This is a genomic window from Mesorhizobium sp. M1252 (genome assembly GCF_040318265.1).
GTDB lineage: Bacteria > Pseudomonadota > Alphaproteobacteria > Rhizobiales > Rhizobiaceae > Mesorhizobium.
In genome coordinates, this window is the sequence record NZ_JAMYLX010000008.1 from 1 (window position 1) to 115,343 (window position 115,343).

The 115,343-nt window shown below is 63.2% G+C and carries 98 protein-coding genes, 1 tRNA gene and 2 pseudogenes (1 of these 101 running past the window's edge); 49 read left to right on the forward strand and 52 right to left on the reverse strand.

The genetic code is table 11. From position 1 onward, the window contains the following. The first annotated feature begins 162 nt into the window (after positions 1–162). A tRNA-Met gene (locus NKH22_RS17265) sits at positions 163–239 on the forward strand. 322 nt (positions 240–561) lie between these two features. On the opposite strand, the gene NKH22_RS17270 is transcribed toward NKH22_RS17265, so the two are convergent. Next, a complete protein-coding gene (locus NKH22_RS17270) occupies positions 562–1,356 on the reverse strand; it encodes a SapC family protein (RefSeq protein WP_023685704.1) in 795 nt (264 codons plus the stop codon). A 238-nt stretch (positions 1,357–1,594) separates the two neighbouring features. On the opposite strand from NKH22_RS17270, the gene NKH22_RS17275 reads away from it, so the two are divergent. Both NKH22_RS17275 and NKH22_RS17280 read left to right on the forward strand, forming a co-directional pair. Next, positions 1,595–1,864 (forward strand): DUF6916 family protein, encoded by a 270-nt coding sequence (locus NKH22_RS17275; RefSeq protein WP_023672960.1) that lies wholly within the window; start codon positions 1,595–1,597, stop codon positions 1,862–1,864. Between the two features lie 36 nt (positions 1,865–1,900). Next, positions 1,901–2,182 (forward strand): annotated as a pseudogene (locus tag NKH22_RS17280) (2OG-Fe(II) oxygenase); the annotation flags it as partial. A 15-nt stretch (positions 2,183–2,197) separates the two neighbouring features. Here NKH22_RS17280 and NKH22_RS17285 read toward each other — a convergent pair. The 5 genes from NKH22_RS17285 to NKH22_RS17305 form a co-directional block, all read right to left on the reverse strand. After that, positions 2,198–2,725 carry a GNAT family N-acetyltransferase gene (locus NKH22_RS17285; RefSeq protein WP_352910236.1) on the reverse strand — a complete coding sequence of 176 codons (528 nt, stop codon included), beginning with the start codon at positions 2,723–2,725 and terminating at the stop codon, positions 2,198–2,200. A gap of 10 nt (positions 2,726–2,735) precedes the next feature. Beyond that, entirely contained in the window at positions 2,736–3,263 is a 528-nt protein-coding gene (locus NKH22_RS17290; RefSeq protein ID WP_023686661.1) for a phage tail protein, read from the reverse strand. A gap of 9 nt (positions 3,264–3,272) precedes the next feature. After that, positions 3,273–3,794 carry a phage tail protein gene (locus NKH22_RS17295; RefSeq protein ID WP_023672956.1) on the reverse strand — a complete coding sequence of 174 codons (522 nt, stop codon included), beginning with the start codon at positions 3,792–3,794 and terminating at the stop codon, positions 3,273–3,275. 12 nt (positions 3,795–3,806) lie between these two features. Continuing rightward, positions 3,807–4,313 (reverse strand): phage tail protein, encoded by a 507-nt coding sequence (locus NKH22_RS17300; RefSeq protein ID WP_023672955.1) that lies wholly within the window; start codon positions 4,311–4,313, stop codon positions 3,807–3,809. Between the two features lie 117 nt (positions 4,314–4,430). Beyond that, positions 4,431–16,685 carry an inverse autotransporter beta domain-containing protein gene (locus tag NKH22_RS17305; protein WP_352910239.1) on the reverse strand — a complete coding sequence of 4,085 codons (12,255 nt, stop codon included), beginning with the start codon at positions 16,683–16,685 and terminating at the stop codon, positions 4,431–4,433. A gap of 345 nt (positions 16,686–17,030) precedes the next feature. Here NKH22_RS17305 and NKH22_RS17310 point away from each other — a divergent pair, with 345 nt between their 5' ends. Continuing rightward, on the forward strand, positions 17,031–17,579 hold the full coding sequence (locus NKH22_RS17310; RefSeq protein WP_031196023.1) for an invasion associated locus B family protein: 549 nt from the start codon (positions 17,031–17,033) through the stop codon (positions 17,577–17,579). Between the two features lie 55 nt (positions 17,580–17,634). On the opposite strand, the gene NKH22_RS17315 is transcribed toward NKH22_RS17310, so the two are convergent. From NKH22_RS17315 to NKH22_RS17355, 9 genes are all read right to left on the reverse strand, one after another. Next, positions 17,635–19,143: an aldehyde dehydrogenase family protein gene (locus NKH22_RS17315; protein ID WP_023712263.1), complete on the reverse strand. Its 1,509-nt coding sequence runs from the start codon at positions 19,141–19,143 to the stop codon at positions 17,635–17,637. Between the two features lie 20 nt (positions 19,144–19,163). Next, positions 19,164–19,508 (reverse strand): cupin domain-containing protein, encoded by a 345-nt coding sequence (locus NKH22_RS17320; RefSeq protein WP_023712264.1) that lies wholly within the window; start codon positions 19,506–19,508, stop codon positions 19,164–19,166. A 23-nt stretch (positions 19,509–19,531) separates the two neighbouring features. Then, complete coding sequence (locus tag NKH22_RS17325; RefSeq protein ID WP_023672950.1) at positions 19,532–19,873, reverse strand: cupin domain-containing protein; 342 nt, start codon at positions 19,871–19,873, stop codon at positions 19,532–19,534. A 21-nt stretch (positions 19,874–19,894) separates the two neighbouring features. Then, positions 19,895–20,245 (reverse strand): cupin domain-containing protein, encoded by a 351-nt coding sequence (locus NKH22_RS17330; protein WP_023672949.1) that lies wholly within the window; start codon positions 20,243–20,245, stop codon positions 19,895–19,897. Continuing rightward, positions 20,242–21,516: a glycosyltransferase gene (locus NKH22_RS17335; RefSeq protein WP_023712265.1), complete on the reverse strand. Its 1,275-nt coding sequence runs from the start codon at positions 21,514–21,516 to the stop codon at positions 20,242–20,244. The genes NKH22_RS17330 and NKH22_RS17335 overlap by 4 nt, the downstream gene beginning before the upstream one ends. A 9-nt stretch (positions 21,517–21,525) precedes the next feature. Next, a complete protein-coding gene (locus tag NKH22_RS17340; RefSeq protein WP_023712266.1) occupies positions 21,526–22,599 on the reverse strand; it encodes an ABC transporter ATP-binding protein in 1,074 nt (357 codons plus the stop codon). Next, positions 22,596–23,387 carry an ABC transporter permease gene (locus NKH22_RS17345; protein ID WP_023672946.1) on the reverse strand — a complete coding sequence of 264 codons (792 nt, stop codon included), beginning with the start codon at positions 23,385–23,387 and terminating at the stop codon, positions 22,596–22,598. Before NKH22_RS17345 ends, NKH22_RS17340 begins: the two co-directional genes overlap by 4 nt. Positions 23,388–23,573: 186 nt before the next feature. Beyond that, positions 23,574–24,416: an ABC transporter permease gene (locus tag NKH22_RS17350; RefSeq protein ID WP_352910448.1), complete on the reverse strand. Its 843-nt coding sequence runs from the start codon at positions 24,414–24,416 to the stop codon at positions 23,574–23,576. A gap of 94 nt (positions 24,417–24,510) precedes the next feature. After that, positions 24,511–25,575 (reverse strand): polyamine ABC transporter substrate-binding protein, encoded by a 1,065-nt coding sequence (locus tag NKH22_RS17355; protein ID WP_023685711.1) that lies wholly within the window; start codon positions 25,573–25,575, stop codon positions 24,511–24,513. A 234-nt stretch (positions 25,576–25,809) separates the two neighbouring features. On the opposite strand from NKH22_RS17355, the gene NKH22_RS17360 reads away from it, so the two are divergent. Genes NKH22_RS17360 through ggt form a run of 5 tightly spaced genes read left to right on the forward strand, consistent with a single transcriptional unit; the run spans position 25,810 to position 32,363 of the window. Then, positions 25,810–26,748: a GntR family transcriptional regulator gene (locus tag NKH22_RS17360; protein ID WP_023698838.1), complete on the forward strand. Its 939-nt coding sequence runs from the start codon at positions 25,810–25,812 to the stop codon at positions 26,746–26,748. A gap of 10 nt (positions 26,749–26,758) precedes the next feature. Beyond that, positions 26,759–28,042, forward strand: coding sequence for a glycosyltransferase (locus tag NKH22_RS17365; RefSeq protein WP_023685713.1), 1,284 nt, complete (start codon positions 26,759–26,761; stop codon positions 28,040–28,042). 6 nt (positions 28,043–28,048) lie between these two features. Continuing rightward, complete coding sequence (locus tag NKH22_RS17370; protein ID WP_023686654.1) at positions 28,049–29,431, forward strand: glutamine synthetase family protein; 1,383 nt, start codon at positions 28,049–28,051, stop codon at positions 29,429–29,431. Positions 29,432–29,433: 2 nt separating this feature from the next. Then, positions 29,434–30,735, forward strand: coding sequence for an NAD(P)/FAD-dependent oxidoreductase (locus NKH22_RS17375; protein ID WP_031201307.1), 1,302 nt, complete (start codon positions 29,434–29,436; stop codon positions 30,733–30,735). 41 nt (positions 30,736–30,776) lie between these two features. Then, positions 30,777–32,363: a gamma-glutamyltransferase gene (gene ggt / locus NKH22_RS17380; protein ID WP_352543180.1), complete on the forward strand. Its 1,587-nt coding sequence runs from the start codon at positions 30,777–30,779 to the stop codon at positions 32,361–32,363. Positions 32,364–32,385: 22 nt separating this feature from the next. Here ggt and NKH22_RS17385 read toward each other — a convergent pair whose 3' ends face one another. From NKH22_RS17385 to NKH22_RS17405, 5 genes are all read right to left on the reverse strand, one after another. Continuing rightward, positions 32,386–32,550, reverse strand: a complete 165-nt coding sequence (locus NKH22_RS17385) for a hypothetical protein (protein ID WP_023698833.1) — start codon at positions 32,548–32,550, stop codon at positions 32,386–32,388. Further along, the gene (locus NKH22_RS17390) at positions 32,547–33,602 is read right to left on the reverse strand and encodes an ABC transporter ATP-binding protein (protein ID WP_023707568.1); all 1,056 of its coding nucleotides are present in this window, start codon (positions 33,600–33,602) and stop codon (positions 32,547–32,549) included. Before NKH22_RS17390 ends, NKH22_RS17385 begins: the two co-directional genes overlap by 4 nt. An 11-nt stretch (positions 33,603–33,613) precedes the next feature. Next, complete coding sequence (locus tag NKH22_RS17395) at positions 33,614–34,447, reverse strand: carbohydrate ABC transporter permease (protein WP_352910247.1); 834 nt, start codon at positions 34,445–34,447, stop codon at positions 33,614–33,616. A gap of 10 nt (positions 34,448–34,457) precedes the next feature. After that, positions 34,458–35,387: a carbohydrate ABC transporter permease gene (locus NKH22_RS17400; RefSeq protein ID WP_155927090.1), complete on the reverse strand. Its 930-nt coding sequence runs from the start codon at positions 35,385–35,387 to the stop codon at positions 34,458–34,460. Between the two features lie 67 nt (positions 35,388–35,454). Further along, on the reverse strand, positions 35,455–36,768 hold the full coding sequence (locus tag NKH22_RS17405) for an ABC transporter substrate-binding protein (RefSeq protein WP_023692040.1): 1,314 nt from the start codon (positions 36,766–36,768) through the stop codon (positions 35,455–35,457). A gap of 237 nt (positions 36,769–37,005) precedes the next feature. On the opposite strand from NKH22_RS17405, the gene NKH22_RS17410 reads away from it, so the two are divergent. From NKH22_RS17410 to NKH22_RS17430, 5 genes are read left to right on the forward strand one after another with little or no spacing between them, the layout of a single operon-like run. After that, on the forward strand, positions 37,006–37,683 hold the full coding sequence (locus NKH22_RS17410) for a beta/alpha barrel domain-containing protein (protein WP_023692039.1): 678 nt from the start codon (positions 37,006–37,008) through the stop codon (positions 37,681–37,683). Continuing rightward, entirely contained in the window at positions 37,683–39,140 is a 1,458-nt protein-coding gene (locus NKH22_RS17415) for a xylulokinase (protein ID WP_023692038.1), read from the forward strand. Before NKH22_RS17410 ends, NKH22_RS17415 begins: the two co-directional genes overlap by 1 nt. A 14-nt stretch (positions 39,141–39,154) precedes the next feature. Continuing rightward, positions 39,155–40,447 (forward strand): iron-containing alcohol dehydrogenase, encoded by a 1,293-nt coding sequence (locus NKH22_RS17420; protein ID WP_081725345.1) that lies wholly within the window; start codon positions 39,155–39,157, stop codon positions 40,445–40,447. A gap of 7 nt (positions 40,448–40,454) precedes the next feature. Continuing rightward, positions 40,455–41,258 (forward strand): HAD-IIB family hydrolase, encoded by an 804-nt coding sequence (locus tag NKH22_RS17425; protein ID WP_352910450.1) that lies wholly within the window; start codon positions 40,455–40,457, stop codon positions 41,256–41,258. 2 nt (positions 41,259–41,260) lie between these two features. Then, complete coding sequence (locus NKH22_RS17430; protein ID WP_023686645.1) at positions 41,261–42,043, forward strand: DeoR/GlpR family DNA-binding transcription regulator; 783 nt, start codon at positions 41,261–41,263, stop codon at positions 42,041–42,043. A gap of 10 nt (positions 42,044–42,053) precedes the next feature. Here NKH22_RS17430 and NKH22_RS17435 read toward each other — a convergent pair whose 3' ends face one another. The 6 genes from NKH22_RS17435 to NKH22_RS17460 form a co-directional block, all read right to left on the reverse strand. Then, a complete protein-coding gene (locus NKH22_RS17435) occupies positions 42,054–42,563 on the reverse strand; it encodes an L-2-amino-thiazoline-4-carboxylic acid hydrolase (protein ID WP_023686644.1) in 510 nt (169 codons plus the stop codon). Beyond that, positions 42,560–43,345 carry an ATP-binding cassette domain-containing protein gene (locus NKH22_RS17440; RefSeq protein WP_023832985.1) on the reverse strand — a complete coding sequence of 262 codons (786 nt, stop codon included), beginning with the start codon at positions 43,343–43,345 and terminating at the stop codon, positions 42,560–42,562. The genes NKH22_RS17435 and NKH22_RS17440 overlap by 4 nt, the downstream gene beginning before the upstream one ends. Then, positions 43,342–44,337, reverse strand: a complete 996-nt coding sequence (locus NKH22_RS17445; protein WP_352711769.1) for an ABC transporter ATP-binding protein — start codon at positions 44,335–44,337, stop codon at positions 43,342–43,344. Before NKH22_RS17445 ends, NKH22_RS17440 begins: the two co-directional genes overlap by 4 nt. Then, the gene (locus NKH22_RS17450) at positions 44,334–45,164 is read right to left on the reverse strand and encodes an ABC transporter permease (RefSeq protein ID WP_023735154.1); all 831 of its coding nucleotides are present in this window, start codon (positions 45,162–45,164) and stop codon (positions 44,334–44,336) included. The genes NKH22_RS17445 and NKH22_RS17450 overlap by 4 nt, the downstream gene beginning before the upstream one ends. Then, on the reverse strand, positions 45,161–46,147 hold the full coding sequence (locus NKH22_RS17455; protein ID WP_352711820.1) for an ABC transporter permease: 987 nt from the start codon (positions 46,145–46,147) through the stop codon (positions 45,161–45,163). The genes NKH22_RS17450 and NKH22_RS17455 overlap by 4 nt, the downstream gene beginning before the upstream one ends. Before the next feature lie 109 nt (positions 46,148–46,256). Next, positions 46,257–47,861, reverse strand: a complete 1,605-nt coding sequence (locus NKH22_RS17460; RefSeq protein ID WP_488494718.1) for an ABC transporter substrate-binding protein — start codon at positions 47,859–47,861, stop codon at positions 46,257–46,259. A 363-nt stretch (positions 47,862–48,224) separates the two neighbouring features. On the opposite strand from NKH22_RS17460, the gene NKH22_RS17465 reads away from it, so the two are divergent. Next, complete coding sequence (locus NKH22_RS17465) at positions 48,225–49,415, forward strand: M24 family metallopeptidase (RefSeq protein WP_352597411.1); 1,191 nt, start codon at positions 48,225–48,227, stop codon at positions 49,413–49,415. 171 nt (positions 49,416–49,586) lie between these two features. Here the strand turns inward: NKH22_RS17465 and NKH22_RS17470 are convergent, their stop codons facing one another. The 3 genes from NKH22_RS17470 to NKH22_RS17480 are packed head-to-tail and all read right to left on the reverse strand — an operon-like array spanning position 49,587 to position 52,069. Next, on the reverse strand, positions 49,587–50,003 hold the full coding sequence (locus NKH22_RS17470) for a cupin domain-containing protein (RefSeq protein ID WP_023698983.1): 417 nt from the start codon (positions 50,001–50,003) through the stop codon (positions 49,587–49,589). 4 nt (positions 50,004–50,007) lie between these two features. After that, a complete protein-coding gene (locus NKH22_RS17475; protein WP_352910253.1) occupies positions 50,008–50,862 on the reverse strand; it encodes a phosphoenolpyruvate hydrolase family protein in 855 nt (284 codons plus the stop codon). A 13-nt stretch (positions 50,863–50,875) separates the two neighbouring features. Continuing rightward, positions 50,876–52,069 carry a Tm-1-like ATP-binding domain-containing protein gene (locus tag NKH22_RS17480; RefSeq protein ID WP_352910255.1) on the reverse strand — a complete coding sequence of 398 codons (1,194 nt, stop codon included), beginning with the start codon at positions 52,067–52,069 and terminating at the stop codon, positions 50,876–50,878. Positions 52,070–52,180: 111 nt separating this feature from the next. Here NKH22_RS17480 and NKH22_RS17485 point away from each other — a divergent pair, with 111 nt between their 5' ends. The 8 genes from NKH22_RS17485 (at position 52,181) to NKH22_RS17520 (ending at position 60,242) form a co-directional block, all read left to right on the forward strand. Further along, on the forward strand, positions 52,181–52,864 hold the full coding sequence (locus NKH22_RS17485; protein ID WP_352910258.1) for a TetR/AcrR family transcriptional regulator: 684 nt from the start codon (positions 52,181–52,183) through the stop codon (positions 52,862–52,864). Between the two features lie 302 nt (positions 52,865–53,166). Next, entirely contained in the window at positions 53,167–54,279 is a 1,113-nt protein-coding gene (locus NKH22_RS17490) for an ABC transporter ATP-binding protein (RefSeq protein WP_031205525.1), read from the forward strand. A gap of 46 nt (positions 54,280–54,325) precedes the next feature. After that, on the forward strand, positions 54,326–55,759 hold the full coding sequence (locus NKH22_RS17495) for an ABC transporter substrate-binding protein (RefSeq protein WP_023728574.1): 1,434 nt from the start codon (positions 54,326–54,328) through the stop codon (positions 55,757–55,759). Between the two features lie 80 nt (positions 55,760–55,839). Further along, positions 55,840–56,901: a carbohydrate ABC transporter permease gene (locus tag NKH22_RS17500; RefSeq protein WP_023835039.1), complete on the forward strand. Its 1,062-nt coding sequence runs from the start codon at positions 55,840–55,842 to the stop codon at positions 56,899–56,901. 3 nt (positions 56,902–56,904) lie between these two features. Continuing rightward, entirely contained in the window at positions 56,905–57,843 is a 939-nt protein-coding gene (locus NKH22_RS17505; RefSeq protein WP_023728572.1) for a carbohydrate ABC transporter permease, read from the forward strand. Between the two features lies 1 nt (position 57,844). Continuing rightward, positions 57,845–58,933: an ABC transporter ATP-binding protein gene (locus NKH22_RS17510; protein ID WP_352910261.1), complete on the forward strand. Its 1,089-nt coding sequence runs from the start codon at positions 57,845–57,847 to the stop codon at positions 58,931–58,933. Then, positions 58,930–59,370: a hypothetical protein gene (locus NKH22_RS17515; protein ID WP_023728570.1), complete on the forward strand. Its 441-nt coding sequence runs from the start codon at positions 58,930–58,932 to the stop codon at positions 59,368–59,370. Before NKH22_RS17510 ends, NKH22_RS17515 begins: the two co-directional genes overlap by 4 nt. 53 nt (positions 59,371–59,423) lie before the next feature. Continuing rightward, positions 59,424–60,242, forward strand: a complete 819-nt coding sequence (locus NKH22_RS17520; RefSeq protein WP_084023725.1) for an ABC transporter ATP-binding protein — start codon at positions 59,424–59,426, stop codon at positions 60,240–60,242. A 27-nt stretch (positions 60,243–60,269) separates the two neighbouring features. On the opposite strand, the gene NKH22_RS17525 is transcribed toward NKH22_RS17520, so the two are convergent. After that, on the reverse strand, positions 60,270–60,713 hold the full coding sequence (locus tag NKH22_RS17525; protein ID WP_352910264.1) for a DUF4437 domain-containing protein: 444 nt from the start codon (positions 60,711–60,713) through the stop codon (positions 60,270–60,272). A gap of 182 nt (positions 60,714–60,895) precedes the next feature. After that, on the reverse strand, positions 60,896–61,243 hold the full coding sequence (locus NKH22_RS17530) for a GFA family protein (protein WP_352910267.1): 348 nt from the start codon (positions 61,241–61,243) through the stop codon (positions 60,896–60,898). Between the two features lie 116 nt (positions 61,244–61,359). Here NKH22_RS17530 and NKH22_RS17535 point away from each other — a divergent pair, with 116 nt between their 5' ends. Continuing rightward, on the forward strand, positions 61,360–62,655 hold the full coding sequence (locus NKH22_RS17535) for an amidase (RefSeq protein ID WP_352806774.1): 1,296 nt from the start codon (positions 61,360–61,362) through the stop codon (positions 62,653–62,655). A gap of 22 nt (positions 62,656–62,677) precedes the next feature. Here the strand turns inward: NKH22_RS17535 and NKH22_RS17540 are convergent, their stop codons facing one another. From NKH22_RS17540 to NKH22_RS17560, 5 genes are all read right to left on the reverse strand, one after another. After that, positions 62,678–63,055, reverse strand: a complete 378-nt coding sequence (locus NKH22_RS17540) for a hypothetical protein (protein WP_023692018.1) — start codon at positions 63,053–63,055, stop codon at positions 62,678–62,680. 3 nt (positions 63,056–63,058) lie between these two features. Continuing rightward, a complete protein-coding gene (locus NKH22_RS17545) occupies positions 63,059–64,039 on the reverse strand; it encodes an NAD(P)-dependent oxidoreductase (RefSeq protein WP_023686626.1) in 981 nt (326 codons plus the stop codon). Between the two features lie 85 nt (positions 64,040–64,124). Next, positions 64,125–64,841 carry a FadR/GntR family transcriptional regulator gene (locus NKH22_RS17550; RefSeq protein WP_023686625.1) on the reverse strand — a complete coding sequence of 239 codons (717 nt, stop codon included), beginning with the start codon at positions 64,839–64,841 and terminating at the stop codon, positions 64,125–64,127. Positions 64,842–64,843: 2 nt separating this feature from the next. Then, positions 64,844–66,013 (reverse strand): mandelate racemase/muconate lactonizing enzyme family protein, encoded by a 1,170-nt coding sequence (locus tag NKH22_RS17555; RefSeq protein WP_023683009.1) that lies wholly within the window; start codon positions 66,011–66,013, stop codon positions 64,844–64,846. 9 nt (positions 66,014–66,022) lie between these two features. Then, positions 66,023–66,910, reverse strand: coding sequence for a sugar phosphate isomerase/epimerase family protein (locus NKH22_RS17560; RefSeq protein WP_352910271.1), 888 nt, complete (start codon positions 66,908–66,910; stop codon positions 66,023–66,025). A gap of 399 nt (positions 66,911–67,309) precedes the next feature. On the opposite strand from NKH22_RS17560, the gene NKH22_RS17565 reads away from it, so the two are divergent. The 3 genes from NKH22_RS17565 (at position 67,310) to NKH22_RS17575 (ending at position 70,548) form a co-directional block, all read left to right on the forward strand. Beyond that, the gene (locus NKH22_RS17565; RefSeq protein ID WP_352910274.1) at positions 67,310–68,365 is read left to right on the forward strand and encodes a sugar phosphate isomerase/epimerase family protein; all 1,056 of its coding nucleotides are present in this window, start codon (positions 67,310–67,312) and stop codon (positions 68,363–68,365) included. Positions 68,366–68,383: 18 nt separating this feature from the next. Continuing rightward, positions 68,384–69,571, forward strand: coding sequence for a Gfo/Idh/MocA family protein (locus NKH22_RS17570; RefSeq protein ID WP_352910277.1), 1,188 nt, complete (start codon positions 68,384–68,386; stop codon positions 69,569–69,571). A 125-nt stretch (positions 69,572–69,696) separates the two neighbouring features. Next, positions 69,697–70,548 carry a sugar phosphate isomerase/epimerase family protein gene (locus NKH22_RS17575; RefSeq protein WP_023686621.1) on the forward strand — a complete coding sequence of 284 codons (852 nt, stop codon included), beginning with the start codon at positions 69,697–69,699 and terminating at the stop codon, positions 70,546–70,548. Positions 70,549–70,847: 299 nt separating this feature from the next. Here NKH22_RS17575 and NKH22_RS17580 read toward each other — a convergent pair whose 3' ends face one another. The 7 genes from NKH22_RS17580 to NKH22_RS17610 all read right to left on the reverse strand — a co-directional run bounded on the left by NKH22_RS17580 (position 70,848) and on the right by NKH22_RS17610 (position 78,445). After that, positions 70,848–71,864 (reverse strand): zinc-binding alcohol dehydrogenase family protein, encoded by a 1,017-nt coding sequence (locus tag NKH22_RS17580; RefSeq protein ID WP_023686620.1) that lies wholly within the window; start codon positions 71,862–71,864, stop codon positions 70,848–70,850. Positions 71,865–71,934: 70 nt separating this feature from the next. After that, positions 71,935–72,900, reverse strand: a complete 966-nt coding sequence (locus NKH22_RS17585; RefSeq protein ID WP_023683015.1) for an ABC transporter permease — start codon at positions 72,898–72,900, stop codon at positions 71,935–71,937. Between the two features lie 23 nt (positions 72,901–72,923). After that, on the reverse strand, positions 72,924–74,447 hold the full coding sequence (locus NKH22_RS17590) for a sugar ABC transporter ATP-binding protein (RefSeq protein ID WP_031196018.1): 1,524 nt from the start codon (positions 74,445–74,447) through the stop codon (positions 72,924–72,926). Positions 74,448–74,594: 147 nt separating this feature from the next. Further along, complete coding sequence (locus NKH22_RS17595; protein WP_023669816.1) at positions 74,595–75,587, reverse strand: ABC transporter substrate-binding protein; 993 nt, start codon at positions 75,585–75,587, stop codon at positions 74,595–74,597. 12 nt (positions 75,588–75,599) lie between these two features. After that, positions 75,600–75,815, reverse strand: coding sequence for a hypothetical protein (locus NKH22_RS17600; RefSeq protein WP_023669815.1), 216 nt, complete (start codon positions 75,813–75,815; stop codon positions 75,600–75,602). Positions 75,816–75,888: 73 nt separating this feature from the next. Next, positions 75,889–76,887, reverse strand: a complete 999-nt coding sequence (locus NKH22_RS17605) for an aldo/keto reductase (protein ID WP_352806760.1) — start codon at positions 76,885–76,887, stop codon at positions 75,889–75,891. A 52-nt stretch (positions 76,888–76,939) separates the two neighbouring features. Next, positions 76,940–78,445: a UxaA family hydrolase gene (locus NKH22_RS17610; protein WP_023820503.1), complete on the reverse strand. Its 1,506-nt coding sequence runs from the start codon at positions 78,443–78,445 to the stop codon at positions 76,940–76,942. Between the two features lie 257 nt (positions 78,446–78,702). Here NKH22_RS17610 and NKH22_RS17615 point away from each other — a divergent pair, with 257 nt between their 5' ends. The 5 genes from NKH22_RS17615 (at position 78,703) to NKH22_RS17635 (ending at position 83,053) form a co-directional block, all read left to right on the forward strand. Further along, positions 78,703–79,605: a GntR family transcriptional regulator gene (locus NKH22_RS17615; protein WP_023700141.1), complete on the forward strand. Its 903-nt coding sequence runs from the start codon at positions 78,703–78,705 to the stop codon at positions 79,603–79,605. A gap of 210 nt (positions 79,606–79,815) precedes the next feature. After that, entirely contained in the window at positions 79,816–80,172 is a 357-nt protein-coding gene (locus NKH22_RS17620; RefSeq protein WP_023820504.1) for a DUF2946 family protein, read from the forward strand. A gap of 104 nt (positions 80,173–80,276) precedes the next feature. Next, complete coding sequence (locus NKH22_RS17625) at positions 80,277–80,816, forward strand: copper chaperone PCu(A)C (protein ID WP_023704234.1); 540 nt, start codon at positions 80,277–80,279, stop codon at positions 80,814–80,816. 39 nt (positions 80,817–80,855) lie between these two features. Beyond that, a complete protein-coding gene (locus NKH22_RS17630; protein WP_023700138.1) occupies positions 80,856–81,374 on the forward strand; it encodes a YcnI family copper-binding membrane protein in 519 nt (172 codons plus the stop codon). A 53-nt stretch (positions 81,375–81,427) separates the two neighbouring features. Then, on the forward strand, positions 81,428–83,053 hold the full coding sequence (locus NKH22_RS17635) for a copper resistance CopC/CopD family protein (RefSeq protein WP_023820505.1): 1,626 nt from the start codon (positions 81,428–81,430) through the stop codon (positions 83,051–83,053). 25 nt (positions 83,054–83,078) lie between these two features. Here NKH22_RS17635 and NKH22_RS17640 read toward each other — a convergent pair whose 3' ends face one another. After that, positions 83,079–83,516, reverse strand: a complete 438-nt coding sequence (locus NKH22_RS17640) for a VOC family protein (RefSeq protein ID WP_023820506.1) — start codon at positions 83,514–83,516, stop codon at positions 83,079–83,081. 206 nt (positions 83,517–83,722) lie between these two features. On the opposite strand from NKH22_RS17640, the gene gnd reads away from it, so the two are divergent. Beyond that, positions 83,723–85,150 (forward strand): NADP-dependent phosphogluconate dehydrogenase, encoded by a 1,428-nt coding sequence (gene gnd, locus NKH22_RS17645; RefSeq protein WP_023714135.1) that lies wholly within the window; start codon positions 83,723–83,725, stop codon positions 85,148–85,150. 34 nt (positions 85,151–85,184) lie between these two features. Here the strand turns inward: gnd and NKH22_RS17650 are convergent, their stop codons facing one another. Next, positions 85,185–86,228 (reverse strand): LacI family transcriptional regulator, encoded by a 1,044-nt coding sequence (locus tag NKH22_RS17650; RefSeq protein WP_023700133.1) that lies wholly within the window; start codon positions 86,226–86,228, stop codon positions 85,185–85,187. 392 nt (positions 86,229–86,620) lie between these two features. Between NKH22_RS17650 and NKH22_RS17655 the strand changes: the two genes are divergently transcribed. The 7 genes from NKH22_RS17655 (at position 86,621) to mgrA (ending at position 93,991) form a co-directional block, all read left to right on the forward strand. Further along, complete coding sequence (locus NKH22_RS17655) at positions 86,621–87,859, forward strand: ABC transporter substrate-binding protein (protein WP_023683028.1); 1,239 nt, start codon at positions 86,621–86,623, stop codon at positions 87,857–87,859. A gap of 81 nt (positions 87,860–87,940) precedes the next feature. Continuing rightward, positions 87,941–88,834, forward strand: a complete 894-nt coding sequence (locus NKH22_RS17660; RefSeq protein WP_023704232.1) for a carbohydrate ABC transporter permease — start codon at positions 87,941–87,943, stop codon at positions 88,832–88,834. After that, positions 88,827–89,762, forward strand: coding sequence for a carbohydrate ABC transporter permease (locus tag NKH22_RS17665; RefSeq protein WP_023820507.1), 936 nt, complete (start codon positions 88,827–88,829; stop codon positions 89,760–89,762). The genes NKH22_RS17660 and NKH22_RS17665 overlap by 8 nt, the downstream gene beginning before the upstream one ends. A gap of 5 nt (positions 89,763–89,767) precedes the next feature. Next, positions 89,768–90,868 carry an ABC transporter ATP-binding protein gene (locus NKH22_RS17670; protein ID WP_023704231.1) on the forward strand — a complete coding sequence of 367 codons (1,101 nt, stop codon included), beginning with the start codon at positions 89,768–89,770 and terminating at the stop codon, positions 90,866–90,868. A gap of 118 nt (positions 90,869–90,986) precedes the next feature. Then, complete coding sequence (locus NKH22_RS17675) at positions 90,987–91,733, forward strand: sugar phosphate isomerase/epimerase family protein (protein WP_023820508.1); 747 nt, start codon at positions 90,987–90,989, stop codon at positions 91,731–91,733. An 11-nt stretch (positions 91,734–91,744) separates the two neighbouring features. Then, positions 91,745–92,887 (forward strand): Gfo/Idh/MocA family protein, encoded by a 1,143-nt coding sequence (locus NKH22_RS17680; protein ID WP_023669799.1) that lies wholly within the window; start codon positions 91,745–91,747, stop codon positions 92,885–92,887. A 57-nt stretch (positions 92,888–92,944) separates the two neighbouring features. Then, positions 92,945–93,991, forward strand: coding sequence for an L-glyceraldehyde 3-phosphate reductase (gene mgrA, locus NKH22_RS17685; RefSeq protein WP_023669798.1), 1,047 nt, complete (start codon positions 92,945–92,947; stop codon positions 93,989–93,991). An 80-nt stretch (positions 93,992–94,071) separates the two neighbouring features. Here the strand turns inward: mgrA and NKH22_RS17690 are convergent, their stop codons facing one another. After that, positions 94,072–95,163: a S1 family serine peptidase gene (locus NKH22_RS17690; protein WP_023713445.1), complete on the reverse strand. Its 1,092-nt coding sequence runs from the start codon at positions 95,161–95,163 to the stop codon at positions 94,072–94,074. A 402-nt stretch (positions 95,164–95,565) separates the two neighbouring features. Here NKH22_RS17690 and NKH22_RS17695 point away from each other — a divergent pair, with 402 nt between their 5' ends. Further along, the gene (locus NKH22_RS17695) at positions 95,566–96,645 is read left to right on the forward strand and encodes a trypsin-like serine peptidase (RefSeq protein ID WP_023691993.1); all 1,080 of its coding nucleotides are present in this window, start codon (positions 95,566–95,568) and stop codon (positions 96,643–96,645) included. Between the two features lie 188 nt (positions 96,646–96,833). Beyond that, positions 96,834–98,636, forward strand: a complete 1,803-nt coding sequence (locus NKH22_RS17700; protein WP_245260505.1) for an MORN repeat-containing protein — start codon at positions 96,834–96,836, stop codon at positions 98,634–98,636. Between the two features lie 29 nt (positions 98,637–98,665). Here NKH22_RS17700 and amrB read toward each other — a convergent pair whose 3' ends face one another. From amrB to NKH22_RS17725, 5 genes are all read right to left on the reverse strand, one after another. Beyond that, on the reverse strand, positions 98,666–100,384 hold the full coding sequence (gene amrB / locus NKH22_RS17705; RefSeq protein ID WP_023747029.1) for an AmmeMemoRadiSam system protein B: 1,719 nt from the start codon (positions 100,382–100,384) through the stop codon (positions 98,666–98,668). A 149-nt stretch (positions 100,385–100,533) separates the two neighbouring features. Beyond that, on the reverse strand, positions 100,534–103,512 hold the full coding sequence (locus NKH22_RS17710) for a hypothetical protein (protein WP_352910287.1): 2,979 nt from the start codon (positions 103,510–103,512) through the stop codon (positions 100,534–100,536). A gap of 57 nt (positions 103,513–103,569) precedes the next feature. After that, entirely contained in the window at positions 103,570–104,283 is a 714-nt protein-coding gene (locus NKH22_RS17715; protein ID WP_352910290.1) for a DUF4760 domain-containing protein, read from the reverse strand. Further along, positions 104,280–104,672, reverse strand: a complete 393-nt coding sequence (locus NKH22_RS17720) for a hypothetical protein (protein WP_027049727.1) — start codon at positions 104,670–104,672, stop codon at positions 104,280–104,282. Before NKH22_RS17720 ends, NKH22_RS17715 begins: the two co-directional genes overlap by 4 nt. An 89-nt stretch (positions 104,673–104,761) precedes the next feature. Then, entirely contained in the window at positions 104,762–106,981 is a 2,220-nt protein-coding gene (locus tag NKH22_RS17725) for a caspase family protein (RefSeq protein ID WP_352910293.1), read from the reverse strand. Between the two features lie 287 nt (positions 106,982–107,268). Between NKH22_RS17725 and NKH22_RS17730 the strand changes: the two genes are divergently transcribed. Next, positions 107,269–107,673, forward strand: coding sequence for a Fur family transcriptional regulator (locus tag NKH22_RS17730; protein ID WP_023669789.1), 405 nt, complete (start codon positions 107,269–107,271; stop codon positions 107,671–107,673). A gap of 123 nt (positions 107,674–107,796) precedes the next feature. Here NKH22_RS17730 and polA read toward each other — a convergent pair whose 3' ends face one another. Then, positions 107,797–110,724 carry a DNA polymerase I gene (gene polA / locus NKH22_RS17735; protein ID WP_352910453.1) on the reverse strand — a complete coding sequence of 976 codons (2,928 nt, stop codon included), beginning with the start codon at positions 110,722–110,724 and terminating at the stop codon, positions 107,797–107,799. A 443-nt stretch (positions 110,725–111,167) separates the two neighbouring features. Here polA and NKH22_RS17740 point away from each other — a divergent pair, with 443 nt between their 5' ends. The 6 genes and pseudogenes from NKH22_RS17740 to NKH22_RS17765 form a co-directional block, all read left to right on the forward strand. After that, on the forward strand, positions 111,168–112,553 hold the full coding sequence (locus NKH22_RS17740) for a M20/M25/M40 family metallo-hydrolase (protein ID WP_352910296.1): 1,386 nt from the start codon (positions 111,168–111,170) through the stop codon (positions 112,551–112,553). A 77-nt stretch (positions 112,554–112,630) separates the two neighbouring features. Continuing rightward, positions 112,631–113,251, forward strand: coding sequence for a ribonuclease D (locus tag NKH22_RS17745; protein WP_023669784.1), 621 nt, complete (start codon positions 112,631–112,633; stop codon positions 113,249–113,251). A gap of 80 nt (positions 113,252–113,331) precedes the next feature. Then, the gene (locus NKH22_RS17750; RefSeq protein WP_023683046.1) at positions 113,332–113,538 is read left to right on the forward strand and encodes a hypothetical protein; all 207 of its coding nucleotides are present in this window, start codon (positions 113,332–113,334) and stop codon (positions 113,536–113,538) included. Between the two features lie 104 nt (positions 113,539–113,642). Next, positions 113,643–113,890 (forward strand): annotated as a pseudogene (locus NKH22_RS17755) (GlsB/YeaQ/YmgE family stress response membrane protein). A gap of 78 nt (positions 113,891–113,968) precedes the next feature. After that, complete coding sequence (locus NKH22_RS17760; protein WP_023686592.1) at positions 113,969–114,115, forward strand: hypothetical protein; 147 nt, start codon at positions 113,969–113,971, stop codon at positions 114,113–114,115. Positions 114,116–114,319: 204 nt separating this feature from the next. Next, positions 114,320–115,343: the start of a transglycosylase domain-containing protein gene (locus NKH22_RS17765; protein ID WP_352910299.1), read on the forward strand. Its footprint extends 1,253 nt past the window's final position; only the first 1,024 of its 2,277 coding nucleotides appear in the window; it begins with the start codon at positions 114,320–114,322; the stop codon falls past the right edge of the window.

Genomic DNA, 115,343 nt, shown 5'->3' on the forward strand with positions numbered 1-115,343 from the left:
TCTGTAAGCCATCCTGTTCATAGGCCCAGGCTTACGTCCAGATAAGCAAGCAAACGCTTGCTTCAGATCCGGAGCAGGCAAGAGCTTGCCCTGGAGAGTCCGGAGCAAGCAAGAGCTTGCCCTGGAAAGTCCGGAGCAAGCAAGAGCTTGCCCTGGAGGTGACGCGGGGTGGAGCAGCCCGGTAGCTCGTCAGGCTCATAACCTGAAGGTCACAGGTTCAAATCCTGTCCCCGCAACCAACATCAAAAACAGCCCGCTTCACGCGGGCTTTTTGCGTTCGGACCGTGATCGATGGCCGCGACCGGCTATTCAACGATCGAGGAGGGCAGCAAGGCTGGCGTGCTCGACTTTATTGACAGGTCCGCGAACCGGGGGGTGATGCCGCCTCGGCGCATTTCGGCGAGAGCTACACGTCGAGCATTGGGAGTTCGCCAGCCCGTCATGGCAAGCGATCTGCACGACAACAGCATGATTCGAGCGGCGGAGAGATCGTCGTACGAAGGCGCGAACCGTTGATTTAAACAACCCGCGCCTTGCCGAAGCTTTTCGTCGCGGGCCGCGTCAGCCAGCTCGCCGCAATGACGCCTGGAAGACCAGCGAGGTCCAGCTGTTGCTCGAGGCGAGATGGCAATAGAGCAGCGCAAGCGCGCCGGATTTCCTGAGATCGAGAAACGCCTCGTCGCTCAATTTGTTGAAGGCCGGCTCGTCGATCACCTGAAAGTCGGTGAGGTTGAGGGTCTCGCCGCCCTCCAGCGTCACCTTGCTCTGCCGCGGCGCGAACAGGCCGTGCGCATCGATCTTGTCGATCATGGCGCGAGTCGCATTGAAGTCGGTCTGGAACTGGCTGCAGAAGGCGAGCGCCTGCTTCGAGGCCTCGGCCGGCTCGTTGCCGTCGAAGAAGGGCGCGATCTCGTCGCTGTCCTTGGACGAAGGCATCTGCTCGACGACGCGTTCGCTGGCACGGTCGATGCACAACGTCAGGCGGCCGGTCGTTTTCGATTCATCGGCGAGGATGAAGGGGTAACGGCGGACATAGGCGGGAATGTAATGCGGCTCCGCCCATTTGCCGTCGGCGCCTACGAACAGGTTCTGGTCCTGGCGCAGACCGGTGATGATGACAGGCGCCTTGGCGTCGCCAATGAAAACGATCGGATAGGAGCGCATCGCCGCCGGCATTTCCGATGCGACGACGGGGATGGCGTGCGCGGTGCGGGCAAAGGAGAAATCGGCCCGCGCCGTAAGGCCGAGTGAGCCGTGCCGCAGCGGATTGAGCGCCTCGGGTTTTTTGTAGAACAGCGGCAGCGCGTTGGTCGCGGTGCTTCCGGCCGGGGCCGTGTCTGTTTTCGCGTCAGTCATCCCTAGTGTTCTCCTCTTATACCATTCCGGTTTAGGCCAGTGGCTGCCGGTGCGCAACGCGTTGACGGCTGCTTCACCCTACGTGGCCAAGATAAATCTATCTGTTTGTTTGATCGTGCTCTTTTGTACTTCTGGAGATCGAGCTCTATAGACAGCACGCCATGAAGCGGCGAGATTGGCTGACGGGATAGACATCTCAAGAGAGCCGTCTGAAAGACAGACGAACCAGGGCAGGCGCATGGCATCGCTTTCGGATTTCGAGCAGGGGCAGAGCTTTTCCGTCGAAGCCGGCGGTCAGACGCTCACGATGGAACTGAGCGCGGTGCAGCCCATTGCCAACAGCCCGCGCGACGGCGGTGGCTTCACGCTGCTGTTCAGGGGGCCGCGCGACGCGGCGCTGCCGCAGGCTATCTATCGGTTCAACGGCAAAAGCGGCGCCCATGAGATCTTCATCGTGCCGATCGCTGCCGATGAGGCAGGGCGGCTTTACGAGGCGGTATTCAACTGATTTTTTTCGACCGGATCGGCCACGGGGACGCTCCGGCCGCACCAGGATGGCAACACGCCGCTCATTCACGACGAGTCGCGGTTCCGAAAGATCTCGGTGGTGATCTTTCTCAACCGTCAATCGGACAACCCTTCGCCAGAAAGCTATGCAGGCGGCTCGCTGGTCCTGCATGGGCCTTACAGCGGCCCGGACCTGCGCATTGCCATGCCGGCATTGCCGGGCTCTCTCGTCGCCTTTCGCTCGGAAACGACGCATGAAGTCACCCCGGTCACGTGCAACGAACGTTTCACCATCGTCTCCTGGTATCGCGGCACGTGACGACCGGCACGGCCCTTACGGCGAACGGATCATCAGGTCGTAGACGCCCTTGTCCTCGGCAACGGTGAAGCCGAGGCGCTTGTAGAGCCGCCGCGCTGGATTGTTCTTCTCGACATGGATCGAGACCGACTTGCCGACGGCGGCGGCCTCATCGATGAGATCGGCGAGCAACGCACCGCCAGACCCGTTGCCGCGATGCGCCGGCAGGAAGGCGATATCTATGATGCAATGCTCGCTCGCCGAGCGCTCGATATACAGGCGACCGATATCTTGCCTTGCCTGCTCGATCACCAGCCAGTCGGCGTTGGGATAGTATTTCTGGTAATGCGCGTGCTGCGCTTGAAACTGCATGTCGAGGAACGCCGTTTTCTGCGCGTCGCTCCACGGCGTGACGGCAAGTTCTTCGGCGCGGGTCGAGGCGTAGAGCGCCGACAGGAACGGCAGATCGGCGTCCGCCATCGGGCGGAACGTCAGATCAATCCGCGCCGCGCGCACCCAGCAAAATATAACAGGCCCGTTGTCCACAATCGGAAGCTGGATCATGGAGTGGCGCTTACGGACGCGCCGGATAAACGCCTTGCATGGCAATGATGAACGTCATCGCCAGATAGGGAGGCAGGTTGTTGTGAGGCAACGTACTGCCCGTTATGCTCAGTGCCTGGGGGTCCATCTGGACCAGATTTTGCGAAGTGTTGTTCTGATAAAGCGTTCCGCCCCCCGACTTCCCCAGAACAACCGCATCGGTAAGAGTTCCCTGGGCGCCACTCTCGGTGGATATCGCGACAAAATGATTATGTTGCGGCATTTCCGTTTGCAGAAGGGTGACGGACGTTTCGCCACCCGTCTCGCCGAGAAACCGCTCCGACAAGCCATTGCCCTGTCCTTGCCCCATGGGCGCGGAGCCAGCCATATTCGGCAACGCGAAGGTCGACTTGCCGTCGCCGCCGTAAACTGTGCCCAGCAGCGAAAACAGCGCCGTATTCTGCGAGATTGGCAGGAGCTGGCCATCGCAGGTCGCCCACCCCGTCGGGGCGAAATCTCCGGCAAAAATTCGAATTTCGGCGACGAACGGATTGGTCATGGCAAGTCTCTAGCTTTGCTGGGGGAAGATGCCAAATAGCGAGATGATGAAACTGACGGCGAGGAACGGCACCATATTGTCGTGAGGCTGGCTGCCGCCGGCCGGCGAAATGGCTCCGGCGGCCATGTTGCCATCAGGTGCGATACCCACATAGGGCGTCAGCAGGCTCGATGTCGCCAAGACACCGCCGGACGGACCCGGATTCTTGGCGATATTCGACGAACCGGTCCAGGTATGGGAATGGTTCGGCATTTGTTGGGTTGAAACAGTGACGGATTCGACCCCGCCCAGTTCTCCGATGATATAGGTCTGGCTGACCAGCGGGCCCTTGCCAGCATGGACGGGGATGCGGGATGCGAGGTTGGGCAGGGCGAATGTTTCCTCCCCGTCGCCGCCATAAGTCGTACCGATCAGATTGAACAAAGTTTCGTTCTCGGAGATCGGCATCAACTGGCCTTGGCAGAACGCCCAGCCATTCGGAGGGAAATTGCCACCGAACATCCTGATCTCGCCGACAAAAGGTTGGCTCATCGAAGCGTCCTCTTAATTTCGCGACGGGAATATGCCTTGCAGGGCAATGATGAAATTCAAGACGAGATAGGGCGATCTGTTCTCATGCGGCTGGCCGCCACCGACGAAAGTGATGTTTTCCTTCGCCATAGCCACCGCGCTGCCAGGCGGCTGATAGATCGGGCTGGCGTTCGCCCCCAACAGCGCGCCGGATGGATTGTTGACGTTGCCGGCAGTGTTCGATGCGTTGACGAAATGGTTGTGTGTCGGCATTTCGCCGAGCGTGAGCGTGTGAAACTCTTCGCCGCCCTGGCCGCCGACAATTGCACCGATAGGGCCGCCCGTATGAACCGGCGCACGTCCCCTCATATCCGGAAGGGCAAAATTTGTCTGGCCGTTGCCGCCGTACCTGGTGCCAAGAAGTGAGAACAATGGCTGGTTCTGGTTAAGCGGCAACAACTGGCCGTTACAAAATGCCCAGCCGCGCGGTGCATAGTTCCAGGAAATGATCTTGACTTCACCTAAATAAGGCTCACTCATCCCCGTCCCCTCCGTTGGCCGCTTACTGTCTGAATTCTTGTATTATGCCTAAGTAAGACAACAAGTCGATATCAGATTCATAAAATATATTTCCTAGGACGAATCCAAGGTTGCTGACTACGGTGTCGCGGCAGGCAGCAGTGGCAGCGGCTGGTTGAAGAACGTCCGGGTGTCCGTCAGCGCCGTTGCCCCGCCATTGATGGTTTCGATACCGGCCTCGCTCGCCTGCGGTACGTTGATCGTGCCGTCGGCGCCGCCGAGGCCGTCCGCGAGGAAGCGGATGGCATTGGCGTTGTTGACGTTGGTGATGGTGTTGGCATGAACGTCGGCATTGATGATAGCGCCGGCAAATGTGGCGGTGACCGTGATGCCGCGGCTGTCGGCATTGTCGCGAATGGTGTTGTTGGTGACCGTCGCGTGCACGGTGCCCGGCTGCACGAGCTGCGTGATCGAGACGCTGTCGCCACCGCTTATGCCGTTGACGCCGATGCTCTGGATAATGTTGTTGTCGATCAGCACCTTGGCGACGCCGAGGCTTTCATGCCCAACCCTGATGCCGTTGCCGGTTCGCGATCCCGAGGTTGCTACGCCTTGCGTACCGATGACGTTGTTGGCGATTGTGCCGTCAAGCGTCCGTGCGAGGTCGCCGCTGCTGAACACGTTGATGGCCGTCGAGTCGCTGTTGGTGACGGTGTTGTTCCGGACGGTGAAATTCAGATTGCCGCCCGTGCCGGCGCCGGAATTGCTGCTCTGGGTAAGGTTGATGCCGTTGTTCAGATTGTTGAATAGATTTCCCGTGGTCTCGCCGATGTGAGCGTTGACGGTGCCGTCATTGGCAATGACGAACAGACCGGTTCCAGGGATGACTCCCGGTCCGGGATAGGCGTTGTTGCCGGTGAAGGTTGCGCCGTCGACGGTCAGCGTCATCGTCGGCGCGCCGGCGACACCGGCGCCGTCCGCCTCGAAGATGAAGTCGCTGCCGGCATTGTTTGAGGCGCCGTTGTTCGAGAACGTGCCGCCGCTCACCACCAGGTTCGCCAACGTGCCGCCGGAATTGATGACCTGCACGTTATGGGTGAATGAGTTGGAGACCGTGAGGTTGGTGAACGTGGTGACGTGCGAGGCGTTGCCGGTAAGTTCGTTGAACAGGATTCCGGACTCGGTGTTGGCATCGGCATTGCTGTTCAGGGTCAGACCGTTGAGCACCACACCGTTGACGCGCAGGCCCTTTATGCCGTTGCCCGCATTGTCGCTGATAATCATGTTGCTCAGGCTGACATCCTGAGTGTCGGTCAGGCTGACGCCATCGCCGGTCGAGTTCTGGATCGTGCCGCCGCTGCCCCCCGTCGCGCCGGTGCCGGTCACCACCAGATTGCCGCTGGTGCCGGTGTTGTTGAGCACGATGCCGTTGGCTGCACCATTGGACGCAATGCTCCTGAACGTCACGTCGCCGGCGCCGATCGTCGTGTTGGCGACATTAAGGGCCGTGCCCGTGCCGGACACGATGGTGTTGCCGGTGCCCTGCACCGTCATCGTGCCGCCGGTGGTGGCTGCCGGACCGGGGCCGGTGGCGCTGAAACCGGCGCCGCTGGTCGTGGCGATGACCAGCCCGCCATTGGTGAAGTTGATCGTCGCGCCGGCATTGTCGCTCAGGCTGACGCCAGCCGCCGTGGTCGAGGTGATCGATTTCGACGCGCCGGAGAAGGTGATGATGCCGGCGACATTGTCGTCCAGCAGGATGCCGATCTGGCCCGCCGCATTATGCGTGATGTTGCCCGACAGGGTGATGTTGCCGGCGGTCAGGGCGCGATCCTGGATGTTGACCGCCTGGCCGGTGCTGCCGCTGGTGATCGCGCCGGCATAGGTGAACGCCGCCGTGCCGCCGCTGTTGGCGGTGCCTAGGCCATCGCCGATACGGATCACGGCGCTTGTTCCGCCCACCAGCGCGCCGGTGCCGAGGTCGATCGCTCCCGAACCGGTGACGGAATCGAGGATGACGGCGCTGGTGCCGCCGGCGCCTTTGTTTGTGGAAGCGAAGGTCACGCCGCCCGCCGCGATAGCAACGCTGTCAAGGTTGACCGCGACGCCGCTGCCGGTCGAAATCGTGTTGCCCGAGCCGATAACGGTCACGGTGCCAGTACCGTTGCTCGTGGCGTTGAAGCCGGTGCCGGAGGTGGTGGTGATGGCTAGGCCGCCGCCGGTGAAGTTGACCGCCGTGTTGGTGTTCGCCGTCAGGTCGACGGCATTGTTGGCTCCGGTGGTCAGTATCTTGCTGGCGCCGGAGAAGTTGATCGTGCCGCCGGTGTTGGCGTTGACGAGGATCCCGTTGGCCACGCCGCTGGTGGCGCTGAGAGTGCCCGACAATGTCGTGGTGCCGGCGGTACGGGTGGAGATGCTGACGACGTTTCCGGCCGTGGTCTTGGTGACCGAGCCGGCATAGCTGACATTGGCCGAGCCGCCGGTGACCAGGAAGGCCGCGCCGGTCGCGCCGCCGAGCGCACCGGAGCCGAGGCTGACAGTGCCGGCGCCGGTGACATTGGTCAGCGACACGTTGTTGGTGCCGCCGGTCGAATTGGTCGAGGTGAAATTGATGCCGGTGGTGGCGATGCCGTTGAGGTTGACCGCCTGCGCGGAAGTGGAGCTCACCGTGCCGGTCGTGACATTGACCGTGCCGCCATTGCTGGCGCTGAATCCGGTGGTGCCGCTTGTGACGATGTCGAGGTTTGCGAAGCTGACGGTCGAGGCCGTGGCGCCGTTGTTGATTGCGACTGCGGTGCCGGTCATCGGCGTCGTGGTGCCGAGATCGACCGTACCGGTGAAGCTCACCGTATTGGCCGCCGTCGCGCCGGAAATGCTGATGCCGCTCGCAGCGCCGTTGGCGATCACCGAGCCGGCGAAGGTGAAGCTGCCGCCAGCGCGGGTCGAGATCGTGGCCGCCGCGCCCGACGTGCTGATGATGGAGCTGGCGCCGTCGAAGCTGATCACCGCGTTGCCGCCGGTCACCGAAAGGCCGCTGCCGCCCGATATATCGACATTGATACCGGCAATCGTGCCGCCAGCGCCCGACGCGCCGCCGAAGGCGATGCCGGTGCCGGTCGCTGCGGTGGTGATGTTGACGTTGGTCAGCGTCGTCGTGCCGACGGTGTTGTCGAGCCTGAAGGCAATGCCGGTGGCGCCGGTGCTGGTGACGTTGGTGATGGTGGTGTTGGACGCGTTCAGCCACACATCGCTGGCGTTGCCGGAGAAAGTAACGTTGTTGATCGTCGTGCTGTTCGACGGGGTAATCTCGATACCCTGCGTGGCGAAATTGCTGATGGTCATGTTGCTGATGACGGTATTCGCAGCACCCGCGCCATTGTCCTTGACGCCACGCGCGGCACCCGCCGGGCTGCCATTCAGGATGAAGCCGTCGATGATGTTGCCGCTGGCGCCGAGCGTGATGACATTGTTGCCGGCGCTCGTCGTCAGCGTCGCGGCGCCATTGGGCGTCTGGTCGATGATCGAGATGCTGTTGCTGGCGAGCTGGATGGTGGAGGGCACCGTCAGCGCCAGATTGATGTTGCCGTTGCCGAAGCCGCGCACCTGCTCGACGGTGGCGAGAGCCAGCGTGTCGTTGCCATTGCTGCCTGCCGCGGTGATGGTGCCGCCATCGTTGACGAGAACCAGGATGTCCGTCGCCACGGCTGCTGCTTCGGCGGTGGCCAGCGTCGCGAGATTGTTCTGGTCGCGACCGCTGCCGTCACCGGTCGCGGACGCGCCGACGAAATAGACCTTGCCGACTCCGAAGCCCAGGCCGGGAGCCGACTGGAAGTTCACATCCTGGAAATTGTAGGTGCCGGTAACCGGCGCACTGGATGCGTCGATGCCTACATTGGCGCCGATGGTCGAGAGCTGGTCGGTCGCCGATTCGCCGTCGCCATAGGTGAAAGCGAGGTTGGTGGCGCTGTTGAGGAACACGCCGGTGTTGACGCCGGCAATGCTGGAGCTGGCGCCGCCGACAACGGCATCGCCGAGGCGTACCGTCTGGCCGCCAGTGGCGCCACGCAGGTCGACGCCTATCGAGGTGCCGGCGGCGGCGGCATTGGTGACATCGAAGTCATTGGCCGTCACCGCCGCATTGATGGTGGCACCGTTGAGATCGAAGGCCACGCCCGTGGTGCTGTTCAGGCCGATGTCGAGATCGTTGAAGGACAGCGCCGCGCCAAGCGCGCCGGAAACATCGACACCACGCGTGGTGATGCCTTGCAGGTTGACCGTGCCGAGAATGATGGCGCCGCCGCCCGACGAGGCGATATTGGTCAGCGAGATGCCGGTTGCGGCGGCAGTGGCCGAAACACTGTCGAAATTCATGCCCTCAGCGCCAATCGTAACGCCATTGAGGTTCAACGCGGTGCCGCCGGCAGTCGTGGTGATGCTGTTGTCGCTGAGGAGCGCGCCGACGCTGACCGTGCCACCGCCGCTGGCGTTGAAGCCCGTGCCGGAGGTGGTGGTAATCACCAGGCCACCCGTATCGAAGTTGATCGTCGCGCTGGTGTTGGTCGTCAAGTCGACCGCCGTATTGGCGCCAGTGGTCAGCGTCTTCGTGCCACCGCTGAGAGTGATGGTCCCGCCGGAGTTGCCGTGGACATAAATACCATTGTCGAAACCGCCGGTGGCGCTGAGCGCGCCGGACAGTGTGACCGTGCCGCCGGTGACGCCGGAGATGTCGACGATCTTGCCGGCGGTGGTCTTGGTGACCGTGCCGCCATAGCTGACGGTCGCAGCACTGCCATTGAGCAGGAATGCGACGCCCGAAGCGCCGCTCAATGCGCCGGATCCGAGGCTGACTGTTCCGGTGACATTGGCCAGGCCAACATTGTTGGTGCCGCCGCCCGACGAGGTCGAGTCGAGCGCAATGCTGGCGGCGACGTTGATGAGGTTGATCGCCTGGCCGCTGGTCGAATTTACCGTCTGGGCTGCAGCGGAAGCGGTGATGCCCATAACGCCACCGGTCCCGACAATGCCGGTGCCGCTGGTGGTATCGATGGTCAGGCCGTTGAGGAAGTTCACCGTGCCGGCGCTTTGCGAGAAGCCGACGCCGCTGCTCGTGTCGATGTTGGCGAGGCCGGCGATGTTGAGGTTGCCGCTGACCCAGTTGATGCCGCCGCCGGTCGTCGCGACGTTGTTCACCGTCACCGTGTTGAAGGTGAACGTGCCGGTGTTGGCGCCGGTGACGTCGATGCCGAAGCTGCCGGTGCCGGTGATGCTGGTTGCGCCGGAGACATTCACCGCCCCGGTGACGCCGTTGAGGATGATGCCGCTGGTGGCGCCGCTCGAGGTGATGCTGTCGAAATTGACACCGCCGGCGCCGAGTGTGCCTTGCAGCGACAGCGCGGTCTGGCCCGTGGCGTTGATCGTCGTCGAACCGGCATTGGCGACGGTGAGGCCATTCAGTCCCGAAAGGCTGAGGCCGGTGGCCAACGATGTCGTGATGTCGAGGCCGCCATTGAAGTTGACCGCAGCTGCCGCGCTGCCGCCCGAAATCGAAACGCCGTTGCCGCCGGTGATCGTCACCTGGTCGGTGAAGGTCACCGCGCCGCCGGTGCGGTTGGCGATATTGATGCCGCCACCGGTCAGCGTTCCCGGAGTGGCGCTGTTGGGCAGGATGCCGCGCGACACCGAAATGGTGCCGGTGCCGCCGTTGACGTCGATCAGCGTGCCGGCAACGTTGATGTTGTTGTTGATGATCGACAGATTGCCGTTGAGGCCGGCGACCTGGATGGCCGTCTGACTAGCGGCGACGTTGCTGATCGTCACGCCTTCGATGGTGATGCCGCTGGCATTGCTGAAGCCGACCGCGCTCTGATCGATGAGGAAGGCGGCACCGGTCGCGCTGCTGAAGTCGAAAGCGGTGTGGCGCACGGCGTTGTCGCCGAGCAATTGCATCAGGTTGGCCGTCCCGCTGACCACGGCCTCGTCGCCGGTGATGTTGCCGCCGGTGGCGCCAAGATTGCCCTGGACGTTGGCCGGCTGGATCGTGCCGGTCGAAACCACATTGCTGTTGCCGAAGCCGGTGATCGTCTGGCCGGAATCGAGCGTGAAGGCGGTGGCGCCGAGATTGATCGTGCCGACGAAGGCGAAGTTCTGCGTGCCGGTCAGCGCATCGGCGGCGGCGAGCGAAATGGTGTTGACGCCCATGCTGAGATTGCCGGTCGTGCCGGCGGCGATGAAGCCGCCCGACTGCGAGACCAGCGTGATCGAACCGGGCGCGGTGGCGAGGTTGGCGCTGCCGGTGAAGAACACGTCGTCGAAATCGTAGTTGCCGAGCGTCGGATCGAGACCGACCGTGTTGACGGTGAAGCCGCCGGCGGCGGCGATGATGAAGGATTCCAGCCCGTCGGTCGAATCGCCGTCGCCGAAGGTGAAGTTGGCATTGGCGGAGGTCGCCGTGGTCTGGCCGGACGACAATTCGACGCCGATGCCGACATTGTCGATCTTCGAGCCCTGCAGGAAGGTGATGACCTTGTTGCCGGTGGTCGACGACAGGTCGATGCCGCGCGAGGTCAGGTCGCCCAGGCCGGTGATCGTCGTCAGGCCGAAATCGGCCGTCGTCGAGGAGCCGCTGAAGTCGATGCCGGTCTGGTTGGCGCCGACATCGTCGATGGTGGTCGTGCCGAAGCTGACATCGTTGTTGGTGCCGGCGAAGTTGATGCCGGCAGTGCCGCTCGTGGTGCCCAGCGTGACCTGGGTCGTGCCGAAGGTCACCGGGCCGGCATTGCCGACAGTGTTGATGCCGATGCCGCCGGCGCCCGTCACGGTCACCGCCCCGAAGGTTGCCGATGCGGTGCTCGCGACACCGGAGACGGACAGGCCGGTGCCCAAGGCATTGGTGATCGATAGCGGGGTGGTAACATTCAACGTTGCGGTGCCGATCAGGCCACCGACCACCGCGCCGCCGCCACCGCTTGCCGACAGGGTCGGGCCGGTGAAGCTGAACGCACCGCCTGCCGGGGGCAATGTCGAGCCGATGGCGAACAGATTTCCGGTGCCGGTCGACGTGACGCTGCCGCTGAACTGGGCCGAGCCGCCGATGGTGCCGTCGATCTTGACCGCCGTGCCTGGTGCTGTTGCCGAGCTGGAGATGTTGGCCGAGACCGTGATCGCGGCGCTGCCGCCAAAAACCACGACGCCGTTGCCGGTGCCGGAACCGGTGATGGTGCCGCCGATGTTGATCGTGCCGGTGTTGTTGGTCAGGCTGACGTCGTCGCCCGAAACCAGCGTCGTCACCAGATTGTTGACATTGACCGTCGCGGCGCTGCCTTGCACCACGAAGCCGGGGCCACCGCCAACAACCGTGTCGATCGTCGTCGTGCCATTGAAGGTAACGGCGTTGGCCACGTTGGTGAGGCGGATGGCGTCGCCATTGACGCGATTGATGTCGACAGCGCCGAAGGTGACGCTGCCGCCGCTGGTGTTTTCGATGAGGATGCCGGTCTGCACGGCGCCGCCTGAGCCGTCGACGGTGACGCTGTGGAAAATGACGCCGCCTGCGCCGATGGTCAAACCGCCGGCGCCACCGAGATGGATGCCGTTTTCGACAGGGCCGAGCCCAGATGCGGTCGTGTTGGTGCCGGTGACGGTGAGCGTGCCGCCATTGATGGCGCTGAAGGCAAGGCCGCCATCGGTGGTGAGGTCGAGCCCGCCGGTGAAATTGATCGTGCCGCCGGCATTGCCGGTCAGGTCGATGGCGTTGGCCGCGCCGGTGCTGGCGGTGATTTGGCCGGCGAAGGTGGCGGAGCCGCCGGTCATGCCGCTGATCATGACCGCGCTCGCGGCACTCGTCTGATTGATGATGCCGTTGTAGGTGAGGTTAGGCGTTGCTCCAAGAATGCTGAGCGCCGTGCCCGTCGTGCCGGCGATCGAACTCGCATTGTCGAAGGTCAGCGTGCCCGTGGAACCGCCCGTGACGCTGACGCCGATACCGGCGCCGGTGATATCCAAATTGTTGAAGGTGCCGGTGCCGCCGAAGTTGCTGGCCAGCAGGCCGGTGCCGCTGACGCCGCCCATCGTCGTGTTGGTGATGTTGATCGCACCCGTTGCGCCGGTCAGGTCGATGCCGGTTACGGCGCTGCTGATCGTCACCCCGGTGATGGTGGCCGCGTTTACATTCGATCCGTTGATCGCCGAGCCCGAACCCGCATTGCTGACGCTGAGGTCGGCGACGCGGTTGCCGTTGGCGAGATCGATGGTGCTGCCGGCCGAGTTGTTGAGAGTGGCGGCGCCATTGCCGAACGGATCGACCTGGGTGCCCGAAGTAACCACCTCGGCGCCGGTGACGTTGGCCGGCGGCCCGCCGAGAGCGACGGTGTTGCCGTTGGCGAAGGAGACGATCTGCTGGCCGTCGGCAAGCGTGAAGCCGTCGGCATCGGTGTTGATGGTTCCAGCGCCGTTGTTGACAAGGACGAAGATGGTGTTGGCGTCGGTCGTCAGACCGTCGGCGGCGTCGGCGTTGATAAGGTCGCCAACGCTCGCGCCGGAGCCGGTCCCGGTGTTTGCTGCGCCGACGAAGATGACGTTGGCGGTGTCGAACAGCTGCGGGCCGACCAGATGGGTGGCGTTGAAGGCATAGGTGCCGTTGCCGGCTAGCAGGCCGCGCATGTCGAGCGAGGCGGTCGTCCCGGTGATCGAACTGGTGCCGACACCGGCGCCGAACGAGAAGGTCGTGTTTGCGCTGGTGCCTGCCGCGCCGTTGGTGCCCATCTGGACGCCGGTGCCGGCGGAGATCACACCGGTGCCGATCGTCACCGAGCCGCCGGTGGTGCCGGAAAGGTCGATGCCCTTGGAAGTGCCAGCTCCGGCAATGTCGAGCGACGTGGCGGTGAAGGTCGACTGGCTGCCCGACAGGTCGAGCCCGGTCTTGCCTGTGGGCAGGCCGGTGATGTCGATGTTGGCGAAGCTGATCGTGCCGTTGGCGCCCTGGACGTCGATGCCGCTCTGGGTCGGCTGGCCGATGCTGGCGTCGCCGAACGTTACCGCGCCGGAATTGCCATTGAGGAGGATCCCGTTCACGCCGGCCTGGTTGATCGTCACCGTGCCGAACGTGGTGGCGCCGGAACTGTTGTTGATCGAGATGCCGTCGCGCGATGGCTGGGTGATGGTGGCCGCGCCGCCGAAATCAACCGTGGCGGCGCTGTTTGTGATGAAAATGCCGTCGAAAAGGGTGTTGGAGGTCGTCGTCGTGCCGGTAACGGAGAAATTGCCGCCGACGTTGCCCAGGCCGATTCCACTCTGTCCGCCGGACTGGCTCACCATGTCCAGCGTGACATTGAGCGCCATCGGGTTGATAAGCCCGAAAGTGACGACATAGACGGCCTGGAGGCCGTTGCCCGAAACCGTGCCGCCGGTCGTCGTCAGGCTTCCGCCGCCCGTCGAGTTGACGAAGATGCCTAAGCCGCCATTGTCCTTTGCATCGAGCGTCTCGAATCCATAGTTTCCGCCGCTGACGATGAACAGGCCGTGGCCGGTATTGTTCGAGAGTGTCGTCGTGCCGGTGAAACTGTAAGTTCCGCCACCATTGTCGATGAGCAGGCCGCTGCCGGTATTGCCGCTTGAGTTCAAATTGTCGGCGGAAACATTGTTGATGGCGCCATCGAACAGCACGCCGTTCAGGCTGGCGCCTGAAACATTCAGCCCCGACATCGTGACATTGCTGACGCCGCTGCCATGCACGCCATTGCCGTTCGCCACACCGGCGATGTTGAAGTCGAGCAGCGACGTGTTGTTGGCCAGCGTCACGGCGTCGCCGGTGCCGGTATTGGTCAGCGTGGCTGCGCCGCCTGGATCCGAGACGACCTGGTCATGCTTGACGTTGTCACCGGTGACGTTGACGGGAATGCCGCCGAGCGAGAAAGTACGCCCGTTGCCGAACGAAGCCATTGTCTGTCCGGCACTCAGCGAGAAGCCGCCAGAGGCGTCGATGGGCGTCCCGTCATTGACCAGCACGAAGATCGCGGTGCCGTTGGTGATAAGGTCAGCCTGGTTAATCGCAAGCAGACTAGACGTGGAAGAGCCGTCACCCAATGATCCGACGCCGCCGACGAGAATCACATTCTGCTGGTCGAACAGCTGCGGGCCGCTGAAGGTCGTCGAGCCGAAAGCATAGAGCCCGAGCGTCTGGTTGAGCCCCCGCGCGTCGAGGGAGGCGGTGATGCCGGCAATCGAGCCGCCGCCGAAACTGAATTGGGCATTGGCCGAATTGGCCGGCGAGCCGGAAATGCCGAAGCGCACGCCGGTGTCGACATTGGCGATCGCGCCGCCATCGGTGATGACGATCGTTGCCCCGCCCGCGCTCGGGGAAGACAGATCGATGCCGATCGAGCCGGCGGCGCCTGTGCCAGTGATGTTGAGCGACTGCGCGGTGAAATTCGTCTGGCTGCCGGAGAAATCGAGGCCGACGCCGGAGCCGAGGCCAGCAATGACGATGTTGCCGGCAATTATTGATGTGTTGGCGCCCGCAAACACCATGCCGTCGGTGCCGGGATTGGTGATGTCGATGTCGCCGAAGCGGATCGCGGCCGGCGAATCCGTGATCGCGATGGCCGGTCCGGTCGTGTTCGAGATCGTCGTCGCGCCGTTGACGGTGAAGCTGCCCGAAAGATTCTCGAGCACGACGCCCGATGCGCCGCCGGTCTGGGTGATCGAATCCAGCACGATATGGGCGGTGATCGGATCGATGAAGACACCGACGCCGTCGTCGCCGAGTGCCTTGTTGCCCGACACCTGGCCGCCGTTGATGGTGATCGAGCCGGCGACCCCGGTGCCCTTCACGGTAATGCCGGCATCGTTGTTGTCGAGCGCGTTGAGGGTGGCGAAAGTGTAGGTGCCGTGGCCGGTTATATCCAGGCCGTCGTCGCCATTGCCCTGCAGCAGCGTCGTGCCGGTGAAGTTATAGGTGCCGTCGCCTTCGATATGCAGTCCGTCGAGGCCGTTGCCGGTCGCGGTGAAGTTCGAGCCATTGACGCCGGTCGATGTGCCGGTGAAGTCGGCGCCGTGGCCGCCGGTGCCGGTGACCGTGACGTTGGTCAGCGTGGCGCCGGCGATGTTGTTGCCGAAGATGCCGTCCTTGCCGCCGGTGATGGTGATACCGCTCAGCGTGTTGCCATTGGCGAGCGTCAGGACGTTGTTGGCGGGGTTAGTGCCCTGGATGGTGCCGTTGGAGCCGCCGAAATTGTAGGTGCCGATGCTGCCGTCGGCGAGCCGCGCCTGGACACCGCCGCCACCGCCGATAACGGTCTGTCCGTTGGCGAGCGTCACGCCGGCTGTCGTAATGTTGCCCTTGCCGCCCAGCGCGACGACGACGCCGTTAGCGCCGGCGCCGGCGACTGCATTGTCGAGCGTGGTCGGGTCGCCGATCGTGCCGAGGCCGAGCGCGTCGTTGTCACCATCGGCAAAGAAGAACTGGCCGAATGCCGTGTTGGTGGCGGCATTGATCGCCACCCGCGTCGACGTGCCGGTAACTTTGTCCTGGCTCTCGATGCGAACGCCGATGTCGCCGCGTACGCGCTCGTTGACGCGTTTGCGCAGGCCGGGGCTGACCGGATAGACCGGCTCGGCGCCGTCATCGGCCGAAGACCAGCCCTTGTCGAAAGCGTTGAGCGGCACCGTCAGCCGGATGCTGCCGGCGAACTGGGTGTCATCGCGGTTGTCGTTGCGCACCTCGCCGGTGAAGGTCAGCGACGTGCCTTTGCCGATGACGTCGCCGATCGAATATTCCAGGCCGGCCTTGGCGCCGGTGATGCTGCCGTCGTCGCCGTCGGGATCGCCGAAATGGTAGGCGCCGACATCGAAACGCAGTGAATGGTTCTCGGGCAGGTTGAGCGGCACCTGAACGCCGACCTCGCCCTCGATGCCCCAGGCCGCGTAATCGCGGTGGGCGATGGCCGATATCTGCTCGATCAGCTGATGACCGACCAGCGACAGGCTCGACTCTTGCCCGGCCGTGCTGCGGTCGCCGCTGATCGGCAGATAGACGTTTACGTGCGCATCGTATTTTGAGGTGATGGCCTCGAGGCCGAGCGTCGAGGCGACGAACTGGTGACTGTCGTGGTTCTGGATGTTGAGATAGGCGTAGCCGCCGATCATCAGATCCGGATTCACGATGCGGCGAACGCCGAGGCCGACGTCCTGGCCGAAGCCGTCGTCGAAATCGTATTTCGAGCGCACATCGAGAAAGAGAACGGATTCGAGGTTCTGCTTCAGCGGCAGGAAACCCTCGATCGCCGTGTTGCCGCCATTGTTGTTGGCGCCGATGATGGCGCGGACCTGCGGCTGCCACAGTCCGGTGTCGCCGGCATGGGCGGCTATGCCGGAAAGGGCAAGTGCCAGAGTGGACAACGCAGTCGTCTTCCAGAGATGCCTGGAAAAACCTGACCGGCGATACTTGCTATTCGCCCGGAAGCTTCTTCCGTGCGTCGCCATGTCATTGATCTGCCGAGTTTTCTCGGTCGTCTCCATCCCTTGCGAACCCCGACGAGTACACGCTCCGTCGCTAATACTATCCGAATCCCAGTGTATAGCGAGCATGATTGTTTGCTTTACACGTACAAGATTTCAAAGTTGTTTATTGTGATAATTCAGCAACAGTAATTTAGCCCGAGCTCATGTACCGTATTGGCTTCCCCGCCAGGCTCGGCTGTTGTATCAACGCGCTCGGCGAAACCCTGACACGACGAGGATCGGGTGGCTTCATTGCTGAGAACCGTTTGTGGCCGGGCCGCCTGGGTCGGCGCGCTATGGCTGGTCGTGACGGCAGGGTCGGCGCTTGCCGAAGAGCCGAAGTCAACCACATCTGCCGAGACCAAGCCTGCAGAAGGCAATCCGTGGGCGCTAAACTGCGCCAGCGGATCGGCCGGCATCGAGCTTCAATGCCAGGTCTCCCAAAACCTTACCGAGGCCAAGACGGGGCAGCGCGTTCTTACCGTTACGGTTCGCCGCGACAACGGCAATGGCAACCTCGCCATGCTGCTGGCCTTGCCGCACGGGCTGTTCCTGCCTTCCGGCGCCTCGTACCAGATCGACCAGGGGCAGAAGACGACCATTGCCATCCAGACCAGCGACCAGAACGGCGCCTATGCCGCGACCCCTTTGTCGGCGGACCTCGTCAAGGCGATGAAATCGGGAACCAACCTGAACATCGGCATGGAGTCGGTGACGCGCAAGCCGGTGACCATTCCGGTCTCGCTTGCCGGATTCACTGCCGCGATCGACAAGCTTCAAGCGTTGAAATAGCCGGCCTATCTCGGCAGATGCGTAAGCATCAGCTTACGTTTTGGACCGGCCGGACTCACACGTGCTTGCGGCCGCCTGTCTCGCGGAACCAGCTGTCGGGGTAAGGATACCACCAGTCCTGGATCGCCGGTCTGTGGTCGATGATGACCATCTTGGAGCGTCGGAAGGCGTCGAGTCCCTGGCGTCCCAGCTCGCGGCCAAGGCCTGATGCCTTCCAGCCGCCGAAGGGCAAGGCGTCATTGTCGATCAGCGGGTTGTTGACCCAGACCATGCCGGCCTCGAGCCGCTCGGCCGCCTCATGCGCCTCGGCGAGGTCGGTGGTGAACACCGAGGCGCCGAGGCCGAACGGGCTGTCATTGGCAAGCCGGATCGCCTCGTCGAAATCCTTGACGCGGCAGATCGCGGCGACCGGTCCGAAACACTCTTCGCGCACGATCGCCATATCGGGGGTGACGCCGGTCAGGATCGTCGGCTCGTAGAACCAGCCAGTGTTGTGCGCCGGCGGAATGCGCCCGCCGGCAACGGCTATAGCGCCGTTGCTGATAGCATCATCGACCAGCCGCATCACTTTCGCCCGGGCGGCTTCGCTGACCAGCGGGCCGATCTCGGTCTTGTCCATGCCATTGCCGATGCGCAGCGCCCGCGTCTTCTCGGCGAACAGCTCGACGAAGCGATCGTGAACCGAGTCGACGACAAAGAAGCGTTCGGCCGAGGTGCAGACCTGGCCGGTCAGGTGGAAGGCGGCGGTGACGCTGCCGGCTGCCGCCACGTCGAGCGGCGCGTGCTCGCTGATGATCAGCGGATCGCTGCCGCCGGCTTCGATGACGCAAGGCTTCATGCGCTCGGCGCAGGCGACTGCCACGGCTTTGCCGGCGGCGACCGAGCCGGTGAAGGCGACAGCGTGGATGCGTTCGGAGGCGATCAGCGCCTGCGCGGTGGCGGCCGTGCCAGGCAGGCAGGCGACCAGCCCTTCCGGCAGTGAACGGAACACCGTCATGTAGTCCAGCGTCGACAGCGTCGTCGCTTCGGCCGGCTTGATGACGCAGCCATTGCCGGCGGCAAGCGAGGCCGCAACGGTCCAGCACATCAGCAGGATCGGGAAGTTGTAAGGCATGATGTGCACGGAGACGCCATACGGCTCGTAGCGCGCATACTGGAACGACCCGGCCTGCGTCGTACCGGCGATCTTGCCGGCGTCGTCGCGCGCCATCTCGGCATAGTAGCGGAAGATCGGCGCGCAATTGGCGATCTCGCCGATCGCTTCGGGATAGGGCTTGCCCATCTCGCGCACCATCAGCTCTGCGCAGCGCGTGAAGTCCGCCGCCTCGATGGCGTTGGCGACCGCATGCAGATGCTTTGCCCGGCTCTTGGCATCGAGCTTCTTCCAGGCGGCTTGTGCCGTGGTTGCGGCACACAGCACCGCATCGACCTCACCGTCCGTTGCGGCGGAGATCGAGCCGACGGTCTCCAGCGTCGCCGGATCGATCACCGGTTTTGCCGTGCCGGTCATCGGCCGGTAGTCCGGATTGACGAAGAAAGCCGGCCGTTCAGCGGAGAATTGCATGGTCGTCCTTTCAGGTCCGCTCAGCGGATCATGTAGACCTTCTTGATGGTCTCATGGACGGTGCAGACGCCTTTCCAGTCCTGCGGGAAGAACGCCGCCGTGTCCGGCTCGATCTCGATGACCTCGCCCGATTCGTGCACATAGGTGCAGCGGCCCTCGAGGAAGTGGCAGAACTCGTCGCGGGTGACATGGCAGTGCCATTTGCCGGGGGTGCAGACCCACAGGCCGCATTCCGAACGGCCCTCCGGCCCCTTGTAGAGCAGCTTGCCCGAGGTGTGAGACTCGCCCTCGATCACGGTCGGGATGACGCCCCAGTCGACGAGGTCGGTGATGGCAAGCGGAGATTGCATGATGGGCGTGGTCATGGCGATTTCCTTTAAAAAAGTGCTCAGCGGCACATGAAGGCCTTGGTCAGTGTTTGCGTGATGGTGGAGGTGCCGGCCCAGCCGGCGGGGAAGAACACCAGCATGCCGGCCTCGACCGGGATCTCTTCGCCATTCTCGCGGACATAGGTCCCGCGGCCCGACAGGAAATGGCAGAACTCGTCGGCGGCAAAGGTAACCTTGCGGCTGCCTGGCGTGCACGACCACAGGCCGCATTCGCTTGAGCCGTCCGGGTTCTGCGAGAGGATCCTGCCCGAGGCGCGCGGCGAGCCGGCAAGCGTGTTGCTGCCCCCGCCCCAGTCCTCCAGTTTCACGGTCGAGGCCTTTGGCCAGTGCGGTGTCGGCATATTGGGAAGCTCCGTTGCTGTTCAAGCCAGCATGTAGACGTTGCGCATGGTCTCATGCACGGTGCATTCGCCTGTCCAGCCGGCAGGGAACATGACCACGGTCCCGGCTGCGACTTCTACCACCTCCCCGGCATCCGACCGGTACGTCGCGCGGCCGGCGACGAAATGGCACAATTCGTCGCGCGGAATCGAGAGCCGCCAGCGGCCGGGCGTGCAGACCCAGATGCCGGATTCCGGCTGGTTGTTGGGTCCTTTGTGGACAAGCCTGCCGGTCGAGTGCGACGCGCCGTCCAGCGCGTCGGACTGGGCGCCCCAGTCGACGAGGTCGGTGCGGGTGGAGGCTTGGTAGAGATGCGGGGCGGAGGAGGTCACAGCAGCGCCTCCAGCAGCCCGGCTGCCTTCTCAGGCCCGTTCTGGGCCTGCATCTGCGCCGAGGTCTTCGCCAGCCTGATCTTCATCTTGGGGTCAGTCAGGCAGGCTTCGATCCTGCTGATCAGCTGGGCGTCGCTCCAGTCATAGCGCGGCATGCCGAAGCCGTGGCCGGTTTCCTGGACGCGGGTGGCGTTGTCGTGGCCGTCCCAGACATAGGGCATGATGATGGCCGGCTTGCCGAAATAGAGGCACTCTGTGAACGAGTTGTTGCCGCCATGGTGGATTACGGCATCGACCTGCGGGATGACTGAAGGCTGCGGAAACCAGCTCTCGACGACGACGTTGTCCGGCACATCCGTGTACAGGTCCTTGTAGCCGCCGACATTGACCAGCGCGCGGTAACAGGTCTTGCCCAGTGTTGCGATTATGCGCTTCAACAAATCGACATCGCCGGCGCCGAGGCTGCCGAAGGAGACATAGAGCAGCGGCCCGTCATTGTTCTCGGCGAAGGTCGGCACGGCGTATGGCTTTTCCTGCCGCACGCAGCCTTCGAGATACTGGAATTTCGTCGTATCAAGCGGATGGCGGCGTTTGAACTTTGCCGCTTCGGGATAGAGCAGCAGATTGAGATAGGGCGAGGTCTCGAAGAACTGACCGACCGGGTATGGCGCTTCATTGTTTGCGGTGAGGAAGGCGTTGAAGTCGTCGTGGATGGGCTTGATCACCGCATTGAAATGATCGCGATAGCGCTGGTGGCCCACATGGTCGTTCTCGCCGCAACCGGAGAGATGCGGCGGGATGTCCTCATCCTCGATCTCGTTTTCCGAGCAGGAGATGACGCGCACCCAAGGCTTGCCGAACTGTTTGATGGCCGGAAACAGGATGACATTGTCGACGCAAATGACATCAGGCTTGATGGCGGCCAGGACTCGCGGCAAATCCTTCTGCGCCCATTTGGCACTGTCGACGATCGCGGTCCAGCAATCCTTCACGTAATTGTCGACCTGATCGTAGGGCGATTTGCGGAAGTTCGGGATGTGGCCGTTGATGAAGTCTTCCCAGAATTTCGCCATCTGCTCGGGCGGCATCGGCTCCGACAGGTTCACCGGATGCGCTTCGAAGCCGTAACCCTTGTAGACATCGACAAAGCCGGGGTCGGACAGGAACACTGCCTTATGGCCGCGCGCCTCGACCGCTTGCGCGATGCCGACCGAATTGAGCGCCGGGCCGTAGGCCGCTTCGGGAAAAAACGCGATCGTCTTCTGCGCCATCAAGCTCTCCTATTCCTGAAAAATTCTGACATCGGCGGCGTCCCAGCCGAGTTCGACCTGATCGCCCGACGAGACCGGCCGGCGGTCGGCGGCATCGGCGGTGACGCGCACCAGAAATGGTTTTGGCGACAGAGGCGTGCGGATATGCAACTGCAGGTCCAGCCCGTGATAGGCCAGCGCCTCGACCATGCCGGCGGTGCGGTTGGCGGTCTCGGGTGACGGGAACAGCCGGATGCGTTCGGGTCGCACCGAGGCCACGGCGGAAGCGCCGGGTGAAAGCGCGGCGGGAACCTTGCCGGCAATGCGCGCGCCGTTCGCGGCGATCACGCCATCCGCAGACACCTTGCCCGGTACGAAATTCATCACGCCGATGAAGTCGGCGACGAAACGGTCGGCGGGATGCTCGTAGATCGCATGCGGCGCGTCGCATTGCAGCAACTGGCCGTCCTTGAGCACCGCCATGCGGTCGGCCATGACGAGTGACTCTTCCTGGTCGTGGGTGACGATGACGAAGGTGATGCCGACTTCGTGCTGCAGGCGCTTCAGCTCCAACTGCATGGCGCCGCGCAGTTTCTTGTCGAGCGCCCCGAGCGGTTCGTCGAGCAGCAGCAACCGAGGCCGTTTGACCAGCGCGCGGGCGAGCGCGACGCGCTGCTTCTGGCCACCCGACAATTGCTCAGGCTTACGGTCGGCGAAGGGGACAAGCTCGGTGGTGGCCAGAATGGCCTCGACGCGGGAACGGATTTCAGCTTTCGGCAAGCGCTCCATCTCCAACCCGTAGGAGACATTGGCGCGCACGCTCATATGCGGGAACAGCGCGTAGGACTGGAACATCAGATTGACCGGCCGCTTGTTGGGCGGGGTCCGGGCGATGTCCTTGCCATCGAGCAGTATGCGGCCGCCGGTTGGCGTCTCGAAGCCGGCCAGTATGCGCAGCAGCGTGGTCTTGCCGCAGCCGGAGGGTCCAAGCAGCGCGAAGAACTCGTTTTCGCGGATGTCGAGCGAGATGCCGTCGACGGCGGTGACCCGGCCGAACTTCTTCGAAACGTTATCAATGGCCAGCAGCGTGCGCGGTTCGCTCATTGGCCGATGATCCCACGGTTGAGCCGCTGCGACAGGGTCAGCGCGGTGATGGATACCGCCATGACGATGGTCGCCAGCGCGTTGATCTCCGGCGTGATGCCGAAGCGGATCATGGCGTAGATCTGCATCGGCAGCGTCGTCGAGGCGCGGCCGGCACCGGCGGTGAAAAAGGCGATGATGAACTCGTCGACCGAGAGCGTGAAGGCAAGCAGAGCGCCGGCAATCACTGCCGGCGCGATGACCGGCAATGTCACACGCCGGAAGGTGGTCAGAGCCGAGGCGCCGAGGTCGGCGGAGGCCTCGACGATCGACCAGTCGAAACTCTTTAGCCTTGCGCGCACCACCGAGCAGACGAAGGCGAGGTTGAAGACGACATGGGCGAGGATGATGGTATGCAGGCCCATGGTCAGGTTTAGCATGGAGAAGAACGACAGCAGAGCGATCGCCAGGACGATGTCGGGGATGATCATCGGTGCGAAGATCAGCGCCTCGAGACCCCTGCCGTATTGCCGGCGCATCTCGATGCCGATGGCCAGCAGCGTGCCGAGCAGCGTGGCGATGGCCGTGGAGACCAACGCCACGATCAGCGTGTTGAGCGCAGCGGAAAGGATTGCGGAATTGCCGGCCAGCGAGGCATACCATTTCAGCGAAAAGCCCGACCATGCCGTCGGCAATCCGCCTTCGTTGAAGGACAGCGCCACCAGCACGGCGATCGGGATGTAGAGGAAGGCGAAGACGAGGGTGAGGATCGTCCGCATGCCGAGCGTACGGGTGAAGGAATGGGTCATCGCCGGCCTCCGACAATTGGAGGGCAAGCGAACGACCAGAGTCCTTCTCCCTGTTCGCGGGTAGAAGCTACCGGCAGGCAGACGGGGGGCAGCGTTGAGCGTCGCAAAGGTTGACGCCGCCCCTCATCCGCCCCTTCGGGGCACCTTCTCCCGGTGAACGGGGAGAAGGCAAGAATTGCGCGGCGCTCAGCCATAGGCGTCACCCCTTGCCTCAGCCGCACGCCCCGCGGCGCGGTCGGCGGCGAGCGCCTGCGCCATAAGCACCAGAAGCATGATGGCGATCAGCGCCATCGCCAATGCCGCGCCAAACGGCCAGTCATTGGCGGTCAGGAACTGGTCGTAGACGAGGTTGCCGATCATCTGGAAGCGGCCGCCGCCAAGCAGCGCCGGGGTGACGAAATTGCCGATCGACAGCACAAAGACGAAGACAGCACCCGCAGCGATGCCGGGCACGGTCAGCGGCAGGATGACACGTCGGAAAGTGGTGGCAGCGGAGGCGCCGAGATCGCGCGATGCCTCGGCCAGTTCCGGGTTGAGGCGCGACAGCGGCGCGTAGCAGGCGAGGATGACGAAGGGCAGATAGTTGTAGACGAGGCCCGCGATGACCGAGCCTTCGGTATAGAGCATCGAGGGCGGTTCGCCGGTGTAGCCGAACCAGCGCAGCAACTGGGTGATCAGCCCTTCGCGGTTCAGCAGCACGATCCAGGCATAGGTGCGGATCAGATAGTTGGACCAGAACGGCAGCACGGCGAAGAACAGGAAAATTGGCTGCCACCGGCGCGGTGCGGCCGCGATCGCATAGGCTGCGGCATAGCCAATCACCACCGCAATCAAGGTCGCGGTGCCGGCGATACGTGCTGAGTTGAGGAAGATGCCGGCATAGAGCGGGTCGAAGACCAACCCGAAATTTTCCAGCGTCAAAGTGTAGTCGATGCCGCCATAGACGCCGCGCCGGAAGAAGGCGAGCGCCAGCACCAGGGCGCATGGCACCACCATCAGCGCGGTCAGCCAGACCAGCGCCGGGGCCATCAGCAGAGAGGAACGAAGTCGGGTCTGGGACAATTTCTCGGGTACCGCTCAGGGCCGGCGGCAGAAGTGCTGCCGGCCGTGAAGTCTGCGCCGCTTACTGCGCGGCCTTGATCTCGCTGACGATCTTGGAATAGTCGCGCTGGGCTTCGCCGACGTCACGCAACTGCTCGAACTTGACGAGATCGGCCACCGGCATCGCCATGTTGGGGAATTTGGCCAGGAAGTCGGCCGGCAGGCTTTCCATCGCCGGCTTGTTCGGCACCTTGTAGTCGATGTTCTGCGCCGCCCAGGCGTGGTTCTTGGCGTCGAGCATGAAGTTGATGAACTTGAAGGCGTCGTCCTTGTGCTCGGACGCCTTCATCACCACCATCGTGTCGACCCACAGGTCCGAACCTTCTTTAGGGATGACGTATTTGATCTCCGGCTTGTCGGCGATGCCGTAATTGCACCAGCCGTCCCAGGCCTGCACCATCAGCGCCTCGCCGGAAACCAGCTTGGAATAGAAGGTGGTGTCGTCATAGGCGAGCAGGGTCTTCTTGGCGGAGATCAAGAGGTCCTTGACCTCGGCCATCTTGGCCGGGTCGGTCTCGTTGACCGAATAGCCCTTGTCGAGCTGCCCGGCGGCCAGCAGCCAGCGATCGGTCGCCAGCATGGTGGTCTTGCCCTTCATCTCGTCGGAAGGGGCGAGCAGGTCGCTCCAGCTCGTGGGCGCCGTCTTGACAAGGTCAGAGCGGTAGCAGAGGCCCGTCGTGCCCCAGGTGTAAGGCACGGAGAAAGCGTTGCCGACATCGTGCGGCAGCTTGGTCGCTTCGGGATAGAGGTTGGCGAGGTTGGGGATCTTGGCATGGTCGATCGGCTCGGTCAGGCCAAGCTTGTTTAATACTTCGGCGAAGGGCGAGGAGACGAAGACCACGTCATAGCCCTTGCCGCCGGCGGCAATCAGCTTGCCCATGATCTCTTCATTGGTGGCGTGCACCACCACTTCGCCGGCAACGCCGGTGGCGGTCTTGAAAGCGGCCATGGCGTCGGGTGCCATGTACCCATCCCAGTTCGAAATAACGAGGTCGGCTGCGGCGGCCGGCACCGAGAGCGTCAGGGCGAGACCGAGAGCGATTGAGGATGTATTGAGCGCACGGCGCCGCAGGCTGGTAGCGGTCATGGCAGTCTCCCATTCGGTTTGATCGTCGAAATCATTTGCCGGACCAAGGCCGGCGACGCGCGCGCCTGCCTTGATCCTGTTCCCTCGGTCTTTTCTCGCCGATTGTGCCGACAGTACTATTGCAGAAAAAAGTACGTCAATCCATAATCTGTCAACGACGGAGGAATTTGGCCGATTGTCCCTGTTCCGGCGATCAGCCAGACCAATGCGCCACATTCGCATTCGAGAAAAGTCATGCAAGCCGTAGCCAGACGACCTCGCACCAACCATCTCGATCTGGCGCAGCGCATCCTGGATGTGGCGCGGCAGCGTGGCTTCGAGCCTGGCGCCCGCCTGCCCGAACAGCAGATCGCCTCACTGTGCAATGTCTCGCGCACGCCCGTACGCGCCGCACTCGGCCTGCTCGCGGAACGGGGCGTGGTGCGCTGGGAGGCCGACAGCGGTTATCATCTGACGGTCGACCTCGCCGCCCAGCCCGCCATTGCCGCCGAACTACCCAGTGCGGAGGAAGACGAGCTCGCCGAAGCCATCCTGCGCGACCGCTCGGCGCGACGGTTGGACCAGACGGTGACCATCGCGGGGCTGATGCGACGCTACGACGCTGATCGCAAGACGGTACTAAAAGCACTTAACAAACTGACCGACGAGAATCTTCTGGATCGTGCGCCTGGGCAATCCTGGTTGTTTCGCCGCGCGCCGGACGATCCGGAGGCGCAAGGCGAAAGCTACGAGTTCCGCCTGGTGCTGGAGCCGGCGGCCATCCTGACGCCAGGCTTTCGGCTGGACGGGGCGCGGGCAGCAATGTTGCGGCAAGGCATGGAAGCGCTTGCAGCGCTGCCGGACGAGACATTCGACACGCGCGAGTTCCAGCGGCTGGACATGGATTTTCATGGCATGATCGCCGAGGGCTGCGCCAACCGTTTTGTGTCGGATGCATTGGCCGATCATCTCCGCCTGCGCCGGCTGCCGGGCATCTATTCCGGCGTCAACGTGTTTCGGCTGCGGCAATCGTTGCGCGAACACTCGGGCATACTCGACTATCTTGAAAGCCGGCAGTATGAGGTGGCTGCCGATCTGCTTCGCATCCACCTGCGGCTCTCCCGCAGCCAGCGACCGCAAGCAGCCAGCCGCGGAGCTCCCGCACTGTTCAGCATGATCAGCCGGCCGGATTGAAGAGGAATAATTGACGCGTAAAGCCAGCCCGACCATCGCGCTGTTTCCCGAAGCCAGTTTCGGCGCCGCGTTGAATTGCGTCGGTATCGCACAGGCATTGCGCGCACGGGGCGCTCGCCCCGTCTTCATCTGCCATGCCGGCTTCTCCGGCGTCTTTACCGACTATGGCTTCCAGGAATACCATCTGCCGACGGATGAGCCGCTGAGCGACAGCGAGCGGCAGAGCTATTGGCAGGCCTTCGTGCGCCGGCACCTGCCGCATTTCCGGCTGAGCCCGATCGACCAGCTCGAGACCTATGTCGCGCCGACCTGGCAAGCGATCGTCGACACCGCCGTCAACGCCGAGGCGCCGCTGCGCCAATTGCTGGCGCGGCTGAAGCCGGATGTGGTGGTGCTCGACAACGTCATCATGTTCCCGGCGATCGCCGCCGCCGGCTGCCCGTGGGTGCGCGTCGTCTCCTGTGCCGAGACGGAACTGCCGGATGCCGAGGTGCCGCCCTATCTCTCGGGGATGGGTGCCGACGACCCGCAACGTGCGGCGTTCGAAGCGCGCTATCTCGCGGCCTCCGCACCCGCGCATGAGCGCTTCAACCGTTTTCGCGCGGATGCCGGCCTGGCGCCGTTGCCCAAGGGCCTGTTCCTCGAGACATCACCCGACCTCAATCTGCTGCTGACGCCAGCGATCGTACGGCGTGAGCGGGCCGAGCCGCTCGACCCCAAACGCTTCGTTTATCTCGAAGGCTGCGTGCGCTCGGAAGGGCCGTTCGAGGTGCCGGTGTTTCCGCGCAATGGCGGGCCGCTGGTCTATGTCAGCTTCGGCAGTCTCGGCGCGATGGATGTCGGGCTGATCGAACGCATGCTCGCCGTCTTCGACCGGCTGCCGGCGCGCTTCATCGTCAATGCCGGCGGCCTGCGCGACGCCTATCGCGCGGTGCCGGACAATGTCTATCTCGACGCCTGGTTTCCGCAGCCTTCGGTGGTGGCGAAGTCGGACCTGTTCATCCACCATGGCGGCAACAACAGCTTTTGCGAGGCGCTGCGCTTCGGCGTGCCGTCGCTGATCATGCCCTATTGCTGGGACGGTCACGACAATGCGCAACGCGCGGGAGAGACAGGTGTCGGCGACCATATCGGCCGCGACGCCTGGACGGAAGGGGGATTGGAGAGAGCCATTCTCGGCCTGCTGGCCGACGATGCGATGCGCGCCCGCCTCAGGGACAATGCTGCCAAGATGGCGCTGACCCCTGGAACGGATGTGGCCGCGCAAGCCATACTCTCTCTCATAGGTACGTGAACCAAAATGCAGGACAAAAATACCAACACCGCTCTCTTCACCGGCAACGATCCCAAGGCCTGGCTCGCCCAGCACGGCATCACGGAGGTCGAGTGCCTGGTGCCCGACATGAATGGCGTGCTGCGCGGCAAGGCGCTGCCGACGGTGAAATTCCTCAAGGCGCTGGAAGACCGCGCACTCTACCTGCCGAGCAGCGCTTTCCTGGTCAGCATCGATGGCCGCTACTCCGGTTCCATCGACGAAGGCTTTGCCTATCAAGACCCGGATATGCGCATGGTGCCTGATATGTCGACGCTGTGCCTGGCGCCGGGCGGTGGCGTCGGCAAAGCCTATGTCTTCGCCGACGCCTTCCACATGCAAGGCAAGCCCTGGATGGCCTCGCCACGACATGTGCTGCGCGCCGTGCTCGATCTCTACCGGAAGCGCGGTTGGCGCGCGGTGGTGGCGCCGGAAATCGAATTCTATCTGACCGCGCCCAATCCGAATCCCGACCAGCCGCTGACGGCACCGGTTGGCGCCAATGGCCGCGCCGAGGGCTCGCAGCATCCCTATGACATGGTGGCGCTGGAAGAATTCGAGCCGGTGATAAGGCGCGTCTATGATTATGCCGCAGCCGCCGGCCTGCCGCTCGACACGCTGATCCATGAGTCCGGCACCGCGCAGCTGGAGATCAATCTCTTGCACGGCGACGCGGTGCCGCTCGCCGACCAGGTGCTGCTGTTCAAGCGGCTGACTCGCCAGGCGGCGCAGCAGAGCGGCATGCACGCGACCTTCATGGCCAAGCCGATCGCGGCGCAGGCGGGAAGCTCGATGCATCTGCACATGTCTGTCGTCGATGAAACGACAGGCGCCGAGCTGTTTGCCGACAGAGATGATGCAGACACCGAAATGTTCGGCCATTTCATCGGCGGCCTGCAGAGATATGTGCCCGAGATCATGCCGCTGTTCGCACCCAACGTGAACTCGTTCCGCCGCATCCGGCCGAACCACAGCGCACCGGCCAACATCGAATGGTCGCATGACAACCGCTCTTGCGGCCTGCGCGTGCCGGCAGGTGGCCGCGCCGCCCGGCGGGTAGAGAACCGCTTGCCGGGAGCGGATTGCAATCCCTATCTGGCGATCGCCGGTTCGCTGCTTGCCGGCTATCTCGGCGTCGAGCAGAAGCTGGCGCGCTCGGCTGAGGCCTCGGGCAATGCCTACAGGATCAAAAGCACGCTGCCGAAAACGATGGAGGAGGCGCTTGATCGTTTCATTGCTTGCGAGCCGGTGCGGGCATTGCTCGGCGAGGATTTTTTCCAGACCTATCTGCGCGTCAAGAGCGTCGAACTCGACCTGTTCCAGAGCGTGGTGACGAGCTGGGAACGCGACCATTTGCTGCTGAAGGTGTGATCATGGCCTCCGGCTCAACAGGTTTCAATTCGAGCCTCGATATCGGCAATTCCTATTATGTCGCCACCGCCAATCCGGCGCCGGACCATCCGGCGCTGGTGGGAGATGTCGGCGCCGATCTGGTGGTGGTCGGCGGCGGCTGCACCGGCCTGTCGGCCGCCCTTCATGCCGCCGAGCGCGGCCTGAAGGTGGTGCTGCTCGAAGGCGGCAAGATCGGCTGGGGCGCGTCGGGCCGCAATGGCGGCCAGATGATCCCTGGCCTGCGCAAAGGCGCCAAGGGGTTGGTCAAGCTTTACGGCCCCGAGCGGGCGAAGGCGCTGTTCGACCTCGCCTTCGAGGCGCGGGGCCTGGTGCTCGACATCATCGAGCGCCACGCCATCGATTGCGATCTGCGGCTGACCGGCCATCTCGTCGGTGCCGTTAATGGCTCCGACCTCAGGGATCTCGAAGACGAGGCCAAATGCCTCGAGAGCGTGATGAAGTTCCGCGACGTCGAGATCCTGTCGGCGGCGCAGGCACGCGGCAAGGTGGACACGCCCTATCATGGCGCGATGTATGAGCCGCTTGGCGGCCATATGCATCCGCTGAACTACACGCTCGGCCTTGCCCGTGCCGCCGTGGCGGCCGGTGTCGTCATCCATGAAAATTCCGTCGCGGTAAAGCTGGAGCGCGAGCCTTCGATCCGGGTCTCGACGGCGCAGGGGTCGGTAAGGGCCAAACATGTCGTGCTGGCCGGCGACGCGTTGCTGCATGGGCTGGAGCCGCGCGTCAACAGCCGCATCATGCCGGTCGGCAACTACATCGTCGCCACCGAACCGCTGGAGGGCAAACACAATGTCATCCCGGCCAATGTCGCGGTGTCCGACACGCGCTTCGTCGTCAACTACTACCGCATGTCGGCGGACGGTCGGCTGCTGTTCGGCGGCGGCGAGCGCTACACGCCATCGCCGCCGGCCGACATCGCCGGCTTCGTGCGGCCGCACATGGAGGCCACCTTCCCGCAACTGAAGGGCTGCCGCATCGATCATGCCTGGGGCGGTCTGGTGTCGGTGACCACGTCGCGGCTGCCGCATGTCGGGCACTATGGCGAGGTCTATTTCGCGCATGGCTATTCCGGCAAGGGCGTCATCCTGTCAACGCTGTCGGGCAAGCTCTTGGCCGAAGCGATTACGGGCGACGCCTCGCGGCTGGACCTGTTCTCGACGCTGACGCCGATGCCGTTCCCGGGCGGTACAGCGCTGCGGGGCCCGCTCTATGTGCTGGGGATGTTGTGGTACGCCATGCGCGACCGCATCAAGCATTGAAGGCTGCGGCCGGCGGGCGCGAAATCATTGGAGGCGATTGCATGCGTGATTTTCAGTTCCCCGGCCGCTCGCCAGTTCGCGCGACAGAAGCGATGGCGGCGACATCGCATCCGCTGGCGACGCTGGCCGCCATCGACATGCTGCGCTCCGGCGGCAATGCCATGGATGCCGCTGTCTGCGCTGCGGCGGTGCAAGGCGTCGTCGAGCCGCAATCGACCGGCATCGGCGGCGACTGTTTTGTGCTCTACAGTCCCAAAGGCGAGGGCGATGTTCTCGCTTTCAACGGCTCGGGGCGTTCGCCCGCTGCGGCAACCGCCGAATGGTATCTGGAGCGGGGGCATAGCGAACTGCCTGCGGCCGGACCGCATGCCGTCACCATACCAGGCGCCATCGATGCATGGTGCCGGCTACTCGAGGACCACGGAAAAAAGGGCATCGACGCCGCGCTGGCGCCAGCCATTCGCTATGCCGAACAAGGCTGTGTCGTTTATGATCGCGTCGCCTTCGACTGGGCCGACGAGGTCGCCCTGCTCTCAGCCGATGAACACGCCGCGCGCATATTCCTGCCCGAGGGAAGGGCGCCGCAAGCCGGCGATGTGCATCGGCAGCCGCACTTGGCGGACACCTTGCGCATCATCGCCAACGGAGGCCGTGCAGGGTTTTATGAAGGTGAGGTCGCGGACGATCTGGTGGAACGTCTTCGCGCGCTGGGCGGGCTGCATGCATTGGAGGATTTCGCCGAGACCCAAGGCGACTACGTTACGTCGGTGAATACGTCCTATCGCGGCTACGATATCCATCAGATGCCACCGAACAATCAGGGCATGACGGCGCTGATCATGCTGAATGTGCTTTCGGGCTTCAGCCTTGGTTCGTTGGAGCCGAACAGTGCCCAGCGGCTGCATCTCGAGATCGAAGCCGGCCGGCTTGCCTACCAGGACCGCGATACTTTCATCGGCGACCAGGATTTCGTCCAGGTCCCCGTCGAACAACTGCTGTCGGCAGCCCATGCGGAGCGGCTGCGCGCCGCCATCGATCCGGCCCTCGCCATGACGCATCTGCCGCGGCTTGAGCTGTCGCGCAGCGACACCGTCTATATCTCCGTGGTCGACCGCGACCGCAATTCGGTCAGCTTCATCAACTCGACCTTCGGTTCCTTCGGCAGCGGCGTCGTCGGTCCCAAGACAGGCGTCGTGCTGCAGAATCGCGGCAGCAGTTTTCGCCTCACGGAAGGCCATCCAAATCGTATCGCGCCGCGAAAGCGACCGATGCACACCATCATGCCTGGCATGGCGACGCGAGGGGGTAAGGTGGTGATGCCGTTCGGGGTGATGGGCGGCGGCTACCAGCCGTTCGGCCATGTCCATCTGCTGACCAACATGATCGATTTCGGGATGGACCCGCAGCAGGCACTGGATGCGCCACGGGTGTTCTACAAGGACAATGCCGTGCTGGCCGAGCGCGGGATTCCGGCTGAGGCGATCGCCGGCCTGCGTCAGCGCGGCCATCAGGTTTCGATCGCCGAGGAGCCGCATGGCGGCGGCCAGTTGGTGCTGATCGATTGGGAAAAGGGCACGCTCACCGGTGCCTCCGATCCGCGCAAGGACGGTTGTGCGCTGGGCTACTGATCTGCGTTGCTGGAATGCGCATTCAGAACCAGATCAGCCAGACAAGCTGCAGGATTACCAGTGCAATGGCGTCCCAGAAGATGAGTTCGCCCATCGAGAACCAGCGCCGCGACCGGTTGAAGCTGTAGAACAGCCACCCGACCAAGGCTGCGGCGGCCAGCGGCACCAAAGCGAGCAGCGTGCTCACGGCAGTCGCGCTCCCGACACCGCATCGAATGTGTGCAGCGCCGCCGGCGGAAAGTGTAGATAAAGCGGCTGGCCGGGATCGAAAGCGCGATCGACATTCACGGTCCTGACGATCAGCGCGTTGGCCTCGCTCGTGGCGAAGATCAGCACGTCCGGCTCGACCGGTTCGACGACGTCGACGGCAAACAGGATGGCATAGCCGGCAGTCGCGTCGACAAGCTGGATCTGCTCGGGGCGAATGCCGAGCACGATGGGACCATCAGGCTTTCCCGGAAGCGGGCAAGTGAAACCGCTGGCGTGGAAGACGCCGGCGCGGACATCGCCATCGAACGTGTTCATCGCTGGACGGCCGATGAATTCAGCGATGAAGCGATTGGCAGGCCGCCGATAAATCTCGCGCGGGTCGTCGTACTGGATCAGTGCGCCTTCGCGCAACACCGCGACCCTGGTCGCCAGCGTCATCGCCTCTTCCTGGTCGTGTGTGACGAAGACGAAGGTCTTTTTCAGCTCGCGATGCAGACGCTTCAGCTCGGTGCGCATGTGGAGCCGCAACAAGGCGTCGAGATTGGACAGCGGCTCATCCATCAGACAGAGGCTAGGTTGCCAGACCAGGGCGCGGGCCACGGCGACGCGCTGCGCCTGGCCGCCCGACAATTGCGAAGGGCGGCGGTCGAGGTAACGGGTGATTTCGAGCAGCTCGGCCATGGCGCGGACGCAGCGGTCGAGCTCGGCAGCCGGCATCTTTCGGATGCGCAAGGGATAGGCGATGTTCTCGTAGACGCTCTTATGGCTGTAGAGCGCATAGTTCTGGAACACCATGCCCATGCCGCGCAGGCGCGGCGGCAGGTCGGTGACATCGCGACCCTCGACCATGATGCGCCCGGCGGTCGGCCGCTCCAGCCCGGCGAGCAGCCGGCAGGCTGTCGTCTTGCCCGAGCCGGAGGGCCCGAGCAGCACGAGGAATTCACCGGGCTCGAAAGCAAGGTCGAGCGCCTGCAGCGCCACCGTCCCATCGGGGAAAGCCTTGGTGACGCCGTCGAAAACAATTGCCATGCGAGATCCCTTCAACCCTTGACCGCGCCGAAGGTGAGGCCGCGGACGAGCTGTTTCTGGACAAGGAAAGTGAAAAGCACGATCGGCAGCGTCGCCACGATGGCGACCGCCGCGACTTGGCCCCATAGCGTGCCATGCGGCGTCACCAGCCCCGGTATGCCGACGGTCAGCGGCCGCCCGTCGAAGGCGACGAGGATGAAGGCGTAGAGGAACTCGTTCCATGACAGGATGAAGCAGAGCACGGCCGTCGCGCCGATGCCGGGCGCGGCCAGCGGTGCAACGACGAAGAAGAAGGCGCCGAGCCGCGAGCGGCCGTCCATCATCGCGGCCTCGTCGATCTCCCTGGGGATTTCGGCGAAGAAGCCGCGCATCATCCAGACGACGAGCGACAGGTTGAAGGAGGTGTGGGCGATCACCACGGCGTAGATGGTGTCGATCAGGCCAAGCGAGGTGAAGAACAGGAACAGCGGCACGGCGATCGAGATCGGCGGTGCCATGCGCGTGGTCAGGAAGAAGAAGAACAGGTCTTCCTTGCCGGGGAAATTGGAGCGGGCAAAGCCGTAGGCAGCCGGCGCGCCGATGACGATGCAGAGCACCGTAGACGACACCGAGATCAGCACCGAGTTGATTGCCAGCGGCCAGTATTCCTTGTCGATGAAGACGGCGGGATAGTTGGCAAGCGTCGGCGAAAAAATCCATTTCGGCACAGAAGACAGAAGATCGACGCGGTTCTTGAACGACGCCAGCACCATCCAGACATAAGGCGTCAGCGCCACCACGACGGCGACGAGCAGCACGGCCCAGGCAAAGCTCCTCCAGGCGCGGTTGGTGGATTGATCGATCATCGCAGCGCCCTCAAAACGCCCCCACCTGCTTGCGGCTCGACCAGTAGACGGCCTTGTAGAAGACCGAGCACAGGATCAGCACGACGAGATAGATCATGAAGGCGACCGCGGCGCCGTAGCCGAGGTCCCAGTTGCGGAAGTTGACGCGGTAGGCGTAGATCGACACCAGTTCGGTCAGCGTTCCCGGACCGCCGCCGGTCATCAGGAAAACCTTGTCGAACTCCTTGAAGGCATCGATGCCGCGCAGCAATAACACCAGCGCGATGACGGGCCGCAGCAGCGGCAGCATGACATCGCGAAAGATCTGAAACGGTTTGGCGCCATCCATCATCGCCGCCTCGAACGGCGCGCGCGGCAGGCTCATCATCCCGGCGAGCATGATCAGGGTGACGAAAGGCGTCCACTGCCAGACATCGATGGCGACGATGGTCGGAAACACCAGGTCGGGTGCCGAAAGCACCGCCGAATTCTGCGCCAGCAGGCCGACCTTGCGCATGTAGAAGGTGAGCATGCCGAAATCGCCCTGCAACAGCAGCCGCCAGATCAGCCCGACGGCGACCGGCGCGATCATCATCGGGATGAGCAGCAGTGTGGTGAGAAGCCGCTGGCTGGCGACGAAGCGGAAGATCAGGAAGGCCAGCGCAAAGCCGAGCAGGAACTCAAGGCCGACGGCGATGACGACGAATTTCACCGTCAGCAGGAACGATGCCCAGAAGAATGGGTCGTTGCGCATCAGCTTGCGGAAATTGTCGAAACCGACGAAGGCGCCAGCATGGCTGGCGTCGGCGAAGCTGAGGTCGGTCAGCGCGGTGTAGACCATGTAGTAGAACGGGCCGACCAAAAAGACGACGACGAGCAGTGTCGCCGGCAGCATCAAGAGCGGCCCCACCCCACGGTCGAGAAGCGGCATTCCGCGCGGCGATGGAGTGCGGTTCGTCACGGGCGTTTCCTGCGGACAAGAACGGCTACCCGCTTGTGCGGGTAGCCTCTGCGCGACATCTCAAGGCCTATCGTGCCGGATAGGTCATTGGTGCGCAAGAACCGAGCAATGTCGAGATATCGGTGGCGGCGGTGTCGAGGGCGGCCTGCGCCTCCTTTTCGCCGGCAAGGTAGGACGACAGTTCGCGCACCAGTATGTCGGTCATCTCGGCCGATTGCGGCAGCGTCGCCTTCGGCACCGCATGCTCGTTGGCCTCCATCGAAGCCTTGGCATAGGGCAGCTTCTGCACCTCCGCCGAAGCATAGACATCGGGCCGACCTGAAGCGCCGCCATTGAGATGCTGCTCGAGCTGGCGGTCATAGCCCATCATCCACTGGACGAAGAGGAAGGCGGCCTGCTGGTTCTTCGAATAGACCGGGATCAGATAGGTCCAGCCCTCGACCTGGCCGATCTTGCCGCCGTCGCCTTGCGGCACGAGATCGAAGCCAACCTTGCCGACCACGGTGGAGGCCGTGGTGTCGACCGATACGGCATAGGTTGCGTCGTTCCACATAATCAGCTCGGCGACCTTGGCTTGCTGCATCAGCGCCATGACATCATCCCAGAAATAGTTGAGGCTGTCCGGCGGCGAGAATTGCAGCAGGCTCTTGTAATATTCGAGCGAGGCGACGGCCTTGGGGCTGTTGACGATGACCGGGCCGCAGGCCGAGCCGCTCTTCACGTCGAGCACGTCGCCGCCGAAGGAATAAAGGAAATTGAGCCACTCATACCACAGCGCCTCATGGCGCTTGCCCTGCAGGGCGGTGCCGTAAAAACCCTGGTCGGGGCGATAGAACCATTCGGCGATATCGCGGTATTGCTTCCAGTCCTTGGCGGGAGCGAGGTCGTTGCCATACTTGGCCTTGAAGCCTGCCTGCTCCTTGGGATCGGCGAGCAGGTCCGAGCGATACCACATGAACATGTTGAGCACTGTGAAGGGGAAGCCGTACTCCTTGCCGTCATACCAGGAGATTTCGTGCCAGGCGGTCTGGTAGAGCTGCTTCTCCGGCTCGAAGCTCGGATCGCGCAAAGCCGGGTCGGCCATCATCTTGGCGATTTCGACCAGATGGTTGTTGGTGGCGAACTTGCCGAGTTCGCGATGCGGCTGGATGATGACGTCGTAGCGGCCGCGGTGCGAGTTGAGATCGAGCTGCACCTTGTTGACGGCTTCCGAGTGCTCGTACATCTCGACTTCGACATGGATGCCGGTCTGTTTTTCAAACTCCGGCGCCATCTTCTTCAGCGCTTCGAGCGGCGGCAGCGCCTCGCCGACCATGCGGATGGTCTGGCCGCTATAGGGTTTCGACGCCTCTTTCAGATCCCACGCGGCCGCTTGTGTCACTTGCCACGTCAGGGGCCACACAAATACGGCTGCGACGAGCAGTCTGGACGCGGTACGTCTCAGCGGCTTGAGCATTCTTCCCTCTCCCTAGAAGTCGTGCCTGGCGGGCCGGCGCCCGTTCTGTCATAAAATGTGTGGTACTGCAAATCAAAATGTGGCACCTTGCAACAAATGGCTGGGAGGTGTTAACAGACCGGCAGCAAACCGGCTTTCCCGACCAGGCGAGGGACCTTTCGGATGGACTTCATCTTCATGCTGACGCGCCACGATCGCACGGTCGAGGACTGTCTCGACCTGGTCGATTTGATCGAGCCGGTCGGCCTGAAGCATGTCGGCTTCAAGGATATTGGCGTCGCGCCGGATGTGCTGCGCAAGCTCGCTGTCGCCATTGGCCGGACAGGCGCCACCACTTACATGGAAGTTGTCTCGACGACGGCTGAGGCCTGCCTTAATTCCGCGCGCATCGCCAGGGATCTCGGCATCCAGCGCCTGCTCGGTGGTACTCAAGTCGACGAGATCATGGCGCTGCTGGAGGGGAGCGGCACCGAATACTACCCTTTTCCCGGGCGGCCGGTCGGCCATCCAACCAAGCTCGGCGGCTCGGCCGAGGACGTCGAGGCCGACTGCCGGGCCTTCGCCGAGAAGGGTTGTGCGGGATGCGACATCCTCGCCTATCGCGCCACCGAGGCCGACCCGGCCGAACTGGTGCGCGCAGCCCGGCGCGGGCTTGGTCCGTCGCGGCATCTGATTGTCGCCGGCGCCGTGGCATCAGCCGATCGGCTCAAGGCGATCAAGCTGGCCGGCGCCAACGCTTTTACCATTGGCACAGCGATTTTCGATGGCTCCTATTCGCCGACGAAAGGTTCTATCCTCTCGCAATTGCGGGATGTCCTCGCGGATTGCGAGCGCGTCTAATGCCAGTCATCGGCATCGATCTCGGCACACAAAGCCTGAAGGCGGTTGTTGTCGATGACGAATTGCAGCTGCGTGGCGAGGCCGGTGTGTTGTACCAACCGGCCTTCCCGGCGCCCGGCTGGGCCGAACAGAATCCGGCGCTGTGGCTCGCCGCGCTCAAGCCGGCGATTGCCGGCGCGCTCGACAAGGCTGGGCTTGCACCGTCCGATATCAAGGGCATTGCCATTGCCGGCCAGCTCGACGGCTGCGTCGCGGTCGACGACAGCGGTGAGGCGCTGGCGCCGTGCATCATCTGGATGGACCGGCGCGCGGTCGCAGAGATCGCCGGCATCGATCCGGACTTCATCCGTGAGCGCACCGGTCTCGTTCTGGACGCCACCCATATGGCGGCGAAAATCCGCTGGGCCGCGCGCAACCTGCCCGAAGCGCGCCGGGTGGCGCTCTGGCATCAACCGGTATCGTTCGTGGTCGCGGCGCTGTGCGGTCGTGCCGTCATCGATCACGCGCTGGCCTCGACAACCATGCTCTATGGACTGAAGGAGCACAACTATGCCGGTGATCTGCTGGCGGCCTTCGACATCGATGCGACCAAATTGCCCGGCATCGACGATGCATCTGAGATCGCCGGCGCCTTGACCCACGCCGGCGCCGAGCTCACCGGTCTGCCTGTGGGCACGCTGCTGGCGGTCGGCACCGGCGATGATTTTTCGGCCGCCATAGGCGCCGGGGTTGTCGTGCCCGGTGTCGTCGCCTGCAATCTCGGCACGGCCGAAGTGGTCGGCGCGGTGTCCGGCACGCTTCGCCTCGACCCCGGCGGCCTGGTCGAGACCCATGGCTTTCTCGGCGACGGCTATTTCATCTCCAACCCCGGATGGCTCTCGGGCGGCGCGGTGACGTGGTTTCTAACAACCTTCGGCGTCGATTCGCCGGCGGCGATGTCGGAACTGGCGGCGGCGGTGGTTGCCGGCAGCGACGATTTGCTGTTCCTGCCGGCCTTGTCCGGTGCCATGGCGCCGCGCTGGATCGCCGAAGCGCGTGCCGCTTTCTACGGCCTGACATCCTTCCACGGCAAAGCGGCCTGCGCTCGCGCAGTGCTGGAAGGCTGCGCCTTCGCCATGCGCGACGTTGTCGACCGGCTGGACGAGCTCGGCATAACAACCGGGCGCATCCGGCTCTCAGGCGGTGGCGCGCGCAGCCGGGTGTGGGGGCAAATCCGGGCAGATGTCAGCGGCAGGCCGGTCGAGATCGCGGGTGCGGCCGATGCCTCGCCGATCGGTGCGGCAATCCTTGCCGCCGCAGCCATCGGCCTTACCTCCTCAGTGCGGCAGGCGGCTGAAAGGCTGGCCGGCCACATCGAGACGATCGACCCTGATCCTTCCGCCAAGGCCGCCTACGACAGAAGTTACCGCCGGTATCGCACCTTGTTCGATGCCCTGACCCCGCTTCATGCTGACTGACCGGACTGCATCCTATGTCCAGACAAATGCTCGATCGCCTTATTGCCGGCACGCTGCCTGACCCGGATAGCCAGGGAATGCTGTCGGTGCCGCTGAAGACCATCGTCATAGGGCGCGGTCTCGGCGACGAAGCCGATGCGCTGGTCAAGCCGCTGCCGCTCGGCCGCAGGCTCGCCGTTGTCATGGATCCCGACACAAGGCTGGCTCTCGGCGAGAGAGTGTCCATTGCGCTGCGCGGCTCGATCGATGTCGACAAGATCATCCTGCCGCGCCATCCGCATCCCGACATGGACGCCGTGCGATCGGTGATCGCCCGCACGAAAGACGCCAGCGGTCTGGTCGCGGTCGGATCCGGCTCGATCAATGACATCACCAAATATGCCGCCCATCTGACCCAAAAGCCCTATGCGGTGTTCGGCACCGCGCCGTCGATGAACGGCTACACCTCGGTGTCTGCGGCAATCACAGAGGACGGCCTGAAGAAATCGCTGACGGCGAGCCTGCCGGTCGGTGTCTTCCTCGATCTCGATGTCATGGCGCGAGCGCCGCACCGGCTGATCGCTGCCGGCTTCGGCGATTCGATGGCGCGGCCGACCGCGCAGACCGATTGGCTGATGGCGCATCTTTTGCTCGGCACGCCCTACAGGCAGGCGCCGTTCATGCTTCTGGCCGAGGACGAGAAGGCGCTCATCGCCAAGGCCGGCGAACTCGGGACCGGCGACCTTGAGGCGATGGAAGTGCTGGTGCGCACGCTGGTCATGTCCGGTCTCGGCATGACACTGTGCGGCGGCTCTTATCCGGCCAGCCAGGGCGAACATCTGATCGCCCACTATATCGACATGCGGGGCCAGGGATTGCCTGAGGCGCATCACGGCGAACACATAGCGGTGACGACGTTGACGATGGCGCGGCTGCAGGAGCGCGTGCTGGCACTGCCGGAGCTGCAGCTCGCGCCGTCCGCGGATACGCCAGAACGCTTCATCGAGATCTTCGGCGAAACGCTCGGACGTTCCTGCTGGGCGGCATTCAAGCCCAAGCTGCTGGACCGCGAACGGGCAAACGCCATCAACACCATGCTGGCCAAGCAATGGCGCTCGCATCGTGAAAGGCTGGTGCGGGTGGCACGCCCGGCGCGCGAGATCGCGGCAGCACTGCGCGCCGCCGGCGCGCCGACCACGCCGCAGGAGGTTGCCATACCGGCTGGCTTCTACGACGAGGCGGTCGCCAATGCCCGGCTGATCCGCGACAGGTTCACCATGCTCGACGTCGCGGCTGCCTCGCTCGAAACGGTTGCGGCGGGAGCCTGAGCGGGTGCTGCGTCCGCTTGCCGACTTCACCGCGCTAGACCGGCGCAACATCGCCGTCGTTCTGACCGATATCGACGACACCTTGACCGACAAGGGACGGCTGCCGGCAAAAGCCTATGCGGCGCTCGAGCGGCTGAAGCAGGCCGGCTTCCTTGTCGCGCCGGTGACCGGCCGCCCTGCCGGCTGGTGCGACCTGATCGCGCGGCAATGGCCGGTCGATGGCGTGATCGGCGAGAACGGCGCTTTCTATTTCCGCTATGACGGCACTGCCAAGCGCATCGTTCGTCACTATGCCAGGAGTGCCGGGGAAAGGCAGGCTGACGCGGCGCGCCTGCGCGAGATCGAACGCGCCGTGCTCGCGGAAATTCCGGGTGCGGCGGTCGCCGCTGACCAGGCCTATCGCGAAGCCGATTTGGCGATCGATTTTCGCGAGGATGTCGCGCCGCTGCCCAAATCTGAAGTGCTGAAGATCGTCGCTATCTTTCAGCGCTATGGAGCGGCGGCGAAAATCTCGTCCATCCATGTCAATGGCTGGTTCGGCAAATACGACAAACTGTCAACAAGCCGGCTATTCTTGCGCGACTGTTTTGGTATAGACATAGACCACGACAAGGACAGCATTGTCTTCGTCGGCGATAGTCCAAACGATGCGCCAATGTTCAGCTTCTTCCCCAACAGCGTCGGTGTCGCTAATGTGCTGGACTTCGCCGGCGAACTTCCGGCATCTCCTGCCTTCGTCACAAGCGGGCGCGGCGCGCAAGGGTTTGCCGAGCTTGCCGACGCACTGATTGCTGCAAAGGGAATGGAATAATCATGGATCAGGGCCGACTGACGAAGAAGGAGCGGCACGCGCTTATCCTTTCGGAAGTGCGCCGGTCGGCGTCCATCCGCATCTCCAAACTTGCACGGCGCATCGGCGTCGCCGGCGAGACCATCCGCCGCGATCTTATCGAACTCGGCGATGCCGGGCTGATCAACCGCACCTATGGCGGTGCGACGATCTCGCTGGTGACATCAGAGCCGGTGATTTCGGAGCGCGGCCTGACCCTGGTCGAGGAGCGCGCCCGCATCGGCCGCGGCGCAGCGGGCCTGGTCCAGAAGGGCCAGATCGTGATGATCGATGGCGGTTCGACCACTTATGAGGTGGCGCGCAACCTTTCGCAGCTGAAGCGCGACCTGACCATCATCACCAATTCCACCGGCGTGGCCTCGGTGGCCGGCGCCAATCCGACCTTCCGCGTGCTGCTTTGCCCCGGGACCTATGACAGCCGCGAAGGCAGCGTGCTTGGCGAAGACACCGTCGAGTTCCTGCGCCGCTACAATGCCGACGTCGCCATTATCGGGGCATCGGGGATAAGCGCCGATGGTCCGAGCGACATGATCTCGGGCGCCGCAGCCGTTAAACGCGCAATGATATCGCGTTCACTGTCGACGGTGCTGGTGGTGACCCACGACAAGTTTGGCCGCAGCAGTCTGGAACGCATCTGCGGGCTCGATGACATTGCCGATATCGTCACCGACAGCGAACCGAAGGCCGACCTGCGCACTGCTGCCGAACAGGCGGGCACGGAGCTGCATGTGTTTGCCGCCGACTGATCAGCATTGGCTATCCGGCGGCATCCCGGTTGGTCAGCGCGATGTGGCAGCAGCCGGAGCCGTGGCCCGGCGTCCAGGTGACATTGTCGAAGCGCACGCCCGTTGCCTTGAACAGACCACGGTCGAAAGCGCCGGCGATGCGGCAGAGCGTGGCGAGTTTTTCATCACCGACACCGGCCTCGACCCAGGCGTCCTTCAGCGGACAACGCTTCACCTTGAAGGCGATGTGGTCCGGCCCGCGCTCGACATCGGTCGGATACATCAGGCCGCCATCCGGGCTGACGGCCAAAAATGCCTCGCCGATGGCCGGCGCGTCGTTAGGTCCGAAACGGGCGAAGGCGGCCGCCGCCACCTCCTTGCCGCGCTGCTCGATGGTGCGGATCATGATCGCCTCGGCCTTTTCCGCGCCGAGTTCGCCGGTCAGCTCGTCGAGAAACAGACGGTAGAGATCGGCGCGGTTACGGAAGGCGGAATCGAGTTCGCGCGAGAGTTTTTCGGCTCTGGCTTCTGGTTCGGTCATGGTACTTGCCTGCTGCTTCTGTCCAATCTTGGCGCCGCCGCAACCAGCGCCTTGCCGATTGCCGATTGCGGCGCGTCGACTACGTTGCGGGCGTCGCCGCTCTCGGCGATCCGCCCGGCGTCGAGAAGAACGACGCGGTGGGCCATGGCCCGTACGACGCCGAGATCATGCGAAATGAAGAGATAGGCGATCCGTTCCCTGGCTTGCAGGTCGAGCAGCAACTCAAGGATTTGTCCGCGCACCGAAACGTCGAGCGCCGACACCGCTTCGTCGAGCACGATCAGCGACGGTTTGGTCGCGATGGCTCGGGCGATGGCGACGCGCTGGCGCTGGCCGCCGGAGATTTCGTGAATGGCGCGCGGGGCGAGATCGGCTGCCAGCCCGACGCGATCCAGCAAGGCAGCAATGCGGGCCGGCCTCTCGGCGCGGGAAGCGATGGCATGGATGCGCAAGGGATCGTCAAGCACGCGAGCCACCGTGGCGCGCGGGTTGAACGCGGCGAGCGGATCCTGGAACACCATTTGCAGGCGCGCGCGCTTGGTGCGCAGGGCCGCACCCTTCAAGAGCAGAAAGTCATCGCCTTCGAACTGGACGGTGCCGGCGTCGGGCTCGATCAACCTAAGCACCAGCCGCGCGATCGTCGACTTGCCGCTGCCGGAGGGCCCGGCCAGCGCCAGCGTCTCGCCGGGTTCGATGGCGAAGGAGACACCGTCGACGGCCGCGATGGCCTTGCCGCCGCGGTGGTAATGCCTGGTGAGGCCGGAGACAGCGAGCACGCTCATGCCGGCGCCCGTCGTAGCAGCGGATCGGCGTCGAGGCCGAGATGGGCGTCGAGCAGCGTTCGCGTATAGGCATGGCGCGGGGCGTTTATGATTTGCTCCGTCGGGCCGAGTTCGATCAGTTCGGCGTTCCGGAATACAGCGATACGCTCTGCGAGTTCGGCGGCCAGCGCGATGTCGTGGCTGATGAACAGCAGCGTCATGCCGTCCTCCGCCACCAGTTGCCGAATGAGGCTGACGATTTCGGCTTGCACAATGGTGTCCAGCGCGCTGGTCGCCTCATCGGCGATCAGCAGTTTCGGACCGGCTGCAATGGCCGCGGCAACAGCAACGCGCTGCTTCTGGCCGCCGGAGAGCTGGTGCGGGAAAGCACGCATGGCGGTTTGTGGGTCGGGCAGCCGGACACGTTGGAGCAGGGTTTTGGCTTTGGCGTAAGCTTGTGGCCAGTCGAGGCCGAGGTGGGTGCGGGCGACTTCGGCGATCTGTTTGCCGACGGTCATGACGGGGTCGAGGCTGGCGGAGGGGTCCTGGAAGACGAAACCAATGTCGCGACCGGGAAGGGGGCTTGCGACGGATAGTTTGCGCTCTACGGCGCCCCCCTCTGTCCTGCCGGACATCTCCCCCTCAAGGGGGGAGATTGGCAGCTTTGCGGCCAGCGCTCTTCCTGCAATGCCAGTGATTGGCGAAAGCGCAGATGAGAGCTTAATCTCCCCCCTTGAGGGGGAGATGTCCGGCAGGACAGAGGGGGGTGCCTTGACGCCTGCCTCTCCTGTCGATCTCAGGAACCAATCGATCCTTCCCGTAACCTTGGCTGACCCGGGCAGCAGTCCAGCCACCGCCAGCACCAGCGTGCTCTTGCCCGAACCGCTTTCGCCGATAATCGCCAGCCGCTCGCCGGCAATAACATCCAGGCTGACCCCCTTCAGCGCCGTCACCTCGCTGCCATCGCTGAAATAGCGCACCGACAGGTCGCGTATCTCAGCCAGTGCGGTCATGACAGGCTCCTCCGCACCGCCGTCGTTTCGACCACGCCTTCGCCGGTGAGATAGACGCCAAGCACGGTCAGCACCAAGGCGATGCCCGGAACGATCGACAGAAAGGGCGCGGTGCGCAGCACAGTGCGGCCCTCGGCGATCATGCCGCCCCAAGTGACGCGATTGGGGTCGCCGAGACCGAGGAAGGACAGCGCTGCCTCGGTGAGGATCGCGGCGGCCACGATCACCGAGGACAAGGCCAGCACCGGCGGCAACGCGTTGGGCAACACCTCGCGAAAAGCGATCTCAAGCGGATGCATGCCGATGACGCGAGCGCCGGCGACGTAATCGCGCTCGCGGATCGACAGCACTTCGGCGCGCGCTACACGCGCCGGTCCGGTCCAGGCGCCAAGCGCTATTGCCGTGACGACGACGCCGAGCGACGGCCCGACGACGCTGACGAAGGCCAGCGCCAGGAGAAAACTCGGCACGGTCTGGAAGGCATCGGTGATGCGCATCAGCCCCTCGTCCACAAGGCCGCCGGCAAAACCGGCCAGCGTGCCGACGACCGCGCCGATGAAGAGTGCCGCCGCTGCCGCCGCCAGGCCGACCGCCAGCGAGGTGCGGGCGCCGTGGAACAGTTCGGCCAGCACGTCACGGCCGAGCCGGTCGGTGCCGAGCGGCAGCGACCAGTCCTGGAAGGGCGGCAGCAGTGCTGGTCCGGCAATGGCCTGCGGGTCGCCGGGGAAGAGCAGCGACGCAAACAGCGCCATGGCGAACAGAAGCGCCAGGATGATCGCGCCGGCGACCGCTTCCGGCCGGCGCAGGAACCGCGGCAGCGCGCTCACGCGCTGGCCTCGCCGGCGCCGACGCGCGGGTCGAGGAAGGCGTAGGCGATGTCGACGGCAAGGTTGACGGCAATGACGAGGACGGCGCTGGTGAGGATGATGCCGAGCAGCAGCGGCGTGTCGCGCGAAGCGACCGCTTCCTGCGCCAGCCGGCCGAGCCCGGGCACGGCAAAGACGCTTTCGATGACGACGCTGCCGCCCAGCATCTGCGCCGATTGCAGGCCGAGCATGGTGACCAGCGGCAAGAGCGCGTTGCGGGCGACATGGGCGAGCACGATGCGGCGGCGTGACAGCCCCCTGGCGCGGGCGGCGAGCACAAAATCCTGCCGCCACGCCTCGGCCATGCCGGCGCGCATCATGCGCAGATAGAGCGCGAGATAGATGAAGCCGAGCGCGGAAACCGGCAGGACGAGGTGGACGGCGATGTCGGTGGCGCGGTCAAAACCGGTCTTGTCCGAGGCCAGGCTCTCGATGCCGCCGATCGGCAGCCAGCGCAGGTCGACGGCAAAGACGACGATCAGCACCAGGCCAAGCCAGAAACCCGGCACGGCATAAAGCGCCAGCGAGCCGATCGACAGGAAGCAGTCGCGAAAGCTGCCGGGTCTGGCGCCGGCGTAGATGCCGAGCGCCGAGCCCAAACCGAAGGAGAGCGCGGTGGCGGTCACCATCAAGAGCAGTGTCGTCGGCAGGCGTTCCAGGATGACATCGCGAATTGGCCGCGAGAAGGTAACGGACTGGCCGAGGTCGAAATGCAGCAGCGCCCAGAGATAGTTCGCGAGCCGTGTCAGCTCGGACTGGTCGAGGCCCCAGCGATGACGCAGCAATTCGATCATGCCGGCGTCGCCGCCGGTCGAGACGATGTAGGCGTCGACCGCGTCACCGGGGGCGGCTTCCAGGAGGAGGAATGTGCCGATGATGACGATCAGCAGCACGAAGATGCTGCCGACGAGGCGACGGCGGATGAGGGTGAGGGCGCGGATCATGGGAAAGGCATAGCGCTGCGCCAGTCGGGAGAGGGGGGTGTGACGAAACGCGGCCCTACGCCATGCCTTCACACCAATTTCTTTGCGAACTTTCATCCGCGCAAATGTGTCACGATTCCAGATAGGTGTCCGCCCAGTTCGACACCGCCCATCGCGGGTTGTTGGCGATGTTGCCCACGGTATCGCGCGCGACGCTGATGAAGCTCCATTCGGCGACGTTGATCAGCGGCAGGTCCGCCGCGACCTGTTTCTGGAATTCCTTGTAGAGGTCGGTGCGCGCTGACGTATCCAGCGTCTCCGAAGCCTTGGCGATCAGCGCGTCGAGCGCGGCGTTCTTGTAGTCGCCCTGGTTGGAGAACGGCACGCCGTCGGGAATGCCGCTCTGCACCAGGATGGTGGTCGAGATCGCCGGGTCGCCGCGGAACACCGGCGGGCCGACGGCGAGGTCGAAGGTGTGGTCGGTGTAGACGGCCTTGATGTGCGCGGCCGAGTCGTTGTTGACGATCACGGCGTCGATGCCGATTGCCGCCAGCGCCTGGCGCAGATAGTCGCCGAACTGCTTCGTCTCGTTGAAATAGGGTGCCGGCAGGAGTTTCAGCGCAAAACGCTTGCCGTCATCGGCGCGCTTGTACCCCGCGTCGTCGAGCAAGGCGTTGGCCTTGGCGACGTCGAATGGATAGATCGGCACGTCGGCAGTGTAGAATTGCGGGTCGTTCTTCGGCACCGGACCGGTAGCGGTGGCGGCATAGCCGAGGAACACCGTCTTGACGACGAAGTCCTTGTCGATGGCATGCGCGATCGCCTGGCGGACCTTCACGTCGGCCAGTTCCTTGCGGCGATGGTTGATCTCGACGACGAGCTGATAGGTCAGCCCCTCATAGCCCTTGGAGATCACCTTCAGGCCCGGCACCTTGGAGATGCGGTCGAGGTCGGCCAGGGGCACGGCGGAGAAGGCGGCGAGCTGGATCTCTTCGGCCTCGAGCGCCGCTGCAGCCGACGTGCGGTCGGGTAGCACCTGGTAGATGATCTCGTCGAGATACGGCTCGTCCTTGGCCCAGTAATCCGCATTCCTGGTCAGCTTGTAATACTGGCCGGCCTTGTATTCGCCGAACTTGAACGGCCCGGTGCCGATGGGTGCATTGTTGGCCGGGTTGTCCTCGATCTTGCCGACCTCGTAGATGTGCTTCGGCACCACGCTTGACAGCGCCGGCAGCGCGTTGCGGATCAGCTGGAACGGCGTTGGCTTGGCGAATTTGAAGACGGCGGTCAGATCGTCAGGGGTGTCGACGCTGGCCAGATCCTTGAACACGGTGCGGCCGAGATTTTGCAGCGGCTTCCAGATCTGCAGCGCGGAGAAGGCGACGTCGGCCGAGGTGAACGGCTCGCCGTCATGCCACTTGACGCCGTCGCGCAGTTTGAAGGTCACCGACAGCCCATCGGCAGCACCTTCCCAGGAGAGCGCAAGACGGGGTTCCAGTCCGTCCTTGCCTTCGAACGAGGCTTCGGCCAGCGTTTCGACGATCTTGCTGGAGATGAAGAAGACGCCGTTGGAGGCGACGATGGCCGGATTGAGGTTGCGCGGCTCGGAATCGGCGGCAAGCACGAGGCGGCCGCCCTTCTTCGGCGTCTGCGCCCAGCTGAATGTGGGCATGGCGGTGGAGGCCAGCAGTAAAACTGAGCCGCCAAGCAGCGTGCGCCTGGAAATATCCGACATGATCAACCTCCGTCCTCTCCGCGACCAGATGGGCGCACCCCTCGAAGCTGGCGGCACCCGCCAGCATCCTCGCGGCGATTATGGCCCTTGCCAAGGGTTTCGCCAGAGACGGAATTGGCGCATCTTTGCTTGGCTTTGAAATTTTCGTCCTCTGGACCAGTTTTAGAGGTGGCCCTTTCATTCTGGTATTCTGGTAGGACCAGATTGCCGTAGTGTGCAGCAATGACGAGTGGTGACAGCCTGCCGAAGCAATCTAACCTGTTTCTGGCTGGACCAGAGTTAACGAAATGGTGCAGATTTGATCGAAGCCAAGGGATTGGACGCAGTACGGCCGGCGATCCCACTGATATCAGGGAGAGAAAGATGAACATCGCCCCGGGCAAGAGCGCCGTCAGCAATATCCCGTTCGATCAGGCGAGGGTCGACCGGCTGATGGAAGAGGCCGGCATCGATGTTCTGCTCGCGACCTCCAAGCACAACACGCAGTATCTGCTTGGCGGCTACAAGTTCATCTTCTTTGCCGCCATGGATGCGATCGGCCATAGCCGTTACCTGCCTATCGTCCTCTACGAAAAGGGCGGGCCCGGTCATGCCGCCTATATCGGCAACCGCATGGAAGGCGCCGAGCACCAGAACAGCCCGTTCTGGACGCCGACGCTGCATGCCGCCTGCTGGGGCACGCTCGATGCTGCCAATCTTGCGGTCGAGCACATCAGCAAGATCGGCAAGGCCGGCGCCCGCCTCGGCATCGAGCCGGCCTTCCTGCCGTCGGACGCCTATGCGCTGATCCGCAAGGCGTTGCCGGATGCCAGGCTGATCGACGCGACCGGCATGCTGGAGAGCATGCGCGCCATCAAGACGGACGCCGAGCTGGAAAAGCTGCGTATTGCCTCCGAGCTGATCACGGATTCCATGCTGGCGACCATCCAGTGGGCGCATGAAGGCACGACCAAGGCCGAGATGATCGAGCAGCTGCGGCGCGAAGAAACTAATCGCGGCGCGCATTTCGAATATTGCCTGCTGACGTTGGGCGCCAGCCACAACCGCGCGGCGTCACCGCAGGCGTGGAAAAAGGGCGAAGTGCTGTCGATCGATTCCGGCGGCAATTATCACGGCTATATCGGCGATCTCTGCCGCATGGGCATTCTGGGCGAACCGGATGCCGAGCTGGAAGATCTGTTGGCCGAGGTCGAGACGGTGCAGCAGGCGGCGTTCTCGAAGGTGAGGGCAGGCACCATCGGCGGCGATATGATTTCGCACGCGGAGGGCGTGCTGAAGGCGTCGAAGGTCGCGCCCTATACGGATTTCTTCGCCCATGGCATGGGCCTGATCACCCATGAAGCGCCGTTCCTGATGACCAACCACCCGGTCACCTATGAAGGCACTTATTCGGCCAAGCCGCTGGAGACGAACATGGTGCTGTCGGTGGAGACGACCATGCTTCACCCGACGCGGGGGTTCATCAAGCTGGAGGATACACTGGCGGTGACGGATGCGGGGTATGTGATGTTTGGGGATCGGGCACGGGGGTGGAATAGAGGTGGGATAGCCTAGCTCGGCGCTACCCCCTCACCCGGATTGCCATCCGAATTGCGAAGGGCAATTCGGGGCTATCCGACCTCTCCCCGAGGGGAGAGGAGTTTGCGCCGGCGCTGGCTTCTGCCTCTTCTCCCCCTCGGGGAGAAAGTGGCCGCGAAGCGGCCGGATGAAGGGGGCCTTTCGCGATTACTTCCCCGCCGGGATCAACCTGAAATCCGGCAACTCCCGCAGCACCAGTTCGGGTCCGGCCGGCGAATAGACGACGAAGAGCTGCATCGGCCCATCGCCCGTGTTCAGTGTCGAATGGAAACGGCTTTCCGGCACATAGATGGTGCAGCCGGGGCCGACCTTGGCGACGACCGGATTGCCCTCCTCGTCCTCCACCATCTGCTCGCCATTGCCTGAGATGACGAAGATGATCTCTTCCGCGCCGGGATGGTTGTGGCGCGTGTGGCCCTTGCCTGACGGCAGGTCGACGACGCCGCCGGAAAAGCGCGTCGCGCCATTTACTTCCGGCGCGACTGTCAGCGACAGCTTGCCCCAGTCAAAGCCGAAGGCGCTCACGTCCTTCGGGTATACGAACACCTTGCTCTTGTCGGTCATGATCTCATCCCTTCTTTTTCTTCTGGTCGTGCAGCGTGACGGCCTTGAAATCCGCCGTCTGCCTGGCGATCGCGGCTTCAGCCGGCAGCCGTTCCATCGAACTCGCGCCATAAAAGCCATGCAGGCCCTTGCAGCGGTCGAGGATGTAGCGGGCATCATCCGGCATCGAGATCGGCCCGCCATGGCAAAGCAGGATGACATCCTTGCGCACCGAGCGCGCCGCGTTGGCGATGGCGTCGATCTCGACCACGCAGTCGTCGAGCGACTTGGCCGACGTGGCTCCGATCGAGCCGCCGGTCGTCACCCCCATATGGGCAACGACGATGTCGGCGCCGGCTTTTGTCATGGCGCGCGCCTCGTCGGGGTTGAAGACATAGGGCGTGGTCAGAAGATCGAGCTTGTGCGCCTCGGCGATCATGTCGACCTCCAGCCCGAAGCCCATGCCGGTTTCCTCAAAACTCTGGCGCATGCTGCCATCGAACAGGCCGATGGTCGGGAAATTCTGCACGCCGGAAAAGCCCATCGTCTTCAGCTCGGCAAGCAGCAGCGGCATGATGACGAAGGGATCGGTGCCGTTGACACCGGCCAGCACCGGCGTCTTTTTGACCACCGGCAGCACCTCGTAGGCCATTTCCTTGACGATCTCGTTGGCGTTGCCATAGGCGAGCAGGCCGGCAGCCGAGCCGCGCCCGGCCATGCGGTAGCGGCCGGAATTGTAGATGATGATGAGGTCGATGCCGCCGGCTTCCTCGGCCTTGGCCGACAGGCCGGTGCCGGCGCCGCCCCCGACGATGGGCACGCCGTCGGTGATCATCGCCTTGAACTTCTTCAATATGTCCTTGCGCGGTATTGCGGGCATTTGTTGGCTCTCACTATCTGGCGATGTCGAGGAAGGCCGCGGTTGCGGCTTTGGCAAATTCCGGATCGTTGATGTGCAACGGCAGGCGTGAGACCCGGCGCGCGGCGTTCGGCTTGATGGTGCGCTCGACGGCATCGAACAGCACGGCGTCGGCTTCGGGGTCGAAGAAGGCGCCGCCCTCGATGTCGAGTGCCGAGACGCCTTTTTCGGGGATCAGGAAATGCACAGGGCCCTCGCAGCGAGCGAGCCTGGTGCCGATCCACTCGCCTATACCGCGGCATTCGTCCACCGTGGTGCGCATCAGTGTGACGTTGGGATTGTGCTCGTAGAACAGCCGGCCCCTAAACTTCTCGGGAATGGTCGGCGGCGCCCAGAAATTGACCATGTCCAGCGCGCCGACCGAGCCTACATAGGGCAGCTTGGTGCGGGCGATGGCGCCGAAGCGGTCCTCCGTCGCAGGCAGCACGCCGCCGAACAGCAGGTCGCAGACTTCCGTCGTGGTGATGTCGATGACGCCGGCGAGCAGGCCCGAGTCCGCGAGCTTCTCCATCGAGCGGCCGCCGGTGCCGGTGGCGTGGAAAACCATGCAGTCATAATTGGCGCGCAACTGATCCGCGATGGCGGTCACGCAAGGCGTGGTGACACCGAACATGGTGAGCCCGAGTGCCGGCTTGCCGGTGGCGACTGGCGCCGGCCTGGCGGCCATGCCGGCGATCGCTTGCGCCGCGTTGTGCAGCACCGTGCGGGAGAGCCGGTTCAGTCCCGCCATATCGGTGACCGATGGCATCATGATGATGTCGGAGACGTCGACATAGGGCGCGGTGTCGCCGGAGGCGAGCGTCGAGACCATGATCTTGGGCAGCCCAAGCGGCAGCGCGCGCATGCCGGCAGTGATGATCGACGTGCCGCCGCCGCCGCCAATGCCGATCACGCCTGATATGTCGTCGCGCGACTGAATGAAACCGGTGAAGGCGGCGCCCATGCCGGCCACTGCCGTGCCGCGATCATCGATGCCGAGCACGCCACTGGCTCCATCCGGATGATGCGCCGCGACGTCGCTGGCCGGGATATCGACCGGCACGGTGGCGCCGCGCGTTCCGATGTCGACACGGGCAACCGAACTGCCGGTGGCGGCAATAGCATCGGCCAGGAAGGCAAGTTCCTCGCCCTTGGTGTCGGCTGTGCCCACCACGTAGATGCGCTTCATCGCGTTTCTCCCGTCACCGGTCGACCAGCGCCGGGCCGCCTGTCGCCCTTTGCCGGCCTTTCGGTGGGCAAAGGTCATTGCAATTTTTTGAGACGCGCGTATCGTATTGACATGGAAGTCTCACGTCAACAAGCCGCTGGGAACGACGACGCCAACGAGGCTGCCGAACGCGGCCCGCGGGCCCGCACAAAACGGCTGATGCTGGAGACGGCGACGCGGCTGATGCAGGCGGGCGTCACCCCGTCTGTCAGCGAAGTGGCGGAGGTGGCGCAAGTGTCGCGCGCCACCGCCTATCGCTATTTCCCCAGCCAGGCAGCCCTGGTGCAGGCGGTGGTCGACGAGGGGCTTGGGCCGATCCTGACCTGGCAATCGACGTCCACCGATGCCGGGCGCCGCGTCGCCGAACTGTTCGACACCGCCATGCCGCGCATCGAGGCTTTCGAGGCAACTTTCAAGGCGGCGCTGAAACTGTCGCTCGACCAATGGGCGCAGCGGCAGGCGGGCACGTTGGACGGCGAGCCGCAATTCACGCGCGGACATCGCGTCCAGCTGCTGAAGGACGCCATCGCACCGCTCAAGGGCCGGCTGCCGCCGCGCGAGTTCAAGCGACTGGCACAGGCGCTGTCGATGATGTTCGGCGTCGAAGTGCTGATCGTGCTGAAGGATATATGGGGGCTCGATAGCCGCGGCATGCGGTCGGTCGCGCAATGGGCGGCTGGCGCCCTTGTGCGCGCCGCGGTGGCGGAATTGACGGCTGAAACCGATGTGGCCCGGCCAGAGGCGTTGGCGAAATAGCGCCAATCTGGTTCGACCAGATTTCGATGCCCACTATTGATGTTAACCGGGATGGCAGTGCCGAAACAAGGCTCTCCTATATCAACGAGTAGGAAAATTCAGGGAAAACAGACGGATACATGAAGAATCCGGTTATACAAGCTCCGGTAGTGGTCCAAGAAAGAGCTTGACGGCTATCCAAAATTGGTAATACCAGATCAGGACAGAAAAGGCGGATCGAGAATGACAGCCGCAGTCCATTTCGGCAGGGCGAGGAGAATCATACGGATGGCGCGTGTTCCGTCCGCACGAGGTGGCGCATCGTGACGCAGACGTCGCCTCGCGCCAGTGACGGCAAGGGGATTGCGCTGCGCCTCGATGGGCTCAGCAAGGCCTATGGATCCGTGCGCGCCATCAACGACCTGAGCTTCGCCGTCGACGAAGGCCGCTTCTTCGTACTCTTCGGGCCGAGCTCCGTTGGCAAGACGACGACGCTGCGCACTATCGCCGGCCTCGTCCAGGCCGACTCCGGCACGCTTGAGATCGGCGGCCGCGACATGGCCCATGCGCCGATCGCCGGCCGAGGCATCTCGATGGTCTTCCAGTCTTTCGCGCTTTACCCCCACCTCACGGTCTATGACAATCTCGCCTACCCGCTGCGCGAGGAGAAAGCCGCGCGCGCCGAGATTGACAAGCGGGTGAAAGAGACCGCCGAGATCCTGAAGCTGACACACCGCCTGAAGGCCAAGCCGGCAACCCTGTCCGGCGGAGAGCAGCAGCGCGTCGCGCTCGGCCGCTCCCTGATCCGCCGGCCAAAGATTCTTCTGCTCGATGAGCCGCTCACCAATCTCGACGCCAAGCTTCGGCACGAGACGCGCGCCGAGCTGAAGCGGCTGCACCGCCAGTTCGGCATGACCGTGATCTATGCCACGCCCGACGAGATCGAGGCTCTCTCGATGGGCGAGACGATCGCCGTCATGCGCGATGGGGGCATCGTCCAGATCGGCACGCCAGACGAGCTTTACGAGCAGCCGATCAATACCTATGTCGCCAGCAAGATCGGCTCGCCGCACATGAATCTGTTCACGGCCTCGGTGCGCGCCGACACCAGATCTTTCGACACGCCGCTCGGGACTCTGGTTCCGGCGACGGCGCCAAAGACTGCCGATGCCAACGAGGCCGCGCTGATCGGCATTCGCCCGAGCGACATTCGGCTCGCCGCCAAGGGCGAAGCCGGGGTTGCCTCGAAGGTGCATCTGGTCGAACCGCTCGGCGACATAACGATCGTCTCGGTCGAGGCCGGCGGCGAGATGTTGCGCATGGTGCTGCCGGAAGCGATCGCCGCCAGCATCAGGACCGGCGATTCGGCATCGATCGCCATCGATAACAGGAAAATCCACGTCTTCCGCGCCGCGAGCGGCCAGGCAATGACCTGACTCGAACGGCGAGAAGCAATCCGGTTAACCAAGGGAGGAAACGCGAATGACGGCGATGACCAAACTGAAAGGGCTAGCGACAGCCGCAAGCTTCGCTGCCACACTACTGGTGGGAGGCGTGACCTATGCCTCTGCCGAAGAAGTGACGTTGACGATGGCGGTGCCGGATTGGCCCCCGACCCGCATTATGAAGAAGTTCTTCGACGAGCAGTACAAGCCGAAGTCTGGCAATACTGTGAAGCTCGATGTGGACTTCATTCCGTGGCCGGATTTCTACACCCGCGTCAACGCCTCGTTGACCTCGGGCGAAAAGAAGTACAACTTCATCGTGTCGGACTCGCAGTGGCTGGGCGCCTTCGTCGAAGGCGGCTACTTCCGCAAGATCAACGATCTCATCGATGCCGACCCGGAACTCAAGGCGACGATGGAGTCGATGCATCCCGCCGTGCTCAACGCCTACTCGACCTATCCCAACAGCACGCCGAACTACTACGGCTTCCCGCAGTTCCCGGACGTGCTGGTCACCTACGGCCGCAAGGACGTGCTCTGCAACAACGACGAGCAGGCCGCCTACAAGGCGAAGTACAATGAGAAGCTGCCCTGCACCGGCGAAGAAATCGACGCCATGGACTGGAACACGTTCGAGCATGTTGGCGAATTCTTCCAGCGCAAGAAGGGCGACAAGCTCGCCGGCCAGGTGCTGGATGACGATTTCTATGGCATCGCCTATCAGGCAGGCAAAGGCTACGACTTCTCGACGAGCTCGGTCCACACGTTCGTCTGGGAGCATGGCGGCGGCATCTGGGATGAAACCAAGGCCCCGACCGGACATGCCGAAGGCGTCGTAAACTCCCCGAAGTCCATCGAGGGCATGGAGCATTTCCTCAAATTGCTGAAGTTCATGCCGCCGGTGGTCAAGACCGGCACCATGGACATCTTCGTCTCGGACCAGTTGTTCCGTGAAGGCAAGGTGGCCATGAACATCGACTGGATCGGTCTCGCCGAAGCCTCGCTCGATCCCAAGACGTCGAAGGTTGCCGACAAGCTGGTGTTCGGATTGGCGCCAGGCCTGCGCGGTGCCGACGGCAAGGTGAATCGTACGTCACAGATCGGCGGACAGCCTTTCGTTCTCACCACCTGGACGACGCCTGAGCAAATCAAGGAGGCGGTTGGCTTCGTGAAGTGGTGGCTCTCGCCTGATATCCAGCACCAGTTCGCCGCCGGCGGCGGCCAGTCCGCGATCAAGTCGGTCTACAGCGATCCGAAGTATGTGACCTATCGTCCGTGGGACCGCGCCTGGGCGAACTCGCTCGACTGGCAGAAGGACATGTGGCACGTGCCGCAGTTCTTCGAACTGCTCACCCAGCAGCAGGACCAGTACGACCTAGCCATCACTGGCAAGCAGGACGCCAAGACCACCTTGGATAACATCGCCAAGTTCCAGGAGGACCTCCTGAAGAACGATGGTCTTATCCAGTAACCTTCCGACATAGCTGCGGGGAGCGGGCAAAAGCCGCTCCCCGTCATTGCCACTTCAGGCGCTCCATATTTCGGACTCCCATGACCGCTGTTTCAAGCACGCTGCTGACACCACGCCTTACCGCGGTTGTTGCCCACAACTGGAAACTCGCCATCGCTGTCGCTGTCGTCGTGTCGGCCATATCAATGGCGGGCTTGCCTGCGGCTGTCTCCTTCTGGGTGGTGGGCGCCGCGGTGGCGTTGGTCGCGGCCGCATTTACCGTCAACGCGTATCGCCGCCACTACTTCGGCGCCTTGCTGGTCGCTCCGGCAATCGCCGTTCTGTTTGTGATGAATATCTTCCCCCTGCTGTGGTCGCTGGGCCTTTCGTTCTTCGCCTACCAGGCAAACCAGCAGACGATCCGCTTCGTCGGACTCGGGAACTACATCCGGATCCTTACCAACGATCTCGCTGCTCACGCGACTTGGGGCGCGCTGATCAATACCGCCATGTTCGTCGTGTTCACCGTCTCCGCGCAGATGATCGTCGGCTTTCTGCTGGCCATCCTGTTCGCCAAGCAATTTCCGCTGCGCAAGTATTTGTTGATCCTGGTGCTGACACCGATGATGCTTTCGGTTGTCGCCTCTGGCGTGTTCTTCACCTACTACTATGACCCGACATTCGGGATTCTCAGCTACGTCATCAATTCCATCTCCGGCAACCAGTTCATCCTGATGAGCAACAAAGTCGGTGCCGTGGCGGGAATCGTTTTCGCCGACGCATGGATGTGGTCGCCCTTCGTCATGCTCCTTGTGCTGGCGGGCCTCGTCTCGGTGCCGAAATACCTTTACGAGGCCGCTGCCATCGACCGTATTTCCAGCTGGCGGCAATTCTGGATGATCACCTTCCCCTACATCCGCGGCCTTCTGATGTTGGCCCTTCTCTTCCGCACCATCGAGGCATTCAAGCTGGCGGATCTCGTCATCCTCCTCACCAAGGGCGGCAACGACACGCTGACGATCTCCTATCACTTGATCCGCATCGCCAACGAGCAGAACAAGACGAGTGAGGGCGCGTCGATCTCCTATCTGATGCTGTTCATGGTGATCGTTCTCACCAACCTCTACCTGTACCTCGCAAACCGCCGTACGCAGGGAGCCTAACCCGTGACCGAATCGATATTGGGAAAGCTCGGCTTCCGCAGGGCCAGCGGAGTAGACGAGGCCGGCTGGGGGCGGACGCTCGCCGTGGCCGTCGTCGCCTTTATCTATTTTCTGCCGGTGCTGTTCATCATATTCACCGCCTTCAAACCGCAGGGCGACGCGCTTTTGGTGCCTCCGACGCTGTCGCCCACGTCGCTGTTCGGCTTGATTCCGGATCATTTTGTGTTCAAGCCCACGCTCGAAAATTTTGGGTCCGTCTTTTCTCGCTCGATGACGTCGGGCGGTGCCCCGGAAGCGACAGGATTCGACCGTTATTTCTTCAACTCGATCTTCATCGCCTCGGCGTCGGTGCTGCTGGCGCTGGTCATCGGCACCCTGGCGGCCTTCGGCTTCTCGCGCTATCCGCTGAAAGGCAATGACACCTACCTGTTCATCATCCTGACCACGCGCATGCTGCCGGCGATTGTGGTGATCATTCCGGTGATCCTGATGTTCCGCGTAGTGGGCCTGTCGGGCTCGTATCTCGGCATCATCATGCTCTACACCGCCTTCAACCTGGCCTTCACCATCTGGATGATGAAGAGCTTCTTCGATGAATTGTCGCCAGACGTCGAGGATGCCGCCCGCCTCGACGGATCGTCCGGAATGCGGGTGTTCTTCAAGATTTGCCTGCCCCAGGTCATTGCCGGGCTCGCCGCCACGTTCGTGTTCGGCCTGATCCTCACCTGGAACGAGTTCCTCTTCGCCCTCTTGCTCTCGGGGCCCGACACGAGGACGGTCCCGGTCGCCATGAACCAGGCCGTGTCGTCGGGTGGACGCGGCACCGACTGGACTTTGCTTGCCGCCATCGAAACCCTGTTCCTCGTCCCAGTCTTCCTGGTCACCTTCTTCTTGCAAAACCATCTGTTGCGCGGTGTTACCTTCGGCACGGTGAAGCGCTGAGATGTCAACCATCGAACTCCGCAAAGTCACCAAGCGCTTCGGCTCCTTCACCGCGGTCAAGGACGTTGACCTGTCGGTGGCCGCCGGTGAGGTCGTCTGCCTTCTCGGCCCGTCCGGCTGTGGCAAGACGACGACCTTACGCGTCATCGCCGGGCTGGAAAGCGTCACTGACGGCGAGGTCGTCGTCGCCGGCAAGGTGATGAACAAACTGCCGCCCGAAAAGCGCGACATCGCCATGGTGTTCCAGTTCTACGCGCTCTACCCGTCGGCATCGATCGCCGAGAACATCGCCTTCCCGCTCTATCATGACGGCATTTCCGGGGCTGAGCGGACTGCCCGCGTCAACCGCGTCGCCGCGATCCTTCACTTGGAGCACGTTCTCGACCGGTTGCCGAACCAGATATCCGAGGGCGAAAAGCAGCGCGCCGCCATGGCCCGCGCCATCGTCCGCGACCCCAATTGCTTCCTCTTCGACGAGCCCTTGTCGCGTCTCGATGTCGAACTGCGCCAAACCATGCGTGGCCAGATCAAGGAAGTGCTGCAGGGCCTCTCCAAAGCGACCGTGATCGTGACCCATGACCAGCTCGAAGCGCTCACCATGGCCAACCGCATCGCCATCATGAAGGACGGCCTGATCGAGCAAGTCGGCTCACCGCACGAGGTATTTGCCAAGCCCGCCAATGCTTTCGTGGCGAGCTTCATCGGCACGCCGCAGATGAATCTTCTCGAGGCCGACCTCAAGGCCTTCGCCGATGGCACGGCGAATATGACCGTGGCCGGCATTAGTCTGGCGATCCGCACGGACGCGGCGGTCGCGCGCCTGCAGCCCGGCAAGGTGACGATCGGTGTCCGCCCCCGTGCTTTCACCGTGACCGATACGGGGGACCGTGGCACCATCTCCGCCAGAGCCGAGCTCATCGAGCCCATGGGCGCCGAAACCCTTATTCATGCCCGCACGGCGGCAGGCGCCGACATCCGCGTCGTGGTGACGAGAAGCCAGTGGGTCAAGGTCGGCGAGGCGCTGAATCTACGCCCCGATCCCAGGCAAACCCATGTCTTCGATGGCGCCGGAAAGGCGGTGCGGTCATGAGCGACAGTTCTTCCGGCATGAGCCGCGCCGGCGCGTTCCGCCTCGAGCTCTTCATCATTGGCCTCGGCGTCTTGGCGCTGGTGCTGATCTTTCAACCCTTTTCCATCGGCCTGTACGCGGTCGGCAGCGGTCTCGTGGTGCTTGCCGGGCTCATCAACAACCTGCTGCCGTTGGCCCAGCCGGGCGTCAAGGTGCGCAGTGTGGTGACCGTAGCGCTGGTCGTGGCGCTGGTCTTCTGCATTGCGCTGCTGGTATCGATCACGGCGGCGCATCTCTACGGCGTCTTCTTCCTCAATCCACCGGACCCCAACACTCTCGCCGGCAAGGCGCAGCTCGCCACGCCGCCTTTCTACAAGCAGGCTTTCGTGTGGGAAATCGCCGCCGCGGCGGTGATTCTCGCGCTGATCGTCACCGCTCTCAACAAGACAGCGCGATGATCAGCAGCTGACGCTATCCGGCAGGTCGCGCTCGCGCCCGTCCGCGACGGTCGGTGTGCGTCGCCCTCTCAACTCTCACGCCGTCATCCTCCGGCTTGACCGGAGGACCCGACGCCGAGATCAAGGATCGTGTCGACCGCGCCGCCAAAACACTCAGGATCGAACATCTGCTCGACCGCAAGACCGATCGTCTGTCCGGCGGCGAAATGCAGCGCGTCTCTATCGGGCGCGCCATCGTGCGCAAGCCGCGCGTGTTCCTGATGGACGAACCGCTGTCGGCGCTCGACGCCAAACTGCGCGAGGCGCTGCGCACGGAACTGAAGAACCTGCAGATCCAGCTTGGCGCCACCTTCCTGTTCGTCACCCACGACCAGATCGAGGCGATGTCGATGGGCGACAAGGTGGGCGTGCTCAACCATGGCCGCATCATCCAGACCGGCACGCCGCACGAGATCTATAACAATCCGCGCGATACCTACGTGGCCAGCTTCGTCGGCTCGCCGCCGATGAACCTGATCGATGGCAAGCTGGTCAACGGCCGCGCGGTGATGGCGCCGCTGAATTTCGAACTGCCTTTCTCTGGGGGTGCCAAGGCGGGCGGTGCGACCGACGGTCGCCCGCTCGTCTTCGGTATTCGACCTGAGGATGTGTATCTTGAAAGCGGTGCGCCGGTCGAGGCACGCGTCCACGATGTCGAGAACCATGGCGTGGAAAAGATCCTGACTCTGCGGGTCGGCGACACGACGCTGCGCGCCACGGTGCCGGCCAGAACCGATGTCCAGATCGAGCAGCCGGTGCGCTTTGCCTGGAATCAGGACAAGGTGGTGCTGTTCGACAAGGGCAGCGGCGTGAGCTTGCGGCACGCCAGCTAGTTGCGGTCGAACGACGGCGCCGCCTGACTATTTCTGGAAGTAGGTCTCGTAAGGCGTATCGTTGATCAGCAGGATCACGCACTCCGTCTCCGAGAGGCAGGCGTCGTCGTGCATCTCGTTGGCCTTCTGGGTCCAGTAGGATCCCGGCGGCAATTCGACCTTCGTCGCTTCGCCGCCGTCGATTTGCCAATGCGCCCACAGTCCCTTGATGACCACCGCGCGATAGTCGGCGGTGTGCGCATGAACCGGCGCGCGCCAGTTGCCGGGAACTTTCAGCAAGGTGCCCGCCGGGCCTTTGGCCCGGTCACCCCACAACGGGCCAAGGCGATGCGGCTGGTCTGGCACTTCGGCGACATAGGGGATCTTGTCGGCCGGGAGATAGCTGTCCTCGAGGGCAAAGGCGCGAGCGGGAAAGACGCAAGACGGCGAGCGCCAGAAACGCGCCGTCTTCGGCGGCCTGGTGGTCGACAATGCCGGTGTGGCCAGCGCCTTCGCCTATTGTGGCGCTGCGACCTTGCTGGCGGCGATCGTTGTGTTCGCGCGCGGCCCTAAGCGCGTCGAATAGCCGATAGCCATCCTTGGCTAAAGCAGCGGGCCCGAGAACTATCAAGGTTTTCGGGGCGTTGCTTTTGTGGTGAGAGGCCACCGTAGGGTCAGACCGCGCGGCCGTCGAAGTCGAAGACCGGCAGGCCGGTGGGATCGAAATCGGCGACGCAGTTGAGGTTGATGTAGGCGCTGCGTTCGCTGCCCTGACTGACATCCTCGGCAAAGGGATGGATGCCGCAGGTGCGGCAGAAGCGATGCGCCAATACGTGATTGTTGAACGTATAGGTGCCGAGATCATCGCCCCATGCGAGCACCTTCAGGCTGTCATGCGGGATGGCGCATAACAGCACGCCCTTGCGCCTGCACATCGAACAATTGCACCGCACGGCGCCGGTCAGTTCGGCTTTGAATTCGAACGCTACCTTGCCGCAGTGGCAGCTGCCTTTGTACAGCATCAGTCTCTTCCTATCGCTGGCAGGTGCAAAGGCACGCTGTCCGGGTTATTCCTTCCGCTGACTTAGCGGCCCATATGCCTTAAAGACGCTCCACCTTGACGGAATCCGACATCGACATGCAATCAATCCGCGATCGTCTCGAGATCATCCTGTCACGTCTTGCCAATTGCGCGGCAGGCGAGAAGGTGTTCACCAAACTCTATGCCGAGGCGGCGCGCGCAGCGGCCGAGGCCACCGATGCGCGCAAGAAGGCCGGCGTATCGCTCGGGCCGCTCGACGGCGCCATCATCTCGATCAAGGATCTGTTCGATGTCGCCGGTGAATCGACCACGGCCGGTTCGCTGATGTTGAGGGACACCGCGCCCCGTCGGCACGACGCTGCGGTCGTCAACCGTCTGCGCCAGGCCGGCGCCGTCATCATCGGCAAGACCAACATGACCGAATTCGCCTTCACCGCCATCGGCGACAACATGCACTACGGCACACCGGGCAATGCCGCCGACACCAGCCGCATTCCGGGCGGTTCGTCGTCGGGCGCCGCCGTGTCCGTTGGCGAGGGGACGAGCGACATTTCCATCGGCTCCGACACCGGCGGTTCGGTGCGCATCCCGGCATCGCTGAACGGCGTCGTCGGTTTCAAGCCGACGGCGCGGCGCGTGCCGCTGACTGGTGCCTATCCCCTTTCTGCGACGCTGGATTCGATCGGGCCGCTGGCGCTGAGTGTTGCTGCGTGTGCCCTGGCTGACGCCGCGATGACGGGCGAGCAGATGCCGCAACTGCACCTGCCGTTAGCGCTTGCCGGGCTTCGTGTCGGCATTCCGCGCGGCCTGCTTTTCGAAGACACGGAAACGGAGATTGCCGCCGCGTTCGATCGCAGCCTTGCCGGGATCGAGCAGGCAGGCGCGTGGCTCACGGACATTTCGATCGACGACCTCATTGCCGATCTGCGCCTGGCCACCAAACGCGGCTCGATCGCGGCAATGGAAGGTGCTGAAATCCATGCCGACTGGCTGGCGACGGGCGCATCGGTGCCGGTCGATCCCCATGTCAGCGGGCCGCTGTCGCGGGCGGCGGCCATACCGACGCCGGTTTATATCAGGGCAATGCGTCGTCGCGCGGCACTGTGCATAGCCATGGACGAGCGGTTGGGTTCGGTCGATGTGCTGGCTCTGCCGACCACGCCGGTGACAGCGCCGACTATCGTTTCGATGGCCGAGGATACGGCTCTGCGTGAACGCACCGAAGGTCTGCTGCTGCGCAATACCCAGGTCGCCAACCAGTTCGACCTCTGCGCGATCTCGCTGCCGATGCCCGGCATGACGCTGCCGGCCGGACTGATGCTGGTGGCGCGCAATGGCCACGACCACCATCTGCTGCGCATCGCGGCTGAAGTCGAGCGGCTGCTCCGATAGGCAGCGAGCCGTAGGTCGGCAGTCAACGTGCCGCGCAGCGCTTGCGCTCGCTTTTCTTGGAGGAGCGTTCGATTTTGGTAACGACCAGCATCGGCGGATCGTTGGGCTGGCCGCGATGCTGGATCGATCCTCGGACGACGAGTTTTCCAGCATAAAGCTTGTCGGAGAGGTCAGGTGCCGATCTGTCCAGCGGCGGCAATTCCGTAGTGTTGAGCTCCACGCCTTTAACGACATTGCCGGTGGTCAGATCCAGCGCATTGCCTGACGGGCAGGGCGCCATCATGCAGACGATCCCATTGCTGCAATAGACATAATCGCTGCTTTGTGCCGCCGCGAGCGAAGGTAAGGCCACGATCGACGACACTGCGAGAACCAGAGATGCGAAGCGAAAACCGGACATGGTTCACGCGTCCGCCGGGAACCGTCTGCGGTAATGCTCGACCACGTCGGGATTGCGCAGATTGACAGGCAGCCGGTTGGCCAGCACCAGCAAGGTCTCGCCGGCCGCGCCCACGCCCATGCGCATCATCGATTGCTCGGTAATCCCCGCCATATGCGGGGTGACGATAACATTGTCGAAACCGAAATAGGGATGGTTTGCCGGCAGCGGCTGCGTGGCAAAGACGTCGAGTGCGGCGCCGCCGATCCGGTCTTGGCGCAAGGCCTCGATCAGCGCCTCGTCGTCGATCACCGGTCCGCGCGAAATGTTGATCAAAAGCGCGTCCGGCTTCATGCGGGCAATGCGTTCGCGGCTGATCAGGCCGCGCGTTTCCGGCGTCAGCGGGCAGCAGAGCACGATGATGTCGCTCTGTTCGATCAGCGCATCGATCGACAGGAAGCCGATCCTGTCGGGTGCCGGCTGCATGCTGCGGGTCGTCGCCACGACGTCGAGGCCGAAGCCGTGCGCGGCGATATGGGCGACCGCCTGACCGATGGCGCCGAAGCCGATGATGCCGATGGTCTTGCCGGCAAGCTCGCTGGCATGGCTGGCGTGGTCGCGGCCGGCATTCCAGCCCTTGGCGCGCAAGTCGCGGTCGACCGAACGGAAGCGCCGAAGCAGGGCAAGGGCCGCGAACATCACATATTCGGCGACCGAACGCGCATTGACCGCCGGCACGTTGGCGACCAGCACGCCGGCCGCGGCCGCGGCCTCCATGGGCACCATGTCGAGCCCGGCACCGTGGCGGACCGCTGCTCTGAGTTTCGTGGCATTTTCGAACAGCGACGGCGGCAGCGGTGCGCGAACGATGATGACGTCGGCATGCTTCGCCTCGGCGGTCAGCGTTGCCGCATCGAGCGCTGAGGCGACGACGAGTTCGCCGGCGCCCGCCAGCATGGCGGAGGCACGCGGGTGCAGCGTGTGCGTCGACAGGATTCTGGGCATGGGGCTCTCGCTAGTCGCAATTCTCAAAGGAAAGCGCCGCGCGCTTTTCCCAGAAAAACCGTTTCACACCTTTCCTGGAATTGCACTAGACCTTCTCAAGTGCCAGGCTTTGCGCTTGCGCCTCCCGGCCCTCGATGATCCCCTTCCAGTAGCTTTCCGCGCCTTGCAGATGGGCGCTCATCAGCGCCTGGGCGAGATTGCCGTCGCGACGCAGCAGCGCCTCGTAGATCTGGATATGCTCGGCATGCGAGCGCACTGAGCGCTCGGGATCGTTGAAGTAGATCGGCAGCCGCTGCTCGCCCATCAGGTAATAGACGCTGCAGATATTGTGGAAGACGCCGTTCTTGGTCGCCCGCACGATTTCGAGGTGGAATTCGCGGTCTTCCTTGGCGAGGCCTTCGCCGGCGGCGATGCACTCCTCCGAGGCTTTCAGGATCTCCCGCAGGCGTTCGAAATTCTCTTCGGTGGCACGCGAACAGGCAAGTTCGGCGGCCTTGATCTCGTGGATCTTGCGCAGTTCGACGGTCTCGTAGATCTGCACCGGATCGAGCGGCAGGCCCGCGCGGGCGAAAAGAGCCAAGGCTTCTACACTGGCCTGCCTGGTGTCGACATAGATGCCGGATTTGGCGCGGCGCTCGACGATGCGCATGGCCTCCAGAATGGCCAGCGCTTCGCGGATCTGGCCGCGGCTGACGACGAAATGCTCCGCCAGTTCGCGCTCCGAAGGCGTGCGGCCGGTCTCCTTGTCCGAATGGGCGAAGAGATAGGCGGCGAGCTCGGCGAGAAGGTTCTTTTCTTTCATCGTCAACCGCGTTGCGCGTGCGCCTCCAGGAACCGCTCCGAAATGGTGAATCCCAGACCCGGCTTTTCAGGGATCGCTATCATACCGTCCCTTGCTTCGACAGTCTCTTCGATAAGATCGTGGATCATCGGGTTGGCGCCGAGCGAATATTCGACGGTAAAACTGGCAGGCGAGGCCGCACAAACATGCAGGCCGGCGAAGAAGCATGGCGCGCCGGCCCACAGATGCGGGGCAAAGCGCAGATTGAAGGCACTGGCGATGGTGCCGATCTTCATCGCCTCGCTGATACCGCCGCAAAAGGCCGGATCCGGCTGGAAGATGTCGGCGGATTTCAGCACCGCGAGATCGCGGAAGGCGTAGCGCGTCGCTTCGCTTTCGCCGGTGGCGATCGGGATCGAACCCGAGGCGCGCACCTCGGCCATACCAGCCTTGTCGTCGGCGATAACAGGCTCCTCGAACCAGGCGAGGTCGAGATCGCTGGCCAGGCTGATGAAGCGCTTGGCCTCGGCCACCGTATAGGTGCCGTGCGCGTCGACCATCAACTCGACGTCAGGACCGAGCGCCTGCCGTGCGGCGCGGACGCGGGCGGCGGAAATGTGCGGGGCGCCGTCCATGGCGCCGACGCGCATCTTCAGCGCCTTGAAGCCGCCTTTGGCGATGTAGGATTTGAGCTGCTCGCCGATAGCGTCGGCGGCAGCCCAGCCGCCGGAGGCGTAGGCCGGCATGCGGTCGAGCTTGCGGCCGCCGATGAGCCGCCACACCGGCTGTCCCAACGACTTGCCCAGAATATCCCAGAGCGCGATATCGACGGCGCTGATTGCCGCAATGCTCATGCCGCGCCGCGCCAGCTGCGGCATGGCATGGCCGGCGCGCGCGGCACTGTCATGGCGCACGCCGTTGTAGAGCATCTCCCAGATCATGCCGATGTCGGCGGGGTCGCGGCCGATCAGCTGCGGCCCGACCTCGTGATTCAGCATGTAGACCAGCGCACCATAGCTGCCGGCGCTGCCGGCGGCGTTCTTGCCCTCGCCCCAGCCGATCAGCCCGTCGTCAGTCTCAATGCGCAGGATGGCGGCGTCGAACGTCGTCACCTGGCCAAAGTCGCTGCGATGCTGCTTCGCGGCCTCAATCGGCACGCGGACCCACCACGCCTGGACCGTTTTGATGCGCATCCCGATCGGCTACTTGATTAGCGGCAGCAGCGTTTCGGCCGTGATGCGCATCTGGTCGGTGTAGAATTTCTCCGTCAGCACGCTGGAGCCGTGATCCTGGATGAACTTCAGCTGTTCGGGAGAAATGTCGACCGGATTGCGCTCGACCATGTCGGGATAGGGCGCGGCGGGTGTGCGGTCGACTGGCGCGACAAATTCGTTCGTCAGCGCGCCGTCATAGCCGATTTCCTTCAGCGTCTGCACGATCCGTGGCCAATCGATCTGGCCAAGGCCGGCGGCAAAGCGGTTGTTGTCGGCGACGTGGAAGTCGAACAGCCGTTTGCCGACCTGACGGATCGCGTCATGGACGTTAAATTCTTCCATATGGATGTGATAGGCGTCGAGGCAGACGCCGCATTCGGGGCTGACCGCATCGGCCAGGGCCAACGCCTGCGCGCCGCGGTTGAACAGATAGGTCTCGAAGCGGTTGAGCGGCTCGACCGCGATCTTGACGCCGACCTTCTTGGCATGGGTGAAGCATTCGCGGGTGGCGTCGACCACCCACTTCCATTCCTCTTCCTCGGTGCCGTCCGGTACCACTTTGCCCACGGTCGCGGGCACCAGCGTTATGATCTCGCCATCAAGTTCGCTGACCATGGTCAGCACGTCCTTGACGTACTGCACCGAGCGTTCGCGCTGGCCCTGGTCCCTGGCGGCAAGGTTGCGTTCGCCCAGCATCAGCGTCACCGACCCCCAGCAGCGGATGCCGTATTCTTTCAGCAGCGCGCGGGTCTCCTTGGTCTTGTATTGCTCGGGCTCGCCGGAAATCTCGATCGACTCGTAGCCGAATTTCTTGATGCGCTTCAGCGTCACCTCCAACGGTTCCGCGCGCATCCAGTTGTGCGTCGAAAGATGCATGGTCTATCCTTCCCAGAATTCGTCTGTGCCAGTTCGCCTGCGATGCGCCCCACAAGGCGCGTCGCGTGTTTCCTCCCCAAGGCGCTCCAGCGTTTTTGCGCAACTGGTTCGACCAATTGGGCCCTAATGGAGGTCTACAGCAATTTTTGTCGCGCGGCAAGAACCGCCGCGATGCGATATCGGCATCTGTGTACCGTATTGATTATGCTGGTATATATCGCCAAAAATGGAATGCCCCGGCAGCTTTGCGCGTGAGTCAAATGGCTTGACCCATTTCCGGTATTTGGTAATACCAGAATGCCGATACGAGAATGCACATCACAAGAGACCAAAGAGGCTGGCCCTGCTTTCATCAGGCGCTATGCTTGGTCCTTGGAAAAATGAATTGGGAGGATGTCGATGCCGTCGACAATGAAGGGTCCGGGGCTGTTTCTGGCGCAGTTCGCGGGGGATACCGCGCCGTTCAATTCGCTGGCCTCGATCACCAAATGGGCGGCCGGTCTCGGTTACAAGGGCGTGCAGATCCCGACCTGGGATGCACGCCTGTTCGACCTCAAGAAGGCGGCATCTTCCAAGACCTATTGCGACGAGGTGAAAGGCATCTGCGCGGATGCCGGCGTCGAGATCACCGAACTGTCGACGCATCTTCAAGGGCAGCTGGTGGCGGTGCACCCGGCCTATGATGCCCAGTTCGACGGCTTTGCACCGCCTGCGGTGCACAACAACCCCAAGGCCAGGCAGAAATGGGCGGTCGAACAGATGGAGTTCGGCGCCAAGGCCTCGAATAATCTTGGCCTGAAAACCTCGGTGACGTTTTCCGGCGCTCTGGCCTTCCCGTATCTCTATCCCTGGCCACAGCGGCCGGCCGGGCTGATCGAGGAGGCCTTTGCCGAACTCGGCAAGCGCTGGAAGCCGATCCTCGACGTCTATGACGAGAACGGCGTCGATGTCGGCTATGAGATCCATCCTGGCGAGGACATCTTCGACGGCGCCACCTTCGAGATGTTCCTCGACGCGGTTGGCGGCCACAAGCGCTGCAACATCAACTACGACCCGTCGCATTTCCTTTTGCAGCAGCTCGACTATCTCGAATTCATCGACATCTATCACGAGCGGATCAAGGCCTTCCATGCCAAGGATGCCGAGTTCAATCCGACGGGGCGGCAAGGCGTCTATTCCGGCTATCAGAGCTGGACCAATCGCGCCGGCCGCTTCCGCTCGCTTGGCGACGGGCAGGTCGATTTCGGCGGCATCTTTTCCAAGCTTACCCAGTATGGCTACGATTCCTGGGCGGTGCTGGAATGGGAGTGTTGCCTCAAGCATCCGGAGGACGGCGCGGCCGAAGGCGCGCCCTTCATCCAGCACCACATTATCCGGGTGACGGAAAAGGCCTTTGATGATTTCGCCGGCGGCACCACCGACAAGAAGATGCTGCGCGCCATGATGGGTATTTGAGACAAGCAGGAGAAAGACATGGTCGGCGCATCGAAGTCGGAAGCGGGGGGCGGCCCGATCCGCTATGGTATGGTCGGCGGCGGCCAAGGCGCCTTCATCGGCGCGGTGCACCGGATCGCGGCTCGCATGGACAATGACTTCGTGCTGGTGGCCGGCGCCCTGTCGGCCAATCCCGAGCGCGCCAAGGCTTCCGCCGCCGAACTCGGTCTCGACCCGGCGCGCAGCTACGCCTCCTATGCCGAGATGGCCAAGGCCGAGGCCACGCGCCCGGACGGCATCGAAGCGGTGGCGATCGTCACCCCCAACAATGTGCACGTGCCGGCGGCCAAAGCGTTTCTCGAGGCCGGCATCCACGTCATCTGCGACAAGCCGCTGGCGACGACTTTGGCCGAGGCCAAGAAGCTCGCGGCGATAGTCGAGAAGACCGGCAAGGTGTTCGTGCTGACGCACAATTACACGGCCTATCCGATGGTCCGCCAGGCGCGCGAGATGGTGGCCAAGGGCCAGCTTGGCGACATCCGCATCGTGCAATCCGAGTACCCGCAGGATTGGCTGACCGAAGACCTTGCCGCCACCGGCCAGAAGCAGGCGGCGTGGCGCTCCGACCCCAAGCAGGCGGGCGCGGGCGGCGCGCTCGGCGACATCGGCACCCATGCCTACAATCTGGCGCGGTTCGTCTCGGGTCTGGAACTCGATTCCCTGTCGGCCGATCTCGACGCTTTCGTGCCGGGGCGGCTGCTCGACGACAATGTCAATGTCATGCTGCGCTTCAAGCCGGTCGGCAAGGTGCATCCGGCCAAGGGCATGATCTGGGCAAGCCAGGTGGCGCCCGGCCACGAGAACGGGCTGAAGCTGCGCATCTATGGCTCGAAAGGCGGGCTGGAATGGGTGCAGGCCGATCCGAACTATCTCTGGTACACGCCGTTCGGCCAGCCCAAGCAGCTGCTCACCCGCAACGGCGCCGGCGCGCTGCCAGTTGCGGGACGCGTCAGCCGCGTTCCGGCTGGCCATCCGGAAGGCTATCTCGAAGGCTTCGCCAACATCTACCAGGAGGCGGCGCGGGCGATCCGCGCGGCACGCAAGAAGGGCGGCAAGCCGGGCAAGGACGTGGTGTTCCCGACCATCCAGGACGGCGTCGAAGGTATGGCGTTCATCGAGGCCTGCGTGAAGTCGTCGAAGAAGAACGGGGCGTGGACGAAACTTTAGGGAGCGCCGGCGCCAAGTCTCTTCTCCCTTCGGGGAGAAGGTGGCCGCGAAGCGGCCGAATGAGGGCGCATGGTGCGAGGTGCGAAAGAAACCAGCGCGCGCCGTCAAATGGGGAGGGGCTGTCGATGAAAATCGGCATGTGCATGTTTTTGTGGACGACTTCCGTGTCTAAGAAACACGAGCCGTTGCTGCGCGACATCAAGGCGACTGGCTTCGACGGCGTCGAGATACCGATCTTCTCAGGCACGCCAGAGGACTACAAGAAGCTTGGCGATTTGCTCGACCGCATCGGGTTGGAGCGCACGGCTGTTACGGCGATGGGCGACCCGGCGATGAATCTGATTTCGCCGGATGCCGCGACCCGCAAGGGCGGCATCGGCTACATGAAATGGGCGATCGATTGCGCCCAGGCGCTCGGCGCGAGTACGCTGAGCGGGCCGCTGCATTCGACGCTCGGCGCCTTCTCCGGCAGCGGGCCGACCGCTGCCGAGAAGAAGCGCTCGATCGCCTCGCAGCGCGCCATTGGCGATCATGCCGGCAAGCGGAACATTACCATCGGGTTGGAGGCGCTCAACCGTTTCGAGTGCTATCTGCTGAACACGATGGCCGATCTGTCCGAGCACGTCGACGCCATCGACCGGCCGCACATCAAGGCGATGTACGACACCTTCCACGCCAATATCGAGGAGGCCGACCCGATCGGCGCCTACATGAAGCACCGGCGGAATGTCGTGCACATCCACATTTCGGAGAACGATCGCGGCGTGCCGGGGCGCGGGAACATTCCGTGGAAAGAGACTTTCGCGGCCATCCGCAAGAGCGGCTATGACGACTGGCTGACGATCGAGGCGTTTGGCAGATCGCTGAAGGATCTGGCGGCGGCGACCAAGGTGTGGCGGGATTTTTCCGAGACGCCGGAGGCAGTTTATCGCGAGGGATACAGGCATATCAGGGATGGGTGGAAGCGGGCGGCTTAGCCGCTCACTTCCTCATCCACGGGCGGAGCGGGAGCGCAGCGGACGCGGCGCAGACCCGAGGACCCATGCCGCGACTGTCGCGCGCCGCAGCGGTGCAGGTAGGAGATGCGAATGGACGCCTCTTTTGCACCGCTGGATTCTAGCGCAGACGTCACCGAATGAATCCTCGGGTCTGCGCCGCGTCGCTTCGCTCCTTGCTCCGCCCGTGGATGAGGAAGCGACGGGCCTTTTCGCAAATCGCCGAGGTATGCGATCTGCCTTAACTCGGCACTTATCGCTCCACCAAATTTTTGGATGTCTTACCCCACCTCGATCACAGCCTTGATCAACCCCGATTTCTCATGCGCCCAGCGGGCGAGATCATCCGGCGTGCCGGCCAGCGTGGTGCGGTGGGTGACGAGTTTTGCCAGAGGCACGGCGCCGTTGCGGATCGAGGCGGCGACGTGGTCGAAATCGACTTTCAGCGCGTTGCGGCTGCCGATCAATGTCATTTCCCGCTTGTGGAATTCCGGGTCGGAAAAGACGATGTCGTCCTTGACGACACTGACCAGCACGAGCGTGCCACCATGCGCGACATGTGCGAAGGCCGACTGCACCGAGGCGGTGTTGCCGGTGGCGTCGAAGACGATGTCGAACCCTTCGCCGCCGGTTGCCTCGCGCACCAGTTCGGCTGCCGCTTTTTGTGAGCCGTCGAGCGTGGCGAAGCCGAGTTCGCCTTTTGCAAAATCCAGCCGCTCCGTGCTCATGTCGAGCAGGCTGACATCGAGCCCGGCGATGCGCGCAAACAGCGCTGCGCCAAGGCCGATCGGCCCGGCGCCGATGACCAGCGTGCGGGCGCCTGGTTCGGCGCGAGCGCGCCGCACGGCATGCGCGCCGATGGCGAGGAATTCCACCGCCGCCGCATCGGCCAGCGATAAGCCGTTTGCCGGATAAAGATTCCGTGCCGGCACCAGGATCTGCTCGGCCATGGCGCCGTCGCGATGCACGCCAAGCACTTCGATCCTGACGCAGCAATTCGGCTTGCCGTGTCGGCAGGCGATGCATTTTCCGCAAGCGAGATAGGGATTGATGATGACGGGCTCGCCCACGGCAAGGTCGACATCTTCGCCGGTCTCGACGACGGTGCCCGACACTTCGTGGCCCATGATGCGGGGATAGGCGAGGAACGGATGCTTGCCTTCGAAGATGTGGTAGTCGGTGCCGCAGATGCCGACATGGCTGACGGCGACCAGCGCCCAGCCGGCAGGCGGCGCTCCTGGCGCCGGCCGGTCTTCCAGGACAAGCTCGCCGGGCGAGCGGCAGACAACAGCTTTCATTCGGCAATTCCAGTGTTCAAAAAGGCGCCGGTCCGTTGTTGAGCGGACCGACACGGAAGGTCAGGGAGAATTACTTGCCGCGACGGCGCAGCCCGTCGAAATAGACGATGATTATGATCAGCGCGCCGGTGATGATGCGCTGCCAGAACGAGTTGACGTTGAGCAGATTGGCGCCGTTGTTGATGGTGGCCAGGATGAAGGCGCCGAGCAGCGGGCCATGCACCGAGCCGACGGCGCCGAACAGCGAAGTGCCGCCGATCACCGATGAGGCGATCGCCTGCAACTCCCAACCTTCCGCCTGGGTAGGGTTGCCGATGCCGATGCGCGCCGCCAGCAGCACGCCGACGAAGGCCGCGCATAGGCCCGACAGCGTGTAGGCCATGTAGATGGTGCGCTGGACATTGACGCCCGAGAGGCGCGAGGCCTCGGCATTGGATCCCACGGAGAAGAGATAGCGGCCCCAGCGGCTGTGGTGCAGGAAGATGTAGGCCGGGATGCCGACCAGGATCACCATCCAGAACAGATTGGGGATGCCGACAAAGGAACTGCGGGAGAACGCGGTGAAGCTGTCGCTGTTGATGTTGATCGAGTTGCCGTTGGTCATCAACAGGCCGATGCCGCGCAACGAGGTTAGCGTCGCCAGCGTGATGATGAAGGGCGGCAGGCCCATCTTGACGATGCCGAAGCCATGGAACAGGCCGATGGCAACGCCGACCAGCAGCGTCACCAGAATGGCGACCCAGATCGGGAAGCCGGCATTGATCATCATGGCGACAATGACGGTGGCGAAGCCGACCACGGCGCCGACCGAGAGGTCGATGCCGCCGGTGATGATGACGAAGGTCTGGCCGACCGCCATGATGGCGATCATCGAGCCCTGCCGCAAAAGATTGGCGATGTTGTTGGAGGAGGCGAAGCTCGGCGTCGCCACCGACAGCACGATCCAGAGCAGAACCAGCAACGCCAGAAGCGTCAGCCCGAACAGGACGTTGTAGTTCCGTTTCGGTTTTTCGATCGCGACGGTTTCGATGCTCATGGTTCCTCCCGTTTCTTTTTTTGTCAGCCGATCGCCTGCGTCAGCACGTCTTCGTGGCTAGCGGCGCGAAAACCGTGGCTGGCGACCAGTTTGCCGCGCCGGAACACGTGCAGCGTATCGGCGAGCTCATAAACCTCGGGCAGATACGACGAGATCAGGATGATGCCGGCGCCCTTGGACAAGAGTTCCCCGAACAAGCGGTAGATCTCGGCCTTGGTGCCGACATCGACGCCGACGGTCGGCTCGTCGAAGATGAACAGCTTGGCGCCGTGCGCCAGCCATTTGCCGATAACGATCTTCTGCTGGTTGCCGCCGGACAGGCTGGAGGCCAGTGCGCCGCGTGTTGGCGTTTTGATGCGGAGGCCGGCGATCTGGCGATCGGCTTCAGCCTTTTCCTTCGTGTTCGAAATCAGCAGGTTGTTGGAGATGCGCTTGTAGATCGGCAGGTTGAGGTTGAGGCCGACCGGCAGGTTCAGGCACAGGCCCTGGTCGCGGCGGCTTTCCGGCGCCAGCGCCATGCCGAGCTTGATCGCGTCGTGCTCGGAATTGATCAGCACCGGTTTGCCTTGCCAGCGGATCTGGCCGGCCGACTTCTTGTGGCGGCCATAAAGCGTGGTGACAAACTCGCTGCGGCCGGCGCCGATCAGGCCATAGAGCCCGACGATCTCGCCGGCACGCACTGTCATCGAGACGTCTTCGAAGCCCTTGCCCGACAGGTTTTTCGCTTCAACGATCACGGCACCGGGGGTGAAATGCTCCTTGTGGTAGACTTGCTCGATCGAGCGGTTGATCATCATCTTGACCAGCTCGGCGTCATTGGTCTCGGCAATGTTGCGGGTGCCGACCAGCGTGCCGTCGCGCAGCACCGAGACGCGATCGGCGAGTTCGAACACCTCTTCCATGCGATGGCTGATGTAGATGATGGTGACGCCTTCGCCCTTGAGCCTGCGGATCAGCGTGAACAGCTGGTCGGCTTCCTTGCGGGTGAGATAGGCGGTCGGCTCGTCGAAAATCAGGAACTTGGTGCCGCGCACGGTGGCGCGGGCGGCGGCGATCAGCTGCTGCTGGCCGATGGTGAGGTCACCCAGCATGACATGCGCCGGCAGATCGAAGCCGAGACCGTCGATGATCTTCTGCGCTTCCTTCACCATGGCGCGCTGCTGCAGGATGCCGAAGCGCGAATTCTCCTCGCCGAGGAACATGTTGGCGGCGACGGTGAGATGGCGGCAGAGCACGACCTCCTGATGCACGGCGTTGATGCCCAGCGCCATCGCCTCGTGTGGGGTTGCCAGCGCTGCCGGCTTGCCCTCCCAGATGACATCGCCGGAGGTGCGCGGCATGACGCCGGTCAGAAGCTTGATCAAGGTAGATTTGCCGGCGCCGTTCTCGCCGACGATGGCGTGGATCTCACCTGCCTTGAAGGCAAGGTGAACGGGCTTCAGCGCATGCGTGCCGGGATAGCGTTTTTCCAGCCCGTGCAGTTCGAGGATCGTCCTGCCGGGCGCTAGCGTTGGGGCCGGGTGCAGTTCCTGCGCCGTGGGCGTCATGACAATCCTCCCAGATTGGCCTTACGATTGGCACGTCGCGATGCAGTCAAGCCGCATCGTCGAGGTGATTCAAGCCTGTGGATATTCAAGCTTGTATCCGGTGTTTCCGGGGCGCGAGGCCCCGGAAAGGATTTTTGGTTGACGGGCTCAGAGCTTCGGGTTGAGCAGGGCGTCGATCTTGGGGTCTTTCATGTTGGCCTTGGTCACCAGGTTGGCGCCGGTGTCCACATTGGCCTCGACCTTCTCGCCCTTCGAGGCGGCGAGCGCGGTCTTGATGCCGTCATAGCCCATCCGGTACGGATCCTGGACGACGAGCGCGGAAATGACGCCGTCATTGAGGAACTTGATCAGCTTCTCGTCGCTGTCGAAGCCGACCAGCGCCAGCTTGCCGCCAAGGTTATTCTCGGCGACAGCCTGACCGACGCCCTGCGCCATGATCAGGTTGGACGCGAAGATGCCCTTGAGGTTCGGGTTGGCGGTGATCAGGTCGGTGGCGATGTTGAGACCGGTCGTCGCTTGGCCGTCGGCATATTTGTCCGCGACGAGCTTGAGCCCCGGATATTTCGCGGCCAGCTGCTCGGTGAAGCCCTGCTTGCGCTGCTCCAGCGAACCGGCGCCCGGGGCGTTGGTGATCAGGGCGACGTCGCCCTCGATCTTGCCGCCATTGGCTTCGCCGATGGCTGCTGCAAGACCGTCAGCGGCGACGCGTCCGCCCTGCACATTGTCGGTGGTCAGGAACGAGGTGAACGCCTTGGAGTCGGCGCCGGAGTCGATGCCGATGACCTTGACCTTGCTGGCCGCTTCATCGATCGGCTTGCCGAGCGCCTTGAATTCGGTCGGCGCGATGACGATCGCGGCCGGGTTGCCGGCGACGGCATTCTCGAGGATCGAGACCTGGCCGTTGACGTCGGTTTCAGCCTGGGCGCCGAGTTCGGGTACGTTGACGCCGAGATCCTTGCCGGCCTTGCGGGCGCCGGCCAGGACGATCTGCCAGTAGAAGGACGTGGTGTCCTTGACGATGATCGGAATGGTCACGTCCGCCGCCGAAGCCGGCGCCGTGTGCAGCGTGCCGGCAAGCATCGAGGCGGCAGCTAGTGCCATCAGTGAGCGGCGGTTGAGAATGCTGGTCACGAATTTCATTAGGAATCCTCCCTAGATCGCCCGGTGAAGGTTACGGAAGCTCCATTTGGATAGGCGCGGCCCAAACAGAACTTTATCAATAAAAAACAGTTGCCGCTTTTTGATAGTGCATCGGTCCGGCCGACGCAAGCGGTGTTTCATATCGGCCTGCGCATGGCTTGGCGGGGAAACCTCCCTGCCGATCCTCAGTGCCACGTCCAGACGCTCCCGATCCTCCTTGATCATCATGGAATATTAATTCCACCGTCGAGTCAATATGGAATATTCATTCCTTCTTGAGAACCGTGATTGTGGCGTTTCGTCAGCCGAGCTCCTGCACGATGGTGTAGGGAGCGTAGCGGGCGAATTCCGCTTGCGGCACCTGGACGTCGAACAGGTCGAGGTTGCGCGTCAGGTTGGCGGGCTTGGCCGTTCCGGTCAGCACGCTGGCCACGACAGGCTCCTGCAGCGGAAACTGCAATGCAGCCGCCGCCAGCGGATATCCGCCCTCATCAGCGATTTTCTCCATCGCGCCGACACGCTCGAGTATGTCCTGCGTCGCCGGCAGATAGTCGAAATGCGCGCCGTGCACCGGTCCGGTCGCCAGGATGCCGGAGTTGAAGACGCCGCCGATGATCAGCGAAGTCTGTCGCTCACGACACAGCGGCAGCAACTCGGCTTCAGCCGAGCGGTCGAGCAGCGAATAGCGGCTGGCCAGCAGGATGCAGTCGAGCGGTGCTTCGCGCAGCACGTCGAGGCAGATCTGCACCTCGTTGACGCCGAGCCCATAGGCGGAAATTACACCCGACGTTTTAAGCTCGTCCAGCGCCTTCAAGCCGCCGTCCATCAGCTGGCGAAAGTGCAGCTTCGTCTTCTCGACGCCATGTGTGTAGGTGCCGATGTCGTGCACAAACAGGATGTCTATCCGGTTCAGCCCGAGCCGGGCATAGGAGAACTCGACCGAGCGCATGATGCCGTCATACGAGTAGTCGTAGTCGAGCGCGAAAGGCAGCGGGTCGACATAGGAATGATCGGGAACCTGGTCTTCCGGCACCGGGCGGAACAGGCGGCCGACCTTGGTCGACAGCACATAGGAATCCCTCGGCTTGTAGCGCAGGAAATCGCCGGTCCGCCGCTCCGACAGGCCGAAGCCATAGAAGGGCGCGGTGTCGAAATAGCGCAGGCCGGCATCCCAGGCTGTCTGCAGCGTCTCCATCGCCGATTCGCGCGGACAGGCCCGGTAGAGCCCGCCGATCGCCGCTCCGCCGAAGCTTATCTCGGTGACCTCGAGCGCAGTCGTGCCGATGCGGCGTTTGTCCATCCAAAGCCTCCCCTTGTGGGCAGTCGTTGCAGCCCGCTTTTTTCGTCGGTGGTTAGAGCGTCGCGCCGAGGTGCCACGGCACGAACTCGTTGTCGCCGTAGCCGAACGCCTCGCTCTTGGTCTTGCGGCCCGATGCCGTCTCGACGATGAGTTCGAAGAGTTCCCGGCCCATGCCGGCGATGGTCTTCTCACCCGAAGCGATGACACCGCAATTGACGTCCATGTCCTCTTCCATCTGGTGGTACATGGTCGAGTTGGTGGCGACCTTGATCGACGGCGTCGGCCGGCAGCCGAAGCAGGAGCCGCGGCCGGTGGTGAAGACGATGATGTTGGCGCCGCCCGCCACCTGACCGGTCGCCGAGACCGGGTCGTAACCGGGCGTGTCCATGAACACCAGGCCACTGCCGGTGACCTTTTCGGCATAACCGAAGACGCCGTTGAGCGGAGTCTGGCCGCCTTTGGCCACGGCGCCCAGCGACTTTTCCAGGATGGTGGTCAGGCCACCGCGCTTGTTGCCGGGCGAGGGGTTGTTGTCGATCGAGGCGCCGTGCTTGGCGACATGGTCCTCCCACCATTTGACGAAACCGTCGAGCTTCTTGGCGATCTCCGGCGTTGCCGCGCGATAGGCGAGCAGATGTTCGGCGCCATAGATCTCCGTCGTCTCCGACAGGATGCCGATGCCGCCGACGCCGGCCAGGATGTCGACCGCCGCTCCCAGCGCGGGATTGGCGGTGATGCCCGACATGCCGTCGGAACCGCCGCATTGCAGGCCGACGACGATCTCCGAGACCGGGATCGGCTCGCGCTGATACTGGCCGACTTCCTCGGCGATTTCGGCGAGCACGCCCATCGCCTTTGCGACCGATTTGCGCGAACCGCCGGCGTCCTGGATGTTGAAATGGCGTTTTCCCGCCGCCGCACCCTTCTGGCCGTAAAGGGTGAGCTGGTTGACCTCGCAGCCGAGGCCGACCATCAACGCGCCGCCGAAATTCGGATGGCGGGTGTAACCGGCGAGCGTGCGGTGCAGCACCATCATGCCGTCGCCGGTGCTGCTCATGCCGCAGCCCTGGCCATGGACGATCGGGACGAAGCCGTCGATCCCCGGATATTTCGGCAACAGCACGCGGTTGGCCTCGTCGGCAATGGCGTGGCAGACGGTGGCCGAGCAATTGACGCTGGCGATGATGCCGATGAAGTTGCGGGTGCCGGCACGGCCATCGGCGCGACGATAGCCCATGAATGTCCGGGCGCGGTCAGCTTCGGTGGCGTGCTCGGCCTCGCTCGGCGGCACCACCGGCAGGCGGCCGGATTCAAAAACCAGATTGTGCGAATGGACGTGGTCGCCGGGCGCGATGTCCTGGGTGGCGCGGCCGATGGCCTGGGCATACTTGACCACCGCCTCGCCGGCGGCGATAGGCTTGATCGCCACCTTGTGGCCGGGCTCGATCAAGGCCGTGGCGAGGGCGCCGCCGGGCAGAGGGGTGCCGATCTCGATGCGGCCATTGGCGACCGCGACATTGTCGGCGGGGGACAGAAGAATGCTGTTCGAGGCGTTCACGGGCAGTTTCCTGGGTCTGTTCCTGGGGATGCGCGGATTGACACGCGTCTGTTTACATATAATGTCTTTTATCGTGAAAAAACATTTGTGCGTCAATTGTTTTTTCAGGAGGAGACCATGCGTCCGACGGATGCTTGGCTTGTGGGGAGCGGCGTCTGACACGCAGAGCGTTTTGCTTTGCCGGGTCAGCGCCAGGACATATGTGATATCGCGCTTCAAGCCAGCCACAGCAAGCGCCGGCGCGCAACGGGGCAGGGATGTCGAAGAGCAACAACGTCTACAAGGACGCTTACAACAGGGGTCTGCGGCTGCTCGATGAGACGCAGAGCCTGCCGTCGGAGCCGGAACTGGGCACTTTGCTCGGCGTCAGCCGGACCACCGTGCGCACCATTCTGGCGCGCATGGAAGAGACCGGGCTGATCGCGTGGAACAAACGCAGCAAGACAGTGCTCAGGACGCCGAAGCCGGATGATTTCTTCCCCGAGGAGGAGACAGACACACTGGCCCAGATCATCGAGCGGTCGTTTATGCGCAGGTTGCTGGCCGGCGGTGCAGAGGCCGGCATGCAGATCAACGAGCTCGAACTGGCGCGCGAGATCGGCGTCGGCACCACCAGCGTGCGCGAGTTCCTGATCCGCTTCTCCCGCTTCGGCCTGATCGAGAAGCGGCGCAACAGCCACTGGGTGCTGAAAGGATTTACCCGTGCCTTTGCGCTCGAACTCACTGAAATCCGCGAAATGTTCGAGATACGCTCGGCGGCGGCCTTTGCCGCCTTGCCTGGGGATAGTCCGGTCTGGGCGGATCTCGACCGGCTGGAAGACGAGCACCGGCTTCTGGCCAGCGAAATCGCCATCCGCTTCAACGAATTCTCTGAGCTAGACGAGCGCTTCCACCGGCTGATCCACCGGGCGTCGCACAACCGCTTCATCGTCGATTTCTACGACGTCATCGCCATGATCTTTCACTACCACTACCAGTGGAACAAGGCGCAGGAGCGCGAACGCAACGAAGTCGCGGTTGGCGAGCATCTCGCCTACATCGCGGCGCTGAAATCGCGCGATCTCGGCAAGGTCGACGCCGCCTGCCGCAAGCATCTGAAGTCGGCACGCCACACGCTGTTGACGTCGATCCCGGAAATCGGCGGCCGCCCGGCTTCCTGAGCGCGACGTCCGAAGGGACGTTATGCGCACAAGATCTCTGCCTCATGCGTTATCCCAAACCGCTGCGCACTTTTGTGCGACATGGATCGAACGCGCCGCGTTGCCGCAGCGATGATTTGGCGATTTTCCGCCGACATGCCGCGTGCTAGATATCCACGCGTTGCTGCGTGAAGAGGCAGGTCTTTGGACTTCCGGCGTAAGAGATGGAGCATGACGGCCGCCTTTGTCGCGGCCTGTGTGCTGCTGCTCCAGTCGACGCTCGGCGTGTTTGCCTTCGGCATTGCGCCGGATGCCTCGCAACTCGACGCTTTCGGCAACGTCATCTGCAGCCATGATGGGGCGGTCCAGCTTCCCGGCGGCGATCCGCACCAGCCGCACATGCCGGCATGCTGCATGCTCGGCTGCAGCATGGCCTCCGTCGCCTATGCGCCGCCGGCAGGCGTCGGCCTGGCGCCGGTCAGCCAGTCCTTGGAAACAGTCGCTTTTGCCCCGCCGGCAGTCAGGTATCCCGACGTCACGCGCGAGCGCTCTCCGGCCAATCCGCGCGCGCCGCCGCTTGCGGGCTGAAAACCGCCGCTCGCTTTGCGTAACCTGCGCAGGCGATAATCATCCAATGACAAACACGTTCGCAGCCCGACAACGGCGCGACCTTATATTCATGGAGCCTACCCATGTTCCGTTTTCTTCGTGCCGGCGCGTTGCACCGCAGCACCCGTTTATTCAGCACTATCGAGCAGCGTCTCGGCAGCGCCCTGTTCGCCTTTGCACTGTTGTTCGTCGGCTCCCATTCCGTCCTTGCGCATGAATTCAAGGCCGGTGACATCGAGATCGAGCATCCCTGGTCGCGCGCCACGCCGGCCGGCGCCAAGGTTGCCGGCGGCTATTTCACCATCGTCAACAAGGGCAGCGCGCCAGACCGGCTGCTATCGATTTCCTCCGACATTTCGGGCAAGGCCGAACTGCATGAAATGGGGGTGAAGGATGGCGTCATGACCATGCGCCCGGTCAGTGGTGGCCTGGATATCCCGGCGGGCGGCAAGGTCACGCTGGGTCCCGGCGCCTATCACGTGATGTTCATGGATCTGAAGCAGCCCCCTAAAGAAGGCCAGATGTTTGCCGCTACGCTGACTTTCGAGAGGGCCGGAACCGTGACCGTCGAGTTTGCCGTGCAAGCCATAGGCAGCGCGCCACCCCTGGAAGACAACGACTGACCAATTATTGCCAATCAATTTTTTCGAGAGGGAGCCATCATGAACAAGCATCATTTGCCGGCCGCTGCATTCCTCGTCCTGGGGACAAGTGCCGCCTTCGCCCATATCACGCTCGAAACACAGGAGGTTGCGGTCGGTTCGACCTACAAGGCCGTGCTGCGGGTGCCGCATGGCTGCGAAGGCAAGGCGACGATTGCCGTGCGCGTGCAGATCCCGGAAGGGGTGATCGGGGTGAAGCCGATGCCCAAGCCCGGCTGGACGCTGCAGGTCAAGAAAGGCAAGTACGAGAAATCCTACCAGCTCTATGGCGAGGCGGTGACCTCGGGCGTCAAGGAAGTCGACTGGAGCGGCGGCAGCCTGCCGGATGAATTTTATGACGAGTTCGTCTTCCGCGGCACGTTGGCCGCCGATCTGCCGGCCGGGCAAAAACTCTATTTTCCGGTGGTGCAGGAATGCGATGGCGCCACCACGCGTTGGATAGAGATTCCGGCGGCTGGTCAGGATGAGGATGCGCTGGAAGATCCGGCGCCCGGCCTCAACCTGCTGCCGAAGAAATGATGCATTGGCGGCGCGCTGCTTCGAAGCGGCGCGCCACTGTTTTGGTGGATGGCATGACCGTGGCCTGTTTCCAGCGGATAGAACGGACAGCCGGCAGGTGCTTCAGCTTGCTAGCCGCGATCCTGCTGCTTGCCGTCCTTGCCACGCCAAACCAGGCCTTTGCCCATGCGGCGCTGATCAAGGCCGAGCCTGCCGACGGCGCGGTTCTGGAGCGAGCGCCGACGCAATTTTCGCTGACCTTCAGCGAGCCTGTGTCGCCGCTGGTGCTGACCTTGGTGCGGTCCGACGGTACGCCTGTCGCTTTGACCTCGTTTCGGTTGAGCGACCAAACGGTTGAGATCGACAATCCACAAAACCTCGGGCCGGGCACCCATGTCTTGAGCTGGCGGGTGATTTCCGCCGATGGCCATCCGGTCGGCGGCTCGGTGCTGTTTTCCGTTGGCGCGCCAAGTGCGGCGCCGGCGGTGGGGGAAGCTGTCGATATAGATTTGCGGTCAGCGATCTGGACCGGCAAGGTTCTTCTCTACATCGGGCTTTTCCTCGGCATTGGCGGCGCCTTCGCGCTGACATGGCTGGCGCAAGGCCAGCGCTCAGGCCAGCGCTTCGTCATTGCCGCCATCCTCTGCGGGCTGGTCGCAGCACCCCTGTCGCTCGGGTTCCAGGGGCTGGACGCGCTGGGCGCGCCACTCGCCCGGCTGGCGCAACCGGTGGTCTGGCGGACGGCGCTTGGCACCAGCTTCGGCTGGACGGTGCTGATTTCGCTGGCGGCGCTCGGGCTTGGCCTGCTGTCGTTGGTCGGATCGCGTGCCGGCGCCAGGCCGTTGGCGCTCGCCGGGCTGGCCGGTGTGGGTGCAGCCCTTGCCGCCAGCGGCCATGCCAGTGCAGCCGAACCGCAATGGCTGACGCGGCCTATGGTGTTCCTGCATGGCGCCGGCATCGCTTTCTGGGCTGGAGCATTGCTGCCGCTCGGCTTGGCGTTGAGCAGCCAATCGGTGGAAGCCGGGGCGTTCCTGCGGCGGTTTTCGCGCGCGATCATGCCCGTGGTGGTAGTGCTTGCCGCCGCCGGTGTGGTGCTCGCCATCATCCAGGTGCAGACACCGGCGGCACTGGTCAACACCGCCTATGGCCGGCTGCTGCTGATCAAGCTGGCGCTGCTGGTGTTTCTGTTCACGCTGGCGGCGGTCAATCGATGGCGGCTCACCGCCTTAGCCGAGGCCGGAGCGACGGAAGTGCGGCGACGGCTTAGCCGCTCGATCTCAGTCGAAATGCTGATCGTGCTCCTGATCTTCGGCGTTGCCGCCGGCTGGCGCTTCACGCCGCCGCCACGGGCCCTGGCAATCGCCGCGGCACAACCGACGTCGACCCATATCCACACTATGAAGGCGATGGCCGACATCGACATCACGCCCGGCCATACCGGGGAGGTCACCGCCTCCATCGTCATCATGGATGGCGATTTCGGCCCGCTCGACGCCAAGGAAGTGTCGCTGGTGCTGTCCAAGCCCGATTCGGGGATCGAGCCGATCAAGCGTCCGGCGACCAAGCCAGGCGACGGCACTTGGCGGGTCGATAATCTCGTCATTCCGATTCCAGGCCGCTGGACGGCGCGGCTCGATATTCTGGTCTCGGATTTCGAAGTGATAAAGATCGAAGCGCCGATCGATATCCGCGCCGAGTGATATTCAGCCCGCCTGCGAAGGGCGCTCAGCCGAGTTCCTGGGCTAACCCGATGAGATGCCCTTCCGGCCCGCGGATGTAGCAGAGCCGATACACCTCCTGGTAACGGACGACTTCACCGACCAGCTGCGCGCCACGCTTGCGGAGCCTTTCCAGCGTGTCGTCGATGTCGTCCACGGTAAACATGACGCGCAGGTAGCCCAGGGCGTTGACCGGGGCGTTGCGGTGATCGGCGACGACAGTCGGCGTGAGGAAGCGGGAGAGCTCGAGCCGGCTATAGCCATCCGGTGAGCGCATCATGGCAATCTCGACGTGCTGATCGCCGAGCCCGGTGACACGTCCGGCCCACTCGCCTTCGATCGTCGCCCGCCCTTCCAGTTCGAGGCCGAGCTCGCAAAAGAAAGCAATCGTCTCGTCGAGGTCATCGACGACGATTCCGACATTGTCCATCCGTTTGACTGCCATATGTCCAACCTATCGCCATATGTTCGATCGGCAAGGCGTCGCCTGGTCACCAACTGACCCTTCCTGACTCGGTTTGACACAACGCCGACGCAACACAATTCGGCGAGGCGGTTGACGTGGCGCGAAAGGCCCGTCAATCATCTCGCCGAAAAATGGGCATCCCGAAAAACGCGGCCTCAACAAAATCCGAAAGCAGGGAAGAAACGATGGAAAAAGCCGAAATCGGCCTGATCGGCCTTGGCACAATGGGCTCCAACCTCGCGCTCAACATTGCCGAGCACGGGCACCGCATCGCCGTCTTCAACCGCACCAAGGCGCGCACCGATGCCTTCCTCGAAGGCGCCGGTTCGCTCAGGGACATGGTGGTGCCCTGCTACAGCCTGGAGGAACTGGCAGCTGCGATCAAGCCGCCGCGCCCGGTCATCATCATGGTGCTGGCCGGCAAGCCGGTCGACGAACAGATCGAAGCGCTGCGCGGCGTGTTGTCTGACAATGATATCGTCATTGATGCCGGCAACGCCAATTTCCGCGATACGATGCGGCGCTTTTCGGAACTGTCGGGCTCAGGTCTCACCTTCATCGGCATGGGCGTATCCGGCGGCGAGGAAGGCGCGCGCCATGGACCGTCGATCATGGTCGGCGGCACCGAAGACTCCTGGAAGCGCGTCGAACGCGTGCTGACCGCGATCTCGGCCAAGTTCAAGGATGAACCGTGCGCTGCCTGGCTCGGCACAGACGGCGCCGGGCATTTCGTGAAAACCATCCACAACGGCATCGAATATGCCGACATGCAGATGATCGCCGAGATCTACGGTATCCTGCGTGACGGTCTCGGCATGGGGCCGAAGGAGATCGGCAAGGTCTTCGAGGACTGGAACAAGGGCCGGCTCGATTCGTATCTGATCGAGATCACCGCCAAGGTGCTGGCCGCTGACGATGCAAAGACCGGCAAGCCGGTGGTCGACATCATCCTCGACCGTGCCGGCCAGAAGGGCACCGGCAAATGGTCTGTCATCGAGGCGCAGCAGCTCGGCATTCCGGCGACGGCCATCGAGGCGGCGGTGGCGGCCCGCGTGCTGTCCTCGATCAAGGATGAGCGGCAGGCGGCCGAAAAAGCCTATGGCAATATCGGCGTCACCAAGATCTCCGGCGACAAGGCGGCACTTCTGAAAGATCTGGAGCTGGCGCTGCTCGCCGGCAAGATCGCCGCCTATGCACAAGGTTTCGCGGTGATGAGCGCCGCCTCGAAGGAGTTCAACTGGAACTTGCCGATGCCGACCATCGCCAAGATTTGGCGTGCCGGCTGTATCATCCGCTCGCAGATGCTCGACACCATGGCGGAAGCCTTCGGCTCGGGCGGCGCGTCCACCAACCTTTTGATGGCGCCGGCTTTCACCACCATGATGCAGGAGGCGCATCCGTCGCTTAGGCGCACCGTTGCCAAGGCATCGGAAGCAGGCTCGCCGGTGCCTGCACTGGCGTCGGCACTTGCCTATTTCGACAGCTACCGCCAGGGCCGCGGCACCTCGAACCTGATCCAGGCGCAGCGCGACTTCTTCGGCGCGCATGGCTTCGAGCGCATCGGCGAGCAGGGCGCTTTCCATGGGCCATGGGGAAGTGGAGCGGCCGGATAGGGTCAGGTGAGGCGGACCTCTCAGGTCGTGCCAGTCAGCCCTGATACGCGACGACGTCGCCTGGCTTGACCACAGTCTGCAAAGAGCCAGGTGCCGCGCCGCCTATCCAGCCCAGCACGGCGCGGGCAAGCTCGGTGCCGGCGAGGCGGAAATCTTCGTTGACGATCAGCAACTCCCGGCGGAACAGATGCAGCAGTTCCGACGATTGCTTGGACACGACATCGACGTCGCGGCCGAGTTTCAGGCCGGCATCCTCGATGCCGGCGACGATGGCCAGCGTTGCTGCGGCGGCGCTGCTGACGAAACCGTCCGGCCTGACGTCGCGGCGCATCAACTGCGCGGTCCGCGTCCTGATCTGATCGATCGACTGGTCGATCGAAACAGCGTTGAACGGCACTTCGCTGGCGTCGACCTCGCTCAGTGCGTCGGCAAAGCCATTGACCGTGTGGTCGTAATAGGTGAGCCCGACCGGCGGCGCTACCAGCGCCAGCCGGCGCCGGCCGACGCTGGCCAGATGGCGCACCGCTTCGGCGGCGAAGGCGTAATTGTCGAAGTCGTGATAGGGGTGGACAAGCCCCATATCGGTGCGGCCATGTGTGGCAAAGGGTATGCCACGCTCCAGCATGTAGCGGGCGCGCGGATCGTTGGGCTGCGTGCGTGAGATGATGACGCCATCGGCCGAGCCGGACTCGACCAGATACTTTACCGGGTCCAGCGGATCCTGCGAGCGCGAGTAGGGCGTGACGATCAGGTGATAGGGTGTGTCGGCAATGACCTCCGAGACGCCGTAGATGATGTCCGAGACAAAGCTCATGATCTCGCGCTCGGTATTGAGCACGAGGCTGATAACATTGGTCTTGCCGGTCCGCAGGCGCACGCCGGCGCGGTTCGGCCGGTAGCCGATCTGCCTCGCGACGAGTTGAACCCGCCGCCTGGTCTCGGCGCCGATCTCGGGTGCATCCTTGAGCGCGCGCGAGACGGTGGTGACGCCGAGCCCGGTCATGAAGGCAAGCGTCTTCAGCGTCGGCCGCTCATGCGCCGACGCCTCGTCGTCCTTGTCCGTCTGGTCCCTGTCCATTCGTCCCGCCCCGTCAGGCGCATAGCAGCCGCCGGACCAGCCGACAATCGCTTCGATGACGATGTGGCACGGTTCTTCGCAGTCAGGCCTCAATATACTGAAACGTTACAGATTTCCAACATCGCAGCGCGTGGGCCTCTCAAGCCATGGTTTTGGCAGGGTTTTGGCGGCCAGAAACGTAGCGCGACAATCAGGTTCGAGACGGTTTTCTTGCGCTGCAGCATGATTTTGCAGCGCAGCACCCGGTTTTGCGCGCAGTTTGCCGGTTCGCACGCAACGAATTTGTTCGCGCCTCGAAAAAACATTCGAGCGCGTTTATCTCAGGGGTTGCACGCACCGCATAATTGCCGTATCGAAAATCTGTAACGTTTCAGATTCTGGGAGGAACCGAAATGCGCTATAGACTTTTGACCGCTGCCCTTGCCGCGACGGCCGCGCTTCAGCTTGCCGGCCCGGCGGCCGCCACCGACCTGGAAGTGACCCATTGGTGGACATCGGGCGGCGAGGCGGCGGCGGTTGCGGAATTCGCGAAGGCTTTTGACGCGACCGGCAATCACTGGGTCGACGGCGCCATTGCCGGATCCGGCGGCACGGCACGGCCGATCATGATCAGCCGCATCACCGGCGGCGATCCGATGGGCGCCACCCAGTTCAATCACGGCCGGCAGGCCGAAGAACTGGTGCAGGCCGGCCTGATGCGCGACCTCACCGATGTCGCCACCAAGGGCAAGTGGACGGAAATCGTGCGGCCGAAGAGCCTGCTCGACAGCTGCACCATCGACGGCAAGATCTATTGCGTGCCGGTCAATATCCACTCCTGGCAGTGGTTGTGGCTGTCGAACGAAGCCTTCGAGAAGGCCGGCGTGCCGCTGCCGAAGGACTGGAATGAATTCGTGGCGGCAGCGCCCGCCCTGGAAAAGGCGGGCATCATCCCGCTCGCTGTCGGCGGACAGGCCTGGCAATCTTCCGGCGCCTTCGACGTGCTGCTGGCGGCGGTCGGCGGCACCGACGCGTTCCTTAAGGTCTACAAGGACAAGGATGCCAAGTTCGCCGCCGGGCCCGAGATCGCCAAGGTCTTCAAGGCCGCCGACGATGCCCGCAAGATGGCGAAGAACACCAATGTGCAGGACTGGAACCAGGCAACCAATCTCGTCATCACCGGCAAGGCCGGTGGCCAGATCATGGGTGACTGGGCGCAAGGCGAGTTCCAGGTTGCCGGCAAGGTCGCCGGCAAGGACTATGCCTGCCTGCCGGGCCTCGGTCTGAACGAAGTGATCGCCACCGGCGGCGACGCCTTCTATTTCCCGCTGCTCAAGGATGCCGACAAGTCCAAGGCGCAGGAGGTGTTGGCAGAGACGCTGCTCGACCCTAAGACTCAGGTCGCCTTCAATCTCAAGAAGGGCTCGCTGCCGGTGCGCGGTGACGTCGATCTCAATGCGGCGAACGACTGCATGAAGAAGGGTCTGGCGATCCTCGCCAAGGGCGCCGTCATCCCGTGGACTGACCAACTGCTTTCGCAGGACACCCAGAAGCAGAAGGAAGATCTCTTCGCCGAATTCTTCGCCAAGCCGGACCTGACCATCGAAGACGCGCAGAAACGCTTCGCCGACCTCATCGCTTCGGCAGACTGACGTTGGAGGCAATACACCTCGCTCCCGGTCTTGCGAAAGCAGGGCCGGGATAGCACCGCCCTTACCCAGCCGGCTGACGAGATGAGCAAGAGCGAACGCCCCAACCCGCTGTTCCGCAACCTCAATGCGAAGGTCGCCTCGATCCCGATGATCCTCACCGCGTCGGTGGTTTTCGTCGGCGGCACCGTCTGGACGGTGTTCTATTCCTTCACCAATTCGAAGCTGCTGCCACGGCTGAATTTCGCCGGGCTCGATCAGTATTACCGGCTGTGGGTGACGCCGCGCTGGCTGATCTCGATCGAGAACCTTTTGATCTACGGCGCGATCTCGCTGGTGTTCTCACTGGTCATCGGCTTCCTGCTTGCAGCGCTTCTCGACCAGAAGATCCGTTTCGAGGACACGTTCCGCACCATCTTCCTCTATCCGTTCGCGCTTTCCTTCATCGTCACCGGCCTGGTCTGGCAGTGGCTGCTCAATCCGGATTTCGGCATCCAGCATGTGGTGCGGGACCTCGGCTGGACGAGCTTCAACTTCGACCCGCTATACAATTCCAGCATCGTCATCTACGGCATTTCGATTGCGGCGCTGTGGCAAGGCACCGGGCTCATCATGTGCTTGATGCTGGCCGGCCTGCGCGGCATCGACGAGGACATCTGGAAGGCGGCGCGGGTAGACGGGATCCCGATGTGGAAGACCTATCTGTTCATCGTCATCCCGATGATGCGGCCGGTTTTCATCACCACGCTGGTCATCATCGCGTCGGGCATCGTCAAGGTCTACGACCTCGTTGTCGCCCAGACCAGCGGCGGCCCCGGAATCGCCTCCGAAGTGCCGGCCAAATATGTCTATGACTACATGTTCTTCGCACAGAATCTTGGCCAGGGCTTTGCCGCCTCGACCATGATGCTGCTCTCGGTGGTGATCGTCGTCGTGCCGTGGGCCTACCTTGAATTTGGAGGCAGGAAGCGTGGCTGACCCGGCCGTCCCTTTGCCCGCCAGCGCGGGTGCCGCCGAGCGCGAAGCCTCCGGGCCGCGCGGGCCGAAGCCGCGGCATGTCTTCTCGCGCCGCAATATCTTCCTCTATGGCACGCTGATCGTGGTGGCGGTCTGCTATCTGCTGCCGCTCTACGTGATGGTCGTAACCTCGCTCAAGGGCATGCCCGAGATACGGATGGGCAATATCTTCTCGCCGCCGCTCGAAATCACGTTCGAACCGTGGGTGAAGGCGTGGGCGACCGCCTGCACCGGCCTCAATTGCGACGGGCTTTCGCGCGGCTTCTGGAATTCGGTGCGCATCACCGTGCCGTCGGTGCTGCTGTCGATCGCGATCGCCTCGGTGAACGGCTATGCGCTCGCCAACTGGCGCTTCAAGGGCGCCGACACATTCTTCGTCATCCTGATCGTCGGCGCCTTCATCCCCTATCAGGTGATGATCTATCCGATCGTCATCATCCTGCGCGAGATCGGCCTCTACGGCAGCCTCAGCGGCCTGGTGATCGTCCATTCCATCTTCGGCATGCCGATCCTCACGCTTTTGTTCCGCAACTATTTTGCCTCGATGCCGGAAGAGCTGTTCAGGGCGGCACGGGTCGACGGCGCCGGCTTCTGGGGCATCTTCCTGCGGATCATGGCGCCGATGTCGCTGCCGATCTTCGTCGTCGCCATCATCCTGCAGGTGACCGGCATCTGGAACGACTTCCTGTTCGGCGTCGTCTACACCCGTCCCGACACCTATCCGATGACGGTGCAGCTCAACAACATCGTCAATTCGGTGCAAGGCGTGAAGGAGTACAACGTCAACATGGCCGCCACCATCCTGACCGGCCTTGTGCCACTCATCGTCTACTTCATTTCCGGCAAGCTTTTCGTGCGCGGCATCGCCGCCGGTGCGGTGAAAGGGTGATGGCGATGACGGCAGCCAACGGCACCAGCGTTTCGATCCAGGACCTGTCCCTGAACTTCGGCTCTGTATCGGTGCTGCAGACCCTCAATCTCGAGGTCGCAGAGGGCGAGTTCATCGTGCTGCTCGGTCCCTCGGGCTGCGGCAAGTCGACCTTGCTCAACTGCATCGCCGGGCTGCTCGATATTTCCGAAGGCCGCATCTTCATCAAGGGCAAGAACGTCACCTGGGAAGAGCCCAAGGATCGCGGCATCGGCATGGTGTTCCAGTCCTATGCGCTTTATCCGCAAATGACGGTGGAGAAGAACCTGTCGTTCGGCCTGCGCGTTGCCGGCGTGCCCAGGGACGAGATCGCCAAGCGCATCGCCCGCGCCGCCGAGATCCTGCAGATCGAGCCGCTTTTGCAGCGCAAGCCCGCGGCCTTGTCCGGCGGCCAACGCCAGCGCGTGGCGATCGGGCGGGCGCTGGTGCGCGACGTCGACGTCTTCCTGTTCGACGAGCCACTATCCAATCTCGACGCCAAGCTGCGCTCGGAACTGCGCGTCGAAATCAAGCTTCTGCATCGCAAGCTGCAGAACACCATGATCTACGTCACCCACGACCAGATCGAGGCGATGACGCTGGCCGACCGTATCGCGGTCATGCGCGGCGGCGTCATCCAGCAGCTTGACGCGCCGCAGACGATCTATAACCGGCCGGTCAACCGGTTTGTCGCCGGCTTCCTCGGCTCGCCGGCGATGAATTTCCTCGAAGGGGAGCTGGAGGCCAATGCTGCTCCAGTGTTCAGGACCGACGGTGTTTCGGTGCCGCTCGATCGCTATACCTTTGACGGCACGGAGCGCCCGGCCGGCGCTTGCGTGCTGGGCATCCGGCCTGAACATATCGCTTTCGGTGACGCGGCGAAGTCGATGCCGTTTTCCGCCGGCGGTTCGGTCGAGATCGTGGAGCCGATGGGTTCCGACACGCTGGTGTGGACGAAGCTTGCCGGCCGCAACCTCTCCTTCCGCGTCGAGGCGGAACGGACGCTGCGCAGCGGCGATCCGATCCAGTTCGGTTTCGATCCGGCGCGCGCCTCGCTGTTCGACGCTGCGACCGGCAATCGCCTGTGACCCTCTAGAATCATCCGCAAACCATCCTCCCAAGAACGATCCCCCTAAAACGATCTCGCGAAAACGATCCCCCGAAAACATCCCCAAGCCTTAACCACCCAAGAAACGGACAGAGACGATGAACTGGTCATTCCAACTCTACAGCGCCCGCAATTTCCAGCCGTGGGACGGCATCCTGAAAATGCTTGGTAAGCTCGGCTACAAGGAAGTCGAAGGTTTCGGCGGCGTCTATGACGACCCCAAGGCGTTCCGCGCCGAACTCGACAAGAACGGGCTTTCGATGCCGACCGGACATTTCTCGATCGATGCGCTGGAGAATGATTTCGACGGCGTACGCAAAACAGCCGACGCACTCGGCATCACGCTCGTCATCTGTCCCTATCTGCTGGCCGAGCAGCGACCGGCCGACGCTGCCGGCTGGCGCGGCTTTGGCGAGCGTCTGGCCAAGGTCGGCGAGACCGCAAAAAAAGCCGGCTACGGCTTTGCCTGGCACAACCATGATTTCGAGTTCAAGACACTCGCCGACGGCTCGGTGCCGCAGGATCACATCCTGTCGGCTGCGCCCGACATCGGCTGGGAGATGGACGTCGCCTGGGTAATCCGCGGCGGCGTTGATCCGCTGCCGTGGATCGAAAAGCACGGCAAGCGCATCAGCGCCGTCCATATCAAGGACATGGCCAAGTCAGGCGAAGGCCTTGACGAGGACGGCTGGGCGGATGTCGGCCACGGCACCATCGACTGGGCCGGCCTGATCAAGACACTTCGGGCGAAGAGCGCGGCCAAATATTACGTCATGGAACAGGACAACCCCAACGACATCGAGCGCTTCGCCAGCCGCTCGCTCGCATCCGTCAAGGCTTACTAGGAACAATCATCATGGCAAAGAAACTGGGTATCGGCGTCATCGGCTGCGGCAACATCTCGAAAGCGTATTTCTCGCTGGCGCCTCTGTTTCGCGGCATCGAGATGCGCGCCTGCGCCGACATCAACATGGACGCGGCCAAGGCACGGGCGAAGGAGTTCAAGCTGCGCGCCGAGACCGTCGAAGAACTGCTCAAGGATGACGAGATCGACATCGTCGTCAACCTCACCATCCCGGCGGTGCACTACGGGGTGTCGAAGCAGATCCTCGATGCCGGCAAGCACGTCTATTCGGAAAAGCCGTTCGTGCTGTCGGTCAAGGAAGGCCTCGACCTCAAGAGCCGGGCCGAGAAGAAAGGGCTGCGCATCGGTTCGGCTCCGGACACTTTCCTCGGCGGCGCGCACCAGCTGGTGCGCAACCTCATCGACACCGGCGCGCTCGGCAAGATCACCAGCGGCACCTGTCATGTGATGGGCCACGGCATGGAGCACTGGCACCCCAATCCCGATTTCTTCTTCCAGCCGGGCGCCGGGCCGGTGCTCGACATCGGGCCCTACTATATCACCAACCTGATCCAGCTGATCGGGCCGGTGAAGCAGGTGGCGGCCTTCGCGACGACGCCTGCCAAGGAACGCACGATCTCGTCGAAACCGCGCGCGGGCGAAAAAATCCCGGTGAACACGCCGACGACGATCCACGGCCTGCTGGAGTTCGAGAACGGCGCCGTGATCACGCTCAACACCAGCTGGGACGTCTGGGCGCATGGTCACGCGCCGATGGAACTCTATGGCGAGACGGGCACGGTGTTCGTGCCGGATCCGAATTTCTTCGGTGGCGACGTGCGCATAACCAAGGCGGCAAAACCGGTGAAGAAACTGCCGAAATGGCAGCATCCGTTCGGCGTGCCCAACGAAATGCACGGCCAGGGCATGATGGCCAACTACCGCACCGCAGGCCTTGCCGACATGGCGCTGGCGATCGCCGAGGGCCGGCCGCATCGTTGCTCGATGGAGCTCGCGCTGCATGCCGTCGATGTCATGACCGGCCTGTTGCGGTCGGGCGAGACCGGCAAGTTCGTCGCCATGCAGACCAGCTGCGAGCGGCCGGCTGCACTCGGCGTCAAGGACGCAAAAGGACTGTTGGCGAAGCAGAAATGAGGTAGAAGGGTGTCGGCGCGCTCGCGCCGACACCCATACAATCCAGGATCTGTACCCATGCGCTGGCAGCCGGCTGAACACCGCTATGAGAAAATGCTCTACAACAGATGTGGGCGATCCGGCCTGAAACTGCCGGCGATCTCGCTCGGCCTGTGGCACAATTTCGGCAACGACACGCCGCACAACACCAAGCAGGCGATCGCGCGCAAGGCCTTCGATCTCGGCATCACCCATTTCGATCTCGCCAACAATTACGGCCCGCCGCCCGGCTCGGCCGAGATCGCCTTCGGCGAGATATTGCGCACCGACTTCGCCGGCTATCGCGACGAGCTGATCATCTCGACCAAGGCCGGCTATGAGATGTGGGCAGGGCCTTATGGCGAATGGGGCAGCCGCAAATATGTGCTGGCGAGCCTCGACCAGAGCCTGAAGCGGATGGGGCTCGACTATGTCGACATCTTCTATTCGCACCGCTTCGATCCGGATACGCCGCTTGAGGAAACGATGGGCGCTCTCGACCATGCGGTGCGTTCCGGCAAGGCGCTCTATGCCGGCATCTCGTCCTACAATTCGCAGCGCACGCGCGAGGCCGCCGACATATTGAAGCAGCTCGGTACGCCCTGCATCATCCATCAGCCGAGCTATTCGATGCTCAACCGCTGGGTCGAAGAGGACGGACTGCTCGATACGCTGGAAGGGCTCGGTGTCGGATCGATCGTGTTCTCGCCGCTGGCGCAAGGCATGCTGACCGACAAATATCTCGGCGGCATCCCCGAGGGTAGCCGCGCCAGCCAAGGCAAGTCGCTGCGGCCCGCCTTCATCAACGAAAAGACCATCGCTAACATCCAGGCGCTGAACGCGATCGCCGGCAAGCGTGGCCAGACGCTGGCGCAGATGGCGCTGGCCTGGGTGCTGCGCAAGGGCCGGGTCACCTCGGCGCTGATCGGCGCCAGCCGGCCCGAACAGGTCGAGGACTGCGTCGGCGCGCTCAAGGTGCTCGAGTTCAGCGATGCCGAGCTCGCCGAAATCGACACTTACGCACGCGAGTCCGACATCAATCTGTGGGCGGCGTCGGCCGAGCGCAAAGGCCCGCCGCGGAAGTAAGCGGAACAGCCGGCACCGGACATGAATCAAAACGGCGGGAAAGATCCCGCCGTTTTGCGTTTATCAAGCTTCGGGCCCGTTCAGGGCTTCTTGGCCGTGCCGAGACCGGCCTTGGGCGCCGCCGCGGCTGCCGGAGCCGGGGTCTTCATCTTGGCTTCGATCCAACCCGTATAGTTGGCCAATCGCGTGTAGATGCCATAGGCATTCTTGTGGCCGCAAGCGGCGGTGCCGTCGGACGGACCTTCGCCCCAGGAGACGACGCCGACCTGGACCGGACCGTTGGCGCCGGTCATGAACAGCGGACCGCCGCTGTCGCCGTTGCAGGCGTCGCGTTCGCCGCTGTCGGTGCCGGCGCAGATCATGTTCTTGGTCAGCGGATCCGACATATCGGCGGCGATCGCATTGGCGGCGGCATCGATGCCCTTTTCCGAATAACGCATCCGATGCGAGAGATCGCCAAGTGCCGCCTTCAGGTCATGCGCATAGATCGACTTGATGCCGCTGTTGCAGGCAGCGCTCGGCTCGAGATCGAGATCGGCCACCATCAGCGCGGTCGGGAAGGTGCCGTCCTGCATCTTGCCCCAGCCGATGACCGTGGTCTTGCCGCTGTCTGGCGTCGGCTCATTGGTGATCTTGATGACCGGCGCATCGGCGGGCTCCGCCAGCCGGAGCAGGCCGAGATCATTGTCCAGCGTCTGTTCGCTGTAGCCCTCGTTGACGATGACCTCGACCACCTTGTAGCGCTTGCCTTCGGTAAGATCGGTGGCGCCGGTCAGCACGGTCACCGTGTCGGGCGAAATCGGCCGGCCCTTGTCGTTGAGGCAGTGCGCCGCCGTCAGCACCCATTGCGGAGCAATCAGGCTGCCGCCGCAGAATTGCGCGTTCGGCTGCGAGGCCGGGCTGGGGTCCAGCCGGGCGCTGGTCAGCAGCGCCACCTGGAACGGATAGGCCCCTTTGTCGGCTTCCTTGCCGCCATAGACGCGGTCGGCCCCGTCGGGATTCTCGGCCTTGGCCTTGTCCCGGGATTCGGCAACGCGCTGCATCGGCGAGACCGCCGCTTCCGGCCTGGCGGCGTCGTCGGCTGCATAGAGCGCGTTGACGGCGGGGAAAGCGGCCGCGATGCCCAGCAGCGATGCAGCGGCAAGCGGCCTGAACCGATGGATAATGTTCACCTTGAAACCCTCCTGAGATGAAAATTGCCGAGCCATGCCGCCATGACGCATAACCAACAGAAGCGGTAGCGGTACCTCGATCGCCTTCTGCCAGAACGAACGACATCCGCGCGGTTATAAAACCGAAATACCACTTTTGCTAATCGTGCCCCATCGGGCAGAGCCCACCCAAACCCTATAGCCCCCCACGGGCTACGTGGAAGCGATTTGTCATTGCCAATGTTGGATTATTTTAGGCAGTATATCGACGCGGGTGCGTTTGGCGGAGGGCTTTAACGAGGCCGCCCGGACCGATGATCCGATACGGGCGGGTAACCAAACTAATTTTTTAACTCCACCACGATCTCGACAATATTTCTGTATTTTGCTCCACTCCTTGCTGACTTTTGGGAGAGTCTCACCATGACGAAACTGACAAGCACTATCATTGCGTCCGCACTGCTATCCACCGCACTGTGGACGATGCCTGCCTTCGCCGCCGATCCCGGCTCAGCGAATGCCGGCAATGGCGAAAGCATGCGCGATCTCGGAACGGGCGACTACCAGCCCGGCCGTGCAAAGCCGATCGCGCCGCCGAAACTGACCGAAGATGAAGCCAGCCGGGCAGCGCCGCTGACCGACGAGGGCACGGCGGTCAAATCCTATGGCATCGTCGGACGTTCCGCCGATGGCAAGGACATCAAGATCGATGCAGGCGAGACGCTGAAGGACCTTGTCATCAAGGAATTGAACGCGCCCGCCAACACACCGAACGCCGACAAGACCGGATTGACGGGCGGCGACGAAGCCGGCCGCCAGGTGTTCGGGGCCGACGATCGCGAGCAGATCAAGAACACCAAGACCTACCCGTTCACCGCGATCGGGTATATCGAAGGCAAAGCCAAGAGCGGTTACGGCAGCTGCTCGGGAACCCTGATCGGTCCGCGCACGGTGCTCACCGCCGCGCATTGCCTCTACAGCAATGAAGACAAGGCTTGGCTCGACGACGTCATCTTCGTGCCGTCGCTCAACGGCAACACCGCCGACGATGCACCGTTTGGCGCTTTCAGCTACGAGAGCGTCTATATCCTGCAGGGCTTCATCGACAATTATCAGGGTTACTACGGCTCGGTCATTCCGTGGGACCTCGGCATCATTACGCTGAAGCAGGATGTCGGCACCAATCTCGGCTGGCTGGGTTATGCCAACTATGAGAACCTCGGCGATTTCACCGCAAACATCGTTGGCTATCCCGGCGACAAGCCGATGGGAACGATGTGGAAGGCGACCTGCGAAGTGAAAGCCGAAAACGTCGGCGCGGAGTATTTCCAGTACGACTGCGACACCTATCCGGGGTCGAGCGGCAGCTCGGTCTACGCCTACGACAATGGCGCCAAGCAGCGCGTCGTCACCGGCGTGAACGTGGCCGAAAGCCCCAACGCCAACACTGCGGTGCGCCTGAACGCTGCCAACGTGGCGTGGATCAACAGCCTGTACAAATAAGGCCCGATCTTTCGCCGGCAAACAGCGGCGATAACCAGCACTACCAAACCGGCGGCGGGACGTTCCTGCCGCCGGTTTTTTTGTATCGAAACACCTCTCTTGCACTGTGTTACAGCGGTGCTTACGCTAGGCGATCCAAGGGGTTGGGTAAGATGGCGCGGGCAAGAATGATCTTCGGAGTCAAAGCGATGGCGGCTGCATCCATGCTGGCCGCACTGACATGCTTTTCCGCTATGGCCGATCAAGGCGGTGCCACACCCGATGGCGCCTGGGCCGAGCGGGTGCAAATCCTCTATAAAAGCGAAACACGTTCGGTGCTGCGCAAGAATGTACGGGTCTGGGATTCCCACCCGGAATTGGGTCTTGATTTCACCTGGGAGCCGGCAGCCGGCGTGTCGCCGGACCGCACCGTCGCAGCCGACGGCACCGTCAACGGCAAGGGCAGGCTGGTCTGGCGCGTACGCGGCTCGGCGAGCTATGACCCCAAGACGATCTATTCCAGCTATTTCGGCGAGATCAGGAATGGCCGCCCCGAAGGACAAGGCCGGCTGGAGCTGCGTTCAGGCGAGGTTCTCGACGGCCGTTGGGTCGCCGGCCAGCTCGACGGCCATGCGATCCATGTCGATGCCGACGGCAATCGCTATGAAGGGCAATTCAGGGCCGGTGTGCCGAATGGCGAGGGCAGGCTGGAGACGAAGACAGGCGAGATATTCGTCGGCTCTTTTGCCGATGGGCTGAAGGACGGCAAGGGCCGCACCCGGCTGCCCGGCGGCACCGTCTACTGGTCGCAATGGGCGATGGGCAAGGAGATCGGCGGTGCGCGCCCCGACGTGCTGGCCGATGCCAGAGTGGGCGGGTTGCTCAAGGCGCAGACCGGCGGCGGTTCCGCCGACAAGGTCGAGATCGGCATTGCCGTCGACCAGCGCATGACGCAGCAGGCCGACATGCAGTACCAGCATCTGGTGCGCGACGAAGACATCGCGATCTATCCGGTGTCGGACCAGTACAACGATGCCTGGAACGGCACCGGAGAGATTCGTACCGGCAATGTCTATGAAGGCATGGACTGGGAGACGGCGCCGGCCTTCGCCGAAGTCGACCTCAAGACCACCGACCAGTCGAGGGTCAAGATCGACAGCCTGGAAATGAAGGTGGCCGCGAGCGAGGCCTACCGCAAGCCGATGCTGTCGATCAGCGAGCACTATGGCTGCGTCGGCTTCCGCCCCGACTTCTCGATCGTCAACAATGGCTGGGGCGACGTGAAAGACATGAAGATGTCGATCCAGTTCACCAGGACCGACGAGGAGGACAACGCGACCGGCGAGCCGAGCCGCATGTTCACGAAGGACATCGGCACTTTCGGCGATGGCGTCGACGTCTCGATCAAGGACGTGCTGACTGAAGCCGGCGTCGACACAACCACGCTCGAGACCGAGCGCTTCACCTGCCCGTCAAGGGACAGCCTGGATGTCTGCCGCGCCCAGGTGGCCAACAAGGTCAAGTTCGGCGACGTTGCCGATTACATCAGCGGCAGCGTCGAGAAAATGAGCGTGACCGGGATTGGCAAGCTCGATTATTCCTGGGCGGACGATCAGGGCGCTGTCTACCAGCAGAGCGAGCCGTTTCGCGTCATCGTCTCGCTGGTCAGCATCGAGGTCCCAGAATCGCTCGCCGAATGCGGCGATGGCGGCGGCGCGTCGCCCGAAGCGCTGCGCTACCAGAACATCGAATTTCCGATCGGCAAGACCGATTACAGCATCCCCATGCCGGTGCGCGGCAACAAGAATCTCAGCGCCTACACGGCACGGCTGAAAATGTGGTCGTCAATGTCGTCGATCCATCGCTTCAGCATCGCCGCCCATTTCGCCGATGGCAGCACACGCGAGAGCAAGCCGGCCACGTTCTTCTATTTCAGGCCGAAGCAGTCGCTGTTCGAAACCAGCACCAAGCCGGCGGTCTGCTATCTGCCGGAAGATCTGCAAGGCTGTTGAGGTCCTGTCACGTCCTTTCGGGAATCGCGTCATTTCGAGCCCATCTCGAAAAAATTGGGCAGCGGGATCAGCCGGGCAAAGATCGTGTCCTGGCTGAACACCCTGAGTTCCAGCATCGACCCGGACGATCGTTCGGCTTTCTGGTCGAACAGGAAATTGCCGAGCGAATAGATCTCCGCAACATCGCCGCCGCCGAGCGGCAGGATCGCCTCGCTCGATACATGTGGATGACCGCCGACGATTGCCGTGACACCGCGCAGCCGCATCTGGTCGGCAAGCATCTCCTCGCGCGGCGACGGCTCCGTCTTGTACTCGCGGCCCCAATGGACGAAGGCAATCACCGGCCGCTCGGCATTGTCGTGCAGCAGCCGGTCGAGCAAAGCAGGCGTCAGAAGGTCGGTGTTCCTGGAGCCGTTGGTATCGATGTCGGTCAGCCCGACCAGGTCGAGATCGGCAAGCGCCAGCGTCTCGCCCTGCCCGAAATGGGCGATGCCGGCCGCATCGAGTGCGGCCAGCGTCTCGGCATAGCCTGACGGGCCGAGGTCGTAGGCGTGATTGTTGGCCAGGCTGACAGCGGCGACATGCAATTTCTTGAGCATGTCGATGGCGAGGTCTGCGGGCATGGCCAGCGTCATGTCGTCGATCGCTTCAGGGACGTTGGGCAGGATCACGCCTTCGAGATTGACGATCAGCGGCCGCGAGCGGGTCAGGGCCAGCACGCTTTCGACGATCTTCTCGGCAACACCGTCGCGGACCAGGATCTTCTTCATGGCGCGGCCGAAATTCACGTCGCCCGCGAAATAGTAGAGCTTGTCGTCGGGACGGGCAGGATTGTTGAAGCCGGGGCCGAAGGTGCCGAACAGCGCCACGACATAGCTGGTGGTGCGCTCGACATAGTCGCTTGAATGCGCCTGCGAGTTCTCGTTGGCGACGACCAGCGGCGCAGCACCGAACAGTTCGCGCTGCAGCCTGGTCTGGATATAGAGCGCACCGACCGAATCGGCGTGATCCGGCTGGCGCAGCGCCGCGATGCCGTCGAGCGAACCGGCGGCGAGCATGTTCAGCGTCTGCTGGTCGAAACGCCTGGCTTCGTGCTGCGGCAGATAGTGGGAGAAATCGGTGGATTCGACGATCAGCGTGTCCTTGTCGACGATCGCTTTCAGCGCCTGCGCCAGCCGGTCCCAGTCGGCTCGCTTGGCTTTGACCGACATCGCCACCGGCACGATTTCAGCTTCGGGGAAATAGTGATGCAGGAAAGGCAGCATCGCCTGCACGCCATGCTCCCTGGCGAACAGGCAGGAGTCTTCGACCATGTCGCTGTTCGCTTCCAGAAGGTGCACGGCTTCCGTGTCGGCCTGGACTGGACCGAGCACTGTTTCAAAACCGCGCGGCGTCGTGGCGAAGAGTTTCTGCGTCTCGTGGAAATGGTCCGGCGACAGGATGACGATGCGCTTGTAGCGGAAGCCGGACGCGGCGTGCAAACCGAGTGCGACGAGATCTGCGACGAGCAGGTGGTGGGGGACTGTGATGCCGGTGAGGCGTTGGTTGGACGGCTCGATTCTGGCGACGGCGGCGATGGCGTCGGTGAAGAGTGTGGGGTCGGAGTAGAAGGACGGGAAGTTTGTGTCGCCGGGCGGGCAGGTGATGGGGGCGGCAGACGCTTGAAGCACTGAGAGGATAAGCAAGGCGGTGGCAAAGACCAGAATGCTGGTCCGTGCCCAGGCACCCCCCGCTGTCCTGCCGGACATCTCCCCCGCAAGGGGGGAGATTGGATGTCGCCTCGGCTTTCGCCAATCATCAACCTTGAAAATAGATCTCCAGCAATGAAGAGACTGATCTCCCCCCTTGCGGGGGAGATGGCCGGCAGGCCAGAGGGGGGTGCCTGGGCGCCGACCTCTCACGGCTCAGCCAGCACAATGTTCTCCACGCCGCCGACATAGTAGAACGGCTTCTGCTTGGACGCGGTCAGCCGCAGCACTTCGCGCGAAATGTAGTCGGCGAGGCCGAACAGCGTCACGCCGCCGTCGGAGGTCTTGGCCCGGCCGCGCAGGCCTTCGAGGATCGAATAGGTGAAGACGCCATGGCCGAGCTCGGGCAGTTCGGCGGCGGTGTTGTTGGCAGCGGTGGCCGAGAAGACGACGATGCGTGCGTCCTGCGCGTCTTTTTCCAGGCGCGGGTTGAAGGCGTTGGCGGCGTGGCAGGTGTCGAGCAGCATGAAGCGCAGGCCCTTGGCCCGCTCAACCGATTTCTGGATGTCGCCCCAGTCGACCAGCGAGGAGCGCTTCCAGCGGTCGGGATCCTGTTTGCGGCCGTCCGTGGGGATGAAATAATAGTCTTCGTCGATGTTGATGCCGTGACCGGCGACGAAAATGATGGTGGTGTCGTTCTCGCCGGGTTTGTCGAGGAAATCGGCGAGCTGGTCGTCGATCGTGTCGGAATCCGGCTCCAGGATGCTGTCGGCGTTGGCGACCTTGAAAACGTCCTTGCCGGCATCGGGCGCCTCATCCAGCGCTTCGCGGTTGACCAGAACCAGCGTCTCCATCGCCGAAAACAAGGGCGCGGATTTCTGCGAAATCACCTTGAGGAATTCAGTGGCGTCATCGACGGGATAGCGCAGATCGCAGGCGTGGCCAGCGCATGCATCGGTGAGGAAAGGATATTTGTCGACGCCGATCACGGCGACGTAGAGCTTGCCCTTGTTGGCTGGACTTTCGGTTTTCCTGGCAAGTGCTGTGACACTGCGCTCGGTCAGATAGCCGAACTCGTTGGTGCCGGTGATGCGAATGGTGTTTTCGCCATTCTCGACCGGCACTTCGACGATGGTGCTCTTGCCGCCATCGATTGACCGAGCGGTGACATCGCCGACATTGCGGCTGTCCGACAGGATCGAAAATCCGGCGACATCGGCGCCGGCTTCCTGCGCGCCCGAAATCTCGACGGCGACATAGCCCTCGCGGACGTTGCTCTGGTCGGCGGCAAGCTTGATGCCGAATTCCGGCGGTTTGCGCTCGAGCAGCTTTTCCAGCTCGCGGTCGACGCCGGGGCGCATTTCCTGGACCGCCTGTTCGGCGCTGCGCAGGATGATGGCCCGGCGCACCATTTCCGGGCTCCAGAGATATTTCTTCAGCTGGCCGGCGCTGATGAAACGCCCTTCGTGGTCGCGGCCCTGATTGACGTGCCAGCCGATCAACTTGTCGCCATCGGCGGAGGAATAATAGTAGCCCTGCGGCATCCAGGCGATCCATTCGGAGCCGGCGAAGAACATCGACACTATCAGTTTGTGGCTCTTCAAATTCCACAACCGCACGGTCTGGTCGGCGCTGCCGGTGACCAACAGCCCTTCCTTCTCGGCGGCAACCATGGCGTTGATCTCGCCGGTGTGGCCGGTGAATTCACCCGATACATCGGCGGTCGCGGTTTTGTATTCCAACAGCGTGCCGTCGCTGCCGCCGGTGATCAGGCCAAGCCCATTGCCGATCAGCGTGTAAGCCGAATGGACGAAGCCATTGGTGGCGGAATTCTCGATGCTGTGCATCACCTTTCCGCCGCTCGCGATTTCGAGCACGGCATTCTCCAGGCCGTCCTTGCCGCCGGGGGCAGCACGGAGCGACCACTCACCCTCTGCGAGTGCCGCGCGGGCATAGGCGCCCTGTTCCGCAAACGCCACCGGGTCCTCGAAGAACCGCTCGGCCGTCGGTAGCGCCAGCACCTTGTCCAGCGTGCCCTGCAGCTCGGGACAGGACACGCGTTCAGGGCAGGGGTTGGTGTTGCCCCAAGCGATGGAGCTGCTCGCCGCATCGATCCCGATCGCCGTCACCGGTTCGCCGACCCCTTGCAGCAGCGCCTTGCGCTCGCCGGTCATGGGGTTCCAGACCTGGATGGCGTTGCGGGTGCCGCCGGCTGTCGCCACCAGCGAGCCGTCGGCATTGCCGGCGCCAGCAAAGACCGTGCCGTCATGGCCGTTATAGTCGAGCAGTTGCTCGCCGCTGTCGATATTCCAGACCGCCGAGCGATGCTTGTCGGCGCAGCGATAGCTGCATGACGCAACAAGCCGCGAACCCGTGGCGAAGCTCAGAGCGCCGATCTGGAAATCCTGCTTCGGCATGGCGCGGACGAATTTGCCGTCGCTGGCCCGCCAGAGCTGGACGTCACCGTCCTTGCTGCCAGTGGCAAACAGGCTGCCATCCAATGACACGGCGAGTGCGGCGACGCCGACATCCCGCAGCGGTTCGGCCTCGGTCGGCAAGGCGATTTCCTCAGCCTTGGCCACATCCCAGAGCCTTATGCCGTTGTCGGTGGTCGTCGCCACCAGCCGGGTTCCCGCAGCGGCGAAGGCGAGCTTTTCCACACGCCAGGAATCGGCATCGAGTTTTTCCGCCAGCGTCCAGCCCGACGCGGATTTGTCGTCCGCCCGCCAGAGGTAGACGAAACCATCGCCACCGCCGGCGGCGAGCGTGTTTCCGTCGGGTGAAAAGGCGACATCATAGATGGCATAGTCGGCGGCCTTGAGCACGGTTTTGATCTTGCCGGTGGCGAAATCGAACAGCCTGATATCGCCATAAGGGGCCTTGTCGCCGATGCCGGCGCCGAAATAACCGCCGGCGGCGATCGTCTTGCCATCCGGCGACACGGCAATCGCAAAGACCTTGCCGTCATTGCCATTGCCAAGATAGCCGCGAATGGTGCGCAGCGTCACCCCGCTCTGCCAGTCCCAGATGCGGATGGTCTTGTCGTCAGATGCGGAGACCAGTTCCTCGCCGTCCGGCGTGAAGGCAAGGTCGGTGACCCTGGCGCTGTGGCCGCCGGTGTTGAGATCGAGATGGAAATCGAGGTCCTCGGCACGGGCGACCGACGCCAGCGCCAGAAGACCGAGCATGACCAGCCACCGGAAAGCACGCAGGGCATGGGAGCTGACCGGCACCTTGTTGCGCCGCTATTTGGAGACGGCGGACGGCGGCGACCCGTGACGCACATAATTCTCGATCGCCTGGGCATAACTGGCGGAACCGGCCTTGCGTTCTTTTTCGATGTAGCCGGCAAAATAGCTCCAGAACGACACCGCATAGTCGCGGAAATAGGCATCGGCGACATCGCGCGAACAGAGCTTGCCCTCAACGCAGATGGAGAGACGATTGAGGAAATAGACGATGCGATCAAAATTGTCGTTGAAATCGGCGCTCGGCATGGTGCCGCCGCCGGCAGTCATCGCCTCGATGCCAATGCGTTGCCGGAAGACCTGTTCCTCGGTCGGCGACGGCGTGGCGCTGAGCAGATTGTCGTATTTGGCGTTGAGCGACGAGAGGCGCTCCTTGAGCGCGCGCTGCGCCTGCTGAAAATCCTTGCTTTCCCAAAGCTCGACCAGCGACATCGTCTGCTCGACGCGCTTCTGTTCCTGGTTTGCGAGAAACTGGAAGACCGAGAAGGCCAGGGTGAAGACGATCGCCAGGCGCACGGCGAGACCCGACCAGGCGTAGATCAGCATGCGCCAGTCGCGGTCGGTGAAGGGGTTGGCTTCCTTCTTGATCTCGTGACTGCTCGGCCACGGAAAGCCTTCGGTGGTTTCGGGCAAGGTCGCCGGCTTCTTGGCCGGCGGAGGCGCCGATGTGGCCGGCGATTTCTGCGTTGCAGTGCCCCCCGGCTTTTTCATCCGCAGCTGTCCAGTTGGATGATGGCGGTGGGATCGAGCACGATGCCGGGTGTCTCCAGCTTCTTTTTCAGGCAATCGAGCTGCGTGCGCGAAATCATGAACTGCACGTCCGGTTCGGCAGCCGCCTTGCTGGGTGACGGCAAGGGCTCGACCACGCCGCGCGAGGCGCAGCTGGAGAGATCGACGACAACGGCCGTGTTGCCGGTCTTGGCGATCTGGTCGTACTGGTCGAGAAAGCAGGTGGCGAGCTCGGAATTGGTGACGATCTGCTTGGCGCAGAGGCCGCAATTCTCGTCCGCCGAGGCGCTGGCAACCAGCAACAGGCTGCCGGCAAGGCCGACCGTCGCTGCACGCCAGGAGAGCACGGGGATAGTCACTGATGTCCTCATCTGTTGCATCCGGCCGCGGCGCATAGAAGTGTCGCGAGCCGGGAATGTTCATATATCACGCCGGCAAGAGCCGGCGAAGCGATGTCAGGTCAGGCGCGGGGCACCGTCTCCATCGGGAAGATCATCACCGCGCCTTTGGGACCGCTCTTGTCGGCAAGCCGCATCACCGAGCGCGTCGCCGGCGCCATGCCGATGTCGGCCAGCATGTCGGAAAAACCAGGCGTTCCCGATGCGGCACGCGTCACGGCGCGCACGCCTTCCTGGGCAAGAAAGCTCAGATCCTCTTTCTCGCTTTGCGGCGGCGCCTCGGTCAGCACGGCAATCATTCGCTCCATGCCGAAGCTGGTGTCGGTGAAGGCGAGCAGCCCTTCCTTCAGGCCCTGATCGGCCTGCTGATTGATCGGGGCCAGCCGCTCGGCGACGATGTGGGTGATCGAATAGTCGCTGCCGATATACAGCACGTTGATGTCGACGAACTCGTCGGACTCGTTCTTGGCCGCAATGTGTACCTGATCGCCCGGCGAAACGCGCGGCACCGTTGACGATTCGATCGGCTCCAGCGCATCGCTGTCCTGGCGCTTGATCAGGAACTGGACGCTGACCTCGTCCGGCCGGTAGTCGGACGCCGCGGCGAGCCGCGACAGGCCGGTGGCGCGGAAGATCGTGGTCAGGGTCTTGGCTGTGTTTTCCGCAAGCTTGTCGCGGCCATCCTGATGGATGACGACGCGCGGCGGCTTGCTGCCGTCCTTCAAGCTGATGTCGCCGGACGCCGGCAGGAACCACAGCGCCGGTTCGTCGCTGGCGTTGGCGGCAGCGCCGTCCATGGATTTTTCGCGCAGCACCGCAAGCCGCAGATCGGCGCTCTTGCCGGGCTCGACCAGCGCGATGTGAAAGCCGGACTTCGGCTTCGCCACCAATTCGTCCAGAACCGAATTGACCAGCTCGGTTTCTTTTTCGAGCCCTGCGGTCGGCGCCGGCTTTGCCACCAGCAGCTTGTAGTCGACTGCGAGTTCGGCAACGCGCGCATAGGCGCCGGCGGGCACCGCCGTCGGCGCAAGCGCCGGCTTGCCGTCGAATTCGACCGGTGCGAGCTGGCTTTCGAGGTTTTTTGCCGATTTCACTTCGAGATAGCCGACGGCGTCGGAGAGATTCGACAGCGCCGAAGGCAAAATGGCGAGCTTGCTGCCGGGGGTCAGACCCTGCAGCAGCCCGGCGCCGATCGCGGCATCGCCGTCCTTGACGGCAATCGGCCATTGCATGACGGCGTCGGTCTTGTCGGTGCCGAACACGCGGGCGTCCAGTTCGCCCTCGAACAGGGGCGTCGGCCTTGTGCGGCCATCGGCCGAATATTGCTGCAGCACGGCCTGGCCGAGCTGGCGATAGGTGACGTTGGGGTTCTCGGCCAATTTCGACAGGATCGTGAAGGTGAACAGGCCGAAGCGCGGCGCGTCGGGCGTGCCCTTGGGCAGCGGCATTTCCGGCGTCGTCTCGACCGTCTGCGCGGCATAGAAGGCGACCAGCTTGCCCCGGGCAATTGGCTCTGCGCCGGTCGGCGTCAGGTTGAAGGCCGGCTTGCGGCCGCCATTCTCGTCGAAACCGCGCGATGCGCTTGCCGAGATGTCGTCATAGGCCTTCACCGCGGCTGCTCTCGCCGCGTCGTCGCCGCCGACGAGGTCGGCGAACTCGACCTTGCGCTCCAGTTCGTCATCGACTTCCGCGGCGCGCGTCGCGGTGCCGGAATGGCAGCAGTCGAACACCACCCAGACAAAGGCGCCCTTGTTGCGGATGGCGTCGAGTGCGGCGCCGACTTCGTTGTCGACCAGCGCGTTCGGCACGCCCTCTTCGCGGTTGATCCATTTGTCGATATCGGAGGGCAGGAAAATCTCGTCGAGGCCGTCGGTCTCGTCGCCGGCCTTGGCCTGCGGCTGCTGGGCGCCGTGGCCCGACAGATGCAGATAGACGAAATCGTCGCGTTGCACCTTGCCGGCGAGGTCGGCAAGGGCGGCCTTGATCGCCGCATGCGTCGGCGGGCCGTTGGCGCCTTCGACGTCCTTGGCGAGCAGGATCACATTCTCGGCCGAGAACTTCACCGGATCGGGCGTGTTCTTCAGGAGATAGTCGCGCACCAGGCCGGCATCGTTCTTCGGCCCGATCAGCCAGTTCTTCTGCGGCAGGTTCGGATAGTCGGTGCAGGCAACCAGCAGCGCGTGATAGGTGCGCGAGGCGGCGAGAGCGCGGAACGAGACATTACCGGCAGCCACAAGCGCCGACGTGCCGACGAGCAGCGTCCGTCGTGTCAGTTTGATCATAATTGCTTCCCCAAGCCCGACCGAATTTGCAAGTGCGGCACCTTTCGTCGCGAATTTTGTCAGTATTTTGAATGTGGTCGGTGCCGTCAATCGGCGGTGGTGGTCATGGTGTCGATGGCGATAACGGAAACAGTGGCAAAAAGCCCGCTTCATCGCTATCTCAAGGGAATTGAGACCGCCGCATTGATTGCGAGCGGCGCTGGATCAAACAGGATAGAACATGATGTCGTCCGAGAACCGCTTCACACTTTTCGGCATCATGCACTAAACGATCGGAAAACGGGATCATGGCGGCAAGGGATGTGCTGACGAAGAATCAGCTGAGCGTGCTCGAGAAGCTTGAGGCCGCCAGCGGACCGCTCAGCGCCTATACGCTTCTCGACCAGCTGCGCGAGCGCGGTTTCCGCGCGCCGCTACAGGTTTACCGGGCGCTCGACAGCCTGGTGAAGTCAGGCTTCGTGCACCGGTTGGAAAGCCTCAACTCCTTCGTCGCCTGCGCCGAACCGCACGACCATACGCATTCGATGACAGCCTTCGCTATCTGCGACACATGCGGGCAGGTGATGGAGATGTCCGACCATGACGTCGACCATCGGCTGGACGAATGGGTGCGCTCGACCGGGTTTGCTGCTAAGAAGGCGGTGATCGAGTTTCGAGGGACGTGTGCCAAGTGCCTGGCTGAGGCTGCCTAACGTTTCGACGCTGGCGGGACAGCACCCCCCTCTGTCCTGCCGGACATCTCCCCCGCAAGGGGGGAGATTGGCAGTTCAAGCGCTGCGCCCATGCAGCAACGTCGGAGATTGGCGAAACCGGCGCTAATGCGCCTCGTCCCAGTTGTTCGCCGCCCGCGCGTCGACATGCAGCGGCACCGACATCGAGATGGCCGGCATCGGCGCGTTCTCCATCACCCTGCGCACCACGGGGATCGTCGCCTCGACTTCCGCTTCAACCGTCTCGAAGATCAATTCGTCATGCACCTGCAAGAGCATGCGGGCGGACAGGCCGGCCTTTTCCAGCGCCTCGTCCATATGCACCATGGCGCGGCGGATGATATCGGCAGCGGTGCCTTGCAGCCTGGCGTTGATCGAGGCGCGCTCGTTGAAGGCACGGATCGACGGGTTTGACGACCGGATCTCAGGATAGTGGATGCGGCGGCCGAAGATGGTTTCGACGAAGCCATGCTCGCGGGCATAGGCTTTTGTTGCCTCGATATAGTCGCGGATGCCGGGGAAACGCTCGAAGTATTTCTTGATGTAGGCGCCGGCCTCCTCGCGCGGGATCGACAGCTGGTTGGCCAGCCCAAAGGCCGAGATGCCGTAGATGATGCCGAAATTGATCGCCTTGGCGCGGCGGCGCACTTCGGAAGGCATGCCTTCGACCGGCACGTTGAACATTTCCGAGGCGGTGATGGCGTGGATGTCGGCGCCATCGGCGAAGGCCTGCTTCAACTGCGGGATCTCGGCGACGTGGGCAAGCACGCGCAGTTCGATCTGGCTGTAGTCGGCCGAGACCAGTTTCTGGCCCTTGTCGGCGATGAAGGCCGTCCTGATCTTGCGTCCCTCCGCGGTGCGCACCGGGATGTTCTGCAGATTGGGATCGGAGGAGGACAGCCGGCCCGTCGTCGTTGCGGCCAGCGCATAGGAGGTGTGCACGCGCCTGGTGTCGGGATGGATGAAGCCGGGCAGCGCGTCGGTGTAGGTCGATTTCAGCTTGGTCAGCTGACGCCAGTCGACGATCTTGCGCGGCAGTTCGTGGCCTTCGGCGGCGAGGTCTTCCAGAAGCTGCGCGGAGGTCGACCATTGCCCGGTCTTGGTCTTGGAGCCGCCGGGCAGGCCCATGCGGCCGAACAGGATGTCGCCGAGTTGCTTTGGCGACCCGATGTTGATGCGCTCGCCGACAAGGCGGTAGATCTCCTCCTCCAGCCGTGCAGCGCCTTGTGCCAGCTCGCCGGAGAGCCGCGACAGGATCTGGCGGTCGACCGAGATCCCGCGCTGTTCCATCCGGGCCAACACCGGCACCAGCGGCCGCTCCAGCCGCTCATAGACCGAGACGAGGCCCTTGGCGGCAAGCCGCGGCTTCAGCACCTGCCACAGCCGCAGCGTCACGTCGGCATGGCCGGCGGCGTAGGTGGTCGCCCGGTCGATGTCGACCTGGTCGAAGCCGACCGAGCTTCTGCCTGAACCGGCGAGATCCTTGAGCGGCGTCGTGGCATGGCCGAGCCATTTGTCGGCAAGCGAGGACAAAGTGTGGTGGCCGGTGCCGGCGTCGAGCACATAGGAAATCAACATCGTGTCGTCGAAGGGTGCGATATCGATGCCGTGGCGGCTCATGACGACGATGTCGTATTTGGCGTCCTGGGCGATCTTGAGCACCGATTTGTCTTCCAGCAGCGGCTTCAGCAGCGCCAGCGCCTCGCGGACCGGAATCTGGTTCTCCAGCGTGCCGCCGCCGAGCAGGTCGCCGGCGCCGCTCTTGTGGGCGAGCGGCACATAGGCGGCGCGGCCGGGGCCGATCGCCAGGGAGAAACCGATGAGGTCGGCCAGCATCGGATCGGAAGACGTGGTTTCGGTGTCGAAGGCGACGATCCCGGTCTCCTTGGCTTGGGCCAGCCAGGTCTTGAGCGTCGCCGTGTCGCGGATGGCGACATAGGCGGCGGGATCGATTTTGGCCGCAGCGGCCGTTTCCAGGCGAAGTGCGGCAAGCAGCGAAGGGGCGTCGCCGGCCCTGGCGGTTTCGGTTTTGGCTTCATCCTGTGTTGCCGCAGGCGCCGCTATGCCGGAACCGACATCGGGGCCGTGCGCGGTGTCGGCGCGCTCGACGGTGACGGCGACAGCCTGCACATCGCCGGCTTCGGTGCTGGTCGCTTCAGCAACGCGCCGGGTCAGCGAGGTGAATTCCATGGTTTTGAGAAAGCCGATCAGCTTCGGCCCATCCGGCGCATGCAGCACGAAATCGTCGAGCCCGTCTGTCACCGGCACGTCGTTCTTCAGCGTCACCAGCTGGCGCGATATGCGCGCCTTGTCGGCATTGGCGATGATGGATTCGCGCCTCTTGTCCTGCTTGATCTCGCTGGCCCGGGCGAGCAGCCCGTCAAGGTCGCCGAACTGTTCCAGAAGCTGCGCCGCCGTTTTCGGCCCGATGCCGGGTACGCCCGGCACATTGTCGACGGAGTCGCCGGTCAGCGCCTGCAGGTCGATCATCTTTTCCGGCGGCACACCCCATTTCTCGATGACTTCGGGGATGCCGATCTGGCGGTCCTTCATCGGGTCGTACATGCCGACCGTGGGTCCGACCAGCTGCATCAGATCCTTGTCAGAGGAGATGATAGTGGTGTCGCCGCCGGCCTCGCACGCCAGCCTGGCATAAGTGGCGATGAGGTCGTCGGCCTCGTAGCCTTCGATCTCGATGCAGGGCAGGTTGAAGGCCACGGTTGCCTGGCGGATCAGACCGAATTGCGGGATCAGGTCTTCGGGCGGCGCGTTGCGGTTGGCCTTGTATTCCGGGTAGAGATCGTTGCGGAAGGTTTTCGACGAATAATCGAAAATGACCGCTAAATGCGTCGGCACGATGCCTACATCGGTGTTGCGGGCGTCCTGCATCAGCTTCCACAACATGTTGCAGAAGCCGGAGACCGCGCCGACCGGCAGCCCATCGGATTTGCGGGTCAGCGGCGGCAGCGCATGATAGGCGCGAAAGATGTAGCCGGAGCCGTCGATAAGGAAGAGATGGTCGCCTTTTTTCATGCCGGCAGGGATAGCGCGGCAGGACGGCGCGGTCCATGGCAAAGGCGGGCTTCCAACAGGTGTTGCGGCGACATGCTGACAGAGCCTGCCTGCCGATAGGTCCTGCTGCTGTTTGCCTCGGCGCTCACGGCTATGTTACAAAAGTGTAATTTTTGTGCCCTTGAAACGCCACGATCCGAGACACAAATAAGGGTCATCGGCAGTTTTCGCCGAGTCCGGAGCAAGGCCCGTCCCCCGCCTATCCCGGACAATTGCGGCAGCCTATCCCCCTCTCCGGGCTGCCGCATCGTTTCGAGTAAAAGACCGCCGTGGTTCCCCTCCACCACGGCGGTTCTTTTTTGCCTTCTGACAAGTGTTTACGGTCCGTGGTCCAACGATCGCGGGCTTTTCGTTTTGATGCGCTGCCTTTACGGTCCCGGCACCGAAAAGAAAGGCCCGCAGTAATGTCCACCATTTCCTCCGTCCTAGACCGTCTCGACAAAAATCTCGACCATAGCCTGGAGCGCCTGTTCGGCCTGCTTCGCATCAAGTCGATCTCGACCGATTCCGACTATGCCGCCGACTGCCGCAAGGCCGCCGAATGGCTGGTGGCGGACCTCAAGCTGATCGGCTTCGACGCTTCGGTGCGCGACACGCCGGGACACCCGATGGTGGTTGCGCACCATGAAGCCCCCGCCGGTTCGCCGCATGTGCTGTTTTACGGCCATTACGACGTGCAGCCGGTCGATCCGATCGAGCTTTGGGAGAACGACCCGTTTGCGCCGGCGGTCAAGGAGATCGAGCCCGGTCACAAGGTAATCACCGGCCGTGGCTCGGCCGACGACAAGGGGCAGCTGATGACCTTCGTCGAGGCCTGCCGCGCCTGGAAGCAGGTGCATGGCAATCTGCCCTGCCGCATCACCATCCTGTTCGAGGGCGAGGAGGAGTCAGGTTCGCCGTCGCTCAAGCCGTTCCTCGAGGCCAATGCCGATGAGCTCAAGGCCGATTTCGCTCTGGTCTGCGACACAGGCATGTGGGACCGCGAAACGCCGTCGATCTGCGTTTCGCTGCGCGGAATGGTCGGCGAGGAGGTCACGGTCAAGGCCGCCGATCGCGACCTGCATTCGGGCCTCTATGGCGGCGCCGCCGCCAACCCGATCCGCATCCTGGCGAAAATCCTCGCCGACATCCATGACGAGAACGGCCACATCACCATTCCCGGCTTCTATGACGGGGTCGAGGAAACGCCGTCGCAGATCCTGAAATCATGGGAAACTCTGGGCGAGACCGCCGAAACCTTCCTCGGACCGATCGGCCTGTCGATCCCGTCGGGCGAAAAAGGCCGCTCGGTGATGGAACTGACCTGGGCGCGGCCGACGGCCGAGTTCAACGGCATCATCGGCGGCTATACCGGCAAGGGGTTCAAGACGGTGATCGCGGCGGAAGCGTCGTCCAAAATCTCCTTCCGCCTCGTCCACAAGCAGGACCCCGAGAAGATCCGCGCCGCTTTCCGGAAATTCGTCAAGACGCGCATTCCCGGGGACTGTTCGGTCGAATTCCACCCGCATGGCGGCGGGCCGGCAATTCAGCTTTCCTACGACTCGCCATTCCTGGCCAAGGCCAAGACTGCGCTGTCGGATGAATGGCCGAAGCCAGCGGTGACGACGGGCAGCGGCGGCTCGATACCGGTGGTCGGCGACTTCCAGACCTATCTCGGCATGGAATCGCTGCTGGTCGGGTTCGGCCTCGACGACGATCGCATCCACTCGCCCAACGAGAAATACGAGCTGACCTCCTTCCACAAGGGCCAGCGCTCCTGGGCGCGCATTCTCGATGCGCTGACGCGCTGAGGAGGCTGGGAAGTTTTCTTGTTGATTTTTCAGCGGATCGCGGCGAGGACGAGTTACGCCGCGATCCGGAGACAACTATGCCCGACATCCGCTTCCACAAGAACGATCTGCCCGACCTCGCCCACTACAATGTCGACGCGGTGGCCATCGATACCGAGACGCTGGGGTTGAACCCGCACCGCGACCGGCTGTGCGTGGTGCAGATCTCTCCGGGCGATGGCTCCGCCGACGTGATCCAGATCGCGCCCGGCCAGAAGAAAGCGCCGAACCTCGTCAGCCTGCTGCGCAACCGCGGCATCACCAAGCTTTTCCATTACGGCCGTTTCGACCTCGCCGTGCTGTACAATGCATTTGGGGTGATGCCCGAGCCGGTGTTCTGCACCAAGATCGCCTCGCGGCTGACCCGCACCTATACCGACCGGCACGGGCTGAAGGACATCTGCTTCGAACTGCTCGGCGTCGGCCTGTCGAAGGCGCAGCAATCGTCGGACTGGGCGGCCGAGACCCTGTCGCCCGAACAGCTCGAATATGCCGCTTCCGACGTTCTCTATCTGCACCGTCTGCGCGAGGTGCTGGCTGGACGCCTGGCGCGGGACGGGCGCACCAAGGAAGCCGACGCCTGCTTCCGCTTCCTGCCGACGCGTGCCAAGCTCGATTTGATGGGTTGGGACGAAGAGGATATTTTTGCCCACAGCTGATGGCCTTCGGATAACTCTTCCGGCAGCCTTGCAACCAGACACGCGTCGTGGCGTTCTGTCGACTCAATGAGGGGGATGACGTGGCAGACCGCAAACCGATAGCGACCGCCCCGACGGATGGATCCAAGGTCACTGTCCTGTGGAAGGACGGCGCCGGCGTCGTCAGCGAATCCGTCGGGCAATATCGCGACGGCGCCTGGTGGGTCTACACCGACAGCGATACCCAGAAAAAGGTCGACCCGACCAGCTGGCGGCCAGTCTCCAGCGACGATGACGACGACCAATGAGCGTCCTGGCGGGTGCAACTGCTTTCGCATAGCCTGAAGTCGTTGATATCGAGGCCGATTCGGGGCCTTCCGCTCCGTAGCCTCTCTTCCTGGAGGAACGCGTCATGGGCATCGAAAGCCTTCTCATCTTCATCATCATCGGCGCCATTGCCGGCTGGCTCGCCGGCCTCATCGTCTCGGGCTTCGGCTTCGGCCTCATCGGCAACATCATCGTCGGCATTATCGGCGCCCTGATCGCCGGCTGGCTATTTCCAAGGCTCGGCTTCGCGGCGGCATTCTGGCTGCCATCATCAACGCCACGATCGGCGCCGTCATCCTGCTGGTGCTGGTCAAGGTTCTGAAGCGAGCTTGACGCTCTAAGTTTTCATTCAACGCAATTCCTCAGGAGAAAGCCTGTGCTTTCCTGGAATTGCTGCCAAAGGAGCGCGCCGTGAAACAGAACACTCTCTATCTCCTTGTCGGCGCGCTCGTTGTCGTGGTCATCGCGCTCGGTGCATATGTCTATCACGAACAGACCAAGCCCAAGGGCGTCGAACTGAAGATCGACGACAAGGGCATTTCGATCCAGCAGAATTGAAATATTCGGGGTAGCCAGGGCCTCTGCCTTTTGCGGCAGACAGGCCGCGAGGATGCGGCTTTCGGACCCAGTTGGCGGCAGCGGATTTTAGAAATTCTTAAGGAATTTCAGAAGGGTGCATAAACCCTGCTTTAACGCGCCCTTAAACCGCCGCATCTACCCTCCAACCCGAGCGCCATTGACACCGGGAAGACAGCGCAACGCATGGCGAACCGCAGAGACAGTCGCATCGAACCCAGCTTCGAGGGATCGCCAAAGGCGAAATCCGCGGCCGGTTTTTCGGTGAACGAGGAGGATCGGGTCGTGCCGGCCAATCGCAAATCATCTTCGGCGCGCAAAACCTCCAAGGCAAAATCATCGTCACGCGGCAAGCGCGGCAAACCCCGGCGCGGGCTGTTCGGCGTGATGGCGCGGATGTTCTACTGGTGCTTCGTGCTCTGCATCTGGGGCGGCATCGCGGTGGCCGGCATTGTCATCTATTACGGCGCCAAGATGCCGGCGGCCACCACCTGGTCGATCCCCGACCGCGCGCCCAACATCAAGATCGTCTCGGTCGACGGGCAACTGCTTGCCAACCGCGGCATGAGCGGCGGGGAGGCGGTCGGCCTGCACGAAATGTCGCCCTACATTCCGGAAGCCGTCATCGCCATCGAGGATCGCCGCTTCTATTCGCATTTCGGCATCGACCCGATCGGCCTATCGCGCGCCATGGTGACCAATGTTCTGGGCCGGCGTTTCTCGCAGGGCGGCTCGACGCTGACCCAGCAGCTGGCCAAGAACCTGTTCCTGAAGCCCGACCGCACGCTGGAGCGCAAGGTGCAGGAAGTGCTGCTGTCGCTCTGGCTGGAGCACAAGCATACCAAGGACCAGATCCTCGAAATGTACCTCAACCGGGTTTATTTCGGCTCCGGCGCCTATGGCGTCGAGGCGGCCTCGCGTCGCTATTTCGGCAAGAGCGCGCGCGATGTCACTCTGTCGGAGGCGGCCCTTCTCGCCGGCCTCTTGAAGGCGCCGTCGCGACTGTCGCCGGCGCGGGATCCGAAGGCGGCGGAGGAGCGCTCGCAACTGGTGCTGGCCGCCATGCGCGACGAAGGCAAGATCAGCGCCAAGGAACTGGCCTCGGCGATGAGCGCGCCGGCAACGCGCGCGCCATCCTATTGGACCGGCTCGGAAAACTATGTCGCCGACACCATCATGGAAGAATTGCCCGATTTGATTGGTGACGTGC

Excerpts from the sequence above, each read along its gene's own strand:
- NKH22_RS17270 (WP_023685704.1), bottom strand. The coding sequence starts at position 1,356 with ATGACTGACGCGAAAACAGACACGGCCCCGGCCGGAAGCACCGCGACC.
- NKH22_RS17275 (WP_023672960.1), top strand. The coding sequence starts at position 1,595 with ATGGCATCGCTTTCGGATTTCGAGCAGGGGCAGAGCTTTTCCGTCGAA.
- NKH22_RS17285 (WP_352910236.1), bottom strand. The coding sequence starts at position 2,725 with ATGATCCAGCTTCCGATTGTGGACAACGGGCCTGTTATATTTTGCTGG.
- NKH22_RS17290 (WP_023686661.1), bottom strand. The coding sequence starts at position 3,263 with ATGACCAATCCGTTCGTCGCCGAAATTCGAATTTTTGCCGGAGATTTC.
- NKH22_RS17295 (WP_023672956.1), bottom strand. The coding sequence starts at position 3,794 with ATGAGCCAACCTTTTGTCGGCGAGATCAGGATGTTCGGTGGCAATTTC.
- NKH22_RS17300 (WP_023672955.1), bottom strand. The coding sequence starts at position 4,313 with ATGAGTGAGCCTTATTTAGGTGAAGTCAAGATCATTTCCTGGAACTAT.
- NKH22_RS17315 (WP_023712263.1), bottom strand. The coding sequence starts at position 19,143 with ATGCAATTCTCCGCTGAACGGCCGGCTTTCTTCGTCAATCCGGACTAC.
- NKH22_RS17320 (WP_023712264.1), bottom strand. The coding sequence starts at position 19,508 with ATGACCACGCCCATCATGCAATCTCCGCTTGCCATCACCGACCTCGTC.
- NKH22_RS17325 (WP_023672950.1), bottom strand. The coding sequence starts at position 19,873 with ATGCCGACACCGCACTGGCCAAAGGCCTCGACCGTGAAACTGGAGGAC.
- NKH22_RS17335 (WP_023712265.1), bottom strand. The coding sequence starts at position 21,516 with ATGGCGCAGAAGACGATCGCGTTTTTTCCCGAAGCGGCCTACGGCCCG.
- NKH22_RS17340 (WP_023712266.1), bottom strand. The coding sequence starts at position 22,599 with ATGAGCGAACCGCGCACGCTGCTGGCCATTGATAACGTTTCGAAGAAG.
- NKH22_RS17345 (WP_023672946.1), bottom strand. The coding sequence starts at position 23,387 with ATGACCCATTCCTTCACCCGTACGCTCGGCATGCGGACGATCCTCACC.
- NKH22_RS17350 (WP_352910448.1), bottom strand. The coding sequence starts at position 24,416 with ATGGCCCCGGCGCTGGTCTGGCTGACCGCGCTGATGGTGGTGCCATGC.
- NKH22_RS17355 (WP_023685711.1), bottom strand. The coding sequence starts at position 25,575 with ATGACCGCTACCAGCCTGCGGCGCCGTGCGCTCAATACATCCTCAATC.
- NKH22_RS17360 (WP_023698838.1), top strand. The coding sequence starts at position 25,810 with ATGCAAGCCGTAGCCAGACGACCTCGCACCAACCATCTCGATCTGGCG.
- NKH22_RS17370 (WP_023686654.1), top strand. The coding sequence starts at position 28,049 with ATGCAGGACAAAAATACCAACACCGCTCTCTTCACCGGCAACGATCCC.
- NKH22_RS17375 (WP_031201307.1), top strand. The coding sequence starts at position 29,434 with ATGGCCTCCGGCTCAACAGGTTTCAATTCGAGCCTCGATATCGGCAAT.
- ggt (WP_352543180.1), top strand. The coding sequence starts at position 30,777 with ATGCGTGATTTTCAGTTCCCCGGCCGCTCGCCAGTTCGCGCGACAGAA.
- NKH22_RS17390 (WP_023707568.1), bottom strand. The coding sequence starts at position 33,602 with ATGGCAATTGTTTTCGACGGCGTCACCAAGGCTTTCCCCGATGGGACG.
- NKH22_RS17395 (WP_352910247.1), bottom strand. The coding sequence starts at position 34,447 with ATGATCGATCAATCCACCAACCGCGCCTGGAGGAGCTTTGCCTGGGCC.
- NKH22_RS17410 (WP_023692039.1), top strand. The coding sequence starts at position 37,006 with ATGGACTTCATCTTCATGCTGACGCGCCACGATCGCACGGTCGAGGAC.
- NKH22_RS17415 (WP_023692038.1), top strand. The coding sequence starts at position 37,683 with ATGCCAGTCATCGGCATCGATCTCGGCACACAAAGCCTGAAGGCGGTT.
- NKH22_RS17420 (WP_081725345.1), top strand. The coding sequence starts at position 39,155 with ATGTCCAGACAAATGCTCGATCGCCTTATTGCCGGCACGCTGCCTGAC.
- NKH22_RS17430 (WP_023686645.1), top strand. The coding sequence starts at position 41,261 with ATGGATCAGGGCCGACTGACGAAGAAGGAGCGGCACGCGCTTATCCTT.
- NKH22_RS17435 (WP_023686644.1), bottom strand. The coding sequence starts at position 42,563 with ATGACCGAACCAGAAGCCAGAGCCGAAAAACTCTCGCGCGAACTCGAT.
- NKH22_RS17440 (WP_023832985.1), bottom strand. The coding sequence starts at position 43,345 with ATGAGCGTGCTCGCTGTCTCCGGCCTCACCAGGCATTACCACCGCGGC.
- NKH22_RS17445 (WP_352711769.1), bottom strand. The coding sequence starts at position 44,337 with ATGACCGCACTGGCTGAGATACGCGACCTGTCGGTGCGCTATTTCAGC.
- NKH22_RS17455 (WP_352711820.1), bottom strand. The coding sequence starts at position 46,147 with ATGATCCGCGCCCTCACCCTCATCCGCCGTCGCCTCGTCGGCAGCATC.
- NKH22_RS17460 (WP_488494718.1), bottom strand. The coding sequence starts at position 47,861 with ATGTCGGATATTTCCAGGCGCACGCTGCTTGGCGGCTCAGTTTTACTG.
- NKH22_RS17465 (WP_352597411.1), top strand. The coding sequence starts at position 48,225 with ATGAACATCGCCCCGGGCAAGAGCGCCGTCAGCAATATCCCGTTCGAT.
- NKH22_RS17470 (WP_023698983.1), bottom strand. The coding sequence starts at position 50,003 with ATGACCGACAAGAGCAAGGTGTTCGTATACCCGAAGGACGTGAGCGCC.
- NKH22_RS17475 (WP_352910253.1), bottom strand. The coding sequence starts at position 50,862 with ATGCCCGCAATACCGCGCAAGGACATATTGAAGAAGTTCAAGGCGATG.
- NKH22_RS17480 (WP_352910255.1), bottom strand. The coding sequence starts at position 52,069 with ATGAAGCGCATCTACGTGGTGGGCACAGCCGACACCAAGGGCGAGGAA.
- NKH22_RS17485 (WP_352910258.1), top strand. The coding sequence starts at position 52,181 with ATGGAAGTCTCACGTCAACAAGCCGCTGGGAACGACGACGCCAACGAG.
- NKH22_RS17495 (WP_023728574.1), top strand. The coding sequence starts at position 54,326 with ATGACGGCGATGACCAAACTGAAAGGGCTAGCGACAGCCGCAAGCTTC.
- NKH22_RS17500 (WP_023835039.1), top strand. The coding sequence starts at position 55,840 with ATGACCGCTGTTTCAAGCACGCTGCTGACACCACGCCTTACCGCGGTT.
- NKH22_RS17510 (WP_352910261.1), top strand. The coding sequence starts at position 57,845 with ATGTCAACCATCGAACTCCGCAAAGTCACCAAGCGCTTCGGCTCCTTC.
- NKH22_RS17515 (WP_023728570.1), top strand. The coding sequence starts at position 58,930 with ATGAGCGACAGTTCTTCCGGCATGAGCCGCGCCGGCGCGTTCCGCCTC.
- NKH22_RS17530 (WP_352910267.1), bottom strand. The coding sequence starts at position 61,243 with ATGCTGTACAAAGGCAGCTGCCACTGCGGCAAGGTAGCGTTCGAATTC.
- NKH22_RS17535 (WP_352806774.1), top strand. The coding sequence starts at position 61,360 with ATGCAATCAATCCGCGATCGTCTCGAGATCATCCTGTCACGTCTTGCC.
- NKH22_RS17540 (WP_023692018.1), bottom strand. The coding sequence starts at position 63,055 with ATGTCCGGTTTTCGCTTCGCATCTCTGGTTCTCGCAGTGTCGTCGATC.
- NKH22_RS17545 (WP_023686626.1), bottom strand. The coding sequence starts at position 64,039 with ATGCCCAGAATCCTGTCGACGCACACGCTGCACCCGCGTGCCTCCGCC.
- NKH22_RS17550 (WP_023686625.1), bottom strand. The coding sequence starts at position 64,841 with ATGAAAGAAAAGAACCTTCTCGCCGAGCTCGCCGCCTATCTCTTCGCC.
- NKH22_RS17555 (WP_023683009.1), bottom strand. The coding sequence starts at position 66,013 with ATGCGCATCAAAACGGTCCAGGCGTGGTGGGTCCGCGTGCCGATTGAG.
- NKH22_RS17560 (WP_352910271.1), bottom strand. The coding sequence starts at position 66,910 with ATGCATCTTTCGACGCACAACTGGATGCGCGCGGAACCGTTGGAGGTG.
- NKH22_RS17565 (WP_352910274.1), top strand. The coding sequence starts at position 67,310 with ATGCCGTCGACAATGAAGGGTCCGGGGCTGTTTCTGGCGCAGTTCGCG.
- NKH22_RS17570 (WP_352910277.1), top strand. The coding sequence starts at position 68,384 with ATGGTCGGCGCATCGAAGTCGGAAGCGGGGGGCGGCCCGATCCGCTAT.
- NKH22_RS17575 (WP_023686621.1), top strand. The coding sequence starts at position 69,697 with ATGAAAATCGGCATGTGCATGTTTTTGTGGACGACTTCCGTGTCTAAG.
- NKH22_RS17580 (WP_023686620.1), bottom strand. The coding sequence starts at position 71,864 with ATGAAAGCTGTTGTCTGCCGCTCGCCCGGCGAGCTTGTCCTGGAAGAC.
- NKH22_RS17585 (WP_023683015.1), bottom strand. The coding sequence starts at position 72,900 with ATGAGCATCGAAACCGTCGCGATCGAAAAACCGAAACGGAACTACAAC.
- NKH22_RS17590 (WP_031196018.1), bottom strand. The coding sequence starts at position 74,447 with ATGACGCCCACGGCGCAGGAACTGCACCCGGCCCCAACGCTAGCGCCC.
- NKH22_RS17595 (WP_023669816.1), bottom strand. The coding sequence starts at position 75,587 with ATGAAATTCGTGACCAGCATTCTCAACCGCCGCTCACTGATGGCACTA.
- NKH22_RS17600 (WP_023669815.1), bottom strand. The coding sequence starts at position 75,815 with ATGATGATCAAGGAGGATCGGGAGCGTCTGGACGTGGCACTGAGGATC.
- NKH22_RS17605 (WP_352806760.1), bottom strand. The coding sequence starts at position 76,887 with ATGGACAAACGCCGCATCGGCACGACTGCGCTCGAGGTCACCGAGATA.
- NKH22_RS17615 (WP_023700141.1), top strand. The coding sequence starts at position 78,703 with ATGTCGAAGAGCAACAACGTCTACAAGGACGCTTACAACAGGGGTCTG.
- NKH22_RS17620 (WP_023820504.1), top strand. The coding sequence starts at position 79,816 with ATGACGGCCGCCTTTGTCGCGGCCTGTGTGCTGCTGCTCCAGTCGACG.
- NKH22_RS17625 (WP_023704234.1), top strand. The coding sequence starts at position 80,277 with ATGTTCCGTTTTCTTCGTGCCGGCGCGTTGCACCGCAGCACCCGTTTA.
- NKH22_RS17630 (WP_023700138.1), top strand. The coding sequence starts at position 80,856 with ATGAACAAGCATCATTTGCCGGCCGCTGCATTCCTCGTCCTGGGGACA.
- NKH22_RS17635 (WP_023820505.1), top strand. The coding sequence starts at position 81,428 with ATGACCGTGGCCTGTTTCCAGCGGATAGAACGGACAGCCGGCAGGTGC.
- NKH22_RS17640 (WP_023820506.1), bottom strand. The coding sequence starts at position 83,516 with ATGGCAGTCAAACGGATGGACAATGTCGGAATCGTCGTCGATGACCTC.
- gnd (WP_023714135.1), top strand. The coding sequence starts at position 83,723 with ATGGAAAAAGCCGAAATCGGCCTGATCGGCCTTGGCACAATGGGCTCC.
- NKH22_RS17650 (WP_023700133.1), bottom strand. The coding sequence starts at position 86,228 with ATGGACAGGGACCAGACGGACAAGGACGACGAGGCGTCGGCGCATGAG.
- NKH22_RS17655 (WP_023683028.1), top strand. The coding sequence starts at position 86,621 with ATGCGCTATAGACTTTTGACCGCTGCCCTTGCCGCGACGGCCGCGCTT.
- NKH22_RS17660 (WP_023704232.1), top strand. The coding sequence starts at position 87,941 with ATGAGCAAGAGCGAACGCCCCAACCCGCTGTTCCGCAACCTCAATGCG.
- NKH22_RS17670 (WP_023704231.1), top strand. The coding sequence starts at position 89,768 with ATGACGGCAGCCAACGGCACCAGCGTTTCGATCCAGGACCTGTCCCTG.
- NKH22_RS17675 (WP_023820508.1), top strand. The coding sequence starts at position 90,987 with ATGAACTGGTCATTCCAACTCTACAGCGCCCGCAATTTCCAGCCGTGG.
- NKH22_RS17680 (WP_023669799.1), top strand. The coding sequence starts at position 91,745 with ATGGCAAAGAAACTGGGTATCGGCGTCATCGGCTGCGGCAACATCTCG.
- mgrA (WP_023669798.1), top strand. The coding sequence starts at position 92,945 with ATGCGCTGGCAGCCGGCTGAACACCGCTATGAGAAAATGCTCTACAAC.
- NKH22_RS17695 (WP_023691993.1), top strand. The coding sequence starts at position 95,566 with ATGACGAAACTGACAAGCACTATCATTGCGTCCGCACTGCTATCCACC.
- NKH22_RS17700 (WP_245260505.1), top strand. The coding sequence starts at position 96,834 with ATGGCGGCTGCATCCATGCTGGCCGCACTGACATGCTTTTCCGCTATG.
- amrB (WP_023747029.1), bottom strand. The coding sequence starts at position 100,384 with ATGTCCGGCAGGACAGCGGGGGGTGCCTGGGCACGGACCAGCATTCTG.
- NKH22_RS17710 (WP_352910287.1), bottom strand. The coding sequence starts at position 103,512 with ATGCTCGGTCTTCTGGCGCTGGCGTCGGTCGCCCGTGCCGAGGACCTC.
- NKH22_RS17715 (WP_352910290.1), bottom strand. The coding sequence starts at position 104,283 with ATGAAAAAGCCGGGGGGCACTGCAACGCAGAAATCGCCGGCCACATCG.
- NKH22_RS17720 (WP_027049727.1), bottom strand. The coding sequence starts at position 104,672 with ATGAGGACATCAGTGACTATCCCCGTGCTCTCCTGGCGTGCAGCGACG.
- NKH22_RS17725 (WP_352910293.1), bottom strand. The coding sequence starts at position 106,981 with ATGATCAAACTGACACGACGGACGCTGCTCGTCGGCACGTCGGCGCTT.
- NKH22_RS17730 (WP_023669789.1), top strand. The coding sequence starts at position 107,269 with ATGGCGGCAAGGGATGTGCTGACGAAGAATCAGCTGAGCGTGCTCGAG.
- polA (WP_352910453.1), bottom strand. The coding sequence starts at position 110,724 with ATGAAAAAAGGCGACCATCTCTTCCTTATCGACGGCTCCGGCTACATC.
- NKH22_RS17740 (WP_352910296.1), top strand. The coding sequence starts at position 111,168 with ATGTCCACCATTTCCTCCGTCCTAGACCGTCTCGACAAAAATCTCGAC.
- NKH22_RS17745 (WP_023669784.1), top strand. The coding sequence starts at position 112,631 with ATGCCCGACATCCGCTTCCACAAGAACGATCTGCCCGACCTCGCCCAC.